This is a genomic window from Bacillus sp. FSL K6-2865, assembly GCF_040311405.1.
In the GTDB taxonomy this organism is placed as follows: domain Bacteria; phylum Bacillota; class Bacilli; order Bacillales; family Bacillaceae; genus Bacillus; species Bacillus velezensis.
Map to the genome: position 1 here is coordinate 2,095,974 of NZ_CP152036.1, position 115,343 is coordinate 2,211,316.

Annotated in this window: 82 protein-coding genes, 1 tRNA gene, 1 other RNA gene, 3 pseudogenes and 1 riboswitch (2 of these 88 cut by a window edge); of the genes and pseudogenes, 23 read left to right on the forward strand and 64 right to left on the reverse strand. The window is 47.4% G+C overall.

The genetic code is table 11. The features are described from left to right. The 10 genes from NYE42_RS10280 to NYE42_RS10325 all read right to left on the reverse strand — a co-directional run. On the reverse strand, positions 1–671 hold the 5' portion of the coding sequence (locus tag NYE42_RS10280; RefSeq protein ID WP_094032668.1) for a 3-hydroxybutyrate dehydrogenase. 115 nt of this gene lie to the left of the window's left edge; only the first 671 of its 786 coding nucleotides appear in the window; it begins with the start codon at positions 669–671; its stop codon lies beyond the left edge, outside the window. A gap of 12 nt (positions 672–683) precedes the next feature. After that, positions 684–1,346, reverse strand: a complete 663-nt coding sequence (locus tag NYE42_RS10285; RefSeq protein ID WP_007410136.1) for a CoA transferase subunit B — start codon at positions 1,344–1,346, stop codon at positions 684–686. Positions 1,347–1,363: 17 nt separating this feature from the next. Then, the gene (locus tag NYE42_RS10290) at positions 1,364–2,065 is read right to left on the reverse strand and encodes a CoA transferase subunit A (RefSeq protein ID WP_007410135.1); all 702 of its coding nucleotides are present in this window, start codon (positions 2,063–2,065) and stop codon (positions 1,364–1,366) included. Positions 2,066–2,089: 24 nt separating this feature from the next. Beyond that, complete coding sequence (locus tag NYE42_RS10295; protein WP_352426439.1) at positions 2,090–3,526, reverse strand: GntP family permease; 1,437 nt, start codon at positions 3,524–3,526, stop codon at positions 2,090–2,092. Positions 3,527–3,830: 304 nt separating this feature from the next. Then, positions 3,831–5,027, reverse strand: a complete 1,197-nt coding sequence (locus NYE42_RS10300; RefSeq protein ID WP_305175206.1) for a cytochrome P450 — start codon at positions 5,025–5,027, stop codon at positions 3,831–3,833. A 1-nt stretch (position 5,028) separates the two neighbouring features. Then, positions 5,029–6,048 (reverse strand): biotin synthase BioB, encoded by a 1,020-nt coding sequence (gene bioB / locus NYE42_RS10305; RefSeq protein WP_163114016.1) that lies wholly within the window; start codon positions 6,046–6,048, stop codon positions 5,029–5,031. Between the two features lie 2 nt (positions 6,049–6,050). After that, entirely contained in the window at positions 6,051–6,752 is a 702-nt protein-coding gene (bioD, locus tag NYE42_RS10310; RefSeq protein ID WP_069007450.1) for a dethiobiotin synthase, read from the reverse strand. Beyond that, a complete protein-coding gene (gene bioF / locus NYE42_RS10315; protein ID WP_327941741.1) occupies positions 6,749–7,855 on the reverse strand; it encodes an 8-amino-7-oxononanoate synthase in 1,107 nt (368 codons plus the stop codon). Before bioF ends, bioD begins: the two co-directional genes overlap by 4 nt. Positions 7,856–7,898: 43 nt before the next feature. Then, entirely contained in the window at positions 7,899–9,245 is a 1,347-nt protein-coding gene (gene bioA / locus NYE42_RS10320; RefSeq protein WP_352426440.1) for an adenosylmethionine--8-amino-7-oxononanoate transaminase, read from the reverse strand. Beyond that, the gene (locus NYE42_RS10325) at positions 9,242–10,012 is read right to left on the reverse strand and encodes a 6-carboxyhexanoate--CoA ligase (RefSeq protein WP_063095115.1); all 771 of its coding nucleotides are present in this window, start codon (positions 10,010–10,012) and stop codon (positions 9,242–9,244) included. Before NYE42_RS10325 ends, bioA begins: the two co-directional genes overlap by 4 nt. Before the next feature lie 276 nt (positions 10,013–10,288). Here NYE42_RS10325 and NYE42_RS10330 point away from each other — a divergent pair, with 276 nt between their 5' ends. From NYE42_RS10330 to NYE42_RS10340, 3 genes are all read left to right on the forward strand, one after another. Further along, positions 10,289–10,696, forward strand: coding sequence for a GtrA family protein (locus NYE42_RS10330; RefSeq protein ID WP_014418060.1), 408 nt, complete (start codon positions 10,289–10,291; stop codon positions 10,694–10,696). Between the two features lie 6 nt (positions 10,697–10,702). Further along, positions 10,703–11,596, forward strand: coding sequence for a UTP--glucose-1-phosphate uridylyltransferase GalU (gene galU / locus NYE42_RS10335; RefSeq protein ID WP_032865966.1), 894 nt, complete (start codon positions 10,703–10,705; stop codon positions 11,594–11,596). Between the two features lie 74 nt (positions 11,597–11,670). Beyond that, positions 11,671–12,261 carry a DedA family protein gene (locus NYE42_RS10340; RefSeq protein WP_007410125.1) on the forward strand — a complete coding sequence of 197 codons (591 nt, stop codon included), beginning with the start codon at positions 11,671–11,673 and terminating at the stop codon, positions 12,259–12,261. A 54-nt stretch (positions 12,262–12,315) separates the two neighbouring features. On the opposite strand, the gene NYE42_RS10345 is transcribed toward NYE42_RS10340, so the two are convergent. The 17 genes from NYE42_RS10345 to NYE42_RS10425 form a co-directional block, all read right to left on the reverse strand. After that, entirely contained in the window at positions 12,316–13,845 is a 1,530-nt protein-coding gene (locus tag NYE42_RS10345; RefSeq protein WP_032865964.1) for an acyl-CoA carboxylase subunit beta, read from the reverse strand. Between the two features lie 17 nt (positions 13,846–13,862). Beyond that, positions 13,863–14,642, reverse strand: a complete 780-nt coding sequence (locus NYE42_RS10350) for an enoyl-CoA hydratase (RefSeq protein ID WP_144664844.1) — start codon at positions 14,640–14,642, stop codon at positions 13,863–13,865. 13 nt (positions 14,643–14,655) lie between these two features. Then, positions 14,656–15,555, reverse strand: a complete 900-nt coding sequence (locus tag NYE42_RS10355; RefSeq protein WP_007410122.1) for a hydroxymethylglutaryl-CoA lyase — start codon at positions 15,553–15,555, stop codon at positions 14,656–14,658. A gap of 15 nt (positions 15,556–15,570) precedes the next feature. Further along, positions 15,571–15,783 (reverse strand): acetyl-CoA carboxylase biotin carboxyl carrier protein subunit, encoded by a 213-nt coding sequence (locus NYE42_RS10360; protein ID WP_007410121.1) that lies wholly within the window; start codon positions 15,781–15,783, stop codon positions 15,571–15,573. After that, positions 15,780–17,129: an acetyl-CoA carboxylase biotin carboxylase subunit gene (locus NYE42_RS10365; RefSeq protein WP_342496924.1), complete on the reverse strand. Its 1,350-nt coding sequence runs from the start codon at positions 17,127–17,129 to the stop codon at positions 15,780–15,782. The genes NYE42_RS10360 and NYE42_RS10365 overlap by 4 nt, the downstream gene beginning before the upstream one ends. 21 nt (positions 17,130–17,150) lie before the next feature. Next, positions 17,151–18,791, reverse strand: coding sequence for an AMP-binding protein (locus tag NYE42_RS10370; protein WP_326245398.1), 1,641 nt, complete (start codon positions 18,789–18,791; stop codon positions 17,151–17,153). A gap of 45 nt (positions 18,792–18,836) precedes the next feature. Then, positions 18,837–19,979 (reverse strand): acyl-CoA dehydrogenase family protein, encoded by a 1,143-nt coding sequence (locus tag NYE42_RS10375; protein ID WP_352426441.1) that lies wholly within the window; start codon positions 19,977–19,979, stop codon positions 18,837–18,839. A gap of 140 nt (positions 19,980–20,119) precedes the next feature. Then, complete coding sequence (locus NYE42_RS10380; RefSeq protein ID WP_007410117.1) at positions 20,120–21,658, reverse strand: family 10 glycosylhydrolase; 1,539 nt, start codon at positions 21,656–21,658, stop codon at positions 20,120–20,122. A gap of 121 nt (positions 21,659–21,779) precedes the next feature. Next, a complete protein-coding gene (locus NYE42_RS10385) occupies positions 21,780–22,160 on the reverse strand; it encodes a DUF1360 domain-containing protein (RefSeq protein WP_007410116.1) in 381 nt (126 codons plus the stop codon). A gap of 73 nt (positions 22,161–22,233) precedes the next feature. Then, entirely contained in the window at positions 22,234–26,037 is a 3,804-nt protein-coding gene (locus tag NYE42_RS10390; protein WP_020955911.1) for a non-ribosomal peptide synthetase, read from the reverse strand. 18 nt (positions 26,038–26,055) lie between these two features. Continuing rightward, on the reverse strand, positions 26,056–36,831 hold the full coding sequence (locus NYE42_RS10395) for an amino acid adenylation domain-containing protein (RefSeq protein ID WP_352426442.1): 10,776 nt from the start codon (positions 36,829–36,831) through the stop codon (positions 26,056–26,058). Positions 36,832–36,856: 25 nt separating this feature from the next. Next, a complete protein-coding gene (locus NYE42_RS10400; RefSeq protein ID WP_342496927.1) occupies positions 36,857–44,506 on the reverse strand; it encodes an amino acid adenylation domain-containing protein in 7,650 nt (2,549 codons plus the stop codon). A gap of 15 nt (positions 44,507–44,521) precedes the next feature. Continuing rightward, positions 44,522–52,219 (reverse strand): amino acid adenylation domain-containing protein, encoded by a 7,698-nt coding sequence (locus NYE42_RS10405; protein ID WP_352426443.1) that lies wholly within the window; start codon positions 52,217–52,219, stop codon positions 44,522–44,524. A 25-nt stretch (positions 52,220–52,244) separates the two neighbouring features. Continuing rightward, positions 52,245–59,903 (reverse strand): amino acid adenylation domain-containing protein, encoded by a 7,659-nt coding sequence (locus tag NYE42_RS10410; RefSeq protein ID WP_352426444.1) that lies wholly within the window; start codon positions 59,901–59,903, stop codon positions 52,245–52,247. Between the two features lie 479 nt (positions 59,904–60,382). After that, positions 60,383–61,858, reverse strand: coding sequence for a D-alanyl-D-alanine carboxypeptidase/D-alanyl-D-alanine-endopeptidase (dacB, locus tag NYE42_RS10415; RefSeq protein ID WP_352426445.1), 1,476 nt, complete (start codon positions 61,856–61,858; stop codon positions 60,383–60,385). Positions 61,859–61,876: 18 nt separating this feature from the next. Further along, complete coding sequence (locus NYE42_RS10420) at positions 61,877–62,845, reverse strand: aldose 1-epimerase (RefSeq protein WP_144464389.1); 969 nt, start codon at positions 62,843–62,845, stop codon at positions 61,877–61,879. 115 nt (positions 62,846–62,960) lie between these two features. Beyond that, positions 62,961–64,349 carry an MATE family efflux transporter gene (locus tag NYE42_RS10425; protein WP_007407362.1) on the reverse strand — a complete coding sequence of 463 codons (1,389 nt, stop codon included), beginning with the start codon at positions 64,347–64,349 and terminating at the stop codon, positions 62,961–62,963. 226 nt (positions 64,350–64,575) lie between these two features. On the opposite strand from NYE42_RS10425, the gene NYE42_RS10430 reads away from it, so the two are divergent. After that, positions 64,576–65,118 (forward strand): IseA DL-endopeptidase inhibitor family protein, encoded by a 543-nt coding sequence (locus NYE42_RS10430; RefSeq protein WP_108724928.1) that lies wholly within the window; start codon positions 64,576–64,578, stop codon positions 65,116–65,118. A 333-nt stretch (positions 65,119–65,451) separates the two neighbouring features. Here NYE42_RS10430 and NYE42_RS10435 read toward each other — a convergent pair. From NYE42_RS10435 to NYE42_RS10445, 3 genes are all read right to left on the reverse strand, one after another. Continuing rightward, positions 65,452–65,524: transfer RNA gene (locus tag NYE42_RS10435), tRNA-Arg, on the reverse strand. Between the two features lie 42 nt (positions 65,525–65,566). After that, a complete protein-coding gene (locus NYE42_RS10440; RefSeq protein WP_352426446.1) occupies positions 65,567–66,112 on the reverse strand; it encodes a site-specific integrase in 546 nt (181 codons plus the stop codon). Positions 66,113–66,428: 316 nt separating this feature from the next. Further along, positions 66,429–66,659: an excisionase family DNA-binding protein gene (locus tag NYE42_RS10445; protein ID WP_003153848.1), complete on the reverse strand. Its 231-nt coding sequence runs from the start codon at positions 66,657–66,659 to the stop codon at positions 66,429–66,431. 243 nt (positions 66,660–66,902) lie between these two features. Here NYE42_RS10445 and ggt point away from each other — a divergent pair, with 243 nt between their 5' ends. Beyond that, the gene (ggt, locus tag NYE42_RS10450; protein WP_129003414.1) at positions 66,903–68,678 is read left to right on the forward strand and encodes a gamma-glutamyltransferase; all 1,776 of its coding nucleotides are present in this window, start codon (positions 66,903–66,905) and stop codon (positions 68,676–68,678) included. Between the two features lie 46 nt (positions 68,679–68,724). Here the strand turns inward: ggt and NYE42_RS10455 are convergent, their stop codons facing one another. From NYE42_RS10455 to NYE42_RS10470, 4 genes and pseudogenes are all read right to left on the reverse strand, one after another. Beyond that, positions 68,725–69,900, reverse strand: a complete 1,176-nt coding sequence (locus NYE42_RS10455) for an MFS transporter (protein WP_352426447.1) — start codon at positions 69,898–69,900, stop codon at positions 68,725–68,727. A 143-nt stretch (positions 69,901–70,043) separates the two neighbouring features. Continuing rightward, positions 70,044–70,346, reverse strand: a complete 303-nt coding sequence (locus NYE42_RS10460; RefSeq protein WP_003153841.1) for a metalloregulator ArsR/SmtB family transcription factor — start codon at positions 70,344–70,346, stop codon at positions 70,044–70,046. Between the two features lie 46 nt (positions 70,347–70,392). Continuing rightward, positions 70,393–70,623: pseudogene (locus tag NYE42_RS10465) on the reverse strand (His/Gly/Thr/Pro-type tRNA ligase C-terminal domain-containing protein); the annotation flags it as partial. A 51-nt stretch (positions 70,624–70,674) separates the two neighbouring features. Then, positions 70,675–71,541, reverse strand: a complete 867-nt coding sequence (locus NYE42_RS10470) for a LysR family transcriptional regulator (RefSeq protein WP_352426448.1) — start codon at positions 71,539–71,541, stop codon at positions 70,675–70,677. 118 nt (positions 71,542–71,659) lie between these two features. Between NYE42_RS10470 and NYE42_RS10475 the strand changes: the two genes are divergently transcribed. Beyond that, on the forward strand, positions 71,660–72,640 hold the full coding sequence (locus NYE42_RS10475) for a zinc-binding dehydrogenase (RefSeq protein ID WP_352426449.1): 981 nt from the start codon (positions 71,660–71,662) through the stop codon (positions 72,638–72,640). Between the two features lie 323 nt (positions 72,641–72,963). On the opposite strand, the gene gltD is transcribed toward NYE42_RS10475, so the two are convergent. Together gltD and gltB are read right to left on the reverse strand one after the other, a co-directional pair. Beyond that, positions 72,964–74,445: a glutamate synthase small subunit gene (gene gltD / locus NYE42_RS10480; RefSeq protein WP_014418084.1), complete on the reverse strand. Its 1,482-nt coding sequence runs from the start codon at positions 74,443–74,445 to the stop codon at positions 72,964–72,966. Positions 74,446–74,461: 16 nt separating this feature from the next. Further along, the gene (gene gltB / locus NYE42_RS10485) at positions 74,462–79,021 is read right to left on the reverse strand and encodes a glutamate synthase large subunit (protein WP_342496934.1); all 4,560 of its coding nucleotides are present in this window, start codon (positions 79,019–79,021) and stop codon (positions 74,462–74,464) included. Positions 79,022–79,166: 145 nt separating this feature from the next. Between gltB and NYE42_RS10490 the strand changes: the two genes are divergently transcribed. Next, positions 79,167–80,069: a LysR family transcriptional regulator gene (locus NYE42_RS10490; protein WP_047935789.1), complete on the forward strand. Its 903-nt coding sequence runs from the start codon at positions 79,167–79,169 to the stop codon at positions 80,067–80,069. Positions 80,070–80,129: 60 nt separating this feature from the next. Here NYE42_RS10490 and proB read toward each other — a convergent pair whose 3' ends face one another. From proB to NYE42_RS10510, 4 genes are all read right to left on the reverse strand, one after another. Further along, on the reverse strand, positions 80,130–81,248 hold the full coding sequence (gene proB / locus NYE42_RS10495; protein ID WP_352426450.1) for a glutamate 5-kinase: 1,119 nt from the start codon (positions 81,246–81,248) through the stop codon (positions 80,130–80,132). Between the two features lie 24 nt (positions 81,249–81,272). Next, positions 81,273–82,121, reverse strand: a complete 849-nt coding sequence (proC, locus tag NYE42_RS10500) for a pyrroline-5-carboxylate reductase (RefSeq protein ID WP_007407345.1) — start codon at positions 82,119–82,121, stop codon at positions 81,273–81,275. Between the two features lie 168 nt (positions 82,122–82,289). After that, positions 82,290–82,658: a replication termination protein gene (rtp, locus tag NYE42_RS10505; RefSeq protein WP_003153833.1), complete on the reverse strand. Its 369-nt coding sequence runs from the start codon at positions 82,656–82,658 to the stop codon at positions 82,290–82,292. 285 nt (positions 82,659–82,943) lie between these two features. Then, entirely contained in the window at positions 82,944–83,660 is a 717-nt protein-coding gene (locus tag NYE42_RS10510; RefSeq protein ID WP_342496935.1) for a 3-ketoacyl-ACP reductase, read from the reverse strand. 129 nt (positions 83,661–83,789) lie between these two features. Here NYE42_RS10510 and NYE42_RS10515 point away from each other — a divergent pair, with 129 nt between their 5' ends. Further along, complete coding sequence (locus NYE42_RS10515) at positions 83,790–84,095, forward strand: DUF948 domain-containing protein (protein ID WP_342496936.1); 306 nt, start codon at positions 83,790–83,792, stop codon at positions 84,093–84,095. A gap of 65 nt (positions 84,096–84,160) precedes the next feature. Continuing rightward, positions 84,161–84,922 (forward strand): hypothetical protein, encoded by a 762-nt coding sequence (locus NYE42_RS10520; RefSeq protein WP_077392193.1) that lies wholly within the window; start codon positions 84,161–84,163, stop codon positions 84,920–84,922. Between the two features lie 31 nt (positions 84,923–84,953). On the opposite strand, the gene NYE42_RS10525 is transcribed toward NYE42_RS10520, so the two are convergent. The 3 genes from NYE42_RS10525 to NYE42_RS10535 are packed head-to-tail and all read right to left on the reverse strand — an operon-like array spanning position 84,954 to position 88,724. Further along, on the reverse strand, positions 84,954–86,201 hold the full coding sequence (locus NYE42_RS10525; RefSeq protein WP_352426451.1) for an RbtT/DalT/CsbX family MFS transporter: 1,248 nt from the start codon (positions 86,199–86,201) through the stop codon (positions 84,954–84,956). Positions 86,202–86,248: 47 nt separating this feature from the next. Continuing rightward, complete coding sequence (locus NYE42_RS10530) at positions 86,249–87,715, reverse strand: FGGY-family carbohydrate kinase (protein ID WP_342496938.1); 1,467 nt, start codon at positions 87,713–87,715, stop codon at positions 86,249–86,251. Further along, positions 87,708–88,724, reverse strand: a complete 1,017-nt coding sequence (locus NYE42_RS10535) for a 2-hydroxyacid dehydrogenase (RefSeq protein WP_007407339.1) — start codon at positions 88,722–88,724, stop codon at positions 87,708–87,710. The genes NYE42_RS10530 and NYE42_RS10535 overlap by 8 nt, the downstream gene beginning before the upstream one ends. Before the next feature lie 121 nt (positions 88,725–88,845). Then, positions 88,846–88,938, reverse strand: a riboswitch (SAM riboswitch). 147 nt (positions 88,939–89,085) lie between these two features. On the opposite strand from NYE42_RS10535, the gene NYE42_RS10540 reads away from it, so the two are divergent. The 3 genes and pseudogenes from NYE42_RS10540 to NYE42_RS10550 all read left to right on the forward strand — a co-directional run bounded on the left by NYE42_RS10540 (position 89,086) and on the right by NYE42_RS10550 (position 92,806). After that, positions 89,086–91,149 carry a molybdopterin oxidoreductase family protein gene (locus NYE42_RS10540; RefSeq protein ID WP_352426452.1) on the forward strand — a complete coding sequence of 688 codons (2,064 nt, stop codon included), beginning with the start codon at positions 89,086–89,088 and terminating at the stop codon, positions 91,147–91,149. Positions 91,150–91,244: 95 nt separating this feature from the next. Further along, positions 91,245–92,395 (forward strand): IS3 family transposase gene (locus tag NYE42_RS10545; protein WP_095352997.1). Its coding sequence is split into 2 segments (ribosomal slippage): positions 91,245–91,518 and positions 91,518–92,395, totalling 1,152 coding nucleotides; the frame shifts between segments, so codons are not numbered across the junction. Positions 92,396–92,540: 145 nt separating this feature from the next. Continuing rightward, positions 92,541–92,806, forward strand: a pseudogene (locus NYE42_RS10550) (hypothetical protein). A gap of 43 nt (positions 92,807–92,849) precedes the next feature. Here the strand turns inward: NYE42_RS10550 and NYE42_RS10555 are convergent. Then, positions 92,850–93,074, reverse strand: a complete 225-nt coding sequence (locus NYE42_RS10555) for a hypothetical protein (RefSeq protein WP_015417608.1) — start codon at positions 93,072–93,074, stop codon at positions 92,850–92,852. Between the two features lie 198 nt (positions 93,075–93,272). On the opposite strand from NYE42_RS10555, the gene NYE42_RS10560 reads away from it, so the two are divergent. Together NYE42_RS10560 and NYE42_RS10565 are read left to right on the forward strand one after the other, a co-directional pair. Continuing rightward, complete coding sequence (locus NYE42_RS10560) at positions 93,273–93,851, forward strand: MarR family transcriptional regulator (protein ID WP_061860624.1); 579 nt, start codon at positions 93,273–93,275, stop codon at positions 93,849–93,851. Next, complete coding sequence (locus NYE42_RS10565) at positions 93,844–94,125, forward strand: hypothetical protein (protein WP_061860625.1); 282 nt, start codon at positions 93,844–93,846, stop codon at positions 94,123–94,125. Before NYE42_RS10560 ends, NYE42_RS10565 begins: the two co-directional genes overlap by 8 nt. A gap of 38 nt (positions 94,126–94,163) precedes the next feature. Here NYE42_RS10565 and NYE42_RS10570 read toward each other — a convergent pair whose 3' ends face one another. The 6 genes and pseudogenes from NYE42_RS10570 to NYE42_RS10595 form a co-directional block, all read right to left on the reverse strand. Beyond that, positions 94,164–94,622 (reverse strand): SMI1/KNR4 family protein, encoded by a 459-nt coding sequence (locus NYE42_RS10570; protein ID WP_352426453.1) that lies wholly within the window; start codon positions 94,620–94,622, stop codon positions 94,164–94,166. Positions 94,623–94,636: 14 nt separating this feature from the next. Next, positions 94,637–96,439 (reverse strand): annotated as a pseudogene (locus NYE42_RS10575) (T7SS effector LXG polymorphic toxin). A 330-nt stretch (positions 96,440–96,769) separates the two neighbouring features. Continuing rightward, positions 96,770–97,102, reverse strand: coding sequence for a chaperone CsaA (gene csaA, locus NYE42_RS10580; protein ID WP_007611940.1), 333 nt, complete (start codon positions 97,100–97,102; stop codon positions 96,770–96,772). 68 nt (positions 97,103–97,170) lie between these two features. Then, on the reverse strand, positions 97,171–97,881 hold the full coding sequence (locus NYE42_RS10585) for a helix-turn-helix domain-containing protein (RefSeq protein ID WP_342496940.1): 711 nt from the start codon (positions 97,879–97,881) through the stop codon (positions 97,171–97,173). A gap of 52 nt (positions 97,882–97,933) precedes the next feature. Continuing rightward, positions 97,934–98,500 carry a TetR-like C-terminal domain-containing protein gene (locus tag NYE42_RS10590; protein WP_094032105.1) on the reverse strand — a complete coding sequence of 189 codons (567 nt, stop codon included), beginning with the start codon at positions 98,498–98,500 and terminating at the stop codon, positions 97,934–97,936. Further along, the gene (locus NYE42_RS10595; RefSeq protein WP_061046690.1) at positions 98,500–99,219 is read right to left on the reverse strand and encodes an MBL fold metallo-hydrolase; all 720 of its coding nucleotides are present in this window, start codon (positions 99,217–99,219) and stop codon (positions 98,500–98,502) included. Before NYE42_RS10595 ends, NYE42_RS10590 begins: the two co-directional genes overlap by 1 nt. A 224-nt stretch (positions 99,220–99,443) precedes the next feature. Here NYE42_RS10595 and NYE42_RS10600 point away from each other — a divergent pair, with 224 nt between their 5' ends. Then, on the forward strand, positions 99,444–99,965 hold the full coding sequence (locus NYE42_RS10600; RefSeq protein WP_007407994.1) for a hypothetical protein: 522 nt from the start codon (positions 99,444–99,446) through the stop codon (positions 99,963–99,965). A gap of 29 nt (positions 99,966–99,994) precedes the next feature. Here NYE42_RS10600 and czrA read toward each other — a convergent pair whose 3' ends face one another. After that, the gene (gene czrA, locus NYE42_RS10605; RefSeq protein ID WP_007407993.1) at positions 99,995–100,327 is read right to left on the reverse strand and encodes a Zn(II)-responsive metalloregulatory transcriptional repressor CzrA; all 333 of its coding nucleotides are present in this window, start codon (positions 100,325–100,327) and stop codon (positions 99,995–99,997) included. A 191-nt stretch (positions 100,328–100,518) separates the two neighbouring features. Here czrA and NYE42_RS10610 point away from each other — a divergent pair, with 191 nt between their 5' ends. Continuing rightward, a complete protein-coding gene (locus NYE42_RS10610) occupies positions 100,519–101,184 on the forward strand; it encodes a lysozyme family protein (protein ID WP_003153802.1) in 666 nt (221 codons plus the stop codon). Positions 101,185–101,248: 64 nt separating this feature from the next. Here NYE42_RS10610 and NYE42_RS10615 read toward each other — a convergent pair whose 3' ends face one another. Next, the gene (locus tag NYE42_RS10615) at positions 101,249–101,785 is read right to left on the reverse strand and encodes a DUF420 domain-containing protein (RefSeq protein WP_007407990.1); all 537 of its coding nucleotides are present in this window, start codon (positions 101,783–101,785) and stop codon (positions 101,249–101,251) included. A 144-nt stretch (positions 101,786–101,929) separates the two neighbouring features. After that, positions 101,930–102,712, reverse strand: coding sequence for a VLRF1 family aeRF1-type release factor (locus NYE42_RS10620; RefSeq protein WP_342496942.1), 783 nt, complete (start codon positions 102,710–102,712; stop codon positions 101,930–101,932). Between the two features lie 194 nt (positions 102,713–102,906). Here NYE42_RS10620 and NYE42_RS10625 point away from each other — a divergent pair, with 194 nt between their 5' ends. Both NYE42_RS10625 and NYE42_RS10630 read left to right on the forward strand, forming a co-directional pair. Next, a complete protein-coding gene (locus tag NYE42_RS10625) occupies positions 102,907–103,404 on the forward strand; it encodes an N-acetyltransferase (protein ID WP_007407988.1) in 498 nt (165 codons plus the stop codon). A 65-nt stretch (positions 103,405–103,469) separates the two neighbouring features. Further along, a complete protein-coding gene (locus NYE42_RS10630; protein WP_342496943.1) occupies positions 103,470–104,447 on the forward strand; it encodes a S66 peptidase family protein in 978 nt (325 codons plus the stop codon). Positions 104,448–104,478: 31 nt separating this feature from the next. On the opposite strand, the gene NYE42_RS10635 is transcribed toward NYE42_RS10630, so the two are convergent. The 7 genes from NYE42_RS10635 to gerPC form a co-directional block, all read right to left on the reverse strand. Next, the gene (locus NYE42_RS10635) at positions 104,479–104,871 is read right to left on the reverse strand and encodes a hypothetical protein (protein ID WP_040238966.1); all 393 of its coding nucleotides are present in this window, start codon (positions 104,869–104,871) and stop codon (positions 104,479–104,481) included. Between the two features lie 162 nt (positions 104,872–105,033). Next, positions 105,034–105,903 (reverse strand): 3D domain-containing protein, encoded by an 870-nt coding sequence (locus tag NYE42_RS10640; protein WP_007407985.1) that lies wholly within the window; start codon positions 105,901–105,903, stop codon positions 105,034–105,036. A 235-nt stretch (positions 105,904–106,138) separates the two neighbouring features. Then, a complete protein-coding gene (gene recQ / locus NYE42_RS10645; protein ID WP_020955932.1) occupies positions 106,139–107,917 on the reverse strand; it encodes a DNA helicase RecQ in 1,779 nt (592 codons plus the stop codon). A 107-nt stretch (positions 107,918–108,024) separates the two neighbouring features. Then, a non-coding RNA gene (ssrS, locus tag NYE42_RS10650) (6S RNA) lies at positions 108,025–108,210 on the reverse strand. A 215-nt stretch (positions 108,211–108,425) separates the two neighbouring features. After that, positions 108,426–109,052: an FMN-dependent NADH-azoreductase gene (locus tag NYE42_RS10655; protein WP_003153791.1), complete on the reverse strand. Its 627-nt coding sequence runs from the start codon at positions 109,050–109,052 to the stop codon at positions 108,426–108,428. A 144-nt stretch (positions 109,053–109,196) separates the two neighbouring features. Then, positions 109,197–109,688 carry a TraR/DksA C4-type zinc finger protein gene (locus tag NYE42_RS10660; protein WP_040238042.1) on the reverse strand — a complete coding sequence of 164 codons (492 nt, stop codon included), beginning with the start codon at positions 109,686–109,688 and terminating at the stop codon, positions 109,197–109,199. A gap of 82 nt (positions 109,689–109,770) precedes the next feature. Beyond that, the gene (gene gerPC / locus NYE42_RS10665) at positions 109,771–110,151 is read right to left on the reverse strand and encodes a spore germination protein GerPC (RefSeq protein WP_144664989.1); all 381 of its coding nucleotides are present in this window, start codon (positions 110,149–110,151) and stop codon (positions 109,771–109,773) included. A gap of 92 nt (positions 110,152–110,243) precedes the next feature. Here gerPC and NYE42_RS10670 point away from each other — a divergent pair, with 92 nt between their 5' ends. Further along, positions 110,244–110,477 (forward strand): hypothetical protein, encoded by a 234-nt coding sequence (locus NYE42_RS10670; protein WP_014418113.1) that lies wholly within the window; start codon positions 110,244–110,246, stop codon positions 110,475–110,477. Here the strand turns inward: NYE42_RS10670 and NYE42_RS10675 are convergent. After that, complete coding sequence (locus tag NYE42_RS10675) at positions 110,464–110,946, reverse strand: Hsp20/alpha crystallin family protein (protein ID WP_003153787.1); 483 nt, start codon at positions 110,944–110,946, stop codon at positions 110,464–110,466. The two genes, NYE42_RS10670 and NYE42_RS10675, sit on opposite strands and share 14 nt — an antisense overlap. A 70-nt stretch (positions 110,947–111,016) precedes the next feature. Between NYE42_RS10675 and NYE42_RS10680 the strand changes: the two genes are divergently transcribed. Together NYE42_RS10680 and NYE42_RS10685 are read left to right on the forward strand one after the other, a co-directional pair. Then, the gene (locus NYE42_RS10680; protein WP_014418114.1) at positions 111,017–111,289 is read left to right on the forward strand and encodes a hypothetical protein; all 273 of its coding nucleotides are present in this window, start codon (positions 111,017–111,019) and stop codon (positions 111,287–111,289) included. After that, entirely contained in the window at positions 111,286–111,519 is a 234-nt protein-coding gene (locus tag NYE42_RS10685; protein WP_003153785.1) for a hypothetical protein, read from the forward strand. Before NYE42_RS10680 ends, NYE42_RS10685 begins: the two co-directional genes overlap by 4 nt. 44 nt (positions 111,520–111,563) lie before the next feature. On the opposite strand, the gene NYE42_RS10690 is transcribed toward NYE42_RS10685, so the two are convergent. The 3 genes from NYE42_RS10690 to NYE42_RS10700 form a co-directional block, all read right to left on the reverse strand. Beyond that, positions 111,564–111,908, reverse strand: coding sequence for a PH domain-containing protein (locus NYE42_RS10690; RefSeq protein ID WP_342496944.1), 345 nt, complete (start codon positions 111,906–111,908; stop codon positions 111,564–111,566). A 293-nt stretch (positions 111,909–112,201) separates the two neighbouring features. Further along, positions 112,202–112,342 (reverse strand): DUF4025 domain-containing protein, encoded by a 141-nt coding sequence (locus tag NYE42_RS10695; protein ID WP_003153781.1) that lies wholly within the window; start codon positions 112,340–112,342, stop codon positions 112,202–112,204. 65 nt (positions 112,343–112,407) lie between these two features. Then, positions 112,408–112,611: a DUF6501 family protein gene (locus tag NYE42_RS10700; protein ID WP_144664988.1), complete on the reverse strand. Its 204-nt coding sequence runs from the start codon at positions 112,609–112,611 to the stop codon at positions 112,408–112,410. A gap of 183 nt (positions 112,612–112,794) precedes the next feature. Here NYE42_RS10700 and NYE42_RS10705 point away from each other — a divergent pair, with 183 nt between their 5' ends. Further along, positions 112,795–114,282: an aldehyde dehydrogenase family protein gene (locus tag NYE42_RS10705; RefSeq protein WP_216061664.1), complete on the forward strand. Its 1,488-nt coding sequence runs from the start codon at positions 112,795–112,797 to the stop codon at positions 114,280–114,282. A gap of 96 nt (positions 114,283–114,378) precedes the next feature. Further along, positions 114,379–115,343, forward strand: the 5' portion of a protein-coding gene (locus NYE42_RS10710) for a prenyltransferase/squalene oxidase repeat-containing protein (RefSeq protein ID WP_352426454.1). 919 nt of this gene lie beyond the right edge of the window; only the first 965 of its 1,884 coding nucleotides appear in the window; its start codon is at positions 114,379–114,381; its stop codon lies off the right edge, out of view.

Consider the following 115,343-nt stretch of genomic DNA (forward strand, 5'->3'; position numbering starts at 1 on the left):
TTTTGGGGAACGAGCGGAAAGATGACGTCCTCAAGCACCCGCTCGTACGGTACATTCCTTGTTGCGGAAATGTCCTTTAACTGATTGCGGACAAGCTGAGTGTCCACATATCCCGGACAAAGCGCATTGACGGTAATGCCGTCAGCCGCGCCTTCAAGTGCGCCGACTTTCGTTAAACCGATGACGCCGTGCTTGGCGCTGTTATATGCCGCTTTCCCGTGAAAACCGATCAGTCCGTTGACAGACGCCATATTAATGATTCGACCGAATTGCTGTTTTTTCATAATGGGAAATGCATGCTTCATTGCGATAAATGGCGCAGTCAGCATGAGACGAATGAGCCGTTCAAACTGTTCGGTGGGAAATTCCTCGATGGGCGCGACATGCTGAATGCCCGCATTATTCACAAGGATATCGAGACGTCCGAATTGTTTCTCGACCGTCTGCAGCATGTCGGCCACTTGCTTTTCATTTGTTACATCGCATGTGATGCTGATTGCTTCACAGCCTTCATCTTTCAGTCTTGCCGCCGCTTCTTTCCCCGCTTGTTCGTTTACATCAGAGATGATGACGGCTGCTCCTTCACGGGCGAATTCTTTTGCGATTTCAAGCCCGATTCCTCCGGCTGCTCCTGTTACAACGGCTGTTTTTTCAATAAGCAATGAATGCATGACGGCACCTCCTCATTTTGGTCTGACCCCGTTTTTTAACGACTGGCTGACAGTAAAATGACCTTCTGTTTTCTCAAAGACCTCCTCCATTGTTACACCTTCCTGCAGTTCGGTGAGCGTCATACGGCCATCATGAAAATCGAATACAGCCAAATCTGTGATCAGCCGATCGACCACCTGCCTGCCGGTTAAAGGCAGCGTACATTCCGTTCTCACTTTAGATTCCCCATATTTATTAACGTGCTCCATAATGACAATAATCCGTTTTGCTCCGTGGACCAAGTCCATGGCGCCGCCCATTCCTTTGATCATTTTTCCGGGGATCATCCAGTTCGCCAAATCTCCCCGTTCGGACACTTCCATCCCGCCGAGGATCGCTACATCAATGTGGCCGCCGCGAATCATGGCAAAGGATTCGGCACTGTCAAAATACGAGGCTCCCTTTACTTCGGTGATGGTTTCTTTTCCCGCGTTGATCAGATCGGGGTCCTCCGTTCCTTCCGCCGGATAAGGCCCGATCCCGAGCAAGCCGTTTTCAGACTGAAGCAGGACGTTATAATCATTCGGTATCTCATTGGCTACAAGCGTCGGCATCCCTATCCCCAAGTTCACATTCATTCCGTCCTTAATTTCCTTTACAGCCCGTTTGATCATTCGTTTTCTGCTATCTCTCATTCTGTCAGCCTCCTTTATCATGCTTGCCGGACGGTGCGGCGTTCAATCCGTTTTTCATGAATCCCGCCGAGCAGCACGTGCTGCACAAAAATACCCGGCGTATGAATTTGATCCGGATCAAGCTCTCCGGCATCGACGATTTCTTCAGCCTCTGCAATCGTCACTTTGCCTGCCATTGCAGCGAGCGGATTGAAATTTCTCGCCGTCTTTCTGAACATCAGGTTGCCCAGAGGATCGGCTTTCCAGGCCTTTACGATGGCGGCGTTCCCTGTAATCCCTTTCTCCAGAAGATAGGTGCGTCCGTCAAATGTCTTATGTTCTTTTCCCTCGGCTACTGATGTTCCGACGCCCGCAGGTGTGTAAAACGCCGGAATGCCCGCCCCTCCCGCGCGAATTCTTTCTGCGAGCGTTCCTTGGGGCACCAATTCGACTTCCAGCTCTCCGCTTAAAAACTGCCGTTCAAAGGTTTTGTTTTCTCCCACATAGGATGCGACCATTTTTTTGATCTGCCGGTTTGCAAGCAAGAGGCCTAACCCCCAATCATCAACACCGCAGTTATTACTGACAACGGTCAAGTTTTTTACGCCGCTGTCCCTGATCGCGAGAATTAATTGTTCCGGAATGCCGCACAGGCCGAAGCCTCCTGCGATGAGGGTGTCTCCGTCCTTGATCAGTGCAGCAGCATCTTGATAAGAGTCCATCACTTTTCCTTTTCCCATATTCGTTTCCCCTTTCTGTTTTGGCTACACAAGGCCTGTCAGACTGTAAATGGCGATGATGACAAACACAGCGGCTGTTTTAATGACGGTAATGGCAAAGATATCCCTGTAGGATTGGCGGTGGGTCAACCCGGTGACCGCGAGCAGCGTAATGACGGCGCCATTATGCGGAAGAGTGTCCATCCCGCCGGAGGCCATCGAGATCACCCGGTGCATGACCTCCGGCGGGATGTGGAATGTATTGATTGCTTCTGTATACGCTGCTGACATCGTGCTTAAAGCGATGCCCATTCCTCCTGATGCCGATCCTGTAATCCCGGCAAGCGCAGTGGTCGTCACCGCTCCGTTGACGAGCGGATCAGTAAACGTCTGCGATATGCCGCTGCTGACCATTTTAAAGCCGGGAAGCGCCGCAATGATGCCGCCAAATCCGTATTCGGCTCCTGTATTCATCGACGCCAGCAAGGCACCCCCGATGCCCTCATTCAGTCCTTCTTTCAAATTGAAGAGGACTTTTTTCCAATCGAACAAAATCGTGGTCATGATTCCGATGAACAGTGCGAGTTCTACTGACCAGATCGCAGTGACGGAGGAAAGGTCAATCTTCCCGAACGCTTCTAAGCCGAGCGGCGCAAAATCAAATCCGTCAGGGTACCAATGCGGGAGCCACATCGTGAAGCATTTGTTCATGACTCCCACAAGGATAAGCGGAACAAAGGCGAGCACTTGCCGCGCGGGGCTGGGTTGCGGTAAAACAGGCGTATGTGTTTCATTAGCCAGACCTGACGATTCCTCTGCAGCGGAAACTTCAGATTGAAATCCAGCATAGCCTTCTCCGGCATTGGCCGCTTTTTTGCGCCGGGATTCTAAATAAATCATTCCGGCCGTAAGCACAAATGCTGCACCAATCAGTCCGAGCCAGGGAGCGGCATAAATGTTTGTTTTAAAAAAAGCGGTCGGAATGACATTTTGAATTTGCGGTGTGCCGGGAAGCGCATCCATTGTAAATGTAAAGGCGCCCAATGCAATCGTACCGGGTATCAGACGCTTGGGAATATCAGCTTTAATAAATAGGTTTTTAGCAAACGGATAAATGGCAAACACCGCTACGAAGAGACTGACGCCGCTGTACGTTAAAATCGCACCCATTAAGACGATGGCGAGAATGGCTCTTTTTGCTCCCACAAGTCTGACGATTGTTTTTGCAATCGACTCGGCGAGCCCGGATATTTCAACAACCTTGCCAAAAACGGCCCCTAAAAGAAATACGGGAAAATACAGCTTAATAAATCCTACCATCTTCTCCATAAATATATTCGAGAAGAAAGGAAGTACGAAGCTTGGATCTGTCAGGAGCACAGCAAACAGCGCACAAATCGGGGCGAATAAAATGACTGAAAAGCCCCGGTAAGCCGCAAACATCAGCATGCCTAATGCCAATAAAATAATAACAATGTCCACAAATCCCCCTCTTTTCTGCTCAATATTAGTAAGCGCTTACAAAAAATCGAGAAAATAAAGCAAAAAACATGCCGGTTTTGCACAGTTTCTGAAGCTGAAAAAATGTGCATCATGGTGAATGTTCCGTTTTGGCGAAAGAAAGGGAGACTCTTGCTGTATTAGATTGATTGGCTGAGCAGTGAGTTTTTTTAGGGATAGTGAGATGGATCAGAGAGGATTTTTGCTTTATAAATATGTATTCTTTTTTCTTTCATTTATTTCCTGCAAGAGGAACCGATAAAATCCGGCCCTCCTGCATGGTCATTCAGCCAATGACAACCGGGAGCTCTTTGAGCGACCTAAAACCAATGAGCTTGCGGTATTCAAGGCGGTGTGCAGCCAGCCGAAGCTTAGGCATCCGCTCAAACAGTGTAAGAATTGCAATTTGTGCTTCGATGCGCGCTAATGAGGAGCCTATGCAAAAATGGGCGTTCTTTCCGAATGCAACATGCGGGTTCGGCTTTCTTTGGATATCCATTTTGTGAGGTTGATCGAATATGCTTGGATCGCGATTGGCTGCCCCTAAAAGGATATATACCTGCTCTCCTTTTTTTATGGTCTTCCCATTTATTTCGCAGTCTTCTGAAGCGGTGCGTGCCGTCAGCTGCGCGGGGCTGTCGTAGCGCAGACATTCCTCAACTGCAGTTTCAATAAGCGAGGGGTTTTCTCTCAGTGCGCTAAGCTGTTCAGGGTGTTTCAATAAAGTAAACACACCGTTGCTTATGAGGTTTACCGTCGTCTCGTGTCCGGCTATGACAAGTAAGATACATGTCGCGAGCACTTCCTCTTTTGAAAGCTGTTCCTCCATAATAAACCTGCTGATCAAGTCTTGTTTAGGGTGCGCTTCCCGCTTGTGAATCAAATCTCTGAAATATGACGTCAGCCTGCCTGCGGTGTCGCTTGCTCTGACTAACGTCTTTCTTGATCGGGTAAGATCAATGGCCTGAATGACGTCTGCCGTCCATTGTCTGAATTGATATCTCTCCTCTTTCGGCACTCCGAGTATCTCCGCAATGATAAGGCTTGCCAATGGAAAGGCAAACTCTGAAACAAGGTCCGCGGTTTTTTTGATTTGGACTTGATCCAACAAGTCATGAACCGTTTCTTTTATACAAGGGCGAAGTGATTCCGCCGTCTTTGCGGTAAATTCTTTACCGATAAGCATCCGCATCCGCTTATGGTCTGATTGATTTTTAAATAACAGCATATCGTGCTGGATATGCGATAGATTTTGATATTTCGTTGAAGCTTCCGGAAGAGGAATGCGGTTTTTAAACCGAATGTCTTTCAGAATCGCTGCCGCTTCTTTGTACCCGGTGACATACCAGCCCGGATATTTTAATACGGTTCCTTTATAAACAGGATCAATGGATCGCAGTTTGTCATAAAACGGGTAAGGGTCATTCCAAAAATCCGAATCCGCATGGAGAGACGGATGTGCAATCGATAGGTCCGCCGTCATCTTATACCTCCGTATTGCAGGCGGATTGCAGGCCGGCTTTCATTTCTTCAACGGATTCGACTTCAAAACCTAAATCATGGAGCATTTGATGATCCTCTGTTTCTTGCTGCCCTGCTGTCGTTAAGTAATCTCCGACGAAAATCGAATTTGCGGCGTAAAGTCCCAGCGGCTGCAGCGAACGAAGGTTGACTTCCCGGCCTCCTGAGATACGAATTTCTTTTGACGGATTGATAAAACGGAACAAGGCGAGCACTTTCAGGCAATACACCGGATGTAATTCGCTTACCCCTTCTAACGGAGTTCCGTCAATCGCATGCAGAAAATTAACCGGGATGCTGTCGGCGTCAAGCGCTTTTAAGCTGTTCGCCATATCAATGACGTCCTGTTTCGTCTCTTTCATGCCGACGATGACACCAGAACAAGGTGACATCCCCGATTGTTTCGCCGTTTCCACTGTATTGACCCTGTCGTCATACGTGTGGGAGGTCGTAATGTTTGAGTGATTCCTTTGTGATGTATTGATGTTATGATTGTACCGGTCTACTCCTGCCTGTTTCAGCCGCTCTGCCTGTTCCGGCTTCAGCAGACCGAGGCATGCGCAGATTTTTAAACCGTACGTTTCTTTAATTTCTTTGACAGCATCAACAACTTGATCTACTTCTCTGTTCGACGGTCCCCGCCCGCTGGCGACGATACAGTATGTCCCTATATTCAGGTCGTGGGCGCGTTTTGCCCCTTTAAGCAATATATGCTTATCCACCATCCGGTAAGACTCAATCGGCGCTTTTGATATTGAAGATTGTGAACAGTACCCGCAATTTTCCGGACACAGGCCTGATTTTGCATTCATAATCATATTCAGCTTTACTTTTTTTCCGTAAAATCGTTTTCTGATATGAAAAGCGGCATGCATCAGCAATAAAAGATCCTCATCAGGACAATTTAAAATGGCCAGCGCTTCTTGATTCGTTACTTCCACCCCGTCCAGCACTCTCTCTGCAAGATCCATCCATTGATTCATGTTTATCTCCCCATTTGTGTCAGATTCATGAAAGAGGAAACATCTATATGTTTCTCAATCATGTGTTGAATGTTTTCCGGTGAAACGTGATCCAGCTTCGGTGTGATTCCCAAAATCGGAACTTTGCATAATGTTTCAATCATGCTCGGGTTTGTCTTTTCGTCCAGCCCCGGCCGGCTCTTTACGCCGTTGATAATAATGCCGAGAACCTCTATCCCCATGTTTTTCGCATATTCAACGGTTAAATATGTGTGGTTGATGGTTCCGAGATCAGGCCTGGCCACAATCACCGCCGGCAATTCCATGGCTTTTATCAGATCACTGACTAAGTAATTTTCACCAAGCGGGACGGAAATGCCGCCTGCCCCCTCAACGATGAAACACTCATGACGATTTTTGATCTTACTCCAGTGGGCCATGACATCCGCCATGCTCACGGATTTCCCCTCAAGCATGGCGGCCGTGTACGGGGCAAGCGGCTCTTTCCATTCAAATGGCGTGATTTCTTCATGAGACAGTGCGGTTTGTGACATGTCTTTCAAGAGCGAGGTGTCACTTTCCGGATGAGTCCGAGGCACGCCGCTTAAAAACGGCTTAAACACTCCGATATCCGCCTGTTTCTGCCGGAATGCCGCGGCAAGACCGCAAGAAACGATGGTTTTTCCGACGCCGGTATCTGTTCCTGTGACAAAAAAACTTCTCATTTGTTTATATTCAGCTCTTTTCTAATGGAATCAAATGCTTCTGTCAGCTCGTCTATGTCCTGTAAGCTGCGATCCGCCGTAACGGTCAGCCTGATTCTGCTTTCGCCTTCCGGAACGGCGGGCGGGCGGATGGCCGGGGCGCAGATTCCCTTTTTCTTCAGCAGCGCAGCGGCTGAAACCGCTGTTTTTGCATCACCGATGATCACGGGGATAATCGGTGTATCTCCGCCTCTTACGGTAAAGCCCATATCGGCCAGACGCGTTTTTATCATTTTGACAGACGACTGCAGCTCACGGCGCGTATCGTGCATATCTGATATGATGTCAAATGCCGTATGCGAAGCCGCACAAATTGACGGCGGGAGGGCCGTCTGAAAAATAAACGTCCGCGCCTGATTCAGCAAAAAATCAATGAAAATGTTTGATCCCGCGGCAAAACCGCCTTCCGTTCCTACAGCTTTGCTTAATGTGCCGATGACAACATCAGGACAAACACCGAAATAGTCACTGGTTCCCCCGCCGTTTTCCCCGAGTACACCGGTTGCATGCGCGTCATCTGCTATCACAAATGCCTGGTACTGCTTTGCAAGCGCCATTATGCGGTCAAGAGGCGCGATGGTGCCGTCCATGCTGAAGACGCCGTCTGTGACGATGAAGCGGCGGTTCCGAGCCTGGACGGAGGCAAGTTTTTTCTCAAGATCAGCCATATCAATATGGCGGTACACGATGGTTTCCGCTTTTGATAAACGGCAGCCGTCAACAATGCTCGCATGGTTCAGTTGATCGCTTAAAATGACATCGCCTTTTTGAGGCAGTGAGGCAAGCACGCCGATATTTGCCAAGTAACCGCTTGAAAACAATAAAGCCGCTTCCGTCTGTTTAAAATCCGCGATTGTGTGTTCAAGTTTTTCGTGCCACACAGTATTTCCTGTCGTTAACCGTGAGCCGCCGCTTCCCGCTCCGAACCGGCTCAGCGCCGTTTGCGCGGCTGTGATCAGCCGCTCATCTTTTGACAGGCCTAAATAGTCATTGGACGCCCAGGTCTGCCGCTTTTGCCCTTTGGTTTTGAGAGCGGTTTCCTGTGTTCGCAGCGTCCGATACAGCCCGTCTCTTTTCACCGCAACGAGCCTTCCGAGGAGCCATCCGTCAAAATCCACGGCCGGTCACCTCGGCTATCGCTTCTTTCATAATGGAGATCATGGCTTGTAACTGATCGGTTGTGCTGGCAAGCGGCGGCAGAAAGGCGATGACGTCTCCGAGCGGCCGTGTCAGCATACCAAGCTCTCTCATTTTCAAGGACACCTTGTATCCCATCCGCTTTTCAGGCGGATAAGGCTGTTTTGTCCCCTTATCCTGCACAAGCTCTATGCCGCACATGAAACCGAGCTGGCGGACATCGCCGACATGAGGGAGCTGCTTCAGATCATGAAGAAATTCCGCTGCCGTTTTTGATTTTTCGGCGACTTGTTCAACGATGCGCTCTGATTCGAATAAACGCAGATTTTCAATTGCCGCGGCACAGCCAAGCTGATTTCCTGTATAGGAATGGCCGTGGAAAAATGTTTTCATTTTGTCGTAGTCATCGTAGAAGGCTTCATAAATGGCTTCTGTGGCAAACGTCACAGCAATCGGCAAATAGCCTCCCGTAATGCCTTTCCCTGCCGCCATCAAGTCCGGCTGGACATTTTCATGCTCACAGGCAAACATTTTTCCGGTGCGGCCGAACCCCGTCGCCACTTCGTCAACGATCATTAACACATCATATGCCGTACACAGCTTTCGTACGCCTGCCAGAAAGCCTTCAGGCATGACGATCATCCCGGATGCGCCTTGCACCATCGATTCGATCGTAAGTGCGGCAATCTCTTCATGATGCTTTGCAAGCAGCTGTTCGAGCGCGTGAAGGCATTCATCCCGGCACTGTACGGGGTCGCCGCTTTCAGATCTGTATACATACGGAATCGGGGCTTTGTAGCTTTCAAACATCAGCGGGCCGTACACATGGTGGAAAAGTTCTATGGAGCCGACGCTGACGGCTCCGATCGTATCGCCGTGATAGCCGTTCTGCATAGAAATAAACGTCTGTTTCTCGGGTTTCCCTATGTTTTTCCAGTATTGAAAGGCCATTTTCAGAGCGATTTCCATTGCTTCCGCTCCGCTGTCGGAGTAAAAAACGCGTGTCAGCTTTTCCGGTGTGATGCCTGTCAGCATCTCGGCAAGTTCTGTTGCGGGAACGTTCGTCATACCCAGCAAGGTCGAATGAGCGATTTTTTCAAGCTGTTTTTGAATCGCTTCATCCATTTCTTTTTTTCGGTGGCCGTGTACATTGAGCCATACTGAAGAAAAGCCGTCATAATATTCTTTGCCGCTGATGTCTTTCAGCATGATCCCGTTTCCGCTTTCAATGATTAACGGATCTTCATCGTAATCTTTCATTTGTGTGAAAGGCAGCCAAAGATGCTGTTTGCTTTTTTCGATCATTGATTGTTTCATATGTTCCCCTCCCGCTGAATGAATACAGGCTGCTTCTCTAAAAAATGGATACAGCTCTCCTTATCTATGGAGCCATCTGTAAAGAAAATCCGGCATCCGCTTTCATCTCCGGCATTCTTCATCTCGGAAATCCGCTGATATCCCAGCTTCTTTGCGGCAACGTAGCCTGTTATGTAATCAGGGTCATCCGACCAGCACAATTCAGCAATAATCCCCGGATGTGCGCAAACTTTTGCCGCGATGGCATGTGCTTCTTTTATTCGTGAATGTTCCGGCATGTTGTGAGTAAAAGCCCATTTTTGAAAATCATGTGACGGCCAATCCACTCGGGATACCCGCACACCTCTATTTCCTCTGCCGTCAATGCGTTTTCCTGCCCGGATATCAAACAGGACCGCCCCTCTTGCTTCTGCATATTCCGCAATGTTTTCGTACGCTTTCTCTATCATGTGCGGGGGGATCCCCGCCTTTTGCAGAAGCTTGCGGGCGATTGCTTGTCCTTTTTCCGGCGTGTCTGTTTGATGGAAAGCAACCGGCAAAGGGCGGATCGTTTCGATCGGTTCATTAATGCTTTCAAGCTGAATCTGCATAAAATCAGGTATCCCTCTTGAGTGCGAGAAGCCTTTATGTAATAAGCCATCTACCGCTTCCTGTAAACCGCTGTAAGTGATGAGCCGTTCTCCGCCGGAAATGTGTTTTCCGCCCTGCTCATGGGGGGCGTTTCGGGAAGCTCTCATTCTGACGCTGTAATAGGTTTCTTCCCGCATATATTCCCCTCCTTTCTCTTACTTTGAAAATTAATGTTAACAAAAATTAATTTAAGGTTAACACTTATACAGAATATTAGTGCCCTTCACGGAATATGTCAACCTAAACTATCAAAATGTTAACTTAATTAGTTTTGCAAAGCCTCATTACGTTTTCATGTTTTGTTCATATTTTAGTAATTGTTTATTCAACACTGTCCGCTAAAGTAATCCATATCAACAAATATGACAGCCATCTGATTTTTTTATGAAGGGAGGTCAACACCGGATGCCGTTATGCTGAAAGAAAAAGTAAAGACAGCAGGCCGTTTTTGCACTGTAGGCGTCGGCAATACGCTGATCGATTTTGGTGTCTTCTTTCTTCTCGCCGCTTGTCATGTCCCCTATCTTCCGGCGCAGATCTGCTCCTATTCGGCAGGGATCATCAACAGCTATGTATGGAACCGGAAGTGGACGTTTCGTGTAAAACGCAAGGCTGACGGGAAAGAGATCATGCGATTTCTCATGATTAATCTTGCCGCGTCGGGAATCACCTTTTTGCTGCTTTACGCGTTTCAAAAAGGCGGCTGTTCGCTATTGGTGAGTAAGTTCGCCGCCACTATCGGCGGGATGATGATGAATTTTATCGGAAACCGAATCTGGGTATTTGGAGATTCGCTGAAAAACATACAGGATCAGGAGTGAAGATGAATGAGAAAAAAAGTGAGAAAAGCGGTCATTCCCGCAGCCGGTTTAGGAACGAGATTTCTGCCGGCGACAAAGGCGCAGCCGAAAGAAATGATGCCGATTGTCGACAAACCGGCCATCCAATATATTGTCGAAGAGGCCGCAGCGTCAGGAATTGAAGATATACTGATTATTACAGGGAGAAACAAACGCTCGATTGAAGATCATTTTGACCGGTCGGCGGAATTGGAATTCAATCTGCAGGAAAAAGGCAAAACGGAGACGCTGAAGGAAATGCAGCGGATTGCCGATTTGGCCAATATTCATTACATCCGTCAGAAAGAACCGCTCGGATTAGGACATGCGGTGCTGTGTGCGGAGCATTTTATCGGAGATGAGCCTTTTGCCGTTCTATTAGGTGATGATATTATGGTATCTGACACTCCCGCTCTTTCACAGCTCATAGACGTCTATAACCAACACGGCACAGAAACGGTCGGCGTACAGCCCGTCGATCCTGCTGATGTCAGCAAATATGGTATTATACAGACGGGGCGGCAGAGCGGTCATGTGTACCAGGTTGAGGATCTGATTGAGAAGCCTGCTGTTGAAAAGGCGCCCTCTCATATTGCCGTGATGGGCCGCTACATATTAACCCCTGCTATTTTTAAAACGCTGAAGACGATCGGAAGAGGCGCGGGCAACGAAATCCAATTGACAGACGCGCTGCGCGAAGTGTGCCGCACCCGAAGCATTTACGCGCGGGAGCTTGAAGGAAGCCGGTTTGATATAGGAGATAAAATCGGCTGTTTTAAGGCCGGCACGGAGATCGGGCTTCTTCGGGAAGAAATGAGACCGAAACTTTTAGCTTATTTAGAAGAGGTGTTAAAAAGAGAATCTGAAGAAATCGTGCGTTAAAAAATAATTTGTAACCATTTTGCTTGTCAATCAGTCATATAATTGGGTAAAAAGATAAAGAGGTTGTGAACAGTGTGGGCAATTTTATTAGTGAAATATTATCCTGGCTGACAAGTATGGGCTATTTAGGGATTGCGCTCGGATTAATGATCGAAATCATTCCGAGTGAAATCGTTCTGGCTTACGGAGGCTATATGGTGTCAGAAGGCACGATCAGCTTTATCGGCGCCATTGTCGCCGGTGTGATCGGGGGAACGATCGCGCAGTGCTTTATTTACTGGATCGCCCGTTATGGGGGACGGCCGTTTTTGGACAAGTACGGCAAGTACTTACTTCTGAAAAAGCATCATGTTGATGTTGCGGAAAACTGGTTTCGCCGTTACGGCGCCGGCGTTGTGTTCTCGGCGCGGTTTATCCCGGTCGTCAGACATGCGATCTCCATCCCGGCCGGCCTTGCGAAAATGCCTCTTTCCAAGTTTGTCATATTGACGACGCTTGCCATTATTCCGTGGTCTGTCATTTTCGTTTATCTCGGGTATCAGCTCGGGGGACAGTGGAAAGACGTAGACAGCTATGCCGGAATGTATACAACTCCGATCATTATATTGGCTCTCGTATTTATTGTTGTTTATTTTGTTGTGAAGAAAATGAGATCAAGACTATGAAAAAAGACTGCATAAGAGCGGCTGCGAGCCGGATCTATGCAGTCTTTTTTTTATTTATACCGGGTATACGGGGTGTTTCCGGTGTGTGAATGTCAGTTGTTTGGACATGTAAGCAGTGAGGCGTTTATTGAGTTCTTCCCGCAAGGAATCAGCAGGAACAATGCCGTCAATCACCATTTCAGAGGCAAGTCGGTAAAGGTTAATGTCTTCCTTATATTCATCACGCTTTTCTTGAATAAAAGCCGGCCTTTCTTCAGGGGCTAGCTCACTGATTTTGTTTGCGTAGACCGCATTCACCGCTGCTTCAGGACCCATTACGGCAATTTGCGCAGTCGGAAGCGCTAAACAGCAGTCCGGTTCAAAAGCAGGCCCCGCCATCGCGTATAATCCGGCACCGTAGGCTTTTCTGACGATAACGGAAAGCTTCGGAACAGTCGCTTCCGCCATTGCGGAGATCATTTTTGCGCCATGCCTGATGATGCCCGCCTGCTCAACCTTCGTTCCGATCATGAATCCGGGAATGTCTGCTAAAAACAGAAGCGGAATATGGAATGCGTCGCACAAAGCGATAAATTTTGCGGCTTTATCCGCCGAATCGAGAAATAAAACCCCGCCTTTGACACGCGGCTGATTGGCGATAATGCCGACCGGCTGTCCGTGAATCCGCGCAAGCCCCGTTATTAATTCCTGCGCAAATAACGGTTTAATCTCAAAAAATGAGTCTTCATCAATGACACGTTCAATTAAATCCATCATGTTGAACGGTGCGTTTTGATGTGCCGGGATGACATCTGAGAGCGGTTTTTCAAAAGCTTTCGGGTTCTTAGATTTGTTGACGGGCGCTTTTTCAGTATAATTTGCCGGAAAGTAGCTGAGATATGTCTGCGCCATCATGATTGCTTCCTGTTCCGTCCGGGCGAGGAGATCACCGCAGCCTGATACGGAACAATGCATACGGGCGCCGCCCATTTCTTCAAGCGATACTTTCTCGCCAATCACCATTTCTGCCATACGCGGGGAACCTAAGTACATGGATGCATTGCCCTCAACCATAATGACAATGTCGCAAAAGGCCGGAATGTAAGCGCCGCCCGCAGCGGAAGGGCCGAACAATAAACAGATTTGCGGAATGCGGCCCGACAGCTTTACTTGGTTATAAAAGATGCGGCCGGCTCCCCTTCTGCCCGGGAACATGTCGACCTGATCCGTAATTCTCGCACCTGCGGAATCGACTAAGTACAAGAGCGGACACTGAAGCTTTTCCGCCGTCTCCTGAATGCGGATGATTTTTTCCACCGTTTTCGCGCCCCACGAGCCCGCCTTTACGGTTGAGTCGTTTGCCATCACACAAACGGTTCTGCCGCCGATGGTGCCGATCCCGGTAACGACCCCGTCTGCCGGAAGTCCGTCTGACATGCACTCGGCGAAAAAAGCGTCTTCAACGGATATGCCGTCATCGAATAAAAGCTTCAGCCTGTCTCTTACAAAAAGTTTTCCCTTCTTTTCGTTGCTTGCGTGATATTTCGCGGCTCCTCCCTTTTCAATCGTTTTGCTGCGTGTCTGCCGTTCTTTTTCGTAATCCATCCGAGTCCCTCCATGTTTTATTTTCCTTTGTATTCAGGGGGTCTTTTTTCTTTAAAAGCGCGCAGGCCCTCTTCTCTGTCAAGTGTGGGGATGACTTGTTCATATGCTTTTCGTTCGATTTCGAGCCCTGTATTGAGATCTGTATCAAGACCCTTGTTTATCGCGGCTTTTGCTTGTCTGACGGCGATCGGCCCATTAGCGGCGATGCGCCCGGCCAGTGCTTTTGCTTTTTCCATAAGTTCATCGGCTTCACAAACATGCTCGATCAGCTTCATGTCTTTTCCCTCTTCGGCAGAAAGCCTTCGGCCGGTATAGATCAATTCTTTTGCCGCGCCGGGGCCGATAAGCCGGGGCAGTCTCTGCGTTCCGCCCGCTCCGGGAATGATCGCAAGCCCTGTTTCAGGAAGGCCGAGGCCCGCCCGGCTGACGGCTGTTCTGATATCGCAGGCGAGAGCGAGTTCAAGGCCTCCTCCGACAGCGGTTCCGTTCAGCGCTGCAATGACCGGCTGCGGGAGAGCTTCAATGGATGCGGCCGTTTCACCGATACGCCTGACGCTTTGCTTAACTTGTTCATGATTCATCCCCGCTCTTTCTTTTAAATCAGCACCGGCGCAAAATGTGTTCCCGGTGCCGGTGAGAATGACACAACGAATGGATGGCGAGTTTTTGATGTCTTCAATCACACGCTGTAAGTGATCAATCATGTCTGAAGACAGCGAGTTGGCCGCATGCGGGCGGTTCAGCGTGATCAGACCGATCGTTTCTTGACAGACGGAATACAAGACGCAATCTCCCATGGCTTCTCCTTTCTCATTTCGTTCTGAATGCCTGCAGGTTTCTGCTTGGCAGGTCTTTGCCTATTTTATCCGCGATCCAGCCTGCGGCATAAAGAAGTTTATTCATGTCCGTCCCGGTATCAATCCCCATTTGTTCGAGCATATAAATGACGTCTTCTGTGGCAGCGTTTCCTGCTGATCCAGGGGCGTACGGGCAGCCGCCAAGCCCGCCTGAGGAAGTATCAAAGGATGTGATGCCCATATCAAGAGCGGGAATGATATTCGCTAGAGCCGTTCCTCTTGTATCATGGAAATGGAGTGCGATTTTTGAGGCGGGAATTCTCGGCAAAAGGGCTTCAAGCACGGCTATGACCTGCAAGGGGTTTGCCGCGCCGATCGTGTCGCCGAGCGATATTTCATCAACACCCATTTCGAGCAGGGTGTCTGACAGGCGGATGACTTGTTCGACCGGCACGTTCTGTTCGTACGGACAGCCGAACACAGTGGACAGATAAGCTCTCGTCGCCATTTTTTCAGCTTTTGCTTCAGTAATAACCCGCCTGAGCTCTTGAACGGTCCGGTCAATCGGTTTGTTTACGTTTTTTTGGTTATGGGTTTCGCTTGCAGATAAAAATACACATGCCTGATCGATTCCGCCTTCTGCCGCATGCTCCAGTCCGATGAGGTTCGGAACGAGAGCCGCGTAGACCGTATGTTCAGATCTGGCAATGCCTTTTGCGACGTCCAGGCTGTCACGAAGAGCCGGAATCCATCTCGGATGCACGAATGATGTCACTTCGATATAGGGAAGGCCTGTTTTTGACAGCATATTGATCCACTCAATCTTATCTTCTGTATCCACCCACGCCGATTCATTCTGCAAGCCGTCACGCGGTCCTACTTCATTGATGCGGACATGTTTCGGACAGTTCATGCTGCACCTCCCGTTTTATTGAAGTTCAATCAGGACCTCTCCTTCATCAGTGAAATCACCTTCTGATTTTTTCACTTCTTTCACCGTACCCGCTGCATCAGCGATAATCGGAATTTCCATTTTCATAGATTCCAAGATGGCCACTTCCTGTCCTTCTTCAATGACATCACCCGGCTTCACATGAATTTTCCACAGGTTTCCCGCCATTTGAATTTTTATGACGCTCATTTGGATGCCCCCTCGTTCATTGTTTGTAAAAAACCGGTTGTTGCCTCGCCCTTTTCAAACACTTCTGAATGAGCAATTTTTGTCAGCAGCGGAATGTTGGTTTTAATCCCTTCTACATGATATTCGCCAAGGGCGGTTTTCAGTTGTTCAATGGCTTGTTTTCTCGTATTCGCCGTGACGACCATTTTGGCAATCATCGGATCGTAAAACGGAGAAATGACGCTTCCCTTTTCGACGGCGCATTCGTGTCGCACTGACGGGTGTCTTAAAACGGAAAAAGACGAGATGGTACCGGGTGACGGGTAAAAGGTGACCGGATCTTCCGCATAGATCCGCACTTCTATCGCATGACCGCGGTGGTTGATATCTTTCTGCGAGAAAGTCAGCGCCTGCCCAGCGGCAATTTTCAGCTGTTCTTCCACAAGATCCAGTCCTGTAATTTCTTCTGTCACCGGATGCTCCACCTGCAGTCTGGTGTTCATCTCTAAAAAATAGATTTGTTTCTTTTGGTCGACGAGAAATTCTATTGTGCCTGCATTTTGGTAGCCGATCGATTTTGCGGCTTTAACGGCGGTTTCACCGAGTCTTTGTCTTAATTCATCGTCAACAAACGGCGACGGCGCTTCTTCTATCACTTTTTGGTGGCGCCTTTGGACTGAACAGTCACGTTCAAACAGATGAACGGTGTTGCCGAAAGAATCTGCGAGTATCTGAATTTCAATATGACGGGCATTTTCAATGACCTTTTCCATATACATTGCGCCGTCTCCAAAAAAGGAGGCGGCCCGCTTTTGATTGCCTTCAAACGCTTTGGCCAGCTCTTCTTCTGAATGTACGATCTGCATGCCGATTCCGCCTCCTCCTGCGGACGCTTTCAGCATGACCGGAAAACCGATGGCACGGGCTTCGGCTAAGGCGGAGTGAACATCGGGCAATGGCTCTGAAACACCGGGAACGATCGGGACCTTTGCTTTTTGCATCGTTTTTCGGGCTTCAATCTTGTTGCCCATCTTGGCGATGATATCACCGGGCGGACCGATAAATGTGATTTGTTCCTTGCGGCAGCGTTCGGCGAACAGGCTGTTTTCTGACAGAAGCCCGTAGCCCGGATGAATGGCGTCCGCTCCGGCGGATTTGGCGGCTTCTATGATTCTGTCGATATGTAAATAGCTTTCATTTACTCTCGATTTACCGATCGGATAGGCCTCATCAGCCGCTTTTACATGCAGCGCGTCCCGGTCGGCTTCTGAATACACAGCTGCCGAGGGGATGCCGAGACGTTTGCAGGTGCGGATAATTCGTAAGGCGATTTCTCCTCTGTTGGCAATCAGGACTTTTTTAAACAAATGTGAAGCACTCCTTTTTCATTAAGTTAACTTGAGCTCTTCAATCGTTTTTTCCCGCAACTTGAATTTCTGAATTTTTCCTGAGGCTGTCATTGGATATTCATCTGTAAACAAAACATACCTGGGGACTTTATAGCGGGCGATATGTTCTTTGCAAAAGGTTCTGATGTCTTCTGCGGAAGCGGTTTGTCCGTCTTTGAGCCTGATCCACGCCGCGGCCTCTTCTCCGTATTTCGGATCAGGAACGCCGACGACCTGAACGTCTGCTACCGCGGGATGCCGATATAACATTTCCTCAATCTCGCGCGGATAGATATTTTCGCCGCCCCTGATCAGCATGTCTTTCAGACGGCCCGTGATTTTGCAGTACCCGTCCTCGTCCATGACCGCCAAATCACCGGTATGCAGCCAGCCGTCTTTGTCTATCGCTTCTTCGGTCGCTTCTTGATTTTTATAATAGCCTTTCATGACATGATATCCGCGGGTGCAGAGCTCTCCTTGTTCGCCCCGGGCGGCTTCTTGGGATGTTCCGGGCCGAACGATTCTGACTTCGATATGGGGAAGCGCGCGCCCCGCTGTTTCCACTCTTCTTTCAAACGGATCATCTGTTCTTGTCTGCGTAATGACAGGTGATGCTTCGGTCTGTCCGTAGGCAATGGTAATGTCAGTCATCCCCATTTTGCCGATCACTTCTCTCATGACTTCCGCCGGGCATGGCGAGCCTGCCATAATCCCGGTTCGGACGTGGGAAAGATCATATTCAGAAAAACGGCTGTCATTTAGGAGGGCGATAAACATCGTCGGTACACCGTGCAGAGCCGTGCAGGCTTCTTGCTCCACCGTTTTCAGAACGGCCGGCGGAGAAAACTGTTCGATCGGAATCATCGCCGCACCCGCGGAAACACATGCCAGCACGCCGAGCACGCACCCAAAGCAGTGGAAAAACGGCACGGGAATACATAAACGGTCACATGAAGTAAGCTTCATGCATTCTGCGATATTGGCCGCGTTATTTACGATATTAAAATGTGAGAGCATGACGCCTTTCGGAAATCCGGTCGTACCTGATGTATATTGCATATGAATGCAATCATCCTTTTTCAGGCTGTCCATCCTTCCGTCAAGCGCTGCATCCGTTACAGACTCGGCATTATCCAGCAATGAATCCCAACGGTGCATCCCGGGCAGGCTTTTATCACCGATATATAACACCGTCCTTAAAAAGGGATAACGTTTCGAACGCAGCCTGCCGCGCTCACAAGTTTTCAGCTCCGGAATTAGCTTATTCACCATCTCAACATAAGATGTCTGCCGGTAGGAATCCATGATTATCAAGGCCGAGACGTCTGAATGCGCCAGCAGATAATCGAGCTCTGCGATTTGAAAATTGGTATTAATGGTGACCAGAACGGCGCCGATTTTCGCCGTTGCAAATTGCGCCGCGAGCCATTCCGGAATGTTGGATGCCCATATGGCAACATGATCTCCTTTTTCAACTCCCAGCTTCATCAGCCCTTTTGCGGTTTGCCGGCATAACCGGTCAAACTCGGCATACGTATAACGAAGGCCGCGCTCAGGGTAAACAACCGCTTCACGATCCGGAAAAAGCTCCGCGGTCCGCTCAAGCAGCTTTCCGGCTGTTAAATGGATAAGTTCAGCCATATGACCTGCCCCCCTTCCATCCCTGTCTTAGTAAACGTTTTCATTTCACTTCAAAAGCTGTCTTGCGATGACCATTCTTTGAATTTCTGACGTTCCTTCGCCAATCTCCATCAGCTTTGCGTCACGAAGCATACGTTCGACGCCGCATTCCTTCATATAACCGGAACCGCCATGAATTTGGATGGCCTGAAGGCATGTTCTGACGGCCATTTCTGAAGCATAAAGCTTGGCGAATGCAGCTTCTTTCGTAAATGGCAGGTTTTGATCCTTCAGCCATGCCGCTTTAAGCACCATCTGTTTGGCAAGGTCAATTTCCATCGCCATATCGGCCAGCTTAAATTGAATGGCTTGAAATGACGATATCGGACTGCCGAACTGCTTGCGTTCCTTCGCATATGACAGCGATGCCTCCAGTGCGCCTTGAGCGATACCGACAGCCAGTGCCGCAATCGAGATCCGCCCGCCGTCTAATGTATATAAAAATTGTTTAAAACCTTTTTCAGGATCACCGAGCAGGTTATCGGCAGGCACCCTGACATCCTCCAGCACAAGTTCGGCCGTATCCGACCCTCTCACACCCATCTTGTCGTACGGATTTGTGATCGTAAATCCCGGTGTGTCTGTCGGGACGATGAGAGCTGAAATGATCGGTTTTCCGGCGGAGTTCTTTCCCGTAACGGCGGTGACAATGACCGTGCGGGCGTAATTTGCGTTTGTGATCCAGCATTTCTCTCCGTTTATCACATAGTCATCGCCCTTTTTCTCGGCTTTTGTCTGGGTTCCGCCGGCATCGGAACCGGCATTCGGCTCTGTCAGCCCGAATGATCCGAGCGCTTTTCCCGAAGCAAGCGGAATAAGATGTTCTTGCTTTTGTTGGTCAGTACCGAAATAGTATAATGGGCTTGCGCCGAGTGACACGGCCGCCGCGTAGCTCAGCCCCGTGCTGCCGCAGGCTTTTCCGATTTCTTCGACCGCTGCTGCATATGAAATGGTGTCACCGCCCGCCCCGCCGTATTCTTCCGGAAACGGAATTCCGAGCAGCCCGAGTTCGCCTATTTTTTTAAATGTGTCTATCGGGAAGACGGCCGATTGATCAACCTCATGGGCTTTCGGGGCAATTTCATTTTTGGCGAAATCTCTGACCATTTCGCGCACCATCTGCTGTTCTTTTGTCAGTTGAAAATTCATTAACCTTCCTCCTTCTGCTGCTTTCTACATTTTATTAATGGGGGTCTTTATTCATTCCATCCAAATAAAGTCTGAACATTCGGACTCATCCGCTGCAAAAAAACTGACAGCGCCGCAACTGTCAGTTTTTTTAATAATGGCTATTTAATTGTCCGTTTTGCGGAGGGACGGCTCTCATGGTGAAGCCTGTCAACGGAAGTAACGAAATAGGTGCAGGCTTCTTTCGCCCGAATATCAGTATCTGAAAATGTCTGCGTCCGTGACGATGTTTTTCTGACTGTATCCACTAAATAAGGCTGCTTTCCCTTTTCTGCGCGGTAAATGGCGTAATAAGCCGTTTTTTTACCGTTGGATTTCGCATCTTCGATATAGAGTGTATGGCCGGAAGCATTCTTCTCCGCCCGTTTGACAGCCGGTTTTTTTAAAGCGGAATGTCCGAGCCAAGGCATCTCGGGAATTAATGCGGGCCGGCTGTACATGTCTTTGATCAAACGGTTTTTTACATCGAGCGGATTACGGTTTAAATCCTTTAAACTGAAATGCATGCTGCCTTTTATCCATGCTGATCCCCTGTTTAGAGTAATCTGCCTTCCGTATTCCCCCGGGTCGGCCCAGGCCGGATCAGCGTTGTTGTTGATTTTATAAGCTGCCTGCCCGATATATAAATGCACCGGCCGATTGTTCACTTCTTTTCCCCACCAATCCGCTAAGACGTCATATGCCGCCGCTTTAAATCCGATGCTCCAGTAAATTTGCGGTGCGATGTAATCAATGTATCCTTTTTGGATCCATTCTCTCGTATCAGCATATAAATCATCATAGTTCCGCACCCCTGCGGCCGTTTCGGAGCCTGTCGGGTCATCTGCGGCATTTCTCCATACGCCGAACGGGCTGATTCCGAATTTGACATAAGGTTTTTCTCGTTTGATGGTTTGGTTGATTTCTTTTACAAGCCGGTTGACGTTATCCCTGCGCCAGTCATCAACTGATGCAAAGTGAGCTTTTCCGTACCGTTCGTATTCCGCCTGATCGGGGAATTCCTGTCCGGCAATTTTATAAGGATAAAAATAATCATCCATATGAACCGCATCAATGTCATAACGGCTGACCACCTCTTTGATTCCATCCGTTATAAATTGTCTTACTTCCGGAATGCCCGGATTATAGTACAGCTGTTTTCCGTATGCAGCGACCCAGTCCGGATGCGAACGCGCGGGATGATCATCTGAAAGCGCATTCAAATTTGTGTGATTCATCGTGATCCGGTAAGGATTGAACCAAGCGTGAAATTCAAGATTCCGTTTATGTGTCTCTTCAACTAAAAAAGCAAGCGGATCGTAGCCGGGATTTTTGCCTTGTGTTCCTGTCAGATACTCTGACCAAGGCCCGTAATCTGATGGATAAAAAGCATCAGCCGCAGGCTTAATTTGGACGATAACGGCGTTCATTCCCATCTCCTGAACGTCATCCAGCAGCTTGCTGTATTCTCTTTTTTGCTCTTCCGGTGACAGCCCTTTTTTAGAGGGCCAGTCGATATTGGTGACAGACGCGATCCATACGGCTCTCATTTCTCTCTCCGGCTGAGTGCCGCTTGCTTGTGCGGATGCTGAGAATGTAAAGATGCCGGCTGTCAGTACAACGGCCAAAAACCATATCATGCTAAAACGGCAGCTTTTCATGTTTTTCCCCCTCTCTGCTTTACGGTATTCCGAAGCATTCCGGGCGGTGAATCAGAAAGCCTGCTTTGCTCCTCTCAGCCTAAAAAGGAAAGAAAAAAGTCCTAAAGCGAATCAAAACGCTTCAGGACTTTTTATGTTTCATAGCGGCGAGCACGTCAATGACCTTCGTTCCGACGCCGACACACGTTTCAAGAATGGCCTGTGCTCCGGCGATGGACAAAATGAAAATAACCGGATGTGCATAGCGGGGCCAGACCAAGTAGCAGATGCCGATCAATATGGCGCACCAGACGCCCGCACACCAATAACATTGCAGCATATAACCGAATGCGGAGGAAGGGACTTTTTTTTGGACGGCGCGCCCGTTTTGATCGACGGTTTTTTCTTGCTTTATAAAGGGTTTTCTTATGAATTCCGTAATCTTATCAAATACGATCAAATGGGTCAGCCGGTAGCTGGCAAGAATGATCATTACATACGTAAGCCAAGATAGGTTCGTCATGTCAAAGCCTCCAAAAAAACTGGTTTGATTCCCCTATCTTGCCCTCTGTCATACTGAACCATTCTGCCGGATGTTACAGATTCCGCGCCAAGCGTCTTCCGCTGTTTGCAATGATGTCCAGTATGACCTCAGCATTCTGCTGTGCAAAGGCGGGTTCAAACATATCTTTATGGGCGCCCCCGCCTTGATATTCCTGATAGAGTCCCGTTGTGGCGCCTTCCCATTTCATCGGCTCGGTCTTATCACTGTGCTCTTCCTTTATGCCGGCCTCGATAAAATGGAGGTTTGCCGCGATTTGGCCGTCATTTATCAGTTCCGCCCAGTACGTTTGATAGCGCTCTGTTTTTCGGATGACCGCTTCCCTGACGGCTTCCGGGACATTTTCGGCTGTTGCGTTTGTTGGCTGCGGCGGCAATGTGTCAAGCTTTCTGTACGCGTCTGCGATAATGACGTCGCTGATTTCTAAGCCGCGCTTTTCCATCGCTTTTGCCGCCTCGAATGCCGTATTGCCGCCTGCCGAATATCCGAAGAGTATATAAGGGCCTTCCGGCTGGATTTCCAGCATTTTATCAATGTATTGTTCCATTCTGCTGTCTTCTTCAATAAAGTTAAAACCGTACACAGCAGCCCGTCCATTTAATGCCGCCGCAAGATCTTTAAAGAAAATGCCGAAACCTGAGATAGGCGGAAAACAGAAAAGATTGCGGCCTTTCGACTGGTTCAGTCTGCTGATATGCTGCTCTGCAGCTTCTGTCAGTGTGTTTGAATACAGCTTTTCAGCCAATTGTTCAATTGTCGGATATTCAAATATCATTTCAATCGGCACATCCATCTGCTGCCTGGTCTTCAGCTGATGAATCACTTGCAATGCTTTCAAAGAATGGCCGCCCAGCTCAAAGAAGTCATCCTGTATGCCCAGCTCCCTGTAGCCGAGGATCGGCGTCCAAATGTCGATCAGCTCACGCTCTACCCAGTTTCGTGGCGGAACGGCTTTTGATGACGTTTTTTTCCGTTCTGGCGCAGGCAGCCCGCGACGGTCCACTTTGCCGTTTGCGGTAAGCGGCATACGGTCAAGCTTCATCACATACTGAGGAATCATATAGTCGGGAAGCGACCTGGCCAACAGGGATCGAATGGCTCTTTCTTCAACATGTGCGCCTGTATAATACGCACAAAGGATTGCTTCTTGTCCTTCTTTTGCTACGATGACTGCCGATTCCCTGATTCCATCGATTTCAGTCAAGCGTGCTTCGATTTCGGCCGGCTCGATCCGCTTCCCGCGAATCTTGAATTGACGGTCGATACGGCTGATGTATCCGATGCTTCCATCAGGCAGCCAGTGTGCCAAGTCGCCTGTTTTGTAGATCTTTTCTTCAGGATGAACCGGGTGGCTGACAAATGCTTCACTTGTTAAGTCAGGCCTGTTTAAATAGCCTTTGGCAACCCCGTCACCGCCGACACAAAGCTCACCGGGCACGCCGATCGGCGCAAGTCCGCCATTTTTATCAATGATATACGCGGTTGAATTGCTGATCGGTTTTCCGATCGGGATCGGCTGAGAAAAATCGTGCCTGATTTCGTAAAAGGTGGAAAACGTCGTATTTTCCGTCGGTCCGTATATGTTATAAAGGCTGAGATTCGGACAGCGGTGTCTGACCTTATTGATGAGCGCCGGGGACAATGCTTCTCCGCCGACATATAAGGTGTGCAACCCAGAAAACATCTCCGGATCTGCCTGGGCGAACTGGTTAAAGAGCGCCGTCGTCAAAAACAGAATCGTAATACGGTTGGAAGAAAGATAATTGCCGAACCTCTCAGGGGCAAGCATTGTCGAGCGGTCAACCACATGAAGACATGCTCCGTTCAAAAGCGCTCCGAAGATTTCAAACGTCACTGCATCAAAACCGATGGACCCTGTCAGAATGAGACGGTCCGACATGCCAGCCGACGTGTAATTGCTGTTTGACACGAGCGATACGACGTTTCGGTTGGAAATCATCACGCCCTTCGGTTTTCCTGTTGAACCGGATGTATACATAATATAGGCAAGGTCATCAGGTGCTGTATCGGTATTCAGTTTTCCCGCATCAGGTGTTTGTTTTTCAGCTGCAGCCGGGATAGAGATGATGTGAGAAAAGTCAATGTCAGTCTCAATTCCTTTTTGTACCGTTAACAGCTGTGCTCCGCTCTCAGTGAGCATATCGGCGATCCTGTCGGTTGGCAGTTCTGCATCAAGAGGAAGGTACGTCCCTCCCGCTTTCAATACAGCGAGAACAGCGATGACAAATTCCGGTGAGCGTTCGGCCAGAATCCCGGCAATTCCCTTTGGCGCCAGACCGTTTTCCAGCAGGGTGCGGGCGAATGCAGTTGACCGTTCATCGAGCTCCCGGTACGTCATCGTCAGCCCGCCGGCGTGAAGCGCCTGATGGTCCGGGGTTTTCTTCACCTGTCGGCTGAACAGGCTGATGATGCTTTCATTTCTTTCATAAGTTGTTTTCGTGTCATTAAATTCGCCGATTATTCTTGATTTTTCCTTTTGTCCGAGCATCGGAAGCCGATCAGCGGGAACATCGGGATTGAAGGCGGCGCCGCGCAGAGCTTCTTCCAAGTGTCCTTTTACGCTCTCTATCCATACTTCATCATAAACGTTCGCATTGTAGCTGAATTTGATGAGCAGCTCATCGCCAGGCGCTATGATGAGGTTAAAATCGTAGCCCGATTGTTCCGAAACGTTGACATTCCCGATCCGGAACGGTGCATCCGATTCCTTTTCCGCGTCTTTCATCTGCTGCTGAATCGGATAATTTTCAAACACGATAATATGGTCGATTAAATCCTGTTTCAGCTCAGTCTGCGATTGGATGTCAGCAAGCGGATGATAGCTGAACGCCTCTGAATCAAGCATTTCTTTCTGCAAGCGGCCCAGCAGTTCTCTAAAGCTTTCGTCACCCGTTTTAATGCGTACCGGAACGGTATTGATAAACAACCCGATCATGCTTTCCACGCCGTCAATGACGGAAGGCCGCCCTGATACGACGGCGCCGAATACGGCATCGTCCGTCCGGTTGTAGCGCTGCAGCATCAGGCCCCATACAGTCTGCATAAGAACCGCGAGCGTAGCGCCCTCTTCTTTGGCGATGGTTTTCAGCTTGTCCGTCAGGTTTTGATCTATAGAAAACAGCAGCTCTTCCTTGCGGTAGCCTTTTTCCTGGGGACGGGCCGATATTTTCGGGAGTCCTGAGGGTGTCTCGCAGCCTGCTAAATATCCTTTCCAATACTCAGAAGCCGCGTCTTTGTCCTGATCAGTCAGCCATGTAATATAAGTGCTGTAAGGCTTTGCGGGTGCCAGTGTGACGGGTGAGCCTGATTCAATCGCCCGGTACATATGCATGAATTCCTGAAGGACGATGCCGAGGCACCAGCCGTCCATAAGGATGTGATGGTGGCTCCAGACGCATACATATTTTTCGTCAGCCGTTTTAAACAAAGAAACACGCATCAGCATATCCTTTTGCAAGTCAAAGCCTTTTAAGCGGTCACGTTCCTTAAATCGCTGTAAATAGATGCTCTGTTCCGCTTCGTCCAAATGTGTAAGATCTTCGCGGTACAGCCGGAATTCCCGCTCACGCAGCACAACTTGGCGGGGGCCGTTCAGCTGAGCGACATGAGGTAAAAAAACCGTTCTGAAAATATCGTGGCGGCTGATGACAGACTGTACGCTTTGCTCAAACAATTCCGGACGAAGCCGGCCTTTTATGGTGAAGACGGATTGCTCGATATATGCAGCCCCCTCCTTTTGCAGAAAGGAATGAAAAAGCATTCCTTCCTGCATTCGGCTGAGGGGATAAATATTTTGGATATTTTTTGTTTTGTCCATGTGTTCCTCCCGCTCGGTTTAGTGGAAGCTGAGTAAGTCGGCAATATCCTGCAATGCTTCCTCAGTCAGCTCCCGATCATCAAAGTCACTGACGGTCTTCTCCGTATCGGTTTTGCTGAGGCAGTGTTCCGACAGTTTCAGGAGATAATACCGGCAGCTTTCGGACAGCCGTTCGATCGTATCTTGCCGGAAGCGCTCCGTTTCATAGGAAATACTGACGGTCATCCGGCCTTTTGCCGCAATCGCGCTGATTTCAAGTGACTGCTCCCGTTTCCATGTATCTGTCACATCATCTCCGCCTCCCAAAGGAGAAAACTGAAACGCGTCAGGCTGTTCCGTTTCTGCCGGGTTCCCGCCGGGCGCATCGAATTGTCCGAGATAATTAAAGCTGATCTCCGGTGCTTTCCCGAAAGTCATTCCGGCAAGCTTCGGCGGTGTTAAATATTTGAGGACGCCGTATCCGTTCCCTTTATCCGGAATGCGCCGCAATGTGTCTTTGACGGTTTTCAATGTGCGAATTTCATATTCTTCAAGAGGTTCATAAGCTCCGCTCCGGAAAAGCACCGGGTAAATGGAAGTGAACCACCCCACTGTCCTGCTGATGTCCGCACCTGCCTGCTCCGATTGGCGTCCGTGTCCTTCAAGGGCGATTTTCAAAGCGTGCCGCGGCGACCATTTCTGAACAGCGAGCACGGCGGAAGCCAAAAGCACATCTTGCGTATCCGTATTGTAGGCGCTGTGCACATCTTTCAACAGGGCGTCCGTTTCACTTTCTGTCAGAGTGAAGGATACCGTGTTCCGTTTTTTTGCAGGAGTTTGAGATAAATCTGCCTGTTCGTAAGGAAGACTTTCTGTTTCATAGTGTTCAATCTCCCGCCAATACTCCGCCTGCTGAAGAAGCTGTTTACTTTCGGCATAATCGGCCAGCTGCTCCGTATATGTTTTGAATGACATGGTTTTCTGAGGGAGTTTGATTTCCTGTCCAGAGATGGCCTGTTCATAAGCAGAAGCCAAGTCTTCCAATAAAATCCGCCATGATATCCCGTCGACAGCGAGATGATGGACCGTCAGAAACAAGTAATCTTCTGCTTCAGAGCGGAACAGCCCCGCCTGTACCAGCGGCCCGTTCTCTAAATCCATGTTTCTCTGAAGCTCTGCGACGCGGCGTTTTACAAAACGTTCCTTCTCATGCTCATCGCCTTCCATTTCTAATATGGTCAGGCTGTAAAGCTGCTCATCTGCGAGGTCAGCCGGTCTGTTGAAGAGGAGAAGACCTTTCTCTTCGTCTTTTATGCAGACAAGGCGCAAGGCATCATGATGTACGGTAATGGCTTTTAACGTTTTCCTCAGAGCCCCTTCATCTATTGAATTTGCTCTCGTCAGCATGACGGACTGGTTAAAATGATTTGCTTCCTTCATGTCTTGTGTGAAGAACCATTTGTGAATCGGCGACCACTTCACTTCTCCTTCTGCAGGAGCTTGGCTGACCGGCTGCCGCTCTGTACGGACATAAGGCGCCAGCTCCCTAATTGTCGGCCGGCTGAAAATATCTTTTACGGCGATCTGTTTTCCTGCCTGATGTAATCGGGCTGATACTTGCAGGGCTTTGATGGAATCGCCGCCCAGTTCAAAAAATGATTGATCCGCGGCAATGTTTTCAGTTCCGAGCACTTCGCTCCAAATCGCGGAAAGCTCTTTTTCCATGTCGCTTTCAGGCTCGGTAAATGCCCGTCCGGTGTGCGCTTTTTTCCGCGGCTCAGGAAGCGCACGGCGGTCAAGCTTCCCGTTCGGTGTGACAGGCAGGGCTTCAAGTGTTTCAAAGAACGCCGGCACCATATAAGCGGGCATTTCATTTCTGAGCGCCTGCTGCACGGTTTCACTTTCTGTTCCTTCTTCTGTCACGATATAAGCGCATAGTTCCGTTTGGCCTGCTGATGCGGGCAGAGCGGTGACGGCTGCTTCTTTGACACCTTTTATGCCTGTTAAGGCGGATTCAATTTCTTTCAGTTCCACCCGGTAGCCTCTGATTTTGACTTGCTCGTCCATTCGGCCGATATATTGCAGCGTGCCGTCCGGCAGCCATTTTGCCAGGTCGCCCGTGCGGTACATGCGCCGGTTCTTCTGGAACGGGTCTTGGACAAAGGCTCGGGCCGTTTGCTTAGGAAGATTGCGGTACCCTCTTGCAAGGCCGGAACCCGAAATGCAAAGTTCTCCCGTTACACCGATCGGCTGCGGATGATCTCCGTTTAAAATATAAACGTGTGAATGCTCAATCGGACGGCCGATCGTGATGTTCTCACTTTGTTCTATATGTCTTGCCGCTGTAGTGGCGACGCTGTTTTCCGTCGGGCCGTACTCATTGGCAAGCTCCGTGTGTGGACAAACTGATAAACTGCGGCTGATAATGTTTTGGTCGACGGCTTCTCCGGCTAATGTGACAATTCTGAGAGACTCTGCATCCCCCGGCTCCAGTACGTCAAGCAGTGTACGGTACAGTACGGGAACAATGATCATGTGAGTGATGCGGTAAGATGCAAGATAGTGTTTAATAGCAAGAATATCTCTTGCTTCATCTTCGGCTAAAACGGCCGCTTTCGCACCGGAAATCAGCGGTGTGAACATGCTTGTTACAAACCCGTCAAATGAAAATGAAAAGAGCTGAAGAATCGTATCTTTCTCATTCAGATCATAAAATCCGCTTCGCCATTGAAGGGTTTGGCTGACGGATCGATGTTCGACCATAACCCCTTTCGGCCTGCCTGTCGTTCCCGATGTATAAATGATGTAAGCCAAATCTTCCGGTCCTGATAATGACTGGACCGGCGAAGCATCCTGTTCTTGGATATCCTCCAGTGCGAGCACTTCACCGTTAAAACGATCAGGCACTTGTTCTATCGCACCGTGTGCGGTAAGGAGAAGCGCTGTGCCGCTGTCTGAGATGATATATTGCTTGCGTTCCTCCGGATATTCAGGATCTATCGGGACGTAGGCTCCTCCGGCTTTCCAAACCCCGAAGACTGCCGCTACTTGTTCCGGCGATCTTGGTATCACAATGCCGACGGCTGCATCAGGTCCGATCTGCCGTTTTTGCAGGGCTCTGGCGATTTTATTCGACCAGTCATCTAATTCTTTGTATGTGATCAATGTTTCCCCGCTGATAAGGGCCGCGGCATCAGGTGTTTTTCGCGCCTGGGTGATGAACAGTTCATGAACTGTTTTTTCAGGCAGCTGTTGATCCGTCATGCCGTTAAAGTCCGAAAGAATCCGGTTCCGTTCCGGAGCAGTCAGCATGCTGATCGCTTGTAAAGAAGTTTCCGGTTCACGGACAATGTGTTCAAGCATCGTCATAAAGTGGGAAGCCCAGCGCTGCATTGTTTCTCTCCGGAATAAAGACGCTGCATATTCAAACAGAAAATGAATCTGTCCCCCGCCTTCAGAAGCCTGCAAAGTGACATCAAATTTGGAAACCGGACGGGACACGTCCGCAGGCTGAATATGCAAACCGTCCAACAGCAGTTCCTCATGCTCTATATTCTGGACGACAAGCATGGCGTCAAACAGCGGATTGCGGCTTGTGTCCCGCTGCACGCCGATCCGTTCCACAAGCTCTTCAAACGGGTAGTCCTGATGCTCATACGCTTCAAGCGCGGCTTGGCGGACTTCCGTCAAGTAATCGGTAAACCGTTTGTCTCCTTTCGGCTCCGTTCTGATGGCCAGCGTGTTGACGAACATGCCGAGAATCGGTTCAAGGTCTTTGTGCGGACGCCCGGCAATCGGGGAGCCGACGATGATGTCTTCCTGCCCGCTCAATCTCGCGAGTAACGTATTGTACGCGGCGAGAAGCACCATATACAAAGTGGAGCCGTGATCCCGGGCGATGCGGTGAAGGCCGGATGCCGTTTCAGCGTCAAGCGCGCACGATACGCTGCCGCCCGCAAAGCTTCTGACAGCCGGACGGGGCTTGTCAGCCGGAAGCTCAAGCACCGGAAGCTCTCCTTCAAGCCGCTTCAGCCAATAAGCTTCCTGCTTCTGGTACCCTTCTTTCTCCTGAAATGACCGCTGCCAGACGGCATAGTCTTTATATTGAAGGCGCATCGGCGCAAGCGAACGGCCTGCGTACAGCTCGCCGAATTCTTTAATCAAGGTGTTGACGGACACACCGTCAGAAATAATATGATGCATATCCGTTAATAAAAGATGACGTTCGTCTGATTCTTTCACGAGGGCCGCACGGAAGAGCGGCGCTTCCTCCAGACAAAACGGCCGGACGAATGCGTCAGCTGACTCGGCCTCATCCAGCTGAAACGGCACGCTGTCATGGATGCGCTGCACCGGTTCGCCGTCAGGCCCCGTTTCAAAGGACGTTCTGAGCGACTCATGCCGCTCAACAAGCTGCCGGAACGTCTCCTCCAGCCGGCCGCGGTCAAGCGGGCCCGTCAGTTCCAGCACAGCCGGCATATTGTAGCCGACACCGCCGTCTTCAAGCTGCTGGAGCACATACATCCGTTTCTGCGCCGAAGACACCGGGTAGGTGTCCTGTGTTTGCGCAGGCTGAATCGCTTCATACGGGCTTTCTTCCAAGTCCTGAATAACCGAAGCGAGCTCTTCCACCGTCGGCCGGGCGAAGATGTCCTGTAACGGCACCTGAACACCGAACTCTTTGGCGATGCGGGAGACGAGAGCCGTCGCTTTTAACGAATGGCCGCCCCGCTCAAAAAAGTGATCCCGGATGCCGACGGGGCCGTTTTTCAGCACCTCTTCCCAAAGGGCGCAAAGCTTCATTTCCGTGACGTTCCGCGGGGCGGTGTACGCTTGTCTGTCTGCCGCTCCGTCGGGAGCCGGCAGCGCGCGGCGGTCAAGTTTTCCGCTCGGCGTGACCGGCCATTCGCTCATCTCTATAAACTGAGCCGGCATCATGTAGGCCGGAAGGCGTGTCGCAAGCTCCGCCCGCACATCATCACTTTCCCGTCCTTCGATATAGGCGTAAAGCGCGGTTTCGCCGTGTTCGTTCCGGGCGGTGACCGCGGCCTCACGAACGCCGTCGATGCGCCGGATCGCCGCTTCGATTTCCCCCGGTTCAATCCGGTAGCCGCGGACTTTCACCTGTCCGTCTGAACGTCCGAGCCATTCGACTAGGCCGTCTTCTGTCCAGCGTGCGATATCGCCCGTCTGATACATGCGTTCTCCCGGGTAAAACGGATCATTGAGAAAGCGCTCCTCCGTCAGCTCAGGCCGGTTCAGATAGCCCCGAGCCACCCCTGTCCCCGCGATGTACAGCTCTCCGATACAGCCCGGCGGCAGAAGCTGTTTCTTTTGATTTAAAATATAAAGCCGCATGTTATGCCCGGAAATGCCGATCGGAACATTGTGAAATTCTTTTCCTTGCGGCAAATCAAAGTACGCCGCTTCTACTGTCGCTTCCGTCGGACCGTAGGAATTTGTCAATTCCGTTCCCGCAAGAAGGTCATGAAAACGGGAAACCAGGTGCGGGCCCAGTTGTTCGCCGCCGGCAAAAACCCTTTTTAAGCAGGTTTTTTTGATCGGCTGTTTTCTGGAATTTATATATTCCAAGAAAGCATGAAGCATGGATGGCACAAAATGAGCCGCCGTTATGCGGTTATTCTCCAATGCGTTCAGTATCATTTCAGGGTCTTTCTCGCCGCCTTGCGGAAGGAGGAAAACAGAAGCTCCCGCGATCGGCCACCAAAACAGCTCCCAAATCGAAGCGTCGAAAGAGTATGATGTTTTATGCAAAATGATGTCAGAATCACTTAATCCATAACGCGTTTGCAGTGAGTATAAAAAGTTTACGGCTGACCGATGTTCAACCTGCACGCCTTTTGGGCGTCCCGTAGAACCGGATGTATAGATGATATAAGCCAATGAATCAGGTTTTACCGGAACGTTAGGGTTGGCCGCAGCTTCAGGGTTTCCTGTTTGTCCGCTTTTCAGAGAGATCGTTTCTCCCTCAAAAAGATCTGGTGCGAAAAGTTCTGGTTCTGCCAGTAAGAATTTCACGCCGCTGTCTTTCAGTAAAAAGCGAATCCGCTCTTCCGGGTAATCCGGATCAATCGGCAGATATGCACCGCCTGCTTTTAAGACAGCGTAAATGCCGATCATCATGTCAGGAGAACGTCGGCCCATAATGGCAGTTTTATCCTCCAGCCTTATCCCGCGCTTGATCAGCTGGTGCGCAAGCTCGTTTGCCCTTTCGTTCAGTTCCTGATACGTAATCGAAATGTCATCAGTTAAAATTGCCGGACGGTCCGGCGTTTTTTCCGCCTGCTGTTCCAGCAGATCATGAAGAGACTGATGAAGCGGAAACGCTGTTTTCTGCAAGGGGCTGAAATCTTGAAGCAGAGACGCTTCTTCTTTTTCTGTCAAAACAGAAATATCGTCTAATTCCAGGCCCGGATCAGCCGCGGCGTTTTCGGCAAGTGTCGTAAAAAATCCCGCCCATTTTTGAATCGTTTTTCTCTTAAACAAATCGGTGCTGTATTCAAACTGGCAGTATAATTCACCGGCGTTTTCAGAGATGTACAGCGATAAGTCAAATTTAGAAATCGGCAGGCTGACGTCTGCCGGCTGCAGTTCAAGTCCGGCTGCCCTAAGCTTCTGCTGTTCCATATTTTGCAGCGCAAATGTTGTGTCAAACAGCGGATTTCGGGACATGTCACGCGGCACACCGAGCTTATCGACGAGCTCTTCTAACGGGTAATCCTGATGTTCGTAAGCCTCAAGCGCTGTTTGGCGAATTTCCTTTAAATATTCTTTGAATGTCATGCTTCCGTCGGGACGCGTCCTGAAAGCAAGCGTATTGACAAACATGCCCAGAACGGCGTCAAGGTCGGCATGAGGCCTTCCTGCAATCGGAGACCCGACAATCATATCTTCCTGTCCGCTTAAACGGGCTAACAGAACTGTGTACACACCAAGCAGCGTCATATACAGTGTGCATTTGTTTTCTTTCGCCAGCTTTTTCAACTGAGCTGTATGTTTTTCATTGATGACAAATGACACCCTGTCTCCGGAAAAGCTCCGCACCGGGGGACGCGGCTTATCAGCCGGCAATTCAAGCACGGGAATCTCACCGGCAAGCCGGTTCAGCCAGTACTCCTCTTGTTTCCGATATGCGGCGCCCGCCATAAATGATTGCTGCCAGACGGCATAATCTTTGTATTGAATCCGTAACGGCGGCAGACTTCTCTCAGCATACAGCTCACTGAATTCACGTATCAAAAGATTGACGGATACGCCGTCTGAAATAATATGATGCATGTCAGCTAAAAGCAGATGCCGGTCTTTTTCTATTTGGACAAATCCCGCCCGGAAAAGGGGCGCTTTGCCGAGATCGAACGGCCGGATAAACGCTTCGGCTGATTGTTCTTTTGTAAATGCAAACGGCACGTCGTCATGAATCCTCTGCACGGGCAGGCCGTTTTTTTCTTCAAAGGACGTTCTGAGCGGTTCGTGCCGCCGGATCAGATCCTTGAACACGACTTCCATCCTGTCTCGGTCAAACGGCCCCTTCACCTCTAAAACGGCTGGAATGTTATAGCTGACACCGCCATTTTCAAGCTGGTGAAGGACGTACATCCGTTTTTGGGCGGATGAGACAGGATATGTTTCTTTCATTTCTGTCTTTTCTATGGATGCGAACGGGTTCTCTTCTGCTTCACTGATGATTTTGGCGAGTTCTTCTACAGTCGGATGGCTGAAGACATCGCTCAGCGGGATTTGCACACTGCACTCTTTAGCTATTTTTGCAACGAGTGCCGTCGCCTTTAATGAATGGCCGCCAAGCTCGAAAAAGTGATCGTGAACGCCGATCGGGCCGCTTTGAAGCACTTCTTCCCATATGCGGGTAAGCTTCAGCTCCGTCACATTCCGGGGAGCTGTATATTGACGGCCCGCTGCGTACGCCGAAGCTTCCGGAAGGGCCCGCTGATCGACTTTTCCGTTCGCAGTGAGCGGAATCGAGTCAACAAAAGCCCATTTGACCGGAATCATATAATCAGGCAGCTCTTTCGCCAAATCTCTTCGCAGCTGAGAAGGATCAGTCGCTTGTGAGACGCTGCAGTAGGCGCATAATTCATTTTCGCCCGACTCATTCGTTTGAATCAGAACAGCAGCTTCTTTCACGGCATGATGATTTGCCAGGACAGTTTCAATTTCCTTCGGTTCAATCCGGTACCCTCTGATCTTCACTTGATCATCTGTCCGGCCGATGTATTCAATTTGGCCGTCCGCACGCAGTCTTGCCAAATCTCCGGTCCGGTACATGACGGCGTCCGTTCTGAACGGATCCGGCAAAAATTTCTCTTCGGTCAGCGCCGGATTGTTCACATAGCCTCTTCCTGTATTCGCGCCGGAAATATACAATTCTCCCGCAATTCCGAGAGGCTGAAGCTGCCTATTTTTGCTGAGAATATACATCTTGTTATGATGGATCGGTTTCCCGATCGGCGGATGTTCAGGTATGTCATCTCCCGCAGAAATCGTATACGTTGAAACCACATGAGTTTCTGACGGGCCGTAATGATTATGCAGATGCATACCGTGTAAACGGAGCGTCTGCCTGAACAAACGCGAAACGGTCAGCTGCTCCCCGGCCGTAATGACATGCTTCACACAGCGGGGAAAAGACTGTGCATAACCTTCTTCATTGAAAAGCATTTTGACAAACGCAGTCGGGAAAAACACAACTTCCGTGTTGTGCTGATCAATAAACGAAAACAGCTGAGAAACGTCTCGTTTGATTGATTCCGGCACGATACAAAGGGTGCCGCCGCTCAAGAGTACTGAAAATAACTCCTGATAGCAGACGTCAAACGCAACAGATGCGTACTGCAGCACATTTGTGCAAAAATCAATGTCTGTGTTCGTCAATTGGTGAGAAAGCAGGTTGGCCATATTTTTATGTTCGAGCAGCACACCCTTCGGTTTCCCTGTCGTTCCCGATGTATAAATCATATAAAGGAGGTCGTCTGCCGTATTAATGGATTGCACATTGCTTCCGTCCGCTTCCGTCCCGGCGTCTTCTATGTATGTAACTTGCAGCGTTTGTTCCGCGGGCACTGACTGATGCCGCTCTGTTACAACATGGACGCAGCCGCTGTTTTCAATGACATATCGGATACGCTCCTTTGGACTGCCCGGATCTATCGGGACAAAGGCGCCGCCCGCTTTTATAATACCGAGAACAGCCGCCGCTAAAGAAGGGGAACGGCCGAGAATGACGCCTGCCGGTTCCTCCCGCTTTAATCCGCGCTTTTGCAGCAGGCGGGCCAGCTTATTAGCCGATTCGTTCAGCTCTTTGTACGTCACTGACTCACCTTCATACCGAATCGCGATTTGATCTGGTGTTTTTGCAACCTGCCGTTCAAACATTGCATGAACCGTGTCATATTCAGGCTTTTCGGTCTCTTCAGAAATCGGCGCAAGCAGCTGCGCTTTTTCCCCTGGAGTGATGATTGCAAGCTTGTCCGGCGTGATGTCCGGTTTGTCGAGAACTTGGGAGACGATATGTGCCAAATGGCCTTTGATATTTTCAATAAATTGGCGGTCATACACGCTTGAATCGTATCTCATTTTCAAATGAATCTCGTCACCCGGCGCCACCATCAGGTAAAAACTGTAGTTGGTTTCGTCTTCCATGCTGAAATCATGGATGTGAAAAAGGTCTTTCGTGTCCCCCTTGCTGTTCAGCACATCAAGCTCCTGTTCAACCGGATAATTCTCAAAGACAAGAATATGATCAATTAAGCCTTGTTTTACCTGTGAATTCGCCTGTATGTCATAAAGCGGGTGATAGCTGTAAGCCTGTCCTTTCAAAGCGTCCTTTTGCACGTTTTTGATCAGCTTTTGAAACGGGATGTTTGCCCCGCTGATCCGGACAGGCACGGTATTAATAAACAGGCCGATCATTCGCTCGATGCCTTCGATTTCAGACGGCCTTCCGGAAATGACAGAACCAAAAACCGCATCTTCTGTCTGGTTATACGCCTGAAGCAAAATGCCCCAGAGCGTGTGGAAAATGGTGCTCAGCGTGACCTCTTCTTTTACGGCCAGCTCTTTCAGCTTAGCCGTGTCCTCTTTTGAAAAGGAAAACGTCACTTCCTCTTGTCTGCTTTCGCCGGCTTTTTTCTGCTTCGGCAGAACAGTCTGCTGCTCAAAGCCTTCAAGGTACCGCTCCCAGTACGAAGCGGCTTTTTCTTTATCTTGCTCCATCAGCCACTTGATGTAGGTCCCGTACGGCACAGCGGGCTCAAGCGTTAACGGTGTCCGGCGGAGCCGCGAGGCGTATATCTGGAAGAACTCTTTCAGCACGATTCCGAGACACCAGCCATCCATAATGATGTGATGGAAACTCCATATGCACGTATATTCACATTCACCGGTTTGAAGCAGCGTCACCCGCATCAGCATGTCTTTTTGCAGATGAAATCCTTTCTTACGGTCTCTTCGTTTGGCTTCTTCAATATGCTTGATTTGATCAGCCTTGTTTAAATTGGTGAGATTTTCCTCAATGATGCTGACGTTCCGCTCTTTTAATACGACCTGCTGCGGCACTGACACGTTCTGGCTGATAAAGATCGTTCTGAAAATATCATGTCTTTCGAAAAGGGCATGAACGCTCTCTTCAAACACGCAGGTGTCAACCTTCCCCGTTATTGAAAAGGAGGCCTGCTCGGCGTAAGCCTGTGATTCCTTTTGCAGGAGGGAATGAAAAAGCATTCCTTCCTGCATATAAGACAGCGGATAAATATCCTGAATTGCATTCTTTTTTGTCATGTTATAATCTCCCCGTCGCCTTTTTCTACAGTTCCTCGACAAAACTCGCTATGCTGTCCAAATCATCAGATGTTAACGTTTTGCTGCTAAAATCACTAACGGTTTTTTCTGCTTCCTCTTTGCCGGTGCAGTGCGCCATAATATCACGCAAATATTGCTGTAAAGTTTGCAGCAGCTGTTCCATCGTTTCTTTGCGGAAGCGGCTCGGCGGATAGCTCAAACTGAAGTGAAGTTTGTTTTGTGCGGCCATCGCGCTCATTTCCACCGCTTGTTCCCGCTGCCATGTCGGCGTGATGTCGTGCCCGCTTGCAAGACCGGACAGACTGAACGTGTGCTGATCTTCTGTATCATTGAATTGCCCTAAATAGTTAAAGCTGATTTCAGGCGCTTGTCTGAAGCGGATTGTTTTTTGTTCAGGCGGTGTCATGTATTTTAAAATGCCGTAGCCTATTCCTTTATCCGGTATTCTTCCGAGTGTGTCTTTGACCGTTTTTACCGACGTTCCAAGCTCAGCGCCTGCTGTGTTCAAGTCAATGAGCACCGGATACATGGAGGTAAACCAGCCTACGGTGCGGCTGATGTCGAGCTCCGGCATGATGTGCTCTCTCCCGTGCCCTTCCATCGCGATGCGCAGTCTGCCGCCCCCTGTCCAGTCCCGTAAAGCCAAAGCTGCGGCAGTCACAAGAATATCTTGCGTATCGGTATGGTAGGCCCGGTTGACCTGCTGAAGCAAAACGGACGTTTCTTCTTCTGTAAGCGTAAAGCTTACCGTTTGCCGAATGCTGTCGGCTCCCGTCTGATGCTGCGGTTTTTCATAAGGAAGTTCGGCGGCTGTTTCTTCTTCAATAAAACGCCAATATTCTTCTTCACGCATCAGCTTGCTGCTTTTTGCGTATTCTGAAAGCCTTTCAGCGTATTGCTTAAACGAATCGGTTTTTGGCGGAAGCTGAACCGGCTGACCTTTTACGGCTTGAGTGTAAGCGGCTGATAAATCCTCCAGCAAAATACGCCATGACACTCCGTCAACCGCCAGGTGATGTATGGTGATGAATAAATAATCCCCGGACCGGGTTTTGAACCAGCCGGCTTTTAATAACGGGCCTTTTTCAATATCCATCCGCTGTTGGAGCGCAGCCACTTCAGTTTCTATTTCTCTTTCCCAAGTATCTGTCTCAGACAGATCCCAAATGTCCAAGCTGTACAGTTCATCTTTTTGAATACCGTGATTGATTTGTCTGAAACTTTCGTTTTCTGCACTGACGGTGATCCGGAGTGCATCATGATGAATGACAAGATGCTCCAAGGCTTCTTTGAGCGGCTGTTTATGCAATGCGTCAGAGCTGAACATCATGACGGACTGATTGAAATGATTTCTGTTTTCCATCCGCTGTGATAAAAACCAGTGCTGAACGGGTGTCCAAGGTATGTCTCCTTCCACCGGCCGCTGATCGATGACTCTTTCCGCTTTCCGGATAAGTGGCGCGAGCTCCTTAATGGACGGATGCCGGAATAAGTCGCTTGCCGTCATTTTCCACCCATAGCGTCCGAGTCGTGCGGAAACTTGCAGCGCTTTGATTGAATCGCCGCCCAACTCAAAAAATGAGTCCTCAATCCCGACTTGTTTTGTGCCGAGCACTTCCTGCCAGATCACGGAAAGCTGTTCTTCAAGCTCATTGCGGGGAGCTGTGTACGCGGTTTGAAGCGCGAGCTCCGGTTCGGGCAGATTTTTCCGATCCAATTTACCGTTCGGCGTAAGCGGCAGCTTCTCAAGTTCCATCATATAGGCCGGAACCATGTAATTCGGCAGTTGCTTAGACAGTGAAGAACGCACTTTTTCTGTATCCATGTCCGCATGCAGACTCATATATGCGATCAGTTCTTTATTGCCGGACTGCCCGGTTCTGACTGACACGGCAGCTTCTTTCACGCCGTCCAGGCTCCTCAGTGCGGCTTCAATCTCTCCCAGCTCCACCCGATAACCGCGGATTTTCACTTGATCATCCATCCGCCCGGCATATTCGATCGTTCCGTCCGGCAGCCAGCGGGCTAAATCTCCGGTGCGGTACATCCGTTCTCCGGGAACAAAAGGATTAGGGACAAATTTTTCTTCCGTCAGCTCAGGGCGGCCAAAATATCCTCTTGCCACACCGTCTCCGCCCGTGCACAATTCGCCGATGACGCCGATCGGCTGCGGTGTTCCCCTGCTGTTTATGATATATGCGGTTGAATTTCCGACAGGGCGCCCGATCGGGATTGAATGATCGTATGATTGTTCAATCAAAAAGCAAGTCGAGAACGTCGTGTTTTCAGTCGGTCCGTATCCATTCCATACTGAGAGATGCGGCAGCGCATTCCGAACCCGGTTTACATGGCTCGGGGACAGTGCTTCCCCGCCGATAATCAATCGGGATAATCCGGAAAACACGTGTTCATTTTGTTCTGATAAATGGTTGAACAGAGACGATGTCAGCCACAGTGTCGTAATGCCGTTTTGCTGTATAAATGTTTCCAGAACATCCGAGTCGAGATAGGTTTCCTGGTCACTTACATATAAAGAAGCGCCGTTTAAGAGCGGACCGAATATTTCAAATGTCGTAACGTCAAATCCTAATGATGAAGTAAACAACAGTCTATCTTCCGGCGTAAAATCGATATAATTGCTGTTTTTCACAAGGCGGATCACGCTTCGCTGTTCAATCATGACGCCTTTTGGCGCACCTGTTGACCCGGACGTATAAATCATGTAGGCCAATGATTCAGGTCCGCCGAGCGGTTCGGGATTTTCCGAACTCAAGCCGGCCTTTGTTTGAATATCCTCTATGAATAAACGTTTTCCTGAAAGCGGCAGACCGTCAAGTTTATCAGATTGGAGAAGAATATCAGCTTTACAGTCTTTAAGCATCCATTCAGCCCGTTCCCGCGGCACATCGTCACCAATAGGCAAGTAGGCGCCTCCCGCTTTTAATATTCCGAGGATTCCGGAAGCAAGCTCTGTTGTGCGGCCGGTTAATAATGCGACAACGCTTTCCGGACCGACGCCATTTGATCGGAGAGCCGCCGCTATTCTGTTAGCCCGTTCGTTCAGCTCACGGTATGTCAAGATTTGTCCATCATATACAACTGCCCGGGCATCGGGGGTTTCTTTTGCCTGACGCTCAAATAAACGGCTGATGGTTTCGTGTCTTGGGTAATCGCTTTTCGTCTGATTAAACTGATAAATGACGCAATTTGTTTCAGCATCATCCAGTACGTGAATGTCACCAAGCGGTATCGCTTGGTTTTCAATTACTTTTGTAAGAATACGAGTAAAATAAGAAAGCCATTTTTCAATTGTCTGTTTTTGATAGATATCTGTATTGAATTCAAAATCAAAGCTGATGGAACCGTCAGACCCTTCTGACGCGTAAAGCGTGGCATCAAACTTTGCGGTTTTATGACTTGTATCCGCAGCTTGAGCCAAATGCAGTTTATTTAACACCAGGGATTCACGCTCCATATTTTGGAGCACAAACATCACATCAAACAGCGGATTGCGACTCATGTCCCGCTGCACGCCGAGCCGTTCCACCAGCTCTTCAAACGGGTAGTCCTGATGCTCATACGCCTCAAGCGCAGCCTGGCGGACTTCCGCCAAATAATCGGTGAACCGTTTGTCCCCTTTCGGCTCCGTTCTGATGGCGAGCGTGTTGACGAACATGCCGAGAATCGGTTCAAGGTCTTTGTGCGGGCGCCCGGCAATCGGCGAGCCGACGATGATGTCTTCCTGCCCGCTCAATCTCGCGAGTAGCGTATTGTACGCGGCGAGAAGCACCATATACAAAGTGGAGCCGTGATCCCGGGTGATGCGGTGAAGGCCGGATGCCGTTTCAGCGTCAAGCGTGCACGATACGCTGCCGCCCGCAAAGCTTCTGACAGCCGGACGGGGCTTGTCAGCCGGAAGCTCAAGCACCGGAAGCTCTCCTTCTAGCCGCTTCAGCCAATAGGCTTCCTGCTTCTGATACCCTTCTTTCTCCTGAAATGACCGCTGCCAGACGGCATAGTCTTTATATTGGAGGCTCATCGGCGCAAGCGAACGGCCTGCGTACAGCTCGCCGAATTCTTTAATCAAGGTGTTGACGGACACACCGTCAGAAATAATATGATGCATATCCGTTAATAAAAGATGGCGTTCGCCCGATTCTTTCACGAGGGCCGCACGGAAGAGCGGCGCTTCCTCCAGACAAAACGGCCGGACGAATGCGTCAGCTGACTCGGCCTCATCGAGCTGAAACGGTACGCTGTCATGGATGCGCTGCACCGGTTCGCCGTCAGGCCCCGTTTCAAAGGACGTTCTGAGCGACTCGTGCCGCTCCACAAGCTGCCGGAACGTCTCCTCCAGCCGGACACGGTCAAGCGGGCCCGTCAGTTCCAGCACAGCCGGCATGTTGTAGCCGACACCGCCGTCTTCAAGCTGCTGGAGCACATACATCCGTTTCTGCGCCGAAGACACCGGATAGGTGTCCTGTGTTTGCGCAGGCTGAATCGCTTCATACGGGCTTTCTTCCAAGTCCTGAATGACCGAAGCGAGCTCTTCCACCGTCGGCCGGGCGAAGATGTCCTGTAACGGCACCTGAACACCGAATTCTTTGGCGATGCGGGAGACGAGAGCCGTCGCTTTTAACGAATGGCCGCCCCGCTCAAAAAAGTGATCCCGGATGCCGACGGGGCCGTTTTTCAGCACCTCTTCCCAAAGAGCGCAAAGCTTCATTTCCGTGACGTTCCGCGGGGCGGTGTACGCCTGTCTGTCTGCCGCTCCGCCGGGAGCCGGCAGCGCGCGGCGGTCAAGCTTTCCGCTCGGCGTGACCGGCCATTCGCTCATCTCTATAAACTGAGCCGGCATCATGTAAGCCGGAAGGCGTGTCGCAAGCTCCGCCCGCACGTCATCGCTTTCCCGTCCTTCGATATAGGCGTAAAGCGCGGTTTCGCCGTGTTCGGTCCGGGCGGTGACGGCCGCCTCACGAATGCCGTCGATGCGCCGGATCGCCGCTTCGATCTCTCCCGGTTCAATCCGGTAGCCGCGGACTTTCACCTGTCCGTCTGAACGTCCGAGCCATTCGACTAGGCCCTCTTCTGTCCAGCGTGCGATATCGCCCGTCTGATACATGCGTTCTCCCGGATAAAACGGATCAACGACAAAGCGCTCCTCCGTCAGCTCAGGGCGGTTCAGATAGCCCCGGGCCACGCCGGTCCCTGCGATGTACAGCTCTCCTGCCACGCCCGCAGGCTGGATGGTTCCTCCGCTATCTAATACATACAGACGGGCACCCGGAACGGGTTTTCCGATCGGAAGCCTTGTCCGTCCGCTGTCCCGTTTTCGGTCACAGACGTAAAACGCCGCATCAACCGTCGCTTCCGTCGGTCCATAGCCGTGAATAAGCATGGTCTCCGGCAGAAGATCGGCAAACCGGGCAGCCGTAAGCGGGGAAAGAGCTTCCCCTCCGGCGAACACGCGTGTCAGTGTTCTGCCGAGGCGTGTTCTTGTTTCCGCAGGCACTGTTTCCAGCGCGTCTAAAAAGCTGTTGACCATCGCCGGAATAAAATGCGCGGTCGTCACCTTTTCTGAGGCAAACGCTTCAATCATCCGCACAGGATCTTTCTCCCAGCCGGCCGGAAGCAGATACACGGAGGCGCCTGACATCGTCCACCAAAACAATTGCCAGATGGAAGCGTCGAAAGAAAAGGATGATTTCAGCACGATAATATCCTCTTCCGTCAACGGGAACTGCCCTTGCATCCCTGATAAAAAGGCGGCGGCCTGACGGTGTTCAACAGCCACTCCCTTCGGTGTTCCCGTCGAACCGGACGTATAAATGATATAAGCGAGCGAATCGCTATCCGCTTCTTCAGAGACAGCCCCTGTCTCCGTCTTGCCTGTCAGAGCAGAAAGAGACACTTCAAGCGTCTCGCCGGAAAAACCGGAAACGGATAACCCCGGCTGTGCAAGCAGGAGACAAGCGCCGCAGTCATCGAGCATATAGCGCAGCCTGTCCTCAGGATACTCCGGGTCAAGCGGCACGTAGGCGCCGCCCGCTTTTAACACGGCAAGCACTGAAACCACCATCTCCGGCGAGCGTTCAGCGAGCACGCCGACCATGCTTTCTTTGCGGACGCCTTTTTGTCGGAGCCGAGCGGCGAGCCTGTCCGTGTACTGATCAAGCTCGGCGTACGTCAGCATGCCGCCCGGAAAACGGAGCGCCGGACGATGCGGCGAAAGCGCGGCGCGGCGGGCAAACAGCCCGTGAAGCGTCGGAGCCGGCGGTTCAACCGCTTCTGTACGGTTAAACGCATCCAGCATATTTCTGGCTTCACACGCATCAAGCAATGCGATCTCGGAGGCGCTCATTTCAGGGTCGGAAATGACTGACTTCATCATATGCCGTAAAAATGTTTCAATATTCTTCATAAAAACACGATCGTATATACCGGTATCAAAGTTTAAGCGGATATAAAGAGAATTTCCCGGAATCACCTTTATGCTGCATCCGTAGTTTGTGACTTCCTCCATCGAGAAATCTTCTACCGCAAAATCAAATGAACCGGCCTGACTCACATTTTCAATTTCACGCTGGGCCGGCACATTTTCAAACACGATAATGTGGTCAAACAGCGCTTGCTTCAGAGGGCTTTGCGCCTGAATGTCATACAGCGGATAATAGCTGTACGCTTCTGCTTGCAGCGTCTCCTGCTGCAAATGCCTGACGAGCTCCAGAAAAGAAAATGAACCGCTTTTCACCCGCACGGGAATCGTATTAATAAACAGCCCCACCATTTTTTCCACGCCTGCGAGATCCGACGGCCGGCCAGAAACGACAGAACCGAAAACGGCGTCATCACAGCGGCTGACACGCTGGAGCAAAATGCCCCACAGTGCCTGGAACACTGTATTCAGCGTTGCTCCCGCCCTTGCCGCAATGTTCTTCAGCTCATTTGTCTGCTCTTCAGAAATGGTGAAAACCGCCTGCTCAAGTTCGCCATTTGGTTCCGCGGATTTTTTCGGAAGAGACGCCGATTGCTCAAGATCGGCAAGTCTCGTTTTCCAAAAAATCTCGGCTTCTTTACGATCCTGCTTCATGAGCCATTTAATATACTTTCCATATGGCTGAACAGGCTCGAGAGACGGGAGCCGTCCGTCTCCGAGAGATTGATAGATCATCAGAAATTCCTTCATGACAATTCCGAAGCACCAGCCGTCCATGACGATATGATGATGGCTCCAGATACAAACATAGCGTTCAGGCGCTTTTTTCAAAATGGAGACTCTCATGAGAGGGTCTGATTGCAAATCAAAGCCTTTATCTTTATCTTCTTTTCTGAACCGGTCGGCATATTTGTCTTGCGCCTTCTCGTCCAAATGAGAAATATCATGAAACTGAACGCGGCTCGGCCTGTTTTTCAACACGACTTGGCGGGGCTTCGCCACATTCTTATGAATAAATGTCGTACGGAAAATATCGTATCGTTCAAAAACAGCATCTATACTTTTTTGGAATCGTTCCCGGTCAAGCTGTCCGTTGATCGTAAACACCGCTTGTTCGAAGTAGGCTCTTGAGTCATGATCCAACAGAGAATGAAAAAGCATGCCCTCCTGCATAAAAGATAAAGGATATATATCTTGTATTTCCGGTTGCTGCCCCATTGCGCCACTCCTTTTCTATAGTTTGTTGACGGCCCCCATAATGTCACTCAGATCTTCCAGCGTTAACTCCTCATCACTGAAATCAGCGGCGCTCCATTCACGCTCCTCTTTGCCTGTGCAATGCGAGATGATCTGCTTGAGAAAGGCATGAAAATATCCCGTCAAAACTTCAATCGTTTCTTTTTGATACTGAAAACGGTTGTACACGACATACATGCTGAGACATTCCGACGATACGGAGCCGCTGATATCAAGTGTGTACGGACGTTCCCAGTCCGGGCTGACTTCATTTCCCGCTTTTACGGGAGAAACACCAAAGCCGCTGGAACGGATTTCACGGTCAAACTGTCCCAGATAGTTAAAACTGATTTCAGGAGAATCGGATTCCGTCTTTTCCCAGAGTTTGCTTATATATTTCAGCACTCCGTATCCCGCTCCTTTATGCGGAATGCGGCGCATCATGTCTTTTGTCCGCTTAATGTGATAGCCGAGCCGCTCGCCGTCATCAGCCTGATCTTGAAGACTTGCGTCAACCAATACCGGATAAATTGACGTAAACCAACCGATGGTTCTGCTGATATCAAGATGCTCCAAATGCTCTTCCCTTCCGTGGCCTTCCATGCTGATTTTGAATGTCTCGTTTCCGGTCCATCTGTTCAGCGCAAGGCTTAACGCGGCAAGCAATAATTCACCCGTCTCTGTTGTGTATGCTCTGTTCGCTTCCGTTAACAGCTGCTCAGTCTCCTGTTTCGTCAATGTAACGGTCATCACATCTGTATCTTTCAGAAGATTGGAAGAGATGCGGGCATCTTTCGGAAGCGGTTCGACCGCCGCTCTTTCTCTTTCGGACCAGTAGTCTGCTTCCTGTAACAGCCGGCGGCTTTTTGCATAATCAGAGATTTGCTTCGCGTAAGTCTGATAGGAATCGGTTTTTGCCGGAAGCGTGGTTTCTTTTCCTTCGAGCGCCTGCCTGTAGCACGCGGTGAGATCTTCAAATAAAATCCGCCATGACACCCCGTCAATGACAAGGTGATGAATGGAAAGCAGCAGATGATCGCCATCATTAGCGTGAAATAATCCGACAGCTACGAGCGGACCCGTCTCCAGCCGAATGGAAGTTTGAATACGGGCGGCCGCCTGTTCAATTGCGGCGTGCTCCTCTTGTAATGACCCTTTCCCTCTCACGTCATGCGTTTCAAACGTAAAGAGTTCTTCTTCAGAAAGGTTTTCCGCTCTGTTGTATTGAGTCACCGATCCGTTTTGCGTGCAGCATACCATCCGTAATGCGTCATGATGAACCGCAAGCTGTGCCAACGCTTTTCTCATAGCAGATTCATTGATTCTGTCCGCACTGCGGAGCATAACCGACTGATTAAAATGATCATGCGGCAATGATTGCGACAAGAACCAGTGCTGGATCGGCGTCAGCGGCACGTCTCCCGTGACGGGAGCCTGATCAATCACGCGGCGGACTTTCCGGAGCCGCATCGACACTTCTCCCAGTGTCTGATGCTCGAACAGCTCGCGGACGGTCGTTTCATAGCCCTGCTGTTTCAGCCTCGCACATACTTGGAGCGCTTTAATCGAATCCCCGCCGAGATGGAAGAAATGAGCATTGGGGCCGAGTCCTTCAACACCTAACAGTTCTTCCCAGATGTCAGCCATCATTTCTTCAGTTTCATTTCTCAGGCTGATATCATCTCCAAGGCTTTCATTTAATTCAGGCTGCGGGAGCGCCCTCTCGTCCAGCTTCCCATTCGCCGTCAAAGGCAGTTCATCAAGCTCTATCAAGCGGGCGGGAATCATATATTCCGGCAGAAAAGCTCTGAGAGAGGCCTGAATCTCTGCTTCTTTTATCTTTTCGTTCCCGTGTAAGACCGCGTATGCGTAAATGGAGTGCTGACCGTGCTGATCAGCACGTGTGATCACGGCGGCCTCTTTCACGGAGGAAAGCTCTTGCAGCGCTGATTTAATTTCTCCCAGCTCAATTCTGTGGCCTCTGACTTTTACTTGCGCATCTTTCCGCCCGACATATTCCAGCTCGCCATTTGAGAGCCTTTTGGCGATATCACCCGTCCGGTAGAGCCGCATGCCGGAAACGTGCGGATTCGTGATGAAACGGGAGGCGGTTAAATCATCCCTGTTTACATATCCCCTCGCGACGCCTTCCCCGCCGATATAAAGCTCACCGGGAATTCCGATCGGCTGCGGATTCATATAGGCGTCCATAACAAAAGCATGAAGGGTTTCCAGCGGTCTGCCGATATTGCTTTTGTTTCTCTCAATATCATCCATATTCAGTTTTTTGCATGTGACGTGAACCGTGGTTTCCGTAATACCGTACATATTAACAAGCTCCGTTTCCGGGTACTTCTCTTTCCAGCTTTTCAGCATGCCGGGCTGAAGCGCTTCTCCGCCGAAAATGACATATCGAAGCTTCAGCTTGTCCGTATGCCCGGCCTCTTCATGAATGAGTCCGGAAAAAGCCGTCGGCGTTTGGTTCAGCACCGTTACGCCTTCACTTTGCAGCAGCTGCCGGTACAAATGCGGATCACGGGCTGTGTCTTTCGGCACGATAACTACCTTTCCGCCGTATAAGAGCGCGCCGAATATTTCCCAGACAGAAAAATCAAAGCAATAGGAATGGAACAGCGTCCAGACGTCTTCAGAGCCGAAATCAAACGGCAGTCCTTTATGTGTGATAAGGCTGATGACATTGCGGTGTTCCGTCATAACGCCTTTCGGTTTTCCGGTTGTGCCCGATGTATAAATCACGTAAGCCGGCTGTTCAGGCGTTATCATTTCTTTCGTTCTGTCTGCTGAAACGGATTCAGGCTTATCGATGTATAAAACCGGCAGCCCGTCCATTCCGGATATCCCAAGACCCGATTGCGTCAACAGAACACGCGCGCCGCTGTCAGTCAGCATAAATGAAATCCGCTCGTCCGGATAGTCAGGATCAATCGGCAGATAAGCTCCTCCCGCTTTTAAAATACCGAGAATCCCAATCAGCATATCCAGAGATCGTTCGGTCATAATTCCGACAATCTGTCCGGAGCGGATGCCGTTTTCCGACAGCATATCGGCGATTCGATCCGCCTTTTCATTGAGCTCGCGGTAGGTGAGACGCTCATCAGACATGACGGCTGCAATTTGATCCGGCATTTTTTCCGCCTGTGCTTCAAATAAACTGACAATCGTTTCATGCCTCGGATACTCCGCCGTTTGATTTTCCGCTTGAAGAAGCATCTGCCGCTCGTTTATGCCCAGCAAATGAATGTCAGACAGCTTCCGCTCATCATCCGATGCGATTTGTCCTAAAAGCTCTTTAAAATGACCAGCCCACCGTTCAATCGTATCTTTTTCAAACAACGCGGTACTGTATTCAAAATGAAAATCCAGTGAGCCATCCGGCCGTTCCTCGGCATGAAGCGTCAAGTCGAATTTTGAAATGTCATGCTTCACTGCATGTGAAGAAACGGATAAGCCCGGAAGGTTCACTTCGAAATCATCACTGTTTTGCAAAACGAGCATGGCATCAAACAGCGGATTGCGATTGACTTCCCGGTGTGTATCAAGCTTTTGGGCAAGTTCTTCAAACGGGAAGTCCTGATGTTCGGCCGCGCCGAGGGCGAGCATTTTCACCTCTTCTAAATAAGCGCGGAATGTCTTATCCCCTTTCGGCCTGCTTCTCATTGCCACGGTATTTACAAACATGCCGATGACCCCGTCAAGCTCAGCGCGGCTTCTGCCGGCCGCAGGTGAACCGACGACAATGTCTTCCTGCCCGCCCAATTTAGAAAGGAACAAGGAGTAGCTTGCCAAAAGAATCATATACAGTGTCGAACCCGTCTCATCCATGAGCCGGCGCAAGTTCTCCGCCGTTTCCTTTTGAAGGCGCGTTCGAACAACGGACCCGCTGAAATCAGGAAGCTGCGGGCGCTTTTTATCGAGCGGCAGATCAAGAACGGGAATGTTTTCCCCGATCGCATCCAGCCAATAACGCTCATGTCTTTTGAATTCTTCAGCGGCAAACCGCTCATGCTGCCAGACGGAAAAATCTTTGTACTGGAGTTTTAACGGCCGCAACTCTTTTCCTCTGTACAAATCCGTCAATTCTTGAATCAGAACACTCATTGACACACCGTCTGCGATAAGATGATGCATATCAAGCAGCAGAAAATGACGTTCTTCAGTAACTTTGGCTAAAGTCACTCTCAAAAGCGGCGCTTTTTCCACGTCAAACGGTTTGACGAAAGTTTCCATCACCTCTTGAAGAAGGTTCCCGGATGGCATGTGAATCTCTGTGAGGTCAAGATCGACATGTGCATGTATGTGCTGCATCGGCTCCCCGTTTCGTAAAACAAATGATGTGCGTAACGCTTCATGCCTTTGTAACAGCGCTGAAAAGGCTTCGTGCAGCCGATCCCGGTTGAGTCTGCCGCTCAGTTCCAGACAAGCGGGCATATGATAGCCCGTACTGTCCGCTGCAAGCTGATGAAGGGCATAGAGCCTTTTTTGCGCAAAAGATAGCGGGTACAAGTCCTTTGCCACAGCAGGCGTGATTTCTGCATATTCTCCTCTTTTCCTCTGTTCAAGGAAGCGGGCCATGCTCTCGATGGTCGGATGTTCAAAAACATGGCGGACGGCAAGTTCAATTTGGAGCCGTTTATGTATGTTTGAAACAAGCGACGCGGCTTTCAGCGACTGTCCGCCGATTTGGAAGAAATCATCTCTCATACTGATATGTTCCCGTTTCAGCACTTCTTGCCAAATAGACAGCAGCTCGGTCTCAAGCATTGTGCGCGGAGCTTGATAATCACCGGTTCTCTCAGCTTCTTTCGGCTCAGGAAGTGCGGCTCGATCAAGTTTTCCGCTCACAGACAGCGGCATTTCCGTCAATTTCGTAAAGCTTCCCGGTATCATATAAGCAGGTAATCTCCCGGCCAATTCAGCGTGCGGTTTAAATGTCACACCCGCATTTTCCAGTACGACATAAGCTGCAAGCTCCTGTTCCCCATCCGCCGTTTTGCGCACGGTGACTGCCGCCTCTTTTACCCCGGACAGACTTCTGAGTGCCGTTTCAATTTCTCCTAATTCAATTCTGTAACCTCTTATCTTCACCTGATCGTCAAAGCGTCCCATATATTCAATCGTTCCATCCGGTAAAAATCGGGCTGCATCTCCCGTTCTGTACAGCCGTTCACCTTCACGAAACGGATGAGGGGTAAAGACTTTGTCCGTCAGCTCTTTTTGCTGAAAATATCCGTCCGCCAGACCTTTTCCGGAAATACACAGTTCACCGACGGCTCCGACCGGCTGCAGCCGATCTCCGTGCATCATATAGACAGAAGTGTTGGCAATCGGGCGCCCGATCGTAATCCGGCTGCTTTTTTGCAGGTTGCGCAGAATCGTCGTGGCCACACTGTTTTCCGTCGGCCCGTATTCATTCAGCAGCTCGGCATTCGGGCATATGCCGCGGCTCGCTTCCACGATATCAGGAGTGGCCGCTTCCCCGGCAAATGTCACCGCTCGAAGCGTCTGCGCATCCTTTTTCGTCAGCGAATCAAGCAGAACGCGATACAGAGACGGAACGATCAGAAGATGGCTCACTCCGTGGCGGGTGATTTTCTGTTTTATTGAAAGGACGTCTTTCGCATCATCTTCATCAGTTAACAATACACAGGCGCCCGACAGAAGCGGAGTGAAAAGACTCGTTAATGACCCGTCAAATACGTATGAAAAAAGATGAAGCGCTATGTCCCCTTCTGTCATCCCGTATTCTTCACGCCGCCATTGCAATGTATTGCTGATCGCTTTGTGTTGTACAAGCACCCCTTTCGGCCGGCCTGTCGTTCCGGAGGTGTAAATGACATACGCCCAATTTCCGCTGTCAGATACCGGCGGAAGCGGTGAAGTCTGCTGGGAAACCGTTTCCTCCATGATGACGACGCTGCCCTTGAAATGCGGCGGAATGAGGGGGAGCAGGTCCTTTTCGGTCACGAGCAGTGAGGCTTCACTGTCTCTCAGTAAAAATGAAATCCGTTCAGGCGGGAATTCCGCATCAATCGGCATATAGGCGCTGCCCGACTTCCAAATTCCGAGCAGAGCGGCAACCGTACTCATTGATCGGCGCAGCATAACAGCGGTGATCTGGTCGGGGCGTGCGCCTTTTTCCCTTAACGCATGCGCAATCTGATTCGCCCGCTGATTTAATTTCTTGTAGCTCCAGCTTACCCCGTTATATCTCAACGCCTCTTGGTCAGGCGTTTTTGCCGTCTGTTCTTCAAACAGCCCATGAACGGTTGTCTCAGGGTATGGACGGTTCGTTTCGTTAAACGAATGAATCAAGGCTTCTTCCTCCGGAGGCACGAGACTGATGCTTGATAAAAGCCTGTCCGGATCTTCCGTTACACAGGAGATGACCTCCAGAATATGCCCTTTGATCCGTTTCATGTCTTCCCGATCGTAGATGCCCGCATTGTAGCTGAATTTCACATAAAACTCTTCTCCCGGAACGATGACGACGTTAAGATCGTAATTGGTTTCTTCCGCCATCGAAAAGTTTTCAAGTGAGAGCGCACTGCTTTCCGTTTGCTTCCAGCCGTTTACCGCAGTCTGCATCTGAACCGGATAATTCTCAAAAACCAGGATGTGGTTCAAGAGATCTTTTTGCAGGCCGCTCTCGTTTTGGATGTCATACAGCGGATAATAGCTGTGCTCTTCCGCAGCGAGTGACTCTTTTTGCACCTTTTTGAGAAGAGAAGAAAAAGTCATATCCCCAGCCGCGCGCACCCTTACCGGCACGGTATTGATAAACAGTCCGGCCATGGATTCGATGCCGGCGATAGCTGACGGCCTGCCGGAAACAACTGAACCGAATACCGCATCTTCAGTCCCGTTGTAACGATGGAGAAGCAGCCCCCAAATGCCCGTAAATATAGTATTCAGCGTGACCCCGATGCTTCGGGCAATGTCTGTCAGCTTTTGCACGGTTTCAGACTCAAGGGAAAATTGAAAATGCTCAGATGCATAACCGTTTTGCGCCGGCTTATTCTTCGTTTGCGGAACGGAAACGACTTCTCCGTAATCTTCCAAGCAGCGCGACCAGAACGCTGACGTTTCTTCTTTATTCCGGCTTCGGAGCCATTTGATATAAGAGCTGTAAGGAGCCGGACTGCCGAGGTTTACAGGCAGCCCGTTTCGGATCGCATAATACATGCTGAAGAAATCTTTCAGCACAATGCCCAAGCTCCAGCCGTCCATCATAATGTGATGGTGAGTCCAAACGCATGTATGGCGGTTTTCTCCCGTTTGAAAAAGAGTCAGGCGCATTAAGGGGCCTTTTTGCAGATCAAAGCCCTTATTCCGGTCGGTTTCCTTGAATTCCTTAATGATGCTTTGCTGCCGTTCTTCCGAATAGTCTGAAATGTTCTCAGTCTGTACGGCTGTGTCACGGCGTGAAAGAACAACCTGCTGCGGTCCTTCAAGGTCAGGCACTTCTTTTATGAAAATCGTTCTGAAAATATCATAACGGCTGATAAGCATATCCAGACTTTTTTGGAATGTATCAATGCATAAATCCCCGCTGACTGTAAATGAAATCTGCTCGACATATGCGTTTGATCCGGAATCCAGAAGCGAATGAAACAGCATGCCTTCCTGCATATAGGATAAAGGGTAAATATCTTGAATTTCTGTCGCTTGTGTCACGAATGCCACACACCTTTTTATGAAATTAAAGTCCTTTTACGAGATCCTCAATGCTTGATAGTGCTTGAGCGGTCAATTCTGTATGGCTGTAATCCGTTAATGTTTTTTCCCGCTCTTTCTTGCCGGAACAGTGGGCGATGATGTCCTCGATGTGAGTATGGAAACGATTCATGAAGAACTCGATTGCCCCCGGTGCAAATACATCGGTATAAACGGCTTTTACCTCCAGTTGCCCGGCCGCCACCATCGCGTTAATATCCAGATCAAACTCGCGGATGCGCCCGGCCGCTATATCATGCTGCGGCTTGAACGGTGACATCTTCAGTGTCCCTTCAAGACCGTCAAACGCACCGAGATAGTTAAAGCTTATTTCTGGGTCTTTATAAAGAATGTTTCGCGAATATCTCAGCAGCCCGTAGCCGGTTCCGTGATGAGGAACCCGTCTCATCATGTCTTTTACCGTCTTTATGCGGTGAGCGGTTTTTTCGCCTGAGCCTCCCGGCACTCTCATATCCAAAAGCACCGGGTAAACAGATGTAAACCATCCTGCCGTTCTTGACATATCAATGTCAGGCATATGCCCCTGGCGCCCGTGCCCCTCAGTGCTGATAAGGATCTGTTCAGAACCCGTCCACTCATGAAGCGCCATTCCAAGCGCCGTTAAAAGCAATTCATGAACATCCGTTCCGTATGCCTGCTGTGTTTCCAACAGCAGCTGTTTCGTGACTTCGCTGCTTAATATCCACGATGCAGTGCGCGCGTTTTCCTGCAATCGTCCGGCGTTTTCATCAGTTATTTTCGGCAGCGGCGCTGTTTCACTAGACATCACGCTGTCCCAGTATGCGGCTTCCTCCAGCAATGCTTTGCTTTTGGCAATGTCAAAAAGTTCTTCGGCATACTTTATATAAGAATCGCTTTTCGGCGGCAGTTCAATTTGTTTGCCGTCCAATGCCTGCTGATAAGCTGTCTGCAGATCTTCAAGCAATATCCTCCATGACACGCCGTCCACGATAAGATGATGAATCGTTATAAGAAGATGGTCGGCTTCCTTCTGACGGAACACTCCGAGATGAAGCAGAGGCCCCTGATCAAGACGCATAGCCTGCTGTATTTCTTTTTCCTCAGCGGCTATCCGTTTTTCGGGCTGCGTTTCTTCTGAAAGATCTATGACGTTAAGCGTAAATATTTCTTCATACTGCTTTGTGATTCCGCGATTATATTGAACCGTTTCCCCATGCTCATTTTCAGTGAAAGTCATTCGCAGCGCATCATGATGTTCGGTCAGCGCGCAAACCGCCTGATACAGCGCATCTATTTCGAGGCTGTCTTCACTGCACAGCATGACCGCTTGGTTATAATGAAGCTCAAACGCACCCGGCTCCTCAAAAAATCTCTGCTGGATCGGTGTCAGCGGAGCGCTTCCTTCTATCGGCCCCTGATCAGCAGTTGCAACAGCCGGCGTGAGGTGCTTCGCGAGTTCTGCAATCGTCGGGAATTGAAACAAATCGCGGATCGACATGTTCCAGCCTTCTCCGGCGAGTCGGGCTGACACTTGAAGCGCCTTAATGGAATCTCCCCCAAGCTCAAAGAAAGAGTGATGGATTCCCGCTTTCTGAATATGAAGCACATCTTCCCAAATCCGGCATAACATCACCTGTTTTTCATCGCCGGGCGCGACAAATGCCTGGGATGAATGTATCTCTTCTGCCGGCAATGCCGATTTATCAAGTTTGCCGTTCAGTGTCAGGGGCATGCTGTCTAAACCGATAATATGGGACGGCATCATATAAGCCGGGAGTTCCTGCATTAGAGACTGGCGAAGTGATGAGATATCGGCCTCTTTAGGAACGATGTATGCCGCTAATCGGGCTTGTCCTTCGGCATCTTTCATCACGGTAACAGCCGCTTCTTTGACTTGATCGTGTTTCAAAAGCACACTTTCTATTTCTCCCGTCTCAATTCTGTAGCCTCTGATTTTTACCTGCTTATCAATCCGCCCTTGAAAACGAAGAGTACCATCCGGCAGCCAGCAAGCCTGATCTCCGGTTCTGTAAAGCGTTTCTCCCGTTTGTAACGGGTCACTGAATGCGCCCTCTGTCAGCTCAGGCTGTCCCCAATATCCTTTGGCGACGCCGGCCCCTCCGATATACAGCTCTCCGAAAACGCCGATCGGCTGGACCTGTTTGTCTTTGTTTAAGACGTACATTTGTACATTCGGAAGCGGAACACCGATCGGCACATCATCTTCCCGCGGCTTTTCGCTCATTTCGGCTTCATAATACGAAGAATCTATTGTCGCTTCTGTTACACCGTAGCTGTTAATGATCCGCATTTCTTTTCCGAAGCGTTCATGAAGCGTATAAAAATCTTGCGACTTGATCATATCTGAACCCAGTACCAGTATTTTTACACTTTGCAGCGCGAGCTTCCGGCGATATATATATTCCATAAACGGAACAATCAGCGCGGGTGTCGACTCCATAAACGTGATACGGTGCTGATCAATGAGCCGATAAAGCTGTTGTGGCTCAAGCCGGACGTCATCCGGACAAATGACAAGCGTTCCCCCGTTTAGCAGGGCGCGTGCAAGATCCCCTGAAAATACATCAAATGAGAAACTCGCCATCTGCAGCACTCTGACCGGTATAAGATCAAGCTCATAAATCCTGCGCCATGCAAGTGCTGCATGCGTAAAGCTGCGATTTCTGACTTCGACTCCCTTCGGCGTTCCCGTTGTTCCCGAAGTATATATGATATATGCAGTATCATCCGGTGACGCTGCCGGCTGAATATTCTTTGCACAAATATCGTATTGATCTTCATGATCAAGCTGAATGAGAAATAAATTGTGATCCGTCAGCTGTGAAGCAAGTTCTTTGTATTCTGACTGCACCATCAAGACGGATGCCGCGCTGTCTTTTAATAAATAGCGAATCCGTTCCTCAGGATAATGGGAGTCAACCGGTATATACGCCCCTCCCGATTTCATGACGGCAAGAACACTGACGATCGCTTCAATCGAACGGTTTGCCAATATAGCTGCTCTTTTTCCCGGACCGAATCCATTTTTGTGTAATGTTCGCGCAAGCCGATTTGCCCGCTCATTAAGCTGCGAATAGCTGATCTGTTGTGTTCCTTCAATAACAGCGGTCTGATGAGGCGTTTCTTCTGCTTTCTCTTCAAACAGCTGGTGAAACAGTTTGTGTTTTTCCATGAATTCGGTTTGTGTGTTATTAAACTCAATCAGTAACTTTTGTTTTTCTTCTTCATCCAAAATGTCAGCTTTCGATAGTGTGACTTCCGGTTCGGCGGCAACATGGCGCAAGAGATTCAGTAAGTGGCCCATCCAGCGTTCAATCGTTTCTTTCATAAAAAGCTCGGTGCTGAATTCCATTTCAAAGCGGATGTTTCCATCGGATTCAGCCGCTGATAAGGTCAGGTCAAAACTTGATACATCATGTTCGGTATGTTCTGATCGTGACACCTTCAGACCGGCCAGATTTATCTCTTCTCGCTCCATATTCTGAAGAATAAACATCGCATCAAACAGCGGATTGCGGCTCATGTCCCGCTGCACGCCGAGCCGTTCCACCAGCTCTTCAAACGGATAGTCCTGATGCTCATACGCCTCAAGCGCCGCCTGGCGGACTTCCGCCAAGTAATCGGTAAACCGTTTGTCTCCTTTCGGCTCCGTTCTGATGGCCAGCGTGTTGACGAACATGCCGAGAATCGGTTCAAGGTCTTTGTGCGGGCGCCCGGCAATCGGCGAGCCGACGATGATGTCTTCCTGCCCGCTCAATCTCGCGAGTAACGTATTGTACGCGGCGAGAAGCACCATATACAAAGTGGAGCCGTGATCCCGGGCGATGCGGTGAAGGCCGGATGCCGTTTCAGCGTCAAGCGTGCACGATATGCTGCCGCCCGCAAAGCTTCTGACAGCCGGACGGGGCTTGTCAGCCGGAAGCTCAAGCACCGGAAGCTCTCCTTCAAGCCGCTTCAGCCAATAGGCTTCCTGCTTCTGGTACCCTTCTTTCTCCTGAAATGACCGCTGCCAGACGGCATAGTCTTTATATTGAAGGCGCATCGGCGCAAGCGAACGGCCTGCGTACAGCTCGCCGAATTCTTTAATCAAGGTGTTGACGGACACACCGTCAGAAATAATATGATGCATATCCGTTAATAATAGATGGCGTTCGTCTGATTCTTTCACGAGAGCCGCACGGAAGAGCGGCGCTTCCTCCAGACAAAACGGCCGGACGAATGCGTCAGCTGACTCGGCCTCATCCAGCTGAAACGGTACGCTGTCATGGATGCGCTGCACCGGTTCGCCGTCAGGCCCCGTTTCAAAGGACGTTCTAAGCGACTCGTGCCGCTCCACAAGCTCCCGGAACGTCTCCTCCAGTCGGACACGGTCAAGCGGGCCCGTCAGTTCCAGCACAGCCGGCATGTTGTAGCCGACACCGCCGTCTTCAAGCTGTTGGAGCACATACATCCGCTTCTGCGCCGAAGACACCGGGTAGGTGTCCTGTTTTTGCGCAGGCTGAATCGCTTCATACGGGCTTTCTTCCAAGTCCTGAATAACCGAAGCGAGCTCTTCCACCGTCGGCCGGGCGAAGATGTCCTGTAACGGCACCTGAACACCGAACTCTTTGGCGATGCGGGAGACGAGAGCCGTCGCTTTTAACGAATGGCCGCCCCGCTCAAAAAAGTGATCCCGGATGCCGACGGGGCCGTTTTTCAGCACCTCTTCCCAAAGGGCGCAAAGCTTCATTTCCGTGACGTTCCGCGGGGCGGTGTACGCTTGTCTGTCTGCCGCTCCGTCGGGAGCCGGCAGCGCGCGGCGGTCAAGCTTTCCGCTCGGCGTGACCGGCCATTCGCTCATCTCTATAAACTGAGCCGGCATCATGTAGGCCGGAAGGCGTGTCGCAAGCTCCGTCCGCACGTCATCGCTTTCCCGTCCTTCGATATAGGCGTAAAGCGCGGTTTCGCCGTGTTCGGTCCGGGCGGTGACTGCCGCCTCACGAATGCCGTCGATGCGCCGGATCGCCGCTTCGATCTCTCCCGGTTCAATCCGGTAGCCGCGGACTTTCACCTGTCCGTCTGAACGTCCGAGCCATTCGACTAGGCCGTCTTCTGTCCAGCGTGCGATATCGCCCGTCTGATACATGCGTTCTCCCGGGTAAAACGGATCATCGAGAAAACGCTCCTCCGTCAGCTTGGGCCGGTTCAGATAGCCCCGGGCCACCCCTGTCCCCGCGATGTACAGCTCTCCTGCCACGCCCGCAGGCTGGATGGTTCCTCCGCTATCTAATACATACAGACGGGCACCCGGAACGGGTTTACCAATCGGAAGCCGCGTCCGTCCGCTGTCCCGTTTTCGGTCACAGACGTAAAACGCCGCATCAACCGTTGCTTCTGTCGGCCCATAGCCGTGAATGAGCACGGTCTCCGGCAGAAGATCGGCAAACCGGGCAGCCGTAAGCGGTGAAAGAGCTTCCCCTCCGGCAAACACGCGTGTCAAGGTTCTGCCGAGGCGTGTTCTTGTTTCCGCAGGCTCCGTTTCCAGCGCGTCTAAAAAGCTGTTGACCATCGCCGGAATAAAATGCGCGGTCGTCACCTTTTCTGAGGCAAACGCTTCAATCATCCGCACAGGATCTTTCTCCCAGCCGGCCGGAAGCAGATACACGGAGGCGCCTGACATCGTCCACCAAAACAATTGCCAGATGGAAGCGTCGAAAGAAAAGGATGATTTCAGCACGATAATATCCTCTTCCGTCAACGGGAACTGCCCTTGCATCCCTGATAAAAAGGCGGCGGCCTGACGGTGTTCAACAGCCACTCCCTTCGGTGTTCCCGTCGAACCGGACGTATAAATGATATAAGCGAGCGAATCAGCATCCGCTTCTTCAGAGACAGCCCCTGTCTCCGTCTCGCCTGTCAGAGCAGAAAGAGACACTTCTAGCGTTTCTCCGGAAAAACCGGAAACGGATAATCCCGGCTGTGCAAGCAGGAGACAGGCGCCGCAGTCATCGAGCATATAGCGCAGCCTGTCCTCAGGATACTCCGGGTCAAGCGGCACGTAGGCGCCGCCCGCTTTTAACACGGCAAGCACTGAAACCACCATCTCCGGCGAGCGTTCAGCGAGCACGCCGACCATGCTTTCTTTGCGGACGCCTTTTTGTCGGAGCCAAACAGCGAGTCTGTCTGTGTACTGGTCAAGCTCGGCGTACGTCAGCATACCGCCCGGAAAACGAAGCGCCGGACGATGCGGCGAAAGCGCGGCACGGCGGGTGAACAGCCCGTGAAGCGTCGGAGCCGGCGGTTCAACCGCTTTTGTACGGTTAAACGAAGATAACACCCGTTTCTTTTCTTTTTCATCCACCATATCAATATGCCGAATCAGCCGGTCTGGATTTCTAACGGCATTTTCAACGATCGTCAGCAAATGAGTTTGAATACGTTTAATCGATTTTTCAGTAAATAAAGCGGATTGGTAATCAAAATTCAGCTCAATCAATCCCGTATCTGTCCGCTCCTTAATTAAAATGGAGAGCTCGTTTGCGGTATGTCCGCTGAAAAACATGGCCGTTTCATAATCGAAACCGTCTGCCTTACGCCACTCAAGCGGCTGATACTGCATCGAAATACCGATGATATTTTGCAGGTCATGATGAGTCTGCCTTAATTCATTCACAAAAAGATTGTAAGGATATTTCTGGTGCCGCATAACAGACAGCTGCTCTTTTCCTACGCTGCGGACAAAGGACAGGAACTCTGCATCAGGATCTGCCGTCATTCTGATCGGCAGTGTGCTGACGAACATGCCGAGCATATCCTTTTCGAGCCTGGAGCCCCGGTTTCCGTAATAAGTGCCGATGGCAATATCCTTTTTAGCCGTCAGACGGCTGATGCATATGTATAACGAAGCCATAAACAGAGAGATGATGCTGATATTATTTTCTTTGCAAAAAAGCCGGATTGATTGTTCTAAGGAGTGAGAAAGAGTGATTGTATCTCTGGAAGCCGCAGTGCTTTGTCTAAGATGAGAGGTTCGTTCCGCCAGTGAAAGGTGTTCCGGAACGGTTCGGTATGTTTCAGTCCAAAATGAACGGTCTTTTTGAAAACGGGAAGACTGTAAGTATTGCTGTTCTTTTTCCATGTAGCTGAGATAGGAAGGTCTGTGGTGTTCAGTTAAATCCTCGCTCCGCATGATCTTTTGGTAGATATCAATGAGCTGGTTGCCGAGCAGGTTGAGCGAGATGCCGTCCATGATAATATGGTGAAATTTTGAATAAAGCCAAACTTCTTCGTCTGACATGACAAGCAGAGTAAATTGATACAGAGGTGAATGAAACAGCTTGAACGGAACACGGGTCTGCGTGTCAATCCATGCGTCCCGCTCTGCCTGATCAGTATGAGTAAAATCAACAGTCTCTAGAGAAATCGGCCGATGCCCCGCCAGATAAAGCTGGGGTTCTGATCCGTCCCCTTCTGTCAGTTGAAATCTGAGCGAATCATTTTGCGAGATAGAAAAATCTAAAGCATGGCGCAGTACGTCAAAATCGATGTCCCCCCTGAATTTGACGCATGCCGCGAGATTGCAGATACTTGTGCCCGGTTCGAGCAGCTCCGTAAACCACACTCTTCTTTGTGCGTGAGTTAAAGAATAAACAGTGTTCTCCAATGGAATCCCTCCGCTTCAATTTAAGAGGATAAGAAAGTGAAATAATTACAATTAAATTTCGACAGCATATGACTTAATCATCCATATAAGCATTATTTTAAAACATATTTTAGAAATCACAATAAAAAATTAAATTTTCTCTAACATTTTTTAGAATATAGTATATATTCCTCACTTCACTTCTTCATTTCTATAATCTTTATACCATGTAAAACGGTATGTATGCATACTATAAACTGGTTCTTAAACACTATAATAAGGAATAAAATGTATAATTAATTGCGCTTTTAAAAAGGTTTTCCTCCCGAAAAGAAGTTTTATGTTAAAAAATGAATAACCGGTGAACATGTAAGAAAGCGGTATGTAAAAAAAAGGAAGGGTATTGCCGATATTACTTTTTGAAAAGATTGATTCATAATCGCAATATAATGTTTTACAGACATCAAAAAAAGCCGAATCCTATAAGGATTCGGCCCTTCTTATTGATTTGCCAGCACGACTGCGATTTTGTCTTCAATGTCTTTTCCGTCATCTTCGTCAAGCAGCCCGTTTTGAAGCACGGAAAAAATAAGCGTATCTCCTGTTTTTGTGTCTGCATAGCCGGCAATCGAACTGACTGATGTTAGTGATCCGGTTTTCGCTTTAATTTTGCCTTCTGCCGGAGTATTCTTCAGCCGGTTCCGAAGGGTTCCTCCCGTCATTCTGTCGCTTGCACCGGCGACAGGGAGCGAACGAAGGAAAGCCGGGTACCACTTTTCTTTCTGAACCGCATACAAAAGCTCTCCGATTTGGCCGGCGGATACGCCGTTAATATGAGAAACGCCGGATCCGTCTCTTGCAATCAATTCATCCGGATTCAGCCCGAACGATTTGAGCTCCGATTTCATCACGTCCAAGCCCTTTTCCCAGCTGCCCTCCCCTTTTTTCACTTTTCCCATTTCCTTGATCAGAATTTCGGCGTGCCCGTTGTTGCTCAGTTTCATAAACGGGATCAATAATTCTGAAAGAGGCATGGATGTCCGTGATGTGACGAGCTGGGTGCGGTGCGGCATTCGCCCTGTTCTGATTTTCCCTTTTACAGTTATACCCTGTTTAGTAAGCGCTTGTTTCCATAAATCTAAAGCATAGGACGACGGATCCCACACTGCCGCCCATTCTCTTGCCTTTGCCGAGCCGGCAGGTATGGTTCCCTTTATCGTAATCACATTGTCGCCGTGCTCCCGTTCAACCGTCAATTCTTTCGCTTCATCAGAAGCGACGGTTTTCACTTCATTTTTCACACGAACGACGTCCGTATGGGGGGAAATCGAAATGCGCGGCTTTTTACCGGGCTGTTTTGCCGGGCTGATTTCCGCAATCACCGTTCCGGTATCATAATCCTCATTTGGGGAAGCGGTAAGAGCTGATACTTGCGCGCCATAATATTGGCCTTCATCACTCCACGGAAGATCAACTGAATACCTGGTATCGTCATACCACGAATCATCCCCGATCAGATCTCCTTTAATGACATGGATGCCTCTGGCTTTGACCTGTTTAGCCATCTTCTCAAAATCAGAAGCCAATAGGGTCGGATCGCCTTTTCCCCTGAGATAAAGGTTTCCGCGCAGCTGTTTTCCTTTCACGGCGCCGTCTGCCCGTACTTCTGTCTTAAAGGTGTAATCTTCTCCGAGAACGGAAAGCGCCGCAGATGCCGTCAGCAGCTTCATCAGTGATGCAGGCCTCAGCCGCATATCTTCCCGGCTGCCGAACAGCACCTCCCCTGTTTTTGCTGACCGGACACTGACGCCCGCTGAAACTCCCTTTAAAGCAGGTTCTTCATCCAGAATGTGTTCCAGCTCTTTTTGCAAAGTATTTTTTTGTTCAGCCGCCTTAGCCGCCTCATCAATATAAGGAACTGCGGCAATGACCAAAAGCAGAATCACCGCGCACAAGCGTTTCACATATGTTTTCAATGTTATCCCGCCTCTTTCCTATTCTTCGTCATGCAAAATGGTGATCCTGGATGACGCAGCCGCTTCTTCGCCCGGTTTCAGAATCTGAAGCCCTGTCAGTGATGCAGGCTGATTCAGATTAAATGCATCTGTAACGGAAGTATAAGGCTCAAGACTGACAAACCCCTGCTTGCCGTCACCGTTATATACCACCCAATGCTTGAAAGACGTGTCTGCTTGATACAAAACGGATAATTGCTCATCCGGATGATAAATAACAGCTTCATTATTGCCGCCATTCCGTCCGGAAGAAAGAAAAACATCGTCAAACTGTTTATTTTTCAAAGACATCCCATGACGGAACGCTTCTTTATCAGGAACATCCAATAAACGGCCCGTCGGCACGAAACGTTCATTTAATTCCCACATGCGGTCAGCCGTCAAAAATAGACGGGATCGCTCTTCATTGAAAACAAAAGTTGAATGATAGCCGAGCCCCCAAGGAAAAGCCTCCGTTCCCTTGTTGATAATCAGCGCCCGCTGCGTAAACACATTGTCTTTTAATGTATAGATCATCCGGACAACGACATCGTGCGGAAATTGTTTATGAACACGGGGAATCTTTGAAAGATCAATTTCTGTTTCGACTTTCATTCCATCCCCCTCTTCTTTCGCTGCCGTCGCTTTCCAATGCTGATTGTGAAGAAAGCCGTGAATATGATTATGTTTATCCTCTTCGTTTATCTCAAATTGATACGCGCGGCCGTCAAAACGAAACGTCCCATCCGTAATCCGGTTCGGCGGGAATAAAACGGGAATGCCGTACAGCATCGGTTTTTTGCGGAATTGCTCCGCAGTTTCCGGTTCTCTCAGAAGCCGCATACCGGTTCTTTTATCCCGAAGCGATATGACATTTGATCCCCACTCCGGCACAATGATGCATTCAGCCTGATCAGTCTCCGCTTTTATGGCTGAAGCCCCTAAATAAGTCGTATGTTCAATCGTCATAAGCACCTGCCCTTTCCTTGTTTTCTAGCATGTATAGGAATTCCATTTTCTAAACTCATTTTCCTTCTCTAAAAAAAACATCGCCCGTATGAACTGAGCGATGTGCGGTAAAACCTTATTGAATCAGCCGGGTAATCTGTTTTTTCTTCCATACAAACCGGTAATATCCGTATTGCAGCAGCAGGCTGACGACAAAAGCCGCCGGATAACCGACCCAAATGCCGAGAATGCCGAGATTCGTATAATGAGAAAGAATAAAGGCCACAGGCACTTCAATTCCCCAAATCGCAAAAATGCTGATAATCGTCGGCCATAACACCGTACCGCTCGCCCGCATCGTCGCTGAAACGATTTGAGCGTGCCCGAAAATCAAATAGCTCCAAAGGGTAATCATAATCAGATTGCGGGCAATGTGGAGTGTGTCCTGATCTGTTAAAAACAAAGCAAGTATCTGCCGGGAGAAGGTGTAAATCAGCACAATCAAAACCCCGCCGATCAAATAATTCAGGCCGATGCCGACTTTGATGACCTGTTTCAGCCGGCCGAATTGATTGGCGCCAATGGATTGGGCGGCAAAAATGGAAACGGCGATACCGAGGCTTACCGCCGGCATCTGCACATAACTCGCCACTTGGTTGACGACCCCGTAAGCAGCCGTCGCGTTTGATCCGTAATGATTGACAAATGAAATGACCGCAATTTCAGAAAGTGACACGAGAATCATATTGATGCTCGACGGAATACCGAGACGGAGTAAAAGCGCGAGCAGCTTTTTGTCCATTTTAAGAGAACGGAGCGCAGTCCGGTCAAATGCCAATGGATGTTTCCTTTTCCGCAAATAAACCATGAGTACGATAAATGTCACGATGTTTGAAATCACGGTTGCATACGCCGAACCGTAAATGCCGAACTTCGGAAGTCCGAAAAGCCCGAGAATCAATAAGGGCAAGAGCCCGATGTTTATGACTGTACTGACGATTAACGTATAAAACGGGGTCTTTGAATCTCCCGTTCCGCGTAAAAATGTCGTATACGCAAAATATAAAAACATCAGCGGCATTGCGCAAAACAAAATGCGCGCATATCGGACACTGACATCTATTACGTTTTCCGGCGTTCCCATCAACCGCAGAATATCAAGCGTAAACACACTGCCGACAACTGCCAGGACAACACCGAGCATAAAGGTAAAAGTCAGTGTAGTGCCGACAATCGCCTTCATCCTCTCTTCGTTTTTCGCGCCGTAAGCCTGCCCGATCAGAATGGAGCTTCCCGAACCGATTCCGATCGTAAAGGAGATCAGCAGAAAAAACAGCGGAAAAAAAGACGATACGGCGGCAAGCGCATCGACTCCGAGCCACCTTCCGACAAATACCATTCCGACCAATTGGCCGACAGATTGCAATACATTGCTTAAAAGCAGCGGCACTAAAAACAGTGACATTGATCGCCAGACTGACTGGCCGCGGCCTTCCGCTGTTTCTAAATGATCTTGTACTTCCATATGTAGGACTCCTTTTTTGATTTTCTTCCATTTTATTATTCAGCAGACAGCTTGTAAAAACCTTTTGTTCAATGAAACTCTTTATCTTTTTCTCGCGTCTTACATGGAAATAAACCATAAAAATAAAAAGTCCGGAAAATATTTCTGAAAAGGTATTGTAATCTTACCGTAATTATTGTAACATTTGTAACATAAGAGAAAGAGATTGATAAGGAGAGATTATATCATGAAAAAATGGCTATTATTCCTCACTACTATTACATTGATTCTGTCATTGGGCACTGCGGCGACCGCAAAAAATGCACCTAATGACCTTACACAAAAACAAGCACTTCAGCTGGCCCTGTCAGCGAGAGAACATTTCTGGAACACAATGAGCGGCGGTGCGCTTAAATCAAACGCAAATTGCACATCTGAACCGTTTGAATATCAAAATCTGCAATATGTATTTATGTGCAAAGACCTCGGAACAAAAGCGAAAGCCGTAAAATATCTGACACCCGCTTTTACAAAGCAAGCGATTGACAAAGGGCTCAAAGATTACCACTTCACTGTAAAAGACGGCAAATTGGCTGTTCCGGTCGGCGACGGAGATAACCTCCTGAATTGGAAAAAAGCAAAAATGACCCTTCTTTCTAAAAAAAGAAGCATCCAAACATACCGCTTCACTGTACCGACTCTTGACGGTTCTCCGTCAGCAAAACGCGATGTAACATTCGTAAAAGAAAACAACGTTTGGAAAGTCAATCAATTTGATGCTGTCATATAAGAAAAAGCCCGCTTGCTTACAGCGGGCTTTTTTCAATGATATGCTGGCATATTATAACGGAAGGCTGTTTTTCAGAAGCAGTTGACGGTTAAGAAGAAACAGCTTATGGGAGGAACTCTGTTAAGAAGATAAACGAATACCCTTGATTTTTTTAAAAAACACCACGGCCGCAAAAACACTTGCATAGCAATGTGCAAGATTTGTGCAAAACATAATAAAATCACATCATTTCCATCAGGTTTTCACAAAATATCCAACTCAAAACCCCCTTGTATAACAAGGGGGTTTTTGTTTTACCGGCATTATTAAGCTGCGCCTATCTTATACAAAAAACGCTCTAGGAGAGATTCGAACTCCCGACCTGCAGTTTAGGAAACTGCTGCACTATCCGCTGTGCTACTAGAGCCTGCTTCTATTATAGTAACGCTGGCGGCCGTTTTTTTCAAGCCTACAGCCCTCCGAACACTTTATAGGCGGCTCTCGTCGAATCTTCATCTATTCCGATATAACGCATTGTAATAGACGGAGAAGAATGATTCAAAATCCTCTGCAGTTCAGCAATGTCTTTTGTCCTCTGATAAAAATGATACCCGAACGTCTTTCTAAGCGTGTGCGTTCCGATTTCCTCCAACCCGCAAGCGGCAGCCGCTTCCTTTAATATTCTGTATGCCTGAATCCGGGATATGGGCTTATTCGTCCGTTTCGATTTAAACAAATAGTCCTCCTCTTTCATGTCTTTTGTATAAGCGTATATGTCGGCCTTTAAAGACTCCAGTATCAGAATTTTTCTTTTCTTTCTCGTTTTGCTTTCGGTTGCCCACACATGGTCTTTGTTCCTGACATCCCTCACGCGAAGCGGCAGAACATCTGAAATCCGCAGTGCGCTGTTCATGCCGAAAATAAATAAAAAATAATCACGATCACTTTTCTTCATTAAATACTGTTTGACTTCCTGGATCTTCTCCAAACTTCGGATCGGCTGTACGATATGCATCAAAAAACCCCTTATAATTGGTAAAGTAACATATTGAGCATTATGTTACTATTATAGCCGAAACCCGTTGAGTGATAAAGGATAAAGGGTCTTATGTAACATAATATACATAGTGTTACATAAGGTGAACCAGATACGCAGTTTCAACAAATTCCTCAAAAACATCATTTTCAGCCCGGTGACAAGCTTTTAAACAAATAGAGACCCAAGGCATTAAAAAATGAAAACAACGGCCTTAAAATGAAATCTGAGCATCCGTTTTTTTTGTGAGCAACCGAAAAAAATGCAAAAAAAAGACACAATATGAAATTGTGTCCTAGTCTTCATCTTTTACATCAATGTCTTCAGGAAGCGGCTCATTTAAAAACTCTTGAATCATTTCCTTATATTTTTCCAGCTGTTCGAGATGGGTTTGAAATTGTTCCTTGTTGATTAAATATTGCTGTCCGTCATGGACGGCCCTTATTTTATTCGTCAAAACAAGATTGTGCACATATTCTTCAGGAAGACTGGTAAACTCAGCTGTCTCTTTGATCGTTAAATACATGGCTCACGTTCCTTTCATATGTCATGTGAGTGAATTCTGTTTTGTTTATTGTAGCTTATTTTTTGTCTTTATGCTTGTTTCACAGCTTTTTCAGTCCGGTTTCCCATTTAGCCTATTTGCGACTGATTACATTCACACAGAAACTCCGGCTTTTTGCGCACCGGACTATTCCGTTTGTCACTTGTGAAAACAGCACATTTTACTTACTCTATAATTGTAAGCGGAAAACAAAGGAGGCAGACTATGAAAAAGAAAAAGTTTATGAATCTCTGTTTTATCGTTCTGCTCAGTACATTGCTCGCGGCCGGAAGCATCCCTTATCACGCTCAGGCTAAGAAACACCCGTTTTCCTATGACGACTACAAACAGGTAGATGTCGGCAAAGACGGCATGGTTGCCACCGCCCACCCTCTCGCTTCACAAATCGGTGCCGACGTGCTGAAAAAAGGCGGCAATGCAATTGACGCCGCGGTTGCCATTCAATTCGCATTAAACGTAACTGAACCGATGATGTCGGGAATCGGCGGCGGCGGATTTATGATGGTTTATGATGCGAAGACGAAAGACACCACCATTATCGACAGCCGGGAACGCGCACCGGCAGGCGCAACACCGGATATGTTCCTTGACGAAAACGGCAAAGCCATCCCTTTCTCCGAACGCGTTACGAAAGGGACTGCAGTCGGTGTTCCAGGAACATTAAAAGGACTAGAAAAAGCGCTCGACAAATGGGGCACACGCTCCATGAAACAACTCATCACCCCTTCCATTAAACTTGCCTCAAAAGGCTTTCCGATCGATTCGGTTTTAGCTGATGCCATCTCAGATTATAAAGACAAATTATCACACACTGCTGCAAAAGACGTGTTTCTTCCGGACGGAGAACCTCTGAAAGAAGGAGACACACTCATCCAAAAAGACTTAGCCAAAACATTTACAGCTATTAAGTACAAAGGCACAAAAGCATTCTATGACGGAGCATTCTCCAAAAAGCTTGCGGAAACAGTGCAGGAATTCGGCGGCTCAATGACAGAAAAAGATATTAAAAACTTCAATGTGACGATTGACGAACCGATCTGGGGAGATTACCAGGGCTATCATATCGCAACTGCTCCTCCTCCAAGCTCGGGCGGTGTTTTCCTGTTGCAAATGCTGAACCTTCTGGATGATTTTAAGCTTTCTCAATATGATATCCGTTCTTGGCAAAAATATCAGCTTCTCGCAGAAACGATGCATTTGGCTTATGCTGACCGCGCCGCATTTGCCGGGGATCCAGAATTCGTCAACGTCCCTCTCAAAGGCCTCTTGAATCCAGATTATATCAATGCCCGCAGACAGCTGATAGATATTGATAAAGTCAATAAAAAACCGAAAGCCGGCGACCCTTGGGCCTATCAGGAAGGTTCTGCAAACTATAAACAAGTGGAGCAGCCGACTGACAAACAAGAAGGCCAAACGACTCACTTCACGGTAACTGATCGCTTCGGCAATGTCGTATCTTATACGACAACGATTGAACAGCTGTTCGGTTCCGGCATTATGGTTCCCGGATACGGCGTTGTGTTGAATAATGAGTTAACAGACTTTGATGCGGTGCCTGGCGGCGCAAATGAAGTGCAGCCGAATAAACGTCCGCTCAGCAGCATGACTCCGACTATTTTATTCAAAAATAACGAACCTGTCCTGACTGTCGGCTCCCCCGGCGGAGCAACGATTATTTCTTCCGTCCTGCAAACGATCCTGAACAAAGTTGAGTACGGCATGGATCTGAAAGCGGCGGTCGAAGAGCCGAGAATTTACACAAACAGCATGACATCCTATCGATATGAAAAAGGAGTGCCGGAAGAAGCCCGCACAAAACTGAACGAAATGGGGCATAAATTCGGCAGCAGCCCGGTTGATATCGGTAATGTGCAAAGCATCCTGATTGACCGTGAAAACGGCACCTTCACCGGAGTTGCCGACTCAAGCCGAAACGGAGCCGCAATCGGCATAAACTTGAAAAAATGTGAAAAATGACAAGACAAAAAGCCTCGTTTCTCAAGCTGAGAAATGAGGCTTTTGTTTATTCTGCACTGTATTCAGATGAGGTTTTTTCAGACGTTAATGACGCAAGCGAAAGCACGCCGCATATCGCGATGACAACACCCGCTGATCCGATCCATGTCACTGACGCAAGAGACAGATGGGTGACAACAATGCCCCCGATGCCCGCTCCGGCTGCCATAGCCAGCTGCATGACAGACTGGTTGAGGCCAAGTAATACACCCGATGATTCAGGCTCCATCGTTGCCAAATGATACTGCTGAGCAGGCCCAGATGACCAGGCGGCGAAGGACCAAAAAATAAGCACTGCCGCCGCTCCGAAAGCAGAATGTGTGACAAACGGCAATAACATGAGCATGATAGCATGAAGCGCCATTCCGCCGGTTAATGTCATACGCGCCCCCCATTTGTCTGCGCTGAAACCGCCTGCTTTAGAACCGGCAAGACTTGCAACACCGAAAATAAGCAGCAATGTACTCAGTATTCCGCTTCCGATATGAGTAACGTTCAGTAAATACGGAGAAAGGTACGTATACGCAACCGAATAGCCTCCGAGCCAAAAAAACGTAATGGCCAGCCCGACAGCCACCTTTCGTTTCTTCAAAAGAGAAAATTGCTGAATGAGCGGCACCGGTTTATCTCCTTTTATCTCAGGCAACGCGAAACGTATAATAAGCATGGCAATGATTCCGATTGCCGCAATTCCGGCAAAAACCACCTTCCAGCCAAAAGCTTCAGACACGGTTCTTCCGATCGGAACACCGATAATGAGCGCCGCCGTAAACCCCATAATGACGGTTGCGAGAGAACTTGCCTGTTTTCCCGGGGGAGCGATTTTTGCTGCGATCGTAAGCGCGGTGACCACCACAGTTCCTGCTCCAAGCGCCATGATCACCCGCGCTCCCGCAAATAAGCCGAATCCCTGCACAAGGAAAGAAATGATATTCCCGATAACAAACAGCCCCAGAGCATAGATCATGAGCTTCCTTCTGTCCAGTTTTGCTGTAAGGGCCATCATGACAGGCGTTCCGATTGCATAAACAAGTGAAAAAATCGTAATCAGCTGCCCTGCCGCTGCCACAGTAACTCCCAAGGAACCTGCAATTTTATCAAGCATCCCTGATATCACATATTCAGACGTCCCCACTAAAAAACTGATAATTGCCAAAATGTAAATCTTCCAGGTATTTTGCACCTGACACACTCCTTCATTGATGATTTATATAAAGATATATTGTGATATATCGATATAAAGAGTTGAACAAAAAGAAACAAATCGCAATATGTCGATGTGTAGTCGGAAAAAGAAACTGAATCCCTCTTCTAAAGGATTCAGCCCTACATTTCGCGCTGAAAATAATCGGCCATCGCCTTTATCGCGTCTTCATCTCTTTTATAATAGGTGTATTTGCCAATCCGTTTTGTTTGGATAAGGCCCGCCCGCTGAAGGATGGAAAGATATTGAGACGCCGTTGACTGTGTCATCTGAAGCTTATCGGTGATCTGGCTGACACATACTCCGATCTCATTCATATCAATGCCATCATGCGGGGCGAAGTGACGGTCCGGCTCTTTCAGCCATTGTAAAATCTCAAGCCGTGACTCATTAGACAACGCTTTAAAAACATCAATAGGTTTCATACGCTTTATTATATCGTGATTTTACGATATGTCAATGTTGTTTTTATTAAATCTCTATTTTTTGTTTTGCCTCTCTTATGATCCGGGAAATAAAATCACTCACATTCTCTTCAAATGTGTCTTCCCGCCCGTATTGCCTTACATGTACAGATTGATGGCGGCACTCTCGATCTCCCACAACTGCAATATATGGTATTTTTTTCATTTGTGCTTCTCTGATTTTATAGCCGAGTTTTTCATCACGCTGATCAAGCTCAGCCCGGATACCCGCTTTCTTTTGAGAATAACCGGAACGAAAAAAATTGGCGTACACAGCTCTCCTGTTTTCTCATCTTCCGTTCGGTAATGCTTTTAATCCATTCAGCAGTTCTTCAAACGCCGATGTCAAAAATAAATCACTCCGGTAGATAAATGATATATTCATATCCCGAAACTGTTCAGGGAGCTCATGAAGAAAAAGATTTTTCCTGTTTTGAAAATAATGGACGGCTGATGCAGGCAGAAAGGAAACCCCCATCCCCGCCTGCACCGCCCCAATAATGGCTTCCAACGTACCGAATTCAATGATTTTATGTGTGGGTACTGCCTCTTCTTTCAGTATGTTTTTTATTTTGCGGCGGTGCGAACAGCCCGCGGCAAAATAAAGAATCGGCTCTCGCAACAAGTCTTGCAAACTGCCTTCCCGCTTATTTGAAGCCAAGACCAATTCTTCTTGAAATACAGCGACTTGCTCAAGATCTTCGTATTCGACCGGACCATAAACAAAAGCGCCGTCCAGCTCATAGTGTAAGACGTGCTGCACTAAAGTATGTGTATCACCGGTTGACAGAGACAGCTGTACTTTCGGGCAGCGGCTGCAATACTCTGTGAAAAATTGAGGGAGATGGACGGCTGCCGCCGTTTCAAGAGAACCGATTCGAAGCGGGCCGTTCGGATCGCCTGCCTCTTGCACCGTTTTTTGCGCCTCATGCAGCAATTGAAGGATTCTGTCAGCGTCTTTCAATAAGTTTTCACCTGCGGGCGTCAGCGTCATCCCCCGATTTGTGCGGTAAAAAAGCTGTGTTTGCAATTGCCGTTCCAGCTGCTGAATCCGGTTTGTCACATTTGATTGAACATAATGCAGGCTTTCTGCCGCCTTTGAAATACTTCCTTTGCGGGCGACAGCCTGAAAAATCTTTAAGTCTCCGCTTTCCATGTAAGGGCACCTTCTTGCTATGATTTTTATTGATAGCCGGCTATCAATTTCGATTTATTTACTGCAGCTGATACAGCCTGTAAAATCTTTCTCATCAATCATAAAGGAGAGAAGAATGATGAATGCCCTTATCATACACGAAAATGGCTTTGATTTCAGGCAGGCACCTGACAATAGGCCGGGAAACGGCGAAGTAAAAATAAAGCTGAAAACAGCCGGATTAAACCATCGTGATTTGTTTTTAATGAAAAACCACGAAACCGGAAACCATGAATTTACTCTCGGTTCAGACGGCGCGGGAATCGTAACCGAAATAGGACACGGCGTCCGGTCTCATTTACTGCATGCAGAAGTCATCATCAACCCGGTGCTGAATTGGAAGACCGTTGAGGACGTACCGGCCGTCCCTGATATTTTAGGAGGTCCGAGCGACGGAACCTTTTCACCTTATGTCATCGTTCCTGCGGAAAATGCCGTTTTAAAACCCGAACACCTGACATGGGAGGAAGCGGGCGTGCTGCCGTTATCAGCATTAACCGCTTATCGCGCCTTATTTACAAAAGGACAATTAAAAAAAGGCGAACACCTTATCCTTCCGGGCATCGGAAGCGGCGTGGCAACATACGCCTTATTAATGGCAAAAGCTATCGGAGCGACAGTCAGCGTCACCTCCCGCAGCGAAAACAAAAAACAAACCGCACTGTCATACGGTGCAGACCGGGCGATTGACAGCTACGGTGACTGGAATGAGGCGCTGAATGGCAAAAAAGCAGATATCATACTTGACGGTGTAGGCCCGGCCTTGTTTCAACACTATCTTGACATTATGAAACCGAATGGCCGGATCGTAACATTTGGCGCCAGTTCAGGCGATCAGCTCGGATTTCCTATTCGCTCGCTGTTTTTTCCGCAGATTCATATTCTCGGTACATCAATGGGAAGCAATGAGGAATTTGCGGATATGCTGGAATTGGTAAACCGCTGCGGCATCCGTCCCATTATCGACCGCATGTACCCTCTCAGTGAAGCAGCTGCCGCTTTTAACAGAATGCGGGAAGGACGGCAGTTCGGCAATATCGGCTTTCGTTTGGATGTCTAAAAAAGAGGAGCGGACCCGTCCGTTTCCTTATTTGTTTATAAGCGTTTCCGCTTGAAATTCAATATGTTTTTCTTCATCAATTAAAATCTGCCCGCAAATCGACTGCAGACACACAGAGCCCGTCAGCAGCACCGTGATCAACTGCTCAAGGCTTGCAAATCGTCTCAGTCTGCGGAAGAAAACAATCTCTCCACTCTGTAAAACAAAATTCCATATGTTATCTTCCGCGTTACCCTTGTATGACCAATAAAGGAAGAAGGAGGTTTCATTTCAATACGAAAAACCGGCTGATCCCAGCCGGTTTTATAAATAAACCCCTTTATTTACGGTAAAACAGTGCTCCCCATTAAATAACTGTCGACTTCACGCGCTGCTTCCCGGCCTTCATTAATCGCCCATACAATCAGGCTTTGGCCCCTTCTCGCATCCCCTGCGGCGAAAACACCGTCAACATTCGTTTTATAATCCCCATATGCCGCCTGAATTTTATGATTTGCCGAATCGACACCGAACTGTTTCAATAATGGCTGTTCCGTCCCTTCAAAACCGATGGCGATGAACACCAGCTGAGCAGGCCAGACTTTTTCTGTTCCGGGCAGTTCATGAAATTCATACTTTCCGAATTCGTTTCTGACTTTTTCCATTTGAATGGTGTGAATCTCTTGTAAGCGGCCCTGCTTATCGGCCACCATTTTTGTCGTCTGAATTGAATATTCTCTCGGGTCTTTGCCGAACTTTGCCTGCGCTTCTTCATAGGCGTATTCAAGGGTAAAGACGTGCGGCTGTTCAGGCCACATATTGTCGTTCGTGCGCGTTTGAGGAAGTTTAGGATGTTTCCCGAACTGGTGCACGCTGCGCGCTTTTTGGCGCAGCGCGGTTGCCACGCAGTCAGCTCCTGTGTCTCCTCCGCCGATTACGATGACGTCTTTCCCTTTAGCGTCTATATATTGTTTGTCTTTAAAGTTGGAATCTAAATAGCTTTTCGTCGCCAGTGTTAAATAGTCCATCGCATAATGGACGCCTTTTGCTTCCCGGCCTTCAATCAGCAGATTGCGCTGCTTTTGGGCGCCTGTGCACAAAATGACGGCATCAAATTGATCTTTCAGCTCATCTGCCGTTATGTCAACGCCGATTTCGGTATTTGTTACAAAATCTATACCTTCCTGCGTCAAAAGTTTAATACGGCGTTCGACGACATTTTTCTCAAGCTTCATGCTCGGAATGCCGTACATCAGCAGGCCTCCGGCTCTGTCAGCACGCTCATAGACCGTTACGGAATGACCGGCTTGGTTCAGCTGATCAGCGCTTGCCAGACCTGCCGGGCCTGAACCGACGACAGCGACTTTTTTACCTGTGCGTTTCGCTGGAATTCTCGGCTGAATCCATCCGTTCTCAAAACCTTTGTCAATGATCGTCCGCTCGATGTTTTTAATTGAAACAGCCGGATCTGAAATAGCCAGCGTACAAGATCCTTCACAAGGAGCGGGACAGACCCGCCCTGTGAATTCAGGAAAGTTATTCGTTTTCAGAAGGCGCTCCAAGGCTTCTTTCCAGCGCCCCCGATAGACGAGGTCATTCCACTCCGGTATCAGATTATAAATCGGGCAGCCGGACGTAAAACCGTTGATATCAGCGCCGATTTGGCAAAACGGTGTGCCGCAATCCATACACCGCGCCCCCTGCCGCTTTGACGCTTCATCTGAAAATGGAGCCGAATACTCTTTCCAATCCTTTAAGCGAGTGAGAGGGTCCCGCTCAGCCGGTTTTTCTCGTTTTTCTTCCATGAATCCAGTTGGTTTCCCCATGTTCCTCTCCCCTTTCTTACTGTACTACCGCTTGTTTTTGATCTTTGGCAGGCGTTTGGTGAACCTTTGTATTGGCTTCAAAAGCATACATAATTGCGTCTTCTTCTGATAAACCCGCCGCTTTTTGTTCTTCGATGCTGAGGAGCATTTGTTTATAGTTTTTCGGAATGACTTTGATAAAGGTTTCTGCGGCTTTTTCCCAATTGTCCAGGAGATCTGCGGCTTTTTTGCTGTTTGTCAGCGCCGCATGCCGTTTGACCATTTCTTCAACTTCTTTGATCTCCGCCTCATCCGTCAGCTTTTCAAATGAAATCATTTCCATGTTGCATTTGCGTTTAAATGCTTTGGCATCATCACTCAGGACGTATGCGATACCGCCTGACATTCCCGCCCCGAAGTTTTTGCCGACTTCGCCGAGGACGACAACCCGGCCGCCTGTCATGTATTCACAGCCGTGGTCTCCGATACCTTCTACAACGACATTGACTCCGCTGTTACGGACTGCAAAACGTTCACCGGCGCGCCCGTTAATGTACGCTTCCCCGCTTGTTGCTCCGTAAAATGCGACGTTCCCGATAATAACGTTATCGTGTGTTTCACAATTGAAGGCATCAGGCGCTTTCACGATGATTTTTCCGCCTGAAAGCCCTTTGCCTACGTAGTCATTTGAATCCCCGTTCAAATGAAGCGTCATCCCCTTAGGGACAAATGCTCCGAAACTCTGTCCGGCTGATCCGGTAAAATGAAGTCTGATCGTATCATCCGGCAGGCCTTCCGCTCCGTAGCGTTTAGAAATTTCACTTCCCGTCACGGTTCCGGCTACGCGATTTGTATTATTGATCTTGATTTCAGCTTCCGCTTCCTGTCCGGCTTCAATTGCAGCCTGCACCGCCGGAAGAATAACCGTCATATCAAGCGACTGGTCGATTTTATGGTTTTGCGCCGTACGGAAAGTGCGGACGCCTTCAGGCTGGTACAGCAGTGTGGATAAATCAAGCTGGCCCGCTTTCCAATGCGCTTTCGCACGTTCACTGACATGAAGAACGTCTGTCCGTCCGATCATTTCATCAAGCGTCTTAAAGCCTAACTGCGCCATATATTCACGCACTTCTTCTGCGACAAACAGCATGTAATTTACGATATGGTCAGGATCGCCCATGAATTTTTTGCGAAGCTCCGGGTTTTGCGTTGCGACACCTACAGGACATGTATCTAAATGGCAGGCTCGCATCATGACGCAGCCGAGAACGACGAGCGGCGCTGTAGCAAAGCCGAATTCCTCCGCACCGAGCAAGGCGGCCATTACGACATCCCGGCCTGTCATCAGCTTACCGTCCGTTTCCAATACCACGCGATCCCGTAAACCGTTCAGCATCAGCGTTTGGTGAGCTTCTGCAAGACCAAGCTCCCACGGAAGACCCGTATGTTTAATACTTGTTTTCGGCGACGCGCCCGTTCCGCCATCGTAGCCGCTGATGACGATGACATCCGCAGTGCCTTTTGCCACACCGGCCGCAATTGTGCCGACACCGGCTTTTGACACGAGCTTGACGCTGATACGCGCGCTTCGATTCGCATTTTTCAAATCATGAATCAGCTGCGCCAAATCTTCAATTGAATAAATATCATGGTGAGGAGGCGGTGAGATCAGCCCTACACCTGGTGTAGAACCGCGGACATCCGCGACCCAAGGATATACCTTGTTGCCCGGAAGCTGACCGCCTTCTCCCGGCTTCGCCCCTTGCGCCATTTTGATCTGCAATTCATCCGCATTGACGAGATAATGGCTCTTTACGCCGAAACGGCCGGAAGCAATCTGTTTAATCGCACTTCTTCTGTCGTCGCCATTTTCATCCGGAACGAAACGTTTCGGGTCCTCGCCGCCTTCTCCGCTGTTGCTTTTTCCGCCAAGCCTGTTCATCGCTATCGCTAAAGCCTCATGGGCTTCCTTGCTTAATGAACCGAATGACATCGCTCCTGTTTTAAAACGTTTCACGATGGAAGCAGCTGATTCAACTTCCTCTAATTTTAAAGGCTTGCGGTCTTCTTTGAAGGCGAACAGATTGCGTAAAAATCCGATTCGTTCTTCATCCGCTGCATGAGAATACTGCTTAAACAGGCTGTAATCATTTTTGCGGCAGGCCCATTGCAGCGTATGGATGGTTTTCGGATTGAAAGCGTGGTGCTCTCCCCCGTTCCGCCATTGGAATTCACTTCCCGGATCAAGGGTTTGGCTGTAATCATCCTTGTACGCCGCTTGATGGCGCTGTTTCGCTTCTTGCGCAATCGTTTCGATATCGATTCCGCCAAGCTGAGATGCAGTACCGGTAAAGTATTTAGCGATAACGTCTTCACCGATGCCGACCGCTTCAAAAATTTGGGCGCCCCTGTAACTTTGCACAGTTGAAATCCCCATTTTTGACATCACTTTCACGACGCCTTCTGTTACGCTCTTTCCGTATTTGCTGACAGCTTCTTCATACGGAATATCAAGCCGGCCTTCATCGATTTCCTGCTTATACGTAGCGTAAGTCAAATACGGATTGACAGCATCTGCACCATACCCGATGAGAGCCGCAAAGTGATGAACTTCACGCGCTTCCCCGGATTCAACGATAATGCTTGCTTTTGTTCGCAGACCTTGGCGGATCAAATGCTGATGCAGCGCACTGACGGCCAAAAGCGGCGGAATCGGCGTCAATTCCTTACTCATTGCCCTGTCAGATAAAATTAACAGAGATACGCCTTCCTTGATCGCTTTTTCCGCCTGCTGAAACAAATCCTTCAGGCCTTTTTCTAGGTCATCGGAAAACAGCGTGCGGATGTTCTGGCTCTTAATGTCAGGATGCACAAGTGTTTTCAGCGCATAAAACTGTTCGTTTGATAATACAGGAGTATACAATTTTATGCGGCGTGCATTTCTTTCACTCGGATGCAGCAGATCGCCTTCAGCTCCAAGCCAGGTCACCGTAGAAGTTACCAGCTGCTCGCGGATCGCGTCAATCGGCGGGTTTGTGACTTGCGCAAACAGCTGTTTAAAGTAATGAAACAGTGATTGGGCGCGGTCGGATAAAACGGCGAGCGGCGAATCATTTCCCATAGAGCCGAGCGGGTCCTTGCCTTCTTTAATAACAGGAATTAAATACTTCTGAATATCTTCATACGTATAGCCAAACGCTTTTTGACGGACGAGAAGATCATCGAATTGTTCCTCTTCCCGGATTTCCGGGTCAGGATTCACTTGAACCAATTCTTCTTCAAGCCATTTTTGATAAGGGAATTCATTGGCAATTTCTGTTTTCACTTCTTCATCTGAAATAATCCGGCCTTCTTCTAAGTCAATGAGCAGCATTTTTCCGGGCTCCAGACGTTTTTTATGAAGAATGTTCTCCTGCTCTACTTCAATAACGCCGACCTCAGATGAGAAAATAATATGGTCATCTTTTGTCACATAGTAACGTGCCGGACGCAGGCCGTTACGGTCAAGGATGGCGCCGATCTGTTTTCCGTCCGTAAACGAAATGGCGGTCGGCCCGTCCCACGGCTCCATTAAAGAGCTGTGATATTCATAAAAAGCCCGTTTCGCTTTAGACATGTGAGTGTTTTCCGTCCATGGTTCCGGAATCAGCATCATTGCCGTATGTGCCGGTTTCCGCCCCGCCATCACGAAAAATTCAAACGCATTATCAAGAATGGATGAGTCACTGCCCTCAGCATTTAAAATCGGCAGCACTTTGTGAAGATCGTCTCCGAAGCTTTCTGAAACGAACTGCTGCTCCCTCGCTCTCATCCAATTGATGTTGCCCCGGAGCGTATTGATTTCTCCGTTATGAATCAGATAGCGGTTCGGATGAGCACGTTCCCAGGTTGGAAAGGTATTTGTGCTGAACCTTGAATGCACAAGTGAGAATGCAGATACGAAGGTTTCATCCTGCAAATCCAAATAAAATGCGTCAACCTGCTCAGGCGTTAACAAACCTTTATAAACAATAGTCTGGCTTGACAGGCTTGCGAAGTAAAAATCAAGCTGTTCTTGAACGCCCCAATTTTCCGCCTGCTTCCGGATGACATACAGTTTGCGTTCAAAAGCAAGGCTGTCTTTCAAATCGTTTGCGGCGCCGATGAATACTTGACGCACATACGGGCAAGTGCTTTGTGCCACTGTTCCGATTTTTCCGACATTTACAGGGACGGTTCTCCAGCCGAGAACGATCTGTCCTTCCCGCTCAATGAATGCATTCACCTGTTTTTCAATCTTTTTTCTTTCCTCTTCATTTTGCGAGAAAAAGACCATTCCTACCCCGTAACGGCCTTTTTCCGGCAGTCTCATTTCTCCGCACTCTTTCTTAAAAAAAGCATCAGGGATCTGAACCATCAGGCCGGCGCCGTCACCCGTATTCGGATCACTGCCCTGTCCTCCTCTGTGATCCAGCTGGCAAAGCATCTTCAGTCCTTTTTTGACAATGTCATGTGAAGGTTTCCCTTTTAAATGGGCATACAAGCCGATTCCGCATGCATCGTGCTCAAATTCCGGACGGTAGAGACCTTGTGCTTTCGGCATTTGATTGTAAGTCATAATTCCTCTCCCCCGATCAGTTTCCGTTAATTATCGGTCATAAAATCTGACAACTTTAAATTAATTGTAAGTTTTCAAAACAATATAAACAATATATAATTTAGATCAAATACATCTCAAAATGAGATAGATAGGTGTGAACGCAATGGAATTACGCCAGCTTCGGTATTTTATGGAGGTAGCAGAACGGGAACATGTGTCAGAAGCGGCTGATCATCTGCATGTCGCACAATCCGCCATCAGCAGGCAGATTGCAAATCTTGAAGAAGAGCTGCAAGTCACTTTATTTGAACGGGAAGGCAGAAATATTAAATTAACGCCGATCGGCAAACAATTTTTAGAACATGTTAAAACGGCGATGAAAGCAATTGATTACGCGAAGGAACAAATTGATGAATATCTTGATCCGAATCGCGGAACCGTCAAAATAGGATTTCCGACGAGCCTTGCAAGCCAGCTTTTGCCGACTGTGATTTCGGCATTTAAAGAGGAATACCCGAACGTTGAGTTTTTGCTCCGCCAGGGGTCTTATAAGTTTTTAATTGAAGCGGTAAGAAACAGGGATATAGATGCGGCGCTGCTCGGCCCCGTTCCGACGGAATTCCCCGACATAACAGGCAATATCTTATTCACGGAAAAGATTTACGCGCTTGTTCCGCTGCACCATCCGCTTGCCAAACAGAAAAATATTCATTTAATTGATCTGCGCGGCGACCAATTTGTTTTATTTCCTGAAGGGTTTATTCTCCGTAACATGGCGATTGACGCTTGCAGACAGGCCGGCTTTGCGCCGCTTGTATCGACGGAAGGCGAGGATTTAGATGCCATTAAAGGATTAGTCTCCGCGGGGATGGGAGTTACTTTATTACCTGAAAGCACCTTTGGAGAAACCACCCCTCGGTTCACGGTCAAAATTCCGATTGAATTTCCTCAAGTGAAGCGCACCGTAGGCATTATTAAACCAAAAGGAAGGGAACTGGCTCCGTCTGCAAATGATTTCTATCATTTTGTCATTCAATTTTTCTCCAAACTTGAACAATATCAATAAAAAACAAACCCGAGCTTCAAAACGAAGCCTCGGGCTTTTTCATATTTTTTTAGATCTTTCTCAGCCGATCGGAATGGATAGTTCAACGTGGCAGACAAACGCTTCCGGATCAATGACTGATTGATCGGTCTGTTTATGCGGCGTTTCTTTAAAAGTCTTCAGCTGGGCTGAGGAATAGTTGACGATGCCGAGTCCGAGCTCTTCTCCCTGCTGATCAAGCAGCCTGACAACCGCCCCGCTGCTGAATCTGCCCTTAATCTGCTCGATGTCCTGCGGTGACAGCTCCATATTTCCGTTCGCGACATCGCGGCTGCTTTCTTTTTCCATCACAATTTCGCCTTCGGGGCCGGAATTAAATGCAAGCCATTGTTCTTTGTGGTTTAACGGCAGGGTTCCTTCCGCTTCAAAATACGTTCCTTCAGCCGCCTCATCTACCGCTTGAAGCAGAATGTCCGGAATGTTAGCCTGCCCGAGAAAGCCTTTAATACCGGAGGCCATCACAATTTTAAAAGCATCCAGTTTCGAACGCATTCCGCCGGTTCCCATTTCACTCCCGGCATCTCCCGCGCTTGCTTCTATTTCCGGAGTGATGTCACTTACATGACTGATTCTTTTCGCTTTCGGGTTGCTGCGCGGATTATCATCATATAAACCGTCAATGTCTGATAAAATCACAAGCATGTCGGCATCAATTAAACCTGCCACCTTCGCTGCGAGTGTATCGTTATCTCCGAATTTCAGCCGGTTGACTGTGACCGTGTCATTTTCATTAATAATCGGAATAATGCCCCGTTCCAAAAGGACGTTCATCGTATTGCGGACATTATGGTAGCGGCATTCATCGGAAAAGTCGCTTCTTGTAATTAAAATTTGTGATGCGACATAACCGTGCGCTAAAAACAGCTTTGAATAAGCCTCCATTAATAATCCCTGTCCGATGGAAGCAGAAGCCTGTTTTTCAGGGAGGCTTTCCGGTTTCTGAATAAATCCGAGCTTCCGATAACCTGCCGCCACTGCGCCGGAAGATACTAAAATCATTTCATAGCCGCTGTCTTTCAGCTGTGCGATTTGATCCACCAATGCTTCCAGCTTTCTTCTGCTGATTTCCCCGTGCAGGCTCGTCAGTGAGCTGCTGCCGATTTTCACCGCGACTCTTTTGATCTTCGTCCGAGACGTCACTGTATCACTCCTGTTTTTTAACGATTATAGTGCTGCCGTTTTTTCAATTGTTTTGCTGATCTCAATAGAACGTTCGGTCGCGTGTTTGATGGCTTTGGCGATGGCTTCTCCGCCGCCTTCTGACCTGAGCGCATCGAGGCCGGCTTCCGTCGTGCCGTTTGGAGAGGTGATGTTTTCCCGAAGCACATCCGGTTTTTCACCCGTTTCCATCAGCATTTTAGCGGCGCCCAATAACGTTTGCGCGCCGATTTTGCGGGACAGCCGTTTGTCTAAGCCGGCTTCTTCACCTGCTTTTTCAATAAACTCCATTAAATAATAAAAGTATGCCGGTCCGCTGCCTGCGATGCCGGTGAAAATGTCCATCTGATCTTCCTTGATCACGTACACTTCCCCGAGGCATTCCAAAAGGGATACCGCGGTTTTTGCTGAACCGTAAGAGACATGGTCTCCGAAAGCCGCAGCTGTTGCCGATTCGCCGATCATGCTGGATGTGTTCGGCATCACTCTTACAACCGGCTGATTATCATGTAATGATTGTTGTATAAATGAGGTTGTTATGCCTGCCAGAACAGACAGGATGATTTGATGAGGTTGAATACGCCGTTTCAGCGCAGCCAGAGCGATTTCAGCATCCTTCGGCTTCATGGCTAAAATAAAGACATCAATATCTTCGGTTTTCATGCTGTCAAAAGCAATGCCCTGAATACCGTATTGATGTTCCAATTCAGCGAGTCGCTCTGTATTGCGGCGGTTTGTCACGCAGATGTTTTGGTTGGGAATTTTTTTTGCGCGGACCATGCCTGATATCATTCCTTCAGCCATTGATCCTGCTCCGATAAAAGCAACTTTCTTTTGATCTAAGATCGGTAACATCTCCCTTGTTCGTATTTTGTTCGTATTTTTCACACGTTTTTTATGTTACCACTTCAGGAGTTGATGTCAAGTTTGAAGGTATTATTGATATGTATTGTTCCGAGCCTGCTATTATGTATAATGAATCACAGAACAAACCTTTTGAGGCCGGGTGCGTTCCGGCCGGATTTAAAAATTATCTGAAATGGCTTTTTCTATCAGCTTTTTGCAGCGGTCAAGCTCTGTCTTCAGCTGTTTTTTGTAAAGCTTCGCAGCTTCATAGTCTTTAAATTGATAGAGAACGACTTCCTGGAGTTTGGCTCCCTCTTTTTTCACTTTTACTTGCTTTAAAATCCCGTCATCCAATAGTTCGTGAAGTGAACGGTACACCTCGGTATGATTCGGCTTAAAACCGATGGGTTTAAATTCCGAACGCAGCACCTCGAGAAGCTTCAGTCCGTAAAGCCGTTCCTGCTCTGTCATTGTAATCATGTAAAGCTTTAAAAAAGCTCTTTGTTTCACTAAAAAACCGGTTGAACTTCTTTTTTCTTCTTTCAATATGTGCACACCCTTCCTTCTAACAAATTATTCCATGTACTAAATATTCTCTTTCTATCCCGTTTTCCCTTTTATTGTTCGGACAGTTTGGTTTGTATTGATTTGTTTTTTAGAGGCGGGGAAAAACGATTTTAATGAACATTTGGTACATAGTTTATTTAGTTTAATTATAGCTGATATCGGTTTCTTTTTCACTCTTTTTTCTGCAAAAACGGATCTTTATGCCCATTTATTCGGGTTGCGGAAACAAAAAAAGACCCGTCACGAAGACAGGTCCCCTTTTGTTTAAGGATTAGTTGACCACAAACCGGCAGTTTTGATGAAAATGCGCGGATGTAATTTCAATTGAGCAACCATATATTCTGCAAGATCCTCAGGCTGCATGACTTTTTCCGGATTGCCGTCTGTCAGATTTAATTCAATAGACATGTCGCTGGCAACCGTGCTCGGAGTCATTGCGCTGACACGGATATTGTGTTTTCTGACTTCCTGCATGAGAGATTCGGTCAGACCGAGAACGGCAAATTTAGAAGCGCTGTACGCACTTGTCGCCGCGGCGCCTCTTTGGCCCGCCGTAGAAGAAATATTAATGATATCTCCTGATTTTCTCTCAATCATTTCAGGAAGAACGGCGCGTGTCACGTGGTATACACCCATTACATTCACTTGAATGATGTCTTCCCACTCTTCAGGCGTAAGATCCAAAAATCCGCCGAATTTGCTGATTCCGGCATTGTTAATCAAGATGTCAATCTCACCGAGTTCTTCTTTAATAGAGGAGACGGCTTGCTCTACCTCTTTTTGGTTTTTTACATCGGCAGCTGCGAATGATGCCTTTACACCAAGGGCTTTCACTTCTTCCGCAACCTTTTCGACATTTGCTTCTGTGCGGCCGATTAAACCGATATTGACTCCTTCTTTGGCTAAAGCGATAGCGGTGGCGCGGCCGATTCCTCTGCCCGCACCCGTGATAAGAGCCGTTTTGTTCTGTATGCTTTCCACGTCTTTCACCCTTTCAGAATGTCCTTATGTACGATTTCACATTATAAGCAGAAAAAAAACAATTAGCAAATAAAATGATTCAACACGATCCGTAAAGGGTATCAACTGAAAAAAAGGAGTGAAAAGCAGATGATCATCATTTTGTATATCAGTGCTGCCGTTGCGGCTGCCGCATTCATTTATGCAGCCGTATCCGCCGTGCATTTTAAAAGAAACACAGCGCCTGATATAAAGAAGATTAACGCCGCGACAGCGTCCATGCAGACGGCCGTTGATGAAATCAAAACAGAAACCGATCTGTTATCGCAAAAGCAGAAAGAGCTGAAAGAAGATTTTCTCACTAAAAAAACAGCCGTACAAACGACGGCGGCCGAAGTTAAAGGAACGCCTCACGTCCTGAAGATGCTCTGGAACGCCGGTAAAAGTGATGTATGAGCCTGCATGTCATCCGACGTTTTTGATGACACTAAGAGAAACCGGCGGATTCAAGGAGGCATAACATGATTTGCGATCGTGAGCGGCTTGCGCATTTTTTGCAGCAGCTTAAAGCACTATCATCTTCGGGAGGGTTTACAAAATCGGATTTGCTGACTCCGGCTTTCCATTTAGCCAAGGACGGAGATCTGGATTTGTATTATTCGCCTCATAATGAATATATTAACCCTCATGCAGTCGTTGCCATTTCCGGAATCACACCCGGTTTTTTTCAAATGCAGCTGGCTTACAAAAAAGCGGCACAGCTTTTAAAAGATGGCGAAACTCTTGAAATGATAGCCTATGAAACAAAAAAAGCGGCCGGACTTTCCGGTTCAATGAGGCAGAACATCATCGAAATGCTTAATGAATGCGGTCTGCCGGCCGCGCTTCACGTTGAGGATTCATCCCGGTTATTTGATTCAAAACGGGAGCTTCTTCATACAACGTCCGTTATCAAACACCCTGTTTTTTATAAACAGAAAAACTATACGGGACATCGGCCGGCAATCAGCAGGTCAGCTCTTCTCAGCCGTTACGCGCTGACATGTTTTCCGGATGAAATAGAAATGATGAAAAAGGACATTCTGCTTATCCCTCTCGGCAAAGCAGCAGAATCAGCCTGCCGCATGCTGAAGAAGAACGGCAGAATGGGTCATGCGGTCATTCTGGAAGGCTTCCCGCATCCGTCCGGAGCAAACGGACATCGTTTCAAACAATTTCACGAAAACAAACAATCGTTACGTGAACAAATTCAGCGCTTTGCCGGGTTTCTTCAGCAGCTGTAAAAAAACGCCCCGAATTTTCGGGGCGGTGCTGTTAAGAAGCGTATTCACGCAATGCTTTATTGTGTTTTGCCGTTTTCTCTTCAGGTATTTTGATTTGATTTGTCAAGATTGCACTTACGAAATAGAGCGCTGCGAAAATCCATACAACGCCTTGTGCGCCGACAAGCCCGATGAACGCCCAGGCAAGCGCGGGGCCGACAAATGCCGACAGGCCCGCAGCCAGATTTAACACAGACATGGCAGCACCTTTATCGCTGCCGGCCGCCGTCGGCACGATAGCCCCGATCGGAACGAACCCGGCGAGGAGCCCTCCCCATATAAAACCGACAATGCTGACGAAAAGCAAGTTCCCATGTGATACAACAGGAGCATAATATAATAAAAGAGTAAAAATGCCGCAGCCCACTCCTCCGAACCACATGACAGTCTTCTTCCAGCCGAAGGCATCGCCGACTGCGCCGAATATTAAGTTAAAGACGATATTTCCGAGAAAGATCGTTCCCCAAATTTGAAGCCATACATTTGTAGAAATGCCGTGCTGCGCCATATGCATCGGAAGAAATACCGGAAATCCGTATGTACCGATGCTGTTAATGATCCGAATGATCCCCCCAGAGAGCACGCGCGGATTTTCAGCAAGGATGGTGATTCCCTTCATTAATTCCTGCGCCTTTTCCCGCTTATCTGACTTTTTCTTTTCAAAGCGGTCCCTATTTAAAATCAGGGCAAAAAACGCGCCGAGGCATACCCAGAAAATTGAACTCCACAGTGTATTCAAATAGCCGAAGGATTTGATGGCCCAGCTTGAATACCAAGCACCGAATACAAACATCCCGCAGCAATATGCAATCCAGAACCAGCCGACCGCCGTACTGAGCCTGTTTTTCGGCGACCGGTAAATCACCCATGTCAAAAAAGAATAGGCAAACAGCGGATAACCCAGCCCTTTAATAAAATACGTGACATACATCACCGGCAAATTAAGATTTTCAAATCCGTATGCGATAAACGCGGCTGTTCCGATCACGTAAAACAACAGCCCCATAAACATCGTCCGCTTTGCGCCGAAGGCTTCGAGGCAGACCCCTGAAAACCAAGACGCCACAGCGAGAGAAATACCGTAAACTGTAAACAGGGATGCTGATTGCTGTACCGTCAAGCCGTTTTCAACTAAAAACGGGCTGAGCCAGCCTTGTTCAAGGCCGTCCCCCATCATAAACAGCACGACTCCCAAAAATCCCCATGCGAGCTGTTTTGGAATTCCTATTTTATTAAGCATTTTTGTTCCTCCTCAGCAATCTTTCATGTTGTCATCTCATCCCCAAGTCAGGCTTTCACCGCCGGCTGAAAATGAGTAAATAATTTTTGCGTATGTTTCCATTCTTCATATAGGAAGAGATCCGTCTGATCCGCTTCCGGCTCAATTACCTTTGTGCGGCTCGAAAGCTCTGCTTTCACACCGAGAGCTTCGTTGCAAATCATCGCCGCTCCCATTGCGGATGCCTGGCTGAACCCCTCTCTCTTATAGATTTTCTTTTGGAGAAGGTTAGCAAGAAACTGCGTCAAAGCATCACTTTGGAAACCGCCGCCGCACACCTTCACATCATCTTGTGAAAAGGAAGCCACCTCTGTTAACGCCTCATAGTTCCATTTGATTGAAAAAGCGATTTCCAGCAGTGCGGCTTTGACAAAATGGGCTCTGCTTAAGTTTTGGGACAGCGGAGCGTCAAAAATAAATCCGCCTTTTGCCAGTGCGTTTTTCTCAGGCGATAAATAGGAGCCTAACGCAGAAATACAAGCATGATCATGTTTCGGCAGACTTGCGATTTCCCGTTCCATAACGCCGTAGGATTCATTCGGATAAAAAATGGATTTTAATTTTTGATAATTGAGTCCTGTTACACCCGGATTCGTTTCAAGAAGCCATTGACCTTCTTCTGTATGGCAATTCAGCCATGCATTCTCTAAACTTTCGGTTCCGGCCTCCGCTGTTATCTTTGTAATCGGCGTCGTCGTGCCGGATACGATGACGATATCTCCCGGCTTTGCATCTGCACTTTTGATGGCAAGCTGTGTGTCTCCCCCGCCTGCAATCACAGGCACTCTTTCAGAAAGACCGAGAACCGCCGCTTTCTTGAACGTTAACACTCCGACAACCGTCCCAGATCGGACGAGTGAAGGAAGAATGGCAGAAGGCACACCGAAGATGTTGCATAATTTCTCTGACCACGCCTTTTTCCTTACGTCAAACAGCAGTGTTTCAGCAGCCTGTGACGGTTCATAGCTTAAAATACCGCTCAGCTCAAATGTCACCCAGTCACTGATGCTTGTGATGTACTTCACTTCTTTCCATAAAGACGGCTGTCTAGCTTTTAATCCGACAAGTTTCATGGCGGAAAATAAAGCGCTCGGAAGACGTCCGGTTTGCTGATGCACTTCTTCTTTTGTCTCAATCCCGTCTTCCCATTCACGGCCTCTGTTATCAATGTTGGGCAGACCGAGAAATGCCTTTTTATCTTTATTGATCAGAACAATTCCCTGCCTCTGGCTTGTAGAGGTGATTCCGATTAATGTAATATGTGGGCTTTTGGCAATAACCTTCCTTGCCATAGCGCTGATTTGCTTCCATAACCCTTCCGGTGAGAAATATCGTCCGTCCGGATAAAGCGGATCCGTCACATATTCAATGTCTTCCCTTTCAAGCGCGGTCACTTCGCCGCCGGCAGTCACGACCGCGACTCGCGCATTCCCCGTCCCGATGTCAAATACAAGGTAGCCTTTTTGTTCAGCCATTACAGCCTCCTCCTTCCGTTTCAAGTTCTCTTTTGTTATAAAGTTCACGTATTGAGCAGGTTTGATCTTGTTTCCATTTGAAAAGCGCTTCATTTAAAATCTTCACATGATGATCTTCCACTTCAAATGTTGCGCCCGCTAAATGGGGAGTCGCTAACACATTCGGCAAAGAGATCAATTCATAATCAGAAGATTCAGGCGGTTCGTGATAAAACACGTCAAGGATCGCTCCCTTAATCCGCCGTTCTTTCAGCACCCGCAGCAGCTCTTCCCTGTCTGTAACCGCCGCTCTTGACGTATTGACAAAAACAGCTTCCTGTTTCATCAATTGAAAGTGCCGGGCGCCGATAAGGCCGATGGTTTCTTCTGTACGCGGCAAGTGAACGGAAACAATATCACTTTCAGAAAATACCCGTTCAATCGTCGTTTTTTCATACTCCCGGTTTTCATGACGGACAAATGGGTCATAGTAAAGCACCTTGCAGTCAAAAGCGGCCAATAGCCGGGCGATTCTCTGTCCGACAGCTCCGAAACCGATAAGGCCGACTGTTTTCCCCGTCAGCTCATTTCCTCTGAATTTGACATAAGCCTGCAAATAATCACCATTCCACTTCCCGTCCTTCAGCCACTGATGGGAAGAATACGTATGACGCAAAAATGAAATCACATTTCCGATAAACATTTCAGCAACAGCCTGGGCATTGCGGGCCGGTGTAAAGAAAACGGGGATTTTTCTTTTAGTCGCCGCCGCAATATTCACATTAGACGGCATTCCTCTGCAGACACCGATAAAAGCGGAATCAGGCAATATGTCAATAACACGCTCAGATACCTCATCAAGTTCAGTGATAAGCCCCGACGCGTTTGTCTCTTGAATCATTCGGATCAATTCATCTTCCCGATAGGCCCGGCCGTGCTTCTTCCACGGCCGGTGCACAGTCCGGCCGAACAGCTCAGTCAGCTCCTTCAGCCCCTCGTCGTGATATGGTGCGGTAATTAAAACCGTCATGGTGCAAAACATCCTTTTCACATAAATTTTTTCATAAAAAAATCTCTTTCCCCAAAGAAGGAAAGAGATTCATATACCGTCTTTATGCACTTGAAGCGCACAAATATGTATAGATCATTCTTTCCTATCTTTCAAGCATACGCTTGCTGGAATTGGCACAATAAATGTTGCCGAGGTTTCGTAGGGCCAGTCCCTCCACCTCTCTGGATAGAAAATAAAATGATGAAATTGTCAGGCTGTTTAAAAGAATAAACTCATCATAGAAAAGTCTTTCCGTGATGTCAACACTTTTTTTCTGAATTGACGTTCGATTTTGAAATGTTATAATGCTTACAATATAAACAAAGAGGAGAAATGGGCTATGAATTCTGCTGCAAAACAGCCGAACGGGGTCTTTAAGTCGGTATGCTCACTAGACTGTCCCGATCAATGCGGCTTGCTTGTGACAAAAAAAGACGGAAAAATCGTTAACATTCAGGGAGACCCCGATCACCCGGTCACATCAGGGAATATTTGCAACAAAGTCAGACACATGGCTGAGCGTATTTATGATGAGAAACGCGTAACCGTTCCGTTAAAACGGATCGGTAAAAAAGGTGAAGCCGCGTTTGCGCCTATTTCCTGGGAGGAAGCGATCAATACGATCAGTGCGCGCTGGAAAGAGCTTATTGCCGAAGAAGGAGCGGAAAGCATTCTTCCGTACAGCTTTTACGGCAATATGGGAAAACTGGCGGCAGAGGGAATGGACCGCCGTTTTTTCCATCGTCTCGGAGCGAGTCATCTCGAACGGACGATTTGCAGCAAAGCCGGTTCTGAAGGCTATAACTATACAATGGGAGAAGGAGCGGGTACTGATCCGGAGGAGACCATACATGCAAAGCTCTTTATTTTTTGGGGGATCAATGCCGTCAGCACGAATATGCACCAAGTCATGATTGCTCAAAAAGCCCGGAAAAAAGGGGCTAAAATTGTCGTTATCGATGTACATAAGAACCAAACCGGCCGGCTTGCCGATTGGTTTATTCCCATTCGCCCCGGCACAGATGCCGCACTCGCCCTCGGTGTCATGCATGTCTTATTCGACGAAAACCTTCACGATGAAGCATTTCTCACAGAATACACCGAAGGCAGTGACGAATTAAAAGCGCATGTCAAACACTATGATCCGGAAACGGTTTCTGCTATTACAGGCGTTAAAGCCGACGATATCAGACGCCTTGCGAGAATGTACGGGGAAACCTCCCCTTCCCTTATCAGGATCGGAAACGGCATTCAGCACCATGACAATGGCGGAATGATCGTCCGCACCGTTGCCTGCCTTCCGGCTGTTACAGGACAGTGGCTCAACACCGGAGGAGGCGCAATCAAGCACAACAGCGCGGTATTAAACTATAACAGACAAGCGCTCCAGCGGCCTGATCTGCTTTACGGCAGGAAGCCGCGATCATTTAATATGAACAGGCTCGGAAGCGTTCTTTTAGAAACAAAACCGCCCGTGCGCTCCCTGTTTATTTACGGTACGAATCCCGCAGTGGTTGCGCCGGAAGCGAATAAAGTCAGAAAAGGCCTGCTGCGGGAGGATTTATTTACAGTCGTTCACGATCTGTTTTTAACGGAAACCGCCAAATATGCGGATATCGTGCTCCCTGCTGCATCCGCTTTTGAAAACACGGATTTTTACACGTCTTACTGGCATCATTTTATTCAGCTGCAAAAACTGGTGATCGAACCCTACGGGGACAGCAAATCGAATACGGAAGTGTTCCGTTTGCTTGCCGGAGAAATGGGATTTACCGAGCAGGAGCTTCAGGATTCCGATGAAGAATTGATCAGACAGGCGCTGGACTTTCCCGACAATCCGTATATCGAGGATATTGATTACGAATCGCTCTCACGCCATTCCTTCATGAGAGCCAAACGGAAAAAACCGCTTTTTCCGGGCAAGCTCAAAACACCGAGCGGAAAAATTGAATTATATTCTGAAAAGATGAAACAGGACGGTTATCCGGCGCTGCCGACGCACATCCCTCTTGAGAGCGATGGCGATTTTCCGCTTTTATTTGTCCCGGGACCGAATCATAATTTTTTAAATTCGACATTTTCGAATAATGAAAAACACGTAAAACTGGAAAAAGCGCCAAAGCTTTTTATTCATACAGAAGATGCTGTACGCCGGAACATAGAAGACGGGGAAACCGTTAGAGTTTGGAATCACCGCGGAGAGTGTGAATTGACAGTTTCGGTCGGCGAACAGGTGCTTCCCGGCGTTGCAGTCAGCCAAGGTCTTTGGGCCGATATGGATGATAAAAAACAGCTCGTCAATTCGCTCACGCCCGATCGGCTGGCGGATATGGGCGGAGGCGCTGTTTTCTTCTCCGGAAAGGTGCAGGTGGAAAAGCTCAGCAATCAAAACCGTCCGCAATAAAGGGACTGACCCCATAATATGAGACAAACAAAAAACACCTTCAAGTTTGAAAACGGATCGTTGTTATCCGAAATTAGACTTGGAGGTGTTTTTCTATGAGGGCAAGAGTGAGTTATCCGGTTGAAGTCAAACAGAAGGCTGTAGAAATGAGATTGGCGGGCGTGCCTGTGAAGGAGATCATGCAGGAATTGAATATAAAGAATAAGACGCAGGTGCAGACATGGGTCAGGTGGTATAAAGCTGGGGACACACATCGATTCGAACAACCTGTCGGAAAGCAATATTCTTATGGAAAAGGTCCAGAGTATTCTTCCGAATTAGAGAAACTGCAGGCAGAAAATCGTTATCTGAGACAACAGAATGAAGTGTTAAAAAAGTACAACGAATTGGAAAGGAAGCTGATAGCGAAACGCCAGTCGAGCTTGTAGAAGCATTGCGCGGCACAATGACCATACAGGATATCTGTATTCATTTAGGTATCTCACGAGCATCTTATTATCGTTGGAAGAAGAATCTGATGAAAGATAACCCTAAATACCATTTAGAAAAACAAATCGGCACGTTGTGCCGAGAACACAAGTATCGATATGGCTATCGGAAAATCACAGCCATATTAAAAAAGGGAATGCGTATTAATCATAAAACGGTTCAGCGCATTATGCAGAAAAATCAGTGGCAATGCCGGGTTAAGGTGAAAAAGCGCAAGAAGAATGGGCAGCCATATGCCGTGGCCGAGAATATATTAGATCGGAACTTTCAGTCTGATCGCCCTCTGGAAAAGCTAGTAACGGATATCACATATTTGCCTTATGGGCAGAAACAATTGTATCTTTCCAGTATATTGGATTTATACAATGGAGAAGTGATTGCTTTTACGATTGGCGATAGACAGGACACAGATTTTGTCTTACACACACTTGATCAGCTGCCCGTACTCCCAGAGAACTGCGTGTTACATAGTGACCAAGGTTCTGTTTATACATCTTATGAGTATCAGAAAGCTGTTAAAACAAAAGGCATTACCATGAGCATGTCCCGTAAAGGGACACCCGCTGATAATGCCTCCATCGAATCGTTTCATTCCTCACTAAAGTCTGAAACGTTCTACCTCGACAGGTTGGAAAGCACTACGACGACCATCGTAGAGCAAACTGTCGAAACCTATATATACTATTATAACAACATTCGTATTCAAACGAAACTAAACAACCAGCCGCCGGTCACATACCGACAGCTGGCTGCTTAAAGGTGTTTTGATCCCTGTCTCAAAAACGGGGGTCAGTCCCTAAACGCCGGGCGGTTTTGATGAAGGCTGAATCCTTTCAGCCGGCTTCACCGTATAAAAAGTGATAAAGTTTATTGGAGGTTTGCTGTATGGATGTCATACCGACATCGGAATCACTTTAGCCGGATATTTCATCGGAGACGGATTGAAAAACTTTAAATCACCTGATCCTCATGAACACACTGACCACATTCTCATTAAAGAAAAAGATTTACACTTCTATATTGGTATTATTTCGGAGTAACCAAGGAAGAAGCGAAACAAATCGTGCCCGACACCTCTGACATTCCGCATATCACGAGAAACGGAAAGCGGTATGTACAGAAAACTGCATTAAGAGAATGGCTGACTTCTATGCTGGAAAAAGAATAACAGCTGCCATGAAAAGCGGGAAGAGTTTTTCTCTTCCCGTTTATTAAGATTCGCCGCCCTGCCTCTCTTCAACCCCAAACATACGACAGATATCATTCTTACGTAACGAAACATCCCCTTCTTTAGATTTCAAATAAAACCCTTTCTTATATAACCGTATGACTTCCTCATATGTAAGCTCATGACGAAGGAGCGCCATTAAACGCCCGTCTTTTTCATCTTGTTTATTGAACCATTCATACTGTTCTGACCAGTTCACTTTCTGCATGTCAAACACCTTCTCACTTTGGATTAATGCCCTTTTCGCATTTATTATACTTATTTCCCCTTTTGTAAACACTCCGACTGCCTGTGATATTTTTGAAACAGCCGTAACCCCTCCCATTAGTCACCATGTTGACTTGTTTCCCGTTTCGTTGTATATTATAATTGTCAACATGGTGACAATTAAGATAGGAGATACCTTATGGATATTAATTTATTAATGAAGGAACTGCATGTTATGCAACAAAGTTACGCATCATTATTTTCGGTTGTCAATAAAGTGCAGGCTCGGGGGGACGAATACTTAGAGTTGTTGACTTCCCGACAGCACATGACTCTTATTGCTATTGCCCATTTACCGACGGAAGATACCACACTTATGAATATCGCTAAAAAGCTGGGCACAACAAAACAAACCGCTAACAAATTAATTTCAAGCCTCGCGAAAAAAGGATATGTTCACACTGTGCCAAGCAAACTGGATAAACGTGCAATCAATATTGAGATTACCGCTGAAGGAAAAAAAGCGTTAATTTCCTGTTCAGAAAAATCCACCTATTTTTTAGCGGATATGTTTCATGACTTTACAACTGATGAAATTGAAACATTCTGGAGGCTATTGCAAAAACTTTATCGTTTTGATGGTGAAGAACAGGATGGTTTTGAAGAAAAAGCACATTTGAAAGTTGAAGATCAGGCACAATTCATCTCAGATGACTATGAAGAAAAAATCATGGCTGAATTTTCAAAACGGCGATATGGGAGTGCAGACGATGAATAATATGCTTTATCGAAAAGTAAAAGAAACAGAGGATAAGATGAAGGAAAAATGCTATGAGCTGAAAGATAAAATTGATCAATTTATTTCTCATGCCAAATATAAAATTCATTACAAACGTAAACTGGACCGAGCCGGCAATTATATATCAATTGCCATTGGACTCTTTATCCTAACTGCCTCATGGCTGACCGCAACACAATGGCTGCTTTGGATAGGCGCGGCGAGTATTTTGAGTAATGCCTGTTTGCTCATTATAAAGCCTGTTAAAAATTGAAAATCTGAAAAAAGCTCTCTAAAAGAGAGCTTTTTTTATTAATCGTCCCAGTCTTCATCTTCATCCCAGTCATCTTTCGCTTCCTGAATCTTATTATAAAAAAATTCGATAAAGCTTTCTGCAGCGATATCTTGATAGCCAATTATCCTATCCCATTCCACTACAGGGCATTCTCCGTCTTTCATTTTATTCGTATCTAGACAGTAAGCAAAGAAATCAACATCTTCTATGACAACAAGACCATCAGCAAGTCCATAATGTTGTTTATATTCTTTAGTTTTATCTGCAACTGACGCATGATCGAAGTTATAGCCTAAAACTAAAACCCCGAATAAACCACCAGCACCGTATTTTTCTAAGAACCATTTATAGCTAATAGGAAGTTCGCATTGGAGGGTTTCTTCAATGCGAGTTATGTTTTCCAGGCTTGCACCCTCTGTGAATATAGCATTTTGCTTGTTTTCATTAATAAAGGTTTCAACCTTTGAATAAATCATTTAATTTAAACACCTCAATTCTCATTCTCAAATTGTTTCGCTCTCCACTTCCAATATCTCTTTCGAAAGCTTTCATATTGTGCTTTTAAAACTCTATCATTTCTAAAACTTTCACCATCAGTCTTAAGCTTATGAATAACATCACTATATTTTGTATGTAAACTGTTTGGGATTTCAAGCATTGGGCCAGGTTCTTCTTGAATCAAGTGATGTAAATTAATCTGTGTGCCATCTTTTGCATAAGGAGCATTACCGTTTTTCATAAGCTGAAGATTTGTTACCCCAAATTCTGTTTTTTGGTTCATATCAATATCTTTCATAGTATACACTCTGCTGCTTATGTCTTTAACTTTTCCCTTTGCTTTTACCTTGCCCTTAACCTCAAAGGCACCATACTTTTCTTTATTTAACCAAGGAAGGTTTATTTCTTGACCAGTAAACGGCTTTCTCGTTCCATCCGGGATTTTCTTTGCATTGGTCAAAAGTTGATTTTTAAGGTTTTGGCTGTCAACCACATTGTATGGTACGTCACCCGACAGAGCAAGATCATATTTAGAGTTATAAGGAAGCAGTTCTGGAAGTTTAACGTCTTTAATTTTCTTCCCTGCCTGTCCTGCCTTGTTTATGACCTTCCCCGCCGCATCAGCTTTGTTAACGGCTCCTGCGCCTTTCGTTCCGACGACAGCAACAGCCACTGAACCGACCGCATATGTCACCCATCTTGATCTGGAATACGCATCTCCATTTACCATATCTTTTTGATACGATTCCTCGATTGCTGCCGAAACAGCATCATATGTTTTAACAGGATGAAGTACTGCATTCCCCAGTGCTGACAAGGTTTCTCCCGGATCGGTTATGAAGTCCCATAAACCGGTTACCGTGTCTTTCCCGACATCATATAGACCGACGCCGGCTCCTTTTAAAATATCCCAAGTCACTTCTCCGGCTTCTTCCAGCTGTTTTGCTTGTTCAAGCTGAATGACATATTGCTGCTGGGAAGGTTCAAGGTTTTCATAGCCGATCTTCTTCGCAATTTCCAAATATTCATCCGGATCGGTCACACCGTCAGCGAGCTTTTTCTTCAGATCCTTGATTTCCCGCTCTTTTGCTTCTTCCTTCTTAAACGTTAAATATGTGTCTGAATGTCTTGCAATCTCGCCTTTTTTCTTATGTATGTCACTTTCCCTGTATGCCTTGGCGTTATAGTGAAGCGGAGTGGCGTTTTTCCCTTTTCCCGTAGCGTTTTGGAGCTACTGAAAATCTGCCTGAATGAAATGTTCGTTTGCCTCGGTTTCTGCGTATTCTTTCGTTAGATCATGATCAAGTTTGCCGAGTTTATGTATCGTGTCGCTTCTTTTTTTATCAGCTGACTCAAGCTTTTGATCGACATCCTCTGTAGAAAAGACATCAAGATGAACGATATCGCTTATCTCGTTAAGAATATCCCTCATTTCATTGCGCTGCTCCTGCATGATAGCTTTTGATTTATTCTTCGCATGGATCAGCTCGTGTTCTAAAAATGACTCTTCCACAAACGAATCGGCTAATCCGGCATCAGCTACTTTTCCTGAAATACTGTTAAGAAAAGCAATCTTCATATCGATCAGATCAAGCCAGCTGTCTGTGACACCAGCGTGATCTTGGAAGAATGCTTTGATGTTATCAGCACCTTTACCTGAAAACTCACTGTCATCTAAATCAGCCATTCCCTGAAAAGCTTTCCTGAGATTAATAAATTGTTCTCTAATCTGATCGTATTCTTTTGCTCGCTTTTCAGCTGCTGAGATTAACGAGGATGCTTCGAATACTTTCATTTACGGCTCCTTTCTGCTTCTTTCTGTCTAAATTTTACCATAGGATATAAGATTAGATGAATCTCTTGCATTTGTCGAACTGCTTTATTCAAGATCATAAAATTTCAAAGAAAACCTTACACGACGGAATCGGGGATCGGCAAAACAAAGCCAGATATAACATATATTAAAAAATCTCTTGCATTTCCACACCCGCCATGCTATATTGATATAGCGATGAGCTGAATTGTGTAAGCCGATGCACATGCCCTTGCGGCACACACGAATGTGGCGTGTGGTGTATCGCCTCAATACGCAAAAGACGTTTGCTTCTGCAAACGTCTTTTTTTATTATCCGATTTTCGTTCCGTTCGGTACTGTCTGCTCTGGCGTAAGCAGGACAACGTCTCCTTTTTCCGGGATGCCGCCGAGAACGAGAACTTCTGACTTAAATCCGGCGATCCGCCGCGGCGGAAAGTTGACAATAGCGGTAACCTGTCTGCCCGTCAGATCACCCGGTTCGTACCGTTTTGTAATCTGGGCGCTTGATTGTTTCATGCCGATCTCTTCGCCGAAATCTATTGTCATCTTAATGGCCGGCACCTTTGCTTCCGGGAATACTTCCGCTTTTACGACCGTTCCTATTCTAAGATCAAGCTTGATAAAATCTTCGATGACTGCCATATCAAAAACTCCTTTTTTACAATCATGATACCAAAAAAAGAAGCAGTTTATTTAACCGATTTTCAGGATTATTTATCAGATTGAAAGGTGTTTCGGAAGACGCGCGGCGTTATTCCCTTATGTCTGACAAACCATCTGGTAAAGGAAGACAAATTTTGAAAGCCGACCTCCTGACTGATGTCTGTCAGCCGGCATTTTGTTTCAATAAGCATTTGTTCCGCTTTCTTCATACGGAGCTCAGCAATATAAGCTTGCGGGCTTTTCCCCGTCTGCTTTTTAAACCAGTCGGAATAATACGCCGGGTGGTAATGTTCCATTGCGGCAAGCTCTTTAATTGTAAAAGTCTTTGAGAGATTTCGGCGGATATACGCAATTGAATCATTTGTACGGTTTTCTTGTATCTTTTCAGCAATATATTCTGCAAGCAGACTCAATGAATGAGCCGACTGCTGCTTTGTCTCTTCTGTCAGCAGAAACCGAATCGATGTCCAAAAAGGATCAAGCTTATTCAGAACGCCGGGGTCTAATGAACCTTTGAAAAAATTTGCCGGTATGTCGAGAACGAGACATTCATTTCGCTCCAAAGAACGGAACCGATGTTCATGCCCGGGCGGAATATACAACATTTGATCAGGTTTTAATCTGATTTTACGTCTTTCTGTCTCCAAGTCCAGCTGTCCTTCGAGCGGAAAGAGCATTTGGCAGTATGTGTGTGCATGAGAATCAAAAATATGTGAATAGGTGCGCCGCTCACAAATGATATGTTGTAATGAATCCATTTGTCCCTCCTTTTTACATGATGCGTCTTTTTATTTAGTTTACATAATAATATTATTGTTCCCTATCCTGCAAACCTCTTAGGAATGCAACAACTGCAAACTTCCGGCTTTCCTTAATTGATTCGGTTAATTCAAATGCACTCTGTTTTCTCAACACGGCAAATCCGTGAAGAAGGCTCCTCAGTCCTCTCGCAGCATGAATCGCAGTGTCAGACTGTGCATAACCGTTAGCAGTCAGCTGCCTGACAACAAGCTCTACAAGCAGGCTTGACAGATTCTCAATCCGCCCGTCTTTTATCTTTTGAAATGTTGCGTCATATAATCCGGGATTGGCTTCGGCGAAATTGATATAGGCATCGGCAAGAGCAAGCAAAGCCGTTTCACCCGTCAGTCCTTCTGCAGAGGCCGCCATTTTTTTATATAACATAGTTAAACCGGAGACAGCCAGCTCTGTTTTAATTCCTTGAAGGCCATTGACAAAATTGTAAAGGGAAGGCGGTTTTACGTTTAAGGACTTTGCAACAGCCGCAAGCGTCACTTCGTTCAGCCCTTTTTCGTCAGCGATGCCTGCTGCGGCTCTCAATATCATGTCAAGGCTCATTCCGACTCTCGGTGACATTATGATCGGCCTCCCGGCAGGCTTCGTTCGGCTTCCTCAGCAGCCTCAGCCATCATTTCAACGGGATTGCAGAGAACATTTCCATGTCCGGCGGCCAGACTGCTTGGTTGATGAGCGATAAGTGTTCTTGCTGTTTTTACAGCTTCTTCTTTATTCCACGTAGCAAAAGCCGGAAACGGAAATTTCCATTTCAGCTTCCCAGAAACAGCAAGGCCGCCCCGTACTTGAAAGGCATCTCCGACGATCAGCATATCATTTCTCATATCTTTAAAAGCGAGGCTTCCCGGCGTATGACCGGGAGCGGGAATGACAAGTAAAGATCCGATCCGCTCGCCGCCTTTCAGCAGGCGATCAGGTTCGGTTCGAACATTTTTCGGCACTCCCCCCTTTATCGGCGTTTGTGCTTCATGCTCAAATAATGAAGTGTCACCTTTCAGCAAGAAAGAATCCCGCTCAGAAATACAGACGGAAGCATCCGGAAATTCCGCAGCTAATGAGTCAAGCGAACCGATGTGATCCCCGTGCGCGTGGGTGAGTAATATGTCATTCAGCGGCTTCCCAAGCTGCCGCAATGCTTGTTTGATTCCTTTATGACTGTTAGGCAGTCCGGCGTCAATCAGGGTTACTCCTTCTTCTTCTTCAACCAAATAACAATTCACCGGGAAGAGCGCGGGAAAAAAAGTCAGCTGCCAAACGGTTCCGTATTGTAAGATTCTCATGAACATCCTCCTAAAACTAATATCATTAGTTTTATTATAACTAATACCGTTAGTTTATCAAGAGTTTTCTGTTTAAATCCTGAAAAAGGCGCGGGCGCTTCTCTTATGCAAAAAAAAGAAACGCGCATACTGTGATAAAAGATGCTTTCAGCCTGCGAATAAATCACACTACTAAAACCAGCCGGATAAGCATACACTACTCAACGGAGGGGGAGTTTCACACCATGCATATCACACTTCAAAGCATCTGCCCTGTCTTAATGATTGCCTTTTTTCTGTATAAAAAGGTGAAACGGTCCGTCGGCTTTCAGCCTTTGAAACCCCGCTGGCTTTATACAAGAATGATTTTGTTTTCATTGCTGGCCGCAGCTCTGGCGTTTTTCAGCATCACACACCCGGCTTTATACGGCCATCTTATATTCGGCACTTTTTGCGGCTGGCTTCTGGTCCTGTTTGCCAAACGGAACATTTCTTTTGAAGAACGCCGCGGAAAAATGTATTTTCGCACTCACCTGTGGATTGAACTTATTCTATTAACGTTATTCCTATCGAGATTTGTTTATCGCGTTATTGAAATTTACCGGGTCACAGCGGACTTTACCCATCCGGAGGCATACAGCCAAACGGTCGGGGCCGATCCGCTGACCATCAGTATCTTTTATTTTATCGCAGTTTATTACAGCGGCTTCTCTTTTTATGTTTTAAAAACGAGCAGAGACCAAACCAATAACAGTCAGTACGGCTGACATCCCTGTCTAAAAAGCAGGGATGTTTTTTAATCGTGCCGCGTATGGTGAATCATTTGCTGAAGCACATCTAACACATGTTCATCCTCAGGAGAATAATAGATGGATGTTCCTTCTCTGCGTGATTTGACGAGGCGCAGATTTTTAAGAAAACGCAGCTGATGAGAAACGGTAGACTGCAGCAAATTCAGCTTTTCTGCGATATCATTTACCGCGTGCTCACCCTGTGACAGCAAATGGAGAATTCTGATTCTGGTCGGGTCAGACAACGCCTTAAAAGTCTGGGCAACCAAAAATAAAGTTTCCTCATCTAAATCGACAGCGGGGTCATTTGTGTTTCCGGATTCGTGAAATTCAGTCATATACCTCACCCTTCTTTTCTCAAGTAGCCCAATTATACCAAATGTCAATTGATGCAGATACATCCTGCGCCTGACAAAAGAACCGTTATTTTAAATTTATGTTTCAAATACGGGTTTCCGCTTGGTTTCGCGTATTCATCTGTGTCATAATGAAAAAGTCATAATGCTCCTGAAATTGAGGGTGAAACACAGTGGAGAAAAAGAAAAAAGGCTGTTTCGCTGCCGCGGGTCTTATGATGATATGTGTTTTTGTCATGGTTTCCTTCTTCCTCATTCTGTTATTTTCAAATAATGAATGGCTCAAAAGTCTTCCGTTTGATGTCAAACCGATCGTCCTTGAACGGCTGACAGATTACAAACCGCTTGTTGAAGACGAGCTGGATGAAAAAGGACTCACCAAATATACATCGCTTGTACTCGGCATGATATATCAGGAGTCAAAAGGAAGAGGAAATGATCCCATGCAGTCTTCAGAATCTCTGGGTTTAAAGCGAAATGAGATTAAAAACCCTCAAACCAGTATCAAACAGGGAATCAAACAATTCACTCTCATGTACCAAACAGGCAAGAAAAAAGGCGTAGACTTGGATACGATTATACAAAGCTACAACATGGGAGCCGGCTATATTGATTTTGTGGCTGAACATGGAGGATCGCATACTGAGGAACTGGCAAAACAATACTCCGAGCAGCAGGTCAAAAAGAATCCGAAACTTTACACTTGCGGAGGGAACAAAGACAATTTCCGTTATCCCTACTGCTATGGTGATTACACGTACGCAGAAAAAGTAAAAGCAAAAACAAAAACCGTTGAACAATCCTTAAATGTAACAACACTTGAAACGCTTGAAGAGTAAAAGGCGCCCTGATGAGGCGCCTTTTTCAATCAATAGAAAAAAGCCGCGCAGAGCACGGCTTTTTTTAATAATACGGCGATATCATTAAGTATACAATGACACCCGTCAGACTGACATACAGCCAGAGCGGCATCGTCCATCTCGCGATTTTTTTGTGGCGCTCCACTTGCATGCTGAATCCTCTGATCAGCGTAAACAGCGCAAGCGGCACGATAACGGCGGAAAGACAGATGTGCGTAATTAAAATAAAGAAATAAATCCCCCGAATGATGCCGTGGCCGCCGAATAAAGTATTTTCAGCCACAGAGTGGTATACGACATAGCAGATCAAAAACAGCAGAGTCGTCGTAAACGCCGCCAAAATAAAGCGTTTATGCGCTTGAATATTTTTTTGCTTAATCATAAAGAGCGCTGCCAGCAAAAAGATAAAAGTAAAGCTGTTAAAAATAGCATTTAACATCGGCAGAATATGAATATTGGCAATGCTGACCTGTCCCGATTTCGGCATAAAAAACAGCACCGCAATTAACCCGTTGATCAGAACGGTCAATGTCAGCACGATACCGGTATAACTTTTAGGTTTGTTTTCTGTCTGATTCATCTTATGACCTCTCTCAATTTTACTGACTATCCAAATGGTATGAGAATTCAGCTTTGATGTCAACGGTTTCGTCCGCTTCGTCAGAAATTAGACAAACTTAAGCCCTAAAAAGACCGGGTGTTTGAGACCCGGCCTTTCGTCATATTATGCTTCCTTCAACAGTTCTTCTATCACCTTATGTTCGTTTTCATTCAACAGATTTTTTGGAATGATCCGATCTATCGGTTTATTCATATGCTGATCGAGAATATCGGCTGTTTCTTTGTCCCCTGCGATTACGAGACGCTCCCATTGGTGTGAAGCGGCCTTTTGATCAAGGTTTGAAGCCAATCGTTTATACAGCCTGTTTTGGTTTTCTTCAACATGGGCTTTGGCGGCGTCTTCGTCCATCGATGCGAAGCTTCCGCTTACATCCTGCGGTTTCCACGATTCATTGATGACGTCGTATTGATAATGCTCCACCCCTTCAATTTTTCCGAGTACGGTTTCTATGATCTTCACTTCATTCTGCTGGGTGAGAATAAAAGCCGTGCTCGGAAATTGTTCACGAAGAAGTTCTAATTGATCAAGGACAGCCATCTCTTCCCAATAAAATCGTGTTTCGACAGGCACCTGCAATTCAATCGTCTCCCAAATACCGCCTTCTCCCGATGCAAAAAATACGAGACTTCGCGGCATCTCTTTACCAAGCCCTTCGATATATTGATAGACACGTTCCATGATGCGGACGAGAGATTTTTCTTCTTCCGGATCACTGGCAGACAGATACTCTTTTAATCTCCGAAAACCGGTTTTCAAGGCGATTTTCCACTCTCCCCCCTGCTGATCCGGATTTCTCATATCCGTATTGACATATAAGGAAAGCATTTTATCAGGAGATTCCGTCATTACGTACTTCAATTTGCCGATGAGTGAGTCAATTGCCATTATAGATTCCTCCTTTTTCCGCTGCTCACTGTTCCTTTCCCTATCCGCACCGCCTTAAAAACGTCAATCCACATATAAACGGCAGACTTTTCTAAAAAAGTTTTTGCAAAATCCATTTACAAACCAAGACATCATTTACTACAATGGATACTTGTGTTTAACTAAGACTTTTACGCTGTGAAAGGAGTATGATTTTGTTTACTGCAGAAGAAAGAGATCAGAAAGAGCTGGAAAAAGAGCTTCATAAACTTGAATTTCAGATTTTTAGAATGCGGGAAAATCTGATAGATGTATCAAAAGACGCGCGAGTGCTTGGTATTGATCAATCGAACAATGACGATTGGATCATTGTTTCCTCGATTGATGATGGCCAAACATGTAAGATTATGCTGACTGATTGTGAATCAGCCTACCGGGGAAGAGGCTGTTTTTCACTGATCGCTTCTTATTATGACAATGCCATTCATATCGGGGACATTAAAGGCCCGCCGAACCATGGCTACGGCTCGATCTGCATGAAATTTTTAAAACATATCGCCAGAGAGCAGAATATCCCGAAAGTGACGGGCGACATCGCTAAGCGTGATTGGGATCATGTCGACAGGCTCGTTCATTTTTATGAAAAGCATCACTTTGATGTCTGGATTGACAATGATACGCAATCAGGCGGCATTAAATGGGTCGACCTGTAAAAAATGATAGATAAACCCTCGTTAATATGGTGTAATAGATTAAACCATTTAAGGAGGGGTTTTTTTTGTATCCGGAAAAATTGAAAAAAGGTGACGGCATTCGTATTGTGTCTCCGGCCACAAGCATGTCCGTTATGTCAGATGAAAATATAAATGCCGCGAAGACAAAATTGGAGGAGCTGGGCTTTTGTGTCTCTTTTTCAGAGCATGCGAAAGAAATAAATGAATTTGATTCATCATCCATTGAATCGCGTGTACGGGATCTGCACGAGGCTTTCGCTGACCCTGACATCAAAGCGATTTTGACGACACTCGGCGGGTTCCAATCAAATCAGCTGCTCCGCTATCTTGATTATGAAAACATCAAGCGGCATCCGAAAATCCTTTGCGGCTATTCAGATATTACCGCTCTCGGCCATGCCATATATCAAAAAACCGGCCTTATTACATATTCCGGTCCCCATTTTTCTTCATTTGCCATGAAAAAAGGGCTGGACTATACGATTGACTCTTTCTTGGCCTGCTGTGCTTCTGACAACCCGTATGAGGTAAAGCCTTCATCCGAGTGGAGTGATGATAAATGGTATTTGAACCAGGAGGACAGACGTTTTTATCGGAATCCGGGACCGCTCGTTATTCAATCCGGATATGCGGAAGGAACACTGATCGGAGGAAATCTATGCACGCTGAATCTTCTGCAGGGCACCGAATACTTTCCGGAGATGGAGCAAGTGATTCTGTTTATAGAAGATGATTATATGTCGGACATTCATATGTTTGACCGGGATTTGCAGTCACTCATCCACCTTCCCGCTTTTTCAGCCGTGAAGGGAATTGTCATCGGACGTTTCCAGCATGCTTCAAATGTGTCTGAGGAGGCTCTGCGTGCCGTCATCCGTACAAAAGAAGAACTGGCATCCATGCCTGTTATCGCAAATGCTGATTTCGGCCATACCTCCCCTTTGTTGACATTCCCGATCGGAGGAACATGCAGGATAGAAGCCGGCTCAGAAGGCGGACGGATATGGATCGATCGGCATTAATACATAAAGACGGGAAAAACGCCCCGTCTTTTTATTTTGACGCCTTATGCCGCGGCGTGCGCGGAGCGATCATAATTCGTCCGCCGGCCGCTGCCGTCACCCATACGGAAGCTCCTTCATAAAAACGGCTGATCTCTTCATTATATACGGCATGTGTCAGTTCACGTTTATCATGCGTTCCGTCTTGGTTTTTTACGTTTAAAATAAGCACAAGCTCGTGCCTGCCATTCTTCATCACGCCAGTACGTCTCACCTTTTCAATAACGGCTATCCTTCCTCTCCCTCTGTCAAGCGCCTGAAACAGCCTGACAGCAGGCATAGACAGTCCGATAACGAGCACAATGGCGAAAGCGGTGCATATACCTGCTTGAAACACCGGTGATTCTGTGAAGGCATTCCATAAACATATAAATTCCGGCTCCATCAGATTCATACATCCCTTCAGATTCCGTTTTCACATCCATTCCTTATTATATTAGAGAAACGCTTTTTCTTTTTCCGCATATAACGATTATATACAGTCAAAAAAGGGAAGAAAAAAAGAACACAAAGCATTTCGCCTTGTGTTCTTCATCTCTATATGAAACTAGTCTAATACTTTAACATTTACTGTTCTGACGCCCCAGTTGTTAGCGTCACTTTTCTTTGCAACAAATACGTCAATTTTATTTCCTTTAATTGCGCCGCCTGTATCTGCTGCTGTTGCCACTCCGTAACCTTCAACATAAACCTTAGAGCCAAGCGGAATGACACTAGGGTCTACCGCGATGACTTTTGCATCAGGGTTTTTGTTTAAGTCAACACCGGTTGCCGTTACACCGGAAATGCCGCCGTCGTTAGCAGAGTAAGCAGTTGCAGTCATTGTCAGCTGCTTTTTAGGCTCTTGTTGGTTTGTATTTGATTGAACAGGCTGCTGTTTTGCTTCGACAGCCTTCGCTTCTTGTTTAGGTTGTTGTTCTTGAACAGGTTCTTGTTTAGGCTGCTCGTTTTTGACAGCTTCTTGTTTCGGCTGTTCTGTCTCGGCAGCTGGTTTTTGTTCAGTTTGCGGCTGGCTGGCTTCTTGAGCCGGCTGTGCAGCCTGAGCCTGACCTTTCACATTTAACGTTGTGCCTGCGTAAATTATATCTGATTGCAAGTTATTCAAGCTTTTCAGATTGCCGACTGATGTTCCGAATTTCTGAGCAATTTTCCAGAGGCTGTCGCCCTGCTTCACTGTGTACTGCCCAGATGTGGTTGTTTCTACTGAAGAAATAGTCAGTTTCTCTCCTTCAATGATTAAATCAGAAGATAACTGATTCCATTCTTTTAAGTCCTTTAGGTTCACTCCGTTTTTTTGCGAGATCCCCCAGAGCGTGTCACCCTTTTGCACCGTGATTTCTTTAGCAGAAGCGTGAGCTCCAAATGCAGTTGTTGAAATTGCTGCAACTGCGACAAAGGACATAATCGTCTTCTTCATAAGTAAATCCTCCCTTGTTAGCTTTTTATTGGCGGCTAACAGGTGATATCGTAACATATGAAAATGTCAGTTCAATAACAAAACGATTTGAATTAGATTACAGTTCCTTTACATGAAACATTTCTCTCGCTTGGTAAGTCTTGCTGAAACCTTGATACAGCAAGGGTTTTCAAGCTTCTGATTTTCCCGGCGCCAATGAAAAACACAATGTGCAAATTTCTAAAAAAACTTTTTTTCACTCTGTTTCTCTTACATAATTTCGGATTTCTTCTAAAAAAACCGCTCCGTATTTCAATCTTTTTTGTTCCCCGACCCCTTTTACGGAAAGAAGATCCTGATCTGTTTTCGGAAGTTTCGCCGACATTTCTTTTAACGTCTGATCTGAGAACACGACAAATGGAGGCACACCCTGTTCAGCTGCAATCTCTTTGCGGAGACGCCGGAGAAGCTCAAATAATTCATCATTCTCGGTAACGGCGGCGGCCTGTAAGGCTTCTTTTCTCGAGACTGCGCTTTTTCCAAGCAGAACGTCCCTGCCTTTTTGGGTGACCATAAGCGTCGGAAATGTGCCGTCCGCCATTCTGATATATTCATCTGAAATAAGGAATTCGATAAAATCACTGATTTCCGCTGCGGATTGATGCTTCATAATGCCGTAAGTGGACAGGCTGCTGAAGCCGTTTTCCAGCACTTTTTTATTTTTTGACCCGCTAAGCACCTGCGCCACCATCGTTTTTCCGAAGCGCTCATTCATTCTGATGATGCATGACAATACCATCTGCGCTTCTTTTGTGACGTCATGGGCGGTCCTTGTATCAGTGCAATTGCCGCATGCTCCGCAAGCTTCCGCCTCATTCTCGCCGAAATACTTCAGAATAAACCGCTGCAGGCAATCTTCCGTATGACAGTAATCCACCATCTGTCTCAGTTTTTTGAGATCCTGCTTTTGTTTTTCTTCTCCGGCGGCCGATTGGTCTATTAAAAAACGCTGCACCATAATATCCTGCGGCGAAAACAAGAGCACACACTCGCTGTTAAGACCGTCGCGCCCGGCCCGTCCGGCTTCCTGGTAATAGCTCTCCATATCTTTCGGAATCTGCGCGTGTAAAACGAACCTGATGTTGCTCTTATCGATTCCCATTCCGAAAGCGGACGTAGCTACCATCACTTGTATCTGATCGTTAAGAAACCGCTCCTGCTGGTCTTTTCTGTCATCATCCGCCAATCCGCCGTGATAACGGCCGGCATTGATGCCGCTGCGTTTTAATTTCTCATATAAACGGTCGGTTTCTTTTCTTGTCGCTGTATATATAATGCCGGCTTCGTGTTTATTTTTTTCCAGATACCGCTCGATAAACCGGTCTTTGTTTTCGCCCTTTACTACTTTAAACGTTAAATTCTCTCTGGCAAAACCGGTATATACAGTTTGTTCTTTCTTAATATGAAGCTGTTTGCAGATGTCATCATGAACCTCAGGCGTAGCCGTCGCCGTTAATGCGATGATGACGGGCGGTTCTTTTAGTTCATTAAAAAGGATTTCGATATTCCGGTAACTCGGCCTGAAATCATGTCCCCATTGCGATATACAGTGAGCTTCGTCAATGGCGACAAGAGGAACCGTAATATTCTGCAGGATGTGAATGAATTCAGAAGAAGTCAAACGCTCCGGTGTGATGTAAAAGAGCCGGTAAGCCCCTTGCTTCAAACCGGTCAGGCGCTCATGAATGTCACGGCTTGTCTGGGTACTGTTAATATAAGCTGCCGCGATACCCGCTTCTTCAAGCGCGTCGACTTGATCTTTCATTAAGGAAATAAGAGGGGAAATAACGATTGTGGTTCCTTCAAACAGCAGTGCGGGAATCTGATAGCAGATTGATTTTCCGCCCCCTGTCGGCATAATGCAGACCGTGTTTTTTCTTTCCTCTGCAACTGATTGTATCGCCTGCTTTTGGCCCGCGCGAAGACTGTCGTAGCCAAAATAATGCGCCAGAAGGGATTGGGCTTTCTCCAGCATATGTTGTAAAACCTCACTTTGTCTTTGATTCTTTTATTTTATCATACTGATAAAGTACGCTGCTCAAGGGCAATTCAAAATAAAAAGCCATCTCCGCAAGGGAAATGGCTTTCGCTACGTATGCCGTACGCAAGTAAGAAAGTTTTAAACCACCACTCCTCAAAGTGGGTGTTTGCAGAAGCGTTCCTGTCGTCCTCTGCAATGGAGGCATGACATTCCGGCTTCGATATAAAACTCCCTATTACAGCTTAAAGGTTAAAACTTAATTAACAATACGAACAATGTAGCTTCTCTTATATCCTACACCATCAGTCGTATTTTGGCAAGAGGGTTAATTCTTTTACAGAAAACCTTTTTTCTTTGTGAAAAATGCTTTATTCTACATAAAAATTGTTTTTTCGACAAGATATCAATATATCAATATAAGATCAGATCGAAAGCTTCCGCCAGTTTCTTCTATAATAGAAAAAACTCTCACACCCTGTAGGGGCGCAAGAGTTAATGAAAATTAGAATTTTGCAGCCAGATCTTTCGCTTCTTGCAGTCCTTTTTCAATGATCGCTTGAGCGTTATCCGGTGCAGCATTATGGCCTTCAACGACAACAGTGTGAAGATCTTGGACACCCCAGAAACCGAGAACGGTTTTCATGAAGTTTAATGACATTTCAAGAGATGCCATCGGTCCTTCAGAATATACGCCGCCGCGTGCGTTTAAGAGCGCTACTTTTTTATCTCCCATCAGACCTTTAGGGCCTTCAGGCGTGTATGTGAAAGTAACTCCTGCACGAGACAGGTAATCAACATAAGTATGAAGCACAGCAGGCACTGTGAAGTTCCAAAGCGGGAATGCAAACACGACTTTGTCAGCTTTGACAAATTGATTTAAGTAAATGTCAGCAGTTGACGCTTGTTTTTTCTCTTCGTCTGTCATTTCAATTCCTTTTGAAGCTTTAAATGTTCCGTTAATCATATCTCTTCCGAGGTAAGGAAGGTTTTCTTTATGAAGATCAAGTTCGATCACTTCATCATTCGGATTGTTTTCTTTATAAGCAGCCAGAAACGCTTCGTATAATTTTACGGATACGCCTTCTTCAGCCGTACGATCACTTGATTTTACAAATAATACTTGAGACATTCTAAATTCCTCCCGGTAATCTTTTAATATTTACTTACAAATAGTATGTTACTTTCTTTTTTATATAAAGTCAATGATTTTATTTCGATTTTGAGATTTTTTATGGAATAAAAAAACAGGTACATATGAATGTACCTGCTGCTATTATTGTGAATCCTGCTCACGATCCAGGATTTCGTATGTTTGTGAGCTTTTTTGATCAACGGTTTCTTTATTTGAGAGGTCTTTCACCTGCTCGTGAAATTCCCTTTCATATGACGGAGCGTCTGTTTTCACATCCCCTTCTGTTTCTCGCTGCGCTTCGACGGTCATTCTGGCGTACGGTACGGCTTTAAGTCTTTCATAAGGAATTTCTTTTCCCGTTTTCTCGCAAATCCCGTATGTTCCTTTATCCATTCGTTCAAGCGCGGCGTTCACCTCATCTAAAAGATTCTGATCGACACCGTCCAGCGTCTGATTCGTGACCCTGTCCAAATAAATGCTTCCGTGATCAGCTAAGTGATTATCTACTCCGTTCGACAGTTCTCCTGTGTCTTCGCTCATTGAATGATTTTCTTTTGATTCTCCCTGAAGACTTTCCTTTAAATCGATTAATTTATGATAAAGGCTGTCCTGCTGTTCTTTTGATAATGACATATTCATCATCTCCTTTTTCGTCTGTATTCTTCGCTGCATCTGTTAATACATACCCTCGAAAAAGGAGGCTGAAACAACGGGGTCAATGCTTTCTCCCCCTGATGGTGACATTGGGTGTCTGCTGCTTTGTCTGTCTTTTTTCTTTCGCAGGATCATTTTGCCGGTTGTCCCGAAATTCTTCAGCGCAGGCTTGTTTGAGCCTGTGCGCCGGTGTATGGTAAGTGGCGCCGATATTCAGCATACCGCTCAGCTCTTCTATACTCAGCTTTTCAAATTCAATATTGTATTCAACCTTGTCCACTTTGACGTGCTCAATATGGACATATGTTTTTTCTCCTTCCACCGTCTGCGGATCAAAATGACACTTATCCTGAAGCTCATCAAGCTGTTGTTCCACTTTCTTAAGCCGGTCTAATTCTTCTTCACACACTTTTTTGAAAATCTCTTTCATTATTTTTTTCAAAGAAAATCACTTCTTTCCCCGTCACTCTTGGAAAGTTCTATGCGTCCCGCATTGCGAATATATAAACATGATATACAAAAAGGAGGCGAATCATGATGTTTTTTCCATCCGTTATCAATTTTGAGTATATAAAAATGAACGGAATCAGCGGCGGAGCAGCTTTTAACACCGGCTCTTCCGTTATGGTGAGAAACACAGCAGCCAATAAAAGAAATGAAGGGTACGGTGAACAAAACGGTGATTGCACCGTTGTCGTCATCCCTATCATGAGTATCGATGATTCAGATCTGATAGATGGCACAGCAAACAAGATCAGCCTTCGATAATGATCTGGCTTGCATCCCCCAGATGTTTAGCAATCGATATATATAAAATCCCGTCTTTGAATACCGCCTGCATTCCCTTTGTTCCCTGAGCGGAATGCGGAAGGTCGAGTTTTTTTTCAAAATCGCCGTATTTTCCGGTCTTCTGTTTAAAATCCTGTTCATTAAAAAAGGATTTTCTCGTGCCTTTTACGACGATATATTCTCCGTAGGACAGCAGCTGAACATCTTGTTTCCGGTAGCCGGGCAGATACAGTAAAAATTGGAGCTCATCATGGGTTTCCACAATATCTATAAGAGGAAAAGCATCCTCATTTCTTCTCATTTGCCCATCTCCCTGTTGAAAGGGAAAATGAGAATGGCCGTTTTGAAATGATTTCAGTTGTTCATCATCAAAAACGTTTTTCCAAAAGTCGCCGCCGGACATGTTTTGCGCCATTTCCATCCATTGCTTCATCTTATCGAAATCCATTTTTATCGCCCCCTGTCTAAGCATACGGTCATAACAGCCGGCATACACCTGTATTAAAGGAGGTTTGCCTGTGGTTCAACCAACTCCATATATCAATATTAATATTTTCATGTTGAAAATTAATTCCTTTGAAAATGCTTCAGCGGTGAATGTCGGACAAAATTTACTGGCGGAATGGCAGAATTCTGATAAAAAGAATCAGGGATACGGACAGAACTTCGGAGATGCAAGCGGCTTCATCGGCACGAACGGCAAAGTGGATGACCGGGATCAAATTGATTCTCCATCTGCCTTTGAGTCTGCATGCGATAAAATCCCTGCCGGAAAAGGAGGCCCATTATGATGTTTTCGCCGGTTTTGGTAAATGTAGGAGGCTTTAAAGTAAATGCAGTCGACCGCGGTTCTTCCATTACGATCGGCCCGTATCAGCAAATCGATTATTTTTTATCCAATAAGATCAACTACGGATTCGGTGAAGAAAATGGTGATTTGGCGCCGATTTATATCCCCATCAGTTCTATTGCTGATCCGGATCTCATTGATTCGAACTCCGGAAAAACAAGCATTATATAATAAAAAGGCCATCCGCATGCATTCGGATGGCTTTTATGTGATATTTAACTGCATAAGTATTTTGTTAAGATGGCTTGAACCTCAGTCAAGTCCGTTTCTTTTGCAAATTCCAATTCGAAAGTTTTTCCCCTTGTTATTAATACAAGCCCGGTATCTGGATCAAACATCCCCGCTTCTTGAATGGCGAAGCTTTCAATTGTTTTATATGGAAGAAATACGCGCACTTTCTTTTTGGAGAACATTTTATTATCAAAGAAAATCACTCGTTTATTCGTAAAGCATATTTGGTCAACCCGCAGTTTATAAATCGTTTCGATCCGTTCTCCCTCAACGAGCAAAGCCTCCAGCTTTTTTGTGTCGGTTGATCTGCTGACAGAAAAAATTCCCAATGAAGAACCCCACTTTCTGCTTCTATACTATTGTTTTATTACAATCATAAAAAAATAAGTTCTTTATCCCTATATAAGAATACGACATAGACGGCATTTAAACCATTACGAACAGATTACATTTTTAGAACGTTCATCAAAAAAGCCCTTCGCGAAAGGTGCCGCTGTTATGAAGTAGTACGGTTCAGCGAAAGAAAAGGTTTCAAGAAAACGGTGTTTTTTTCGAAAAGTCAGTTTTTTATTTCCGCCATAAAAAACCGCGGCTTCTCCAATGCCGCGGTTTCAACAAAACATCAACGATCCGTATCTTCAATTGTTCCTTCTTTATAGGTATCTGAAATTTGTTCCATCGTCGTGTCGGTGCCTTCTTCAGGTTGCACTTGCTGAAGCTGATCTGATGTTTTATTTTGTTTGTCTTGCTCTGTTTTTTTCATTTTGCAGCCACCCTTTATATGTAGTCTTTTTTAGTATGGCTCAGGCAAAATAAATTCATTCAGCTTTAAACTTCTTCAAAATACTCTTTGTAGAAGCCTGCGACTTTGTTTGTATTGTCTACAACAAAAATGAATTCTTCTGTTTCATTTTTGACTTCATACTCTTTACCCGGCGTCAGCACATTTTTGACAATGTATTTTTTCGCATCTGTATGTACGCATTTGACCTTTTTGACGCTTTCTTTTGTCTGCCAATTATTATGAATCATTTATAAAACTCCTTTTCTTAATCGATAAGCTTATTGTAGCCGTTTTTTCTTGTGAATTGCAATAACGGTTATCAATTGATTTTACCGGGGCTGTTATTATAGAATGACTGTATGCGCTTACTTTGCGCGGACATCAAGATGCTCAAAACAGACCATAAAAAAATTTCGGGAGGTTTGTTACGAATGAGTTCTTTAACGATGCAGATCACAAAAAGGCTGGAAACATTTTTACAGGGCACGAAGAAACTTTATATTGACGGAAAATTTGTTCCGAGCGCTTCAGGATCAACATTTGTCACACCGAATCCGGCAACCGGAGAAACGCTGATGACGCTTTACGAGGCACAGACAGAAGACATTGACAGTGCAGTGAAAGCGGCACGCAAAGCCTTTGATCACGGCGAATGGCGCACTATGCCGGCCGCTTCCAGAAGCAGGCTGATGTATAAGCTTGCCGATTTAATGGAAGAGCACAAAACGGAACTCGCGCAGCTTGAAACACTTGATAACGGAAAACCGATTAATGAAACGACGAATGGGGATATTCCGCTTGCAATTGAGCATATGCGTTATTATGCCGGATGGTCTACAAAGATAACCGGACAAACGATTCCGGTCGCCGGCTCATATTTTAATTACACCCGCCATGAGCCTGTCGGCGTCGTGGGGCAGATCATCCCTTGGAACTTCCCGCTCCTTATGGCGATGTGGAAAATGGGCGCCGCCCTTGCCACAGGCTGCACAATCGTTTTGAAACCGGCGGAACAGACACCGCTGACCGCCCTCTATTTAGCGGAATTAATAGATCAGGCGGGCTTCCCTGACGGCGTCATCAATATTGTCCCAGGGTTCGGCGAGACGGCCGGGGAAGCGCTGACCAACCATGACGATGTCGATAAACTCGCTTTTACCGGCTCTACAGAAATCGGCAAAAAAATCATGGAAAAAGCCGCAAAAAAAATTAAACGCGTGACACTGGAGCTTGGCGGAAAGTCACCTAACATCATTTTACCTGACGCCAATTTGAAGAAAGCCATTCCCGGCGCTTTAAACGGGGTCATGTTTAATCAGGGGCAGGTATGCTGCGCAGGCTCCCGCGTCTTCATTCACAAAGACAAATATGATGAGGTCGTCAGCGAAATGGTTTCATATGCGAAATCGCTTCAGCAAGGCGCCGGCCTTCACCAGGATACACAAATCGGCCCGCTCGTCAGTCAGGAACAGCATGAGCGCGTGCTTTCATATATTGAAAAAGGAAAAGCGGAAGGGGCCAAAGCTGTCGCGGGCGGCAGCTGCCCGTTTGAAGAAGGGTATTTTGTCTCCCCGACTGTATTTGCGGATGTGGATGACAACATGACCATCGCAAAAGAAGAAATTTTCGGCCCTGTTTTAGCCGCCATTCCGTATGATACGGTAGATGAAGTCATTGAGAGGGCGAACCGCTCGGAATACGGCCTTGCAGCCGGACTTTGGACTGAGAATGTGAAAAACGCCCATTACATTGCTGACCGTCTCCAAGCCGGCACCGTTTGGGTCAATTGCTACAATGTTTTCGATGCGGCATCTCCTTTCGGCGGCTATAAGCAATCCGGCCTCGGGCGGGAAATGGGTTCTTACGCGCTGAATAATTATACAGAAGTGAAAAGCGTCTGGATCAATCTGGAAGATTAAATCAAACAAGAAACTGCTGCCTGTCAGCAGTTTCTTTCTTTTGTCATGCCGCCTTTTACATATGAATATATATGCTTCTGAAGGAGTTGAGCGAGTGTGAGCACAATTCATGAAAACGTCAGAAGCCGCCAAAAGAAAACCATCTCCCTATTAAGAGAAACGCAAAATGCGGACGGCTCATGGTCATTTTGTTTTGAAGGACCGATTTTGACAAACGCCTTTCTGATCCTCCTCCTCACTTCTCTTGGAGACAATGATAAAGAACTGATCGCTGAGCTTGCAGAAGGCATTCGCGCTAAACAGCGCCCGGACGGAACTTTTGCCAACTATCCTGATGACCGGAAAGGAAATGTGACCGCCACTGTACAGGGCTATGCCGGCTTGCTGGCTTCCGGTTTATATAGCCGTTCTGAGGCGCATATGATTCAGGCCGAACGCTTTATCATCTCAAATGGCGGCTTGCGCAACGTACACTTCATGACAAAGTGGATGCTTGCGGCAAACGGCCTTTATCCATGGCCCGCGCTGCATCTGCCATTATCTTTCTTAGTCATTCCCCCATCCTTCCCGCTGCATTTTTACCAGTTCAGTACATACGCCCGTATTCATTTTGTACCGATGGCCGTGACGCTTAACAAAAGATTTTCGCTGAAAAATCCCAACGTTCCGTCTCTCGCGCATTTAGATCGGCATATGACTAAAAATCCGTTTACATGGCTTCGTTCCGATCAGGATGAGAACAGAGACCTCTCTTCTCTTTTCGCGCACTGGAAGCGGCTTTTGCAGAATCCTGCCGCTTTTCACCAGCTCGGTCTGCGTACGGCCAAAACGTATATGCTTGACCGGATTGAAGAAGACGGCACATTATACAGCTATGCGAGCGCCACTATTTTTATGGTGTACGGCCTGCTCGCTCTCGGTGTATCGCGCCACTCCCCCGTTATCAGAAAAGCACTTGCCGGCACGAAAGCTTTGCTCACGTCTTGCGGCGATATACCGTACCTGGAAAATTCAACGTCGACCGTTTGGGATACGGCGCTTCTCAACTATGCGCTTATGAA

Excerpts from the sequence above, each read along its gene's own strand:
- bioD (WP_069007450.1), bottom strand. The coding sequence starts at position 6,752 with ATGAGAAGTTTTTTTGTCACAGGAACAGATACCGGCGTCGGAAAAACC.
- NYE42_RS10565 (WP_061860625.1), top strand. The coding sequence starts at position 93,844 with ATGAATAATATGCTTTATCGAAAAGTAAAAGAAACAGAGGATAAGATG.
- NYE42_RS10290 (WP_007410135.1), bottom strand. The coding sequence starts at position 2,065 with ATGGGAAAAGGAAAAGTGATGGACTCTTATCAAGATGCTGCTGCACTG.
- NYE42_RS10620 (WP_342496942.1), bottom strand. The coding sequence starts at position 102,712 with ATGGCAATTGACTCACTCATCGGCAAATTGAAGTACGTAATGACGGAA.
- NYE42_RS10635 (WP_040238966.1), bottom strand. The coding sequence starts at position 104,871 with ATGGAGCCGGAATTTATATGTTTATGGAATGCCTTCACAGAATCACCG.
- NYE42_RS10670 (WP_014418113.1), top strand. The coding sequence starts at position 110,244 with ATGATGTTTTTTCCATCCGTTATCAATTTTGAGTATATAAAAATGAAC.
- recQ (WP_020955932.1), bottom strand. The coding sequence starts at position 107,917 with ATGCTGGAGAAAGCCCAATCCCTTCTGGCGCATTATTTTGGCTACGAC.
- NYE42_RS10640 (WP_007407985.1), bottom strand. The coding sequence starts at position 105,903 with ATGAAGAAGACGATTATGTCCTTTGTCGCAGTTGCAGCAATTTCAACA.
- galU (WP_032865966.1), top strand. The coding sequence starts at position 10,703 with ATGAGAAAAAAAGTGAGAAAAGCGGTCATTCCCGCAGCCGGTTTAGGA.
- czrA (WP_007407993.1), bottom strand. The coding sequence starts at position 100,327 with ATGACTGAATTTCACGAATCCGGAAACACAAATGACCCCGCTGTCGAT.
- gltB (WP_342496934.1), bottom strand. The coding sequence starts at position 79,021 with ATGACTTACAATCAAATGCCGAAAGCACAAGGTCTCTACCGTCCGGAA.
- NYE42_RS10655 (WP_003153791.1), bottom strand. The coding sequence starts at position 109,052 with ATGTCTCAAGTATTATTTGTAAAATCAAGTGATCGTACGGCTGAAGAA.
- bioB (WP_163114016.1), bottom strand. The coding sequence starts at position 6,048 with ATGAATCAATGGATGGATCTTGCAGAGAGAGTGCTGGACGGGGTGGAA.
- NYE42_RS10390 (WP_020955911.1), bottom strand. The coding sequence starts at position 26,037 with ATGGACAAAACAAAAAATATCCAAAATATTTATCCCCTCAGCCGAATG.
- NYE42_RS10525 (WP_352426451.1), bottom strand. The coding sequence starts at position 86,201 with ATGCTTAATAAAATAGGAATTCCAAAACAGCTCGCATGGGGATTTTTG.
- NYE42_RS10345 (WP_032865964.1), bottom strand. The coding sequence starts at position 13,845 with ATGGATTACGAAAAAGAACGGCAGACACGCAGCAAAACGATTGAAAAG.
- NYE42_RS10380 (WP_007410117.1), bottom strand. The coding sequence starts at position 21,658 with ATGAAAAGCTGCCGTTTTAGCATGATATGGTTTTTGGCCGTTGTACTG.
- NYE42_RS10385 (WP_007410116.1), bottom strand. The coding sequence starts at position 22,160 with ATGACGAACCTATCTTGGCTTACGTATGTAATGATCATTCTTGCCAGC.
- NYE42_RS10555 (WP_015417608.1), bottom strand. The coding sequence starts at position 93,074 with ATGCAGAAAGTGAACTGGTCAGAACAGTATGAATGGTTCAATAAACAA.
- NYE42_RS10285 (WP_007410136.1), bottom strand. The coding sequence starts at position 1,346 with ATGAGAGATAGCAGAAAACGAATGATCAAACGGGCTGTAAAGGAAATT.
- csaA (WP_007611940.1), bottom strand. The coding sequence starts at position 97,102 with ATGGCAGTCATCGAAGATTTTATCAAGCTTGATCTTAGAATAGGAACG.
- NYE42_RS10445 (WP_003153848.1), bottom strand. The coding sequence starts at position 66,659 with ATGTATTTAACGATCAAAGAGACAGCTGAGTTTACCAGTCTTCCTGAA.
- NYE42_RS10440 (WP_352426446.1), bottom strand. The coding sequence starts at position 66,112 with ATGCATATCGTACAGCCGATCCGAAGTTTGGAGAAGATCCAGGAAGTC.
- NYE42_RS10300 (WP_305175206.1), bottom strand. The coding sequence starts at position 5,027 with ATGACGGCGGACCTATCGATTGCACATCCGTCTCTCCATGCGGATTCG.
- NYE42_RS10595 (WP_061046690.1), bottom strand. The coding sequence starts at position 99,219 with ATGAGAATCTTACAATACGGAACCGTTTGGCAGCTGACTTTTTTTCCC.
- NYE42_RS10420 (WP_144464389.1), bottom strand. The coding sequence starts at position 62,845 with ATGACGATTGAACATACGACTTATTTAGGGGCTTCAGCCATAAAAGCG.
- ggt (WP_129003414.1), top strand. The coding sequence starts at position 66,903 with ATGAAAAAGAAAAAGTTTATGAATCTCTGTTTTATCGTTCTGCTCAGT.
- proC (WP_007407345.1), bottom strand. The coding sequence starts at position 82,121 with ATGTTACCGATCTTAGATCAAAAGAAAGTTGCTTTTATCGGAGCAGGA.
- NYE42_RS10475 (WP_352426449.1), top strand. The coding sequence starts at position 71,660 with ATGAATGCCCTTATCATACACGAAAATGGCTTTGATTTCAGGCAGGCA.
- NYE42_RS10360 (WP_007410121.1), bottom strand. The coding sequence starts at position 15,783 with ATGAGCGTCATAAAAATTCAAATGGCGGGAAACCTGTGGAAAATTCAT.
- NYE42_RS10685 (WP_003153785.1), top strand. The coding sequence starts at position 111,286 with ATGATGTTTTCGCCGGTTTTGGTAAATGTAGGAGGCTTTAAAGTAAAT.
- NYE42_RS10585 (WP_342496940.1), bottom strand. The coding sequence starts at position 97,881 with ATGGATTCATTACAACATATCATTTGTGAGCGGCGCACCTATTCACAT.
- NYE42_RS10330 (WP_014418060.1), top strand. The coding sequence starts at position 10,289 with ATGCTGAAAGAAAAAGTAAAGACAGCAGGCCGTTTTTGCACTGTAGGC.
- NYE42_RS10520 (WP_077392193.1), top strand. The coding sequence starts at position 84,161 with ATGATTTGCGATCGTGAGCGGCTTGCGCATTTTTTGCAGCAGCTTAAA.
- NYE42_RS10470 (WP_352426448.1), bottom strand. The coding sequence starts at position 71,541 with ATGGAAAGCGGAGACTTAAAGATTTTTCAGGCTGTCGCCCGCAAAGGA.
- NYE42_RS10530 (WP_342496938.1), bottom strand. The coding sequence starts at position 87,715 with ATGGCTGAACAAAAAGGCTACCTTGTATTTGACATCGGGACGGGGAAT.
- NYE42_RS10395 (WP_352426442.1), bottom strand. The coding sequence starts at position 36,831 with ATGACAAAAAAGAATGCAATTCAGGATATTTATCCGCTGTCTTATATG.
- NYE42_RS10400 (WP_342496927.1), bottom strand. The coding sequence starts at position 44,506 with ATGGGGCAGCAACCGGAAATACAAGATATATATCCTTTATCTTTTATG.
- NYE42_RS10370 (WP_326245398.1), bottom strand. The coding sequence starts at position 18,791 with ATGGCTGAACTTATCCATTTAACAGCCGGAAAGCTGCTTGAGCGGACC.
- NYE42_RS10490 (WP_047935789.1), top strand. The coding sequence starts at position 79,167 with ATGGAATTACGCCAGCTTCGGTATTTTATGGAGGTAGCAGAACGGGAA.
- NYE42_RS10600 (WP_007407994.1), top strand. The coding sequence starts at position 99,444 with ATGCATATCACACTTCAAAGCATCTGCCCTGTCTTAATGATTGCCTTT.
- NYE42_RS10375 (WP_352426441.1), bottom strand. The coding sequence starts at position 19,979 with ATGAATTTTCAACTGACAAAAGAACAGCAGATGGTGCGCGAAATGGTC.
- NYE42_RS10570 (WP_352426453.1), bottom strand. The coding sequence starts at position 94,622 with ATGATTTATTCAAAGGTTGAAACCTTTATTAATGAAAACAAGCAAAAT.
- NYE42_RS10615 (WP_007407990.1), bottom strand. The coding sequence starts at position 101,785 with ATGAATCAGACAGAAAACAAACCTAAAAGTTATACCGGTATCGTGCTG.
- NYE42_RS10325 (WP_063095115.1), bottom strand. The coding sequence starts at position 10,012 with ATGCGGGAAGAAACCTATTACAGCGTCAGAATGAGAGCTTCCCGAAAC.
- NYE42_RS10350 (WP_144664844.1), bottom strand. The coding sequence starts at position 14,642 with ATGGGAGATTGCGTCTTGTATTCCGTCTGTCAAGAAACGATCGGTCTG.
- NYE42_RS10590 (WP_094032105.1), bottom strand. The coding sequence starts at position 98,500 with ATGTCACCGAGAGTCGGAATGAGCCTTGACATGATATTGAGAGCCGCA.
- NYE42_RS10540 (WP_352426452.1), top strand. The coding sequence starts at position 89,086 with ATGAATTCTGCTGCAAAACAGCCGAACGGGGTCTTTAAGTCGGTATGC.
- NYE42_RS10705 (WP_216061664.1), top strand. The coding sequence starts at position 112,795 with ATGAGTTCTTTAACGATGCAGATCACAAAAAGGCTGGAAACATTTTTA.
- NYE42_RS10515 (WP_342496936.1), top strand. The coding sequence starts at position 83,790 with ATGATCATCATTTTGTATATCAGTGCTGCCGTTGCGGCTGCCGCATTC.
- NYE42_RS10700 (WP_144664988.1), bottom strand. The coding sequence starts at position 112,611 with ATGATTCATAATAATTGGCAGACAAAAGAAAGCGTCAAAAAGGTCAAA.
- NYE42_RS10460 (WP_003153841.1), bottom strand. The coding sequence starts at position 70,346 with ATGAAACCTATTGATGTTTTTAAAGCGTTGTCTAATGAGTCACGGCTT.
- NYE42_RS10695 (WP_003153781.1), bottom strand. The coding sequence starts at position 112,342 with ATGAAAAAAACAGAGCAAGACAAACAAAATAAAACATCAGATCAGCTT.
- NYE42_RS10535 (WP_007407339.1), bottom strand. The coding sequence starts at position 88,724 with ATGACGGTTTTAATTACCGCACCATATCACGACGAGGGGCTGAAGGAG.
- NYE42_RS10675 (WP_003153787.1), bottom strand. The coding sequence starts at position 110,946 with ATGGATTTCGATAAGATGAAGCAATGGATGGAAATGGCGCAAAACATG.
- NYE42_RS10560 (WP_061860624.1), top strand. The coding sequence starts at position 93,273 with ATGGATATTAATTTATTAATGAAGGAACTGCATGTTATGCAACAAAGT.
- NYE42_RS10660 (WP_040238042.1), bottom strand. The coding sequence starts at position 109,688 with ATGTCATTATCAAAAGAACAGCAGGACAGCCTTTATCATAAATTAATC.
- NYE42_RS10425 (WP_007407362.1), bottom strand. The coding sequence starts at position 64,349 with ATGGAAGTACAAGATCATTTAGAAACAGCGGAAGGCCGCGGCCAGTCA.
- gltD (WP_014418084.1), bottom strand. The coding sequence starts at position 74,445 with ATGGGGAAACCAACTGGATTCATGGAAGAAAAACGAGAAAAACCGGCT.
- NYE42_RS10430 (WP_108724928.1), top strand. The coding sequence starts at position 64,576 with ATGAAAAAATGGCTATTATTCCTCACTACTATTACATTGATTCTGTCA.
- NYE42_RS10355 (WP_007410122.1), bottom strand. The coding sequence starts at position 15,555 with ATGAACTGTCCGAAACATGTCCGCATCAATGAAGTAGGACCGCGTGAC.
- bioA (WP_352426440.1), bottom strand. The coding sequence starts at position 9,245 with ATGAAACAATCAATGATCGAAAAAAGCAAACAGCATCTTTGGCTGCCT.